This window comes from Celeribacter persicus, from assembly GCF_003050785.1.
Taxonomy (GTDB): Bacteria; Pseudomonadota; Alphaproteobacteria; order Rhodobacterales; family Rhodobacteraceae; genus Celeribacter; species Celeribacter persicus.
On the sequence record NZ_QAOH01000005.1, the window covers coordinates 57672 to 171232 of the forward strand.

Here is a 113561-nt window from a genome sequence, read left to right on the forward strand (position 1 = left end):
TACACCCTGCACGCACAAGACGCAGCACCGGAAACCCAGCCGGAAGTCCCCGCCACGGCAGAACCCGCCGAACCGCCCAAGTTGCCCCCGTTCAGCTTCGATGCGCTGACCGAAGAAATGCGCATCACTGCGGACGAAGACTGGCATGAGGCTGAGAAGATCGAAGGCGCACTCGCCGGGCTCGATTACGACGCCTACCAACGTATCCGTTTCCGCCCCGACCATGCCCGCTGGAAGGACGAAGGGCAGAACTTCCGTCTGCACGCCTTCCATCTCGGCTGGCTCTTCAAGGAGCCGGTGCATATCTACGAGATCGTCGACGGGCGCGCGCGTTCGATGGATTTCACCACCCATGATTTCGAATATGGCGGCAACGTCAGCGAGCAGATCCCCGAAGACACACCGATGCCAGGGGTCGCAGGTTTTCGTCTGCATAACCCGCTCAACCGCGCGGATATTTTCGACGAACTGATCGCCTTCCTCGGCGCAAGCTATTTTCGTGCTCTGGGACGCAGCAATGTCTACGGTCTCTCCGCGCGCGGTCTGTCCGTCAACACTGCCATGAGCGGAGGGGAGGAATTCCCGCGTTTCACCGATTTCTGGCTCGAACGCCCGATCCCCGGCGCAACCACGATGACGGTCTATGCCGCGCTCGACAGCAAATCCGTGACCGGCGCCTACCGTTTCGTGATCACCCCCGGCGAAACCACCGAGATGGAGGTCACTGCCCGTCTCTTCCTTCGCGAGAAGACCGATCAGATCGGCATCGCGCCGCTGACCTCGATGTATCTCTTCGGCGGTGCCGATCCGCGTGGCTTCGACGACTTCCGCGCCTCAGTGCATGACAGCGAATATCTCGTGCTCAACACCCGTGGCGGCGAAACCTACCTGAGAGCGCTCAATAACCCGCCGCGTCTGGCCAGTTCCTATCTGGGGGCGGAAAATCCGCTATCCTTCGGCCTCGTGCAACGCAGCCGTGATTTCGACGATTATCTCGACGCCCAGGCGCATTACGAACGCCGTCCGTCGCTCATGGTCGAACCGATCGGCGACTGGGGCAAAGGCATGGTGCGGTTGGTGGAAATTCCTTCGAAGCTCGAAGGCAATGACAACATCGTCGCCTTCTGGGTGCCCGAGGGTAAAATGGAAAAAGGTGCGGCGCTGGAATATGCTTATCGCCTGCACTGGGGCATGGCCCCGAAAGGCGACCGCAGCGTGGACCGCGCGCGCATCCTGCGCACCCGTGTGGGCGAAGGCGGTGTTGCCGGGGTCGAACAGAAAAGCGATGCCCGCAAATTCGTGATCGACTTCGAGGGTGGCACGCTGTCCTCCCTGCCCGCAGATGCCGAGCTTGTCCCGCAGGTCAGCATAGGACACGGAGAAATCGAGCAGGCTATTGTCAGCAAGGTCAGCGATACCGATATCTGGCGTCTGGTGATCGAGGCCAAGGCTGATCCCGGAAATGTCGCGGAACTCAAAGCCGCCCTGACGGGTTATGATCAGACACTGACCGAAACATGGCTTTACCAATGGGTGAGGGAATGACTGTGACGCATACTCCACATGATACCGATACCAACGCCCTTCTGGACGCGGCCCAGAACTGGACCCCGCCCGAAGCACCGCTAGACATGCCGCAGCAGGTGCTCGAACGAGACCATGTGCGCGCCGAATGGCCGCGCCTTGTGCGTCTGATCCTGCCCGGAAAGACTGTCTGAGGGAGGCCCGGGCATGTCGTCTTCGCCACGCAAGGTGATGGCTGCGGATTCGCGGACCAAACTCTTGCGCACATTGGCCCTGAGTTTCGCGCTTCTGGCCGCACTCACCGCCTCCACGCTTCTGGCCGATGCCGCCATTCAGGATGGGGTCGATGTCTGGGACGTGGTGCGCGGTCTTCTGATTTTCGTCACGACAGCCTGGCTGGCCTGGGGCGCGACCCTGTCTTTCGTCGGCCTCGCGCCCAGCGTCCGCAAACCGCGCCCGATGCCCGATCTGACGTCCCCCGCCCCCCGGCTCGTCGTACTCGTGCCGATATGTAACGAGGATCCCGTGACGACCTTTGCCCGCATCGCCGCCATGGATCATTCGATCCGGACCGAAAGTCTGATGGCCGATATCGCAATCCTGTCGGACACGCGCAACGAGGAAGCCGCTCTTCTGGAACGGCAAACCTATCTTCGCCTCATTGCGGAAACCCAAGGCAAGGGCCGGATTTTCTATCGTCGCCGCAACGACAACCGGGGCCGCAAGGCCGGCAATATCGAAGACTTCATCCGCCGCTCCGGCGCTGCCTACGATCTCGCTCTCATTCTCGATGCCGATAGCTTGATGGAAGGCCGCGCCGTGCGAGACATGGCCGCCAGAATGCAGGCCGACCCGCAGCTCGGGCTACTCCAAACCCTGCCGAAAATCATCGGAGCACGATCGTTCTTCGGTCGTGCCATGCAATTTGCGGCAAGCTTTCACAGCCCGGTCTTCACCCGTGGCCTCGAACGGCTTCAAGGCAACACCGGCCCGTTCTGGGGTCACAACGCCATGGTGCGGCTCAAGGCCTTTGCCGAAAGCTGCGCGCTGCCGGAACTCGCCGGGCCGCCCCCATTTGGCGGGCATATCCTGAGCCATGACTATGTCGAAGCCGCGCTTCTGGCGCGTGCGGGCTGGCGTGTGCAGGTGGATCACACCATCGGCGGCTCATACGAGGAAGGCCCGGAGAACATCCTGTCCTACGCCAAGCGCGACCGCCGCTGGTGTCAGGGCAACCTGCAACATTCCCGGCTTCTGCTCGCCCCGGGTCTGGCCGCCTGGTCGCGTTTCGTTTTCCTTCAAGGCATCTTCGCTTATCTCGTCTCAGTGCTCTGGGCCGCCTTCCTGATCACCTCCGTCGTGGCCACGATTCTTGCGCCGGTGCCGAACTATTTCCCGGAACCGCATATGCTCTTCCCGGTCTTCCCCGATGACCGAACCAAGGAGATCACCGCGCTGATCGTGGGCATCATGGGGCTTCTGATCCTGCCGAAATTCGCCATTCTCTATGAAGCGTCGGGAACGCGCCGCACCGCACGCTTTGGCGGATCTGTTCGGGCGGGCTTCTCCGTCGTGGCCGAAATTCTTCTGTCGTCTCTGATCGCGCCCTTGATGCTGATGTATCAGACCAAGGCGGTGATGCAGGTGCTTTCCGGTCGTGACGGCGGCTGGCCCGCCAACCAGCGTGGCGAAGGCGCTCTGACATTGGTCGACGGCTTCCGCGCGGGCCTCTGGATCATGCTCACCGGCGGCGCGGCGCTTGCGATCGTCGCCCGTGTGGCCCCCGATCTGACTTTGTGGCTCCTGCCCGTCTGTCTGCCGATGCTGGCCGCGCCGTTTCTCATCGCATGGACCTCGCGCCCGTTGACGCACAAACTGTTTCTGGTGCCCGAAGAGCGCCGCCCCGCGCCGGTGATCCGCAACTATCGCGAGATCCTTGGCCGCTGGCAATCCGAGCCTCACCCCGAAACCGTGACCACGGAGGTGACCCATGTCCCGGCATGACATCGCGGTGCCCACCGAACTCGCGCAACCCACCAAACGCCCACGCGATCCCCGGATCGACGCGTTTCGCGGTCTTGCGCTCCTGATGATTTTCGTCGATCACTCGCCGGACAATCCCTACGAATATCTCACCGTGCGCAACATCGGTTTTTCCGATGCGGCGGAGGCGTTTTTCATCATGTCTGGGATTGCCGCAGGACTGGCCTACACAGGTCGGTTCGAAGCGCGCGGTGAAAAAGGCCTGTGGCAGGCCATCGCGCCGATGTGGAAACGCTCCTGGACGCTCTATCTGGTGCAAATCCTCCTCACCGTTTGCGCCATCGCGATCTTTGCTGCCGGAGCGACCTGGTTCGGCGTCGATGAACTGCTGACCAAAATCAACCTCAAACAGGTGTTCAACAACACCGCGGAGGCAATGATCGGCATTCCCCTGCTGGGCCATCAGCTCGGCTATGTAAATATCCTGCCTGCTTATTCGGCTCTTCTGTTCTTCGGGCCGCTGATGATCCTCTTGGGCCTCTGGCGTCCGATGCTGCTATTGGGTCTTTCGGCAGCGCTTTGGCTCGCGGCCGGGATCTGGCGGCTCAATCTTCCGAATTACCCGAACCCGGGCGGGTGGTTCTTCAACCCCGTTGCCTGGCAATTCATCTTTATCGTGGGCCTTCTCACCGGTATCTTTCTGCGCCTGGGCAAACGTTTCGTCCCGAAAACGCCGTGGCTCTTCTGGCTCGCAACCGGCTGGCTCGTGCTGGTTCTCGCCTGGCGCTATGTGCCCGGATTCGGCCCGTTCATGAATCACCAGATGGCGCTTCTGGGCAAGGCGGGACTGCCGTTCAACATGGTGTCGCATGACAAGACCTTCCTCGCCCTGCCGCGCATGACTCATGCGCTGGCGCTGGCCTATGTCCTCTCCTGTCTGCCTTGGGTGACGCATCTGACCGGGTCGAAAGCGCTGTCTTTCCTGCGACTGCTCGGGCGTCAGGGTTTGCTGGTTTTCTCTACCGGGACCATCCTTGCGCTCTTTAACCATGTGATCATGGGCTATTATGCCGAAGCTCACTGGCTCGGTTGGGTTCTTATGCCGTTGGGCGCGCTGATCCTGATTGTCGTCGCTTGGCTCGGCGACATTCAGAAATCCGCCAGACGGCAGAACGCCACGCGCCCCATGACCTTCGCCGCCCGAACGATGCCCGCGGAATAATCGCATTCAAGGCAGTCGCGATCTGGTGAGATCATACGTCTTCGTTGAAATTACCGGATTGCGAGGCCTTTTTCGTCGAAGAGATGCGTGCGGCCCTCACCGAACTTCAGCCCGACCTTTTCGCCCACCCGATGCGGCGCGTCGCCAAGGTCGCGGATCGTCATCTGACCCGCACCGTTTTCGGCATCGACGATGATATAAGTGTCCGCGCCGAGGTACTCGATCACATCGACCACCCCGTCGAGATCGCCTTGCCCAGCGGGCACGATGGTGATGTGTTCGGGGCGAATGCCAAGGTCCTTGCCCCTGTCCCCCAGCCCAATGGCGGAAGCCGGAATAACATTCATCTTCGGTGAGCCGATGAACTGCGCCACGAAAAGGTTGCCGGGACGTTCATAAAGCTCTTTCGGGGAACCGACCTGCGCGATCCTGCCCGCTTCCAAAACGACGATGCGGTCGGCCAGAGTCATGGCCTCGACCTGATCGTGGGTCACGTAAATCATCGTGCTCTCAAGCGAGCGGTGCAGTTTTGCCAACTCATAGCGCATCTCGACCCGAAGCGCGGCATCGAGGTTCGAGAGCGGTTCGTCGAACAGGAACGCCGTCGGATCGCGCACAATGGAACGCCCGATGGCCACGCGCTGACGCTGCCCGCCGGAGAGGTCTTTCGGGCGACGGTCCAGATAGTCGGTAAGCTTGAGCACATGCGCCGCCTCATCGACTTTCTGCGCAATCACGTCCTTCGGCTCACCGGCGGCCTTGAGGGCAAAGCCCATATTCTCGCGCACCGACATATGTGGATAGAGCGCGTAAGACTGGAACACCATGGCAAGGCCACGCTTCGACGGTGGCTCGGCGGTGGCGTCGCGCTCGCCAACGAAGACCTTGCCACGGGAGGTTTCCTCCAGCCCTGCAATCATCCGCAAAAGGGTGGATTTCCCGCATCCCGAAGGCCCGACGAAAATGATGAACTCGCCCTCTTCGATCTTGAGATCGACACCCTTGATGACCTGCACCTCGCCGAACCATTTCTCGACAGCCTGCAACTCGATACTTGCCATTTTATGTCTCCTTCTCTGCCGTTAGCGGGGTGCGACCAACGCCGCACCATGTAAGCCAGACGGCAGCCGTCCAGCCAAAGGACGGCCCACCACAGGGTGTGCCATCCATCGGATCATAATACTCCCAAAATCCCCCCATCTCGATCAGCCGGGCCGTCTCGTCGCGCAGCCGCGCTTCGGCCTCTTTGCGGCCCATGTCCCTGAGTCCCATGGCAATCAGGGAATTGACCACCGGCCAAGTCGGGCCGCGCCAATAGCGACGACGCTCAAAACGTTCACTCTCCGGGTCCGCCGAGGGAATGCCGTAGGAAACCTTGTCCCAGCTCCGCGCGAAATGCGCATCGAGCGCCGGACGGGACACCCCCGCGAGATAGGAGAGAAACGCCCCGGAACCGAGCACGCCTGCGAATGCGCCCGTGCGCAGATCGTAGGCATCGAACCAACCGGTTTCCGGGTTCCAGAGCTTGTCGAGCCCGTCGCGCAGCTTGGCCTCCTGCGCCACAAGACCGGAGGTATCTTCGCCCAAAACGCGACCCAGCTCGATCAGATCGGCGAAGGCGCGCAACAGGACAAAGGTAATCCCCGGATCGGCCATCAGAAACGGTCCGTTCTCGATCATCTCCCGATCGTCCCAATTTACGGAGCGACCAAAGGCGAGGATCGCGAGATAGCGGTCATAATCTGTTGCCACCGGACGTTGATCCGCGTTCAAAAGGTCAAGGTCACGTCGCTTGTTTTCCCGCGAGATGTGAATGTAGGGATCGCTGTCGTCGACCGGCACGTTCGCCATGCCGATGTCCCAGTCCGGGCAATTGTCCCGCCCCGACTCCCATGGGTGCACGATGGCGACCGGGCCGTCCTTGCACCGCTCCCTGATCCACCAGTCATGCCAGGCAACCAGCTTGGGATAGAGCGCTTTGACATGCAGCAAGCCCGTGTCGGGATCGGCCTCGTAAATCTTGCGAATGAGCGTCGCGGCGACGGGCGGTTGTGAAATACCGGAGGTCGGTGGCGACTGATCCGCGCCCCAGACCTCGGGACCCGGGAAATAGTCGGGATCGACCTCGTGGAAGACCATATGGGGCACCATGCCGGTCACCCATTGGTTGGCGAACAGAAGCTCCACCTCTTGCCACGCCCGCACGATGTCGAAGGTGGAATAGCCCCAGGCCGAGAACATGCTGTCCCAGTTCCATTGAAACGGATAGAGCCGCGCGGTCGGGATGGTGTAGCCCCCGCGATCATTGCCCAAAAGCACGTCGCGAGCAGCCTGATCAAGCGGATTTTGCATTGAATGTGTCATCGCATCACCCTTTAACCGAGCCAGCTGTCAGCCCCTTGGTCATGAATTTTTCAAGCCCAAGGAACAGTGCCATGATCGGCACGGTGGCAATCACCGATCCGGCCATGAGGTGTTGACGTGGAATCTCCGACGAATTGAGCGAGGCAATCCCCCGCGTCAGGGTAAATTTCGACGGATCGTCCAACAGCATGAAAGCCAGAAGGAATTCGTTCCACGCGATCATGAAGACGTAGAGCGACACGGAGGCGAGCGCCGGGAGCGACAGCGGCAGGGTGATTTTCCAGATCACCTGCAACCGCGACAGCCCGTCCATCAGCCCCGCTTCCTCCACCTCGGAAGGCAGGCCCCGGAAATAGCCCTGGAGCATGTAGAGCGCCACCGGGATGGTCGTCACCGGATAGATCATCACGATACCCACGATGGAATTGCGCAGCCCCATCATCGAGAAAGCGATGTAGATCGGCAGCGCCAGAACGATCATCGGCACCATGTAAATCAACAGGATCGAGCGCGAAAACGCCGCCTGCCCGCGAAAACGCAACCGCGCCACGGCATAAGCACCGGGGATGGCGAACAGGAGCGTGATCAGAACCGTCAGCACGGAAATGTAGAAGGAGGTCCACATATAAGTGCCGAAATTGAATTCCGTGATCAGTTCGACATAGGATCGGAACAGCCCCCAGCCCTTTGAGAGATCAATGGAGAAATCCAGCGGGTTCTGCATCAGCTCCGCCTGATTTTTCAGACTGGTCATCAGCATCACGTAGAAGGGAATAACCACGATGGCGGTGAAGAACACATAGCCAAAGCCCCTGAGCGCCTTGATCACCGCTGCCTCGAATTCGTGGCGTGTAAGTGCCCCCATGGGCAGGTCCTTGAGATAGACCACCAGAGGCCAGCCGATGCCGATTCCCATGAACAATGCCGCAACCACCCGGGCGATCAAAGACACATTGCCAGTCAGAACCGGCCCGATGCCGAGAGAGAGCGCGATGAAATAGACCACCGCCAATACGGCAGAAGCGATCACAGTCTGCGCCCGCCAAACAAGCGCCAATCCGGTGGGAATACCGAAGATCAGCGCGCCCGTGATAGAAGGTCGAAACGCCTCGCCGGTGGCGAAACTCATGGCGACGGCAACCGTCACGGCAAGAACAAAACTCCAGAGCACACCCAGAAGGGGGCCGGTGATATAGCCGAAACGAAGGTATTTCATAGCCCCTCCTCCTTCGACATGAATTTGAAGAAGAACACGGAGAACAGCAGCAGACAGCCGAAGATCACCACGGCCACCGCCGCCCCTGCCCCGATGTTCGACACGGCAAAGGCCTGTTCATAGACATTCACGGTCAGGACCCGCGTGCCCGCATTGCCGCCGGTCAACAGGAAAATGTCGTCGAACTTGTTGAAGGTCCAGATGAAGCGCAACAGGAACAGAACCGACAGGATGCCCAGAAGCTGCGGCAGGCTGAGATACCAGAACTGCTGAAACGGCGAGGCACCGTCCATATCGGCGGCCTCGTACATATCCGTCGGGATCGACTGCATCCGGGCGAGTATGAAGAGGAAAGACAGCGGGAAATAGCGCCAGATTTCAAATGCCGTCACCATCAGAAGCGCCAGAGGTTTCTCGCCGAAGAAATTGATCGCCTGACCGGTCAGCCCCATCTGGACAAACAACGCATTGGCGGAGCCGGAGAAGGGATCGAAGAGCAGAATCCATGCAAAGGCGACCGCGATCACAGGGGCAACATAGGGAAACAGGTAGAGCCCGCGCAAAATCCCCTGCCCCTTGAAGGAGTGATTAAGCAGCATGGCGGCAAAGAGCCCCATGATCATCGCGCCCAGCGTGCCGAAGATCGTGTAAAACAAGGTCACTCCAAGCACCGACCAGAATTCGCCACCGTCAAATACGGACACGAAATTCTTCATCGTGAAATCGCTGTTGGCAAGCACGAAGGAGGCTTTGCCATCGACCTCGACTGGATCATCGGCCACGTCGCGACCGGCATCGAACCACGCCTGTTCGGTCACAACGGGAATGTTGAGCGTCTCACGATACCCGCCTTCCCAATCGCCCAGATCACAGAACAACTCCCCCTCGGCAATCTCGCAACGCGGATCGAGATCGCCCGCAAGCGTTAACCCCTCGGGCCAGGTATCGGTGAGCGTAACGCCTGTGATCTCCGAAGTCGGCGAAGAGTTCCTGAGCCGGTAGCGCAGCGTCGCTTCGTCGCCTGCTACCGTAGGGCGGCCCCGCAAATCCTCTCGCACCACGGTCTCAGGTGCGCGCAGATCGGCCAATGACACGGGTTTCACAGAAATCCAGAACACCGCCAGAAGCGGCAGGATCACCACAAGAGAAACTGCGAGAATGGTCGGGGTCAAAAGCCCCCAGGCAAGCCGCGCCTCGGTACGGGCCAAGGGGCCGGTCCCGCGCGGCGGTCCGATATCCGACATGGAAAACTCCCTGTCTTGATAGGAAAGGAACGGGGCGGATCAAACCGCCCCGCAGAGGATCGGCGTTACTCGATCGCACTCAGTTCGGCGTTCAGATCCGCCACGGCCGTGCTCGCGTCGATGTCGCCGTCAATATACTGACGCACGATGCGGTTGATCACCTGGGAGTTGTTCATCTTGGACGCCAGACCGAGCTGACCTTCCTTGACTCCCCAGCGCTGCGCCACATCGAGACCACCGACGATCTCGTCAACCATCTCCTGTGCGTAGAGATCGCCCAGCGGAGCCTTGCGATCCACACCGACCGGCAGCTTCGCCCATTCGGTGATGAAATATTCCGGGTCGTCCGCCGTGCCACGACGGGTCGGGAACATGCCTTCGGGCGCGATGGAGAGGGTCTGGATATAGCCCTCGTCCATCGAGAATTCGACGAATGCCTCAGCCGCATCGGTTGCCGCATCGGTGGTGATGCCGAAATAGTTGATATTGGCATAGGCCGCGCCATCCGGGTTCGACGGCCCGGAGAAGTTGGTCACGATACCGGTTTTCGACGCCAGTTCCGTCGACGTCGGATCGTCGTTGATGGTGGGCGGCGCGCTGTCACGCAGGCCGGCCAGTTCATCGAGAATGAAGGGTGACCAGAAGACCATCGCGGTGTTGCCGGAGAAATAGAGCGTCCGCGCCTGATCCCAGTAGAGATCGCCCGGAGGCGAGGCCTCCGCGATTTTCTTGTAGAACTCAAGTACTTCCGTGGTCTTCGCTTCATCGAGCGGAGCAAACCCGTTTTCGTCCACCGGGCTTACGCCATTGGCGAGAAACACATGTTCGAGCACCTGAGACATGAAGGCCTCGTCGACTTTCGTCGCGGCTACGAAGCCGTACATTTCGGGCGGATTGTGCAGTTTCTCGATTGCGGCCTCGACAGCGGCGTAAGAGGTCGGCGCCTCAAGCCCGGCGGCATCGAAGAGGTCTTTGCGATAGACAATCATCTGGGTCCAGCCATTGGCCGGAACCGAGGCATAACCGTCATCCATCCCTGCCATGGCAAGGGCGCCTGGGGCAAAGGTGTCGGCACCGAGATTCTCGATCACATCGGTCGCGGCGTCCATGTCGAGAATACCGGCCTCGGCCCAGGGCAGCGCATATTGCAGCGGATGGTAGATCACATCCGGCAGGTCACCGGCGGCAAAAGCGGCGGTTGCCCGCGTGCCAAGCTCGGATTCCGTAACCGGGATGACCTCGACCGTGTTACCGGTTTTCGCCTCGAACGCCTCGGCCATCGCCTCCTGTTTGGCCAGACGGTCCGGCTGTTCTTCCGTGGTCCAGAACCGCAGGTTCTCGGCCCCCGCCGCCATGCTCGACAGCGCGAGCGCCGTGGCGGCTCCGCTCAGAAGGGTCAGCTTTTTGAAAGTCATCTCTCTCTCCCTGAGTTGATGAAAATTACGTTGTGACAGCGGCCAGATCGGCCAGATGCTGCGCCAGTTGCTCCGACAGTAGCGCAGGCCGTCCCGTGGAACTGCCCGGATTGAAAGTTGCCCGGATCACGCTCTGGGTCACGGGGGACTCCGGCTCCTGCATCCGCGCGATGAACATTTCCCCGAGCCGCGCCCCCGCCTGACGATTGTCCACGGCAAAGGTCGCGAGACGCGGCCACATCGCCTGCCCCTCGGGTGCGCCGTCATAGCCCACGACCGAAAACTCCGATCCGATTTGCAGACCGAGCGTGTTCGCAACCTCATAGACACCGCGCGCCAGCGTATCGGTGGCACAAAGGATTGCCGTTGGCGGCCTGTCGAGCGCAAGAAGCTGTCGTGTCGCGCGAGCGGAATGTTCGGGGGACAGCGCCCCTTCGACCATCAAAGTCGGGTCGAAAGGCAAACCCACTGTGGTCAACCCCGCGCGGTAACCATCGCGCCGGGCATGGGAAAAGGCATAGTGTTCCGCCGAGCCGATATAGCCGATGCGCTCATGTCCGAGCCGGGTCAGCCAGTTGATCGCATCCGCCATGGCCGCTTCACTCATGACATCGAAATAAGACATGTTTTCTCGATGTTTTGGCCGACCATAGCAGATAAAGGGCACGTTCTCGCGTTCAAGATAGGCGATACGCGGGTCTTCCCAAAGCACCCGCTGAAGGATGAACCCGTCGGCTTTCCGGTCGCGCACGAGGTCGCGCATGATACGGATCGTGTCCGCCTCACTTTCCGAGGTCGCGATGGTCAGGGTCCAGCCTTCGGCGGAGGCCGCCTGTGTCAGACCCGCGAGAAATTCGGCAAGGAAGGGACGGTGCGCGTCGTGTTGGGACAATTCGACCACCAGCCCAAGCGAACAACTCCGCCCGGTCTTGATCGCCTGCGCATGGCTCAGGGGACGATAGCCCATGGCCTGCGCAGCGCGAATGACCCGTGTGCGCGTGGCCTCTGAAATGTCGGGATAACCATTGAGCGCGCGCGAAACAGTGCCTTTGGTCAGGCTCAGGGCCCGGGACAAATCCGATATCGTCACCCGCGCAGTGTCGCGCGCACGACGGTCGATGGTTCCGTTTGACCGCACTTGATTCGCCTCCTCTCGCTCACACTGCGTTTCCGAAACCGGTTTCGGCAATGTTTTTTTATCAAACAGTCCGATTGCGCAGATGAACAGCATGCTGCGCAGCATTTTCGGAAGGATTTGAAATACGGAAGAAAATCAGGCGATGCGAAAAACCTTGGCAGCATCCTCCCTGGAAATATCGGTTTTATCATGAGTGGAGGTAACCCGCCCACGCTCCATGAACACGAGCTGGTCGGCGAGGTCGTAGGCGAATTCGAAATACTGTTCGACAAGCACGATCGCCATGTCGCTCCGGTCACGCAAAAGGGAGATCACCCGACCGATCTGCTGAATGATATTAGGCTGAATGCCTTCGGTCGGCTCATCGAGCAACAGGAGTTTCGGTTTGATGATCAGGGCGCGGGCGATGGCGAGTTGCTGTTGCTGCCCGCCGGAGAGATCGCCTCCACGACGGTTCATGAACTCCTTGAGGATCGGGAACAGTTCGAAAATCTCATCCGGGATGACATGTTCGGATTTCGGCAAACAGGTGAAGCCGCTTTCAAGGTTTTCCTTCACCGTCAGGAGCGGAAAAATCATCCGCCCCTGCGGCACGATGGCGACGCCTTTGTGCGCCAGCTCATGCGCGGGGGCTTTGCCGACGTCTTCGCCGTCAAGCACCATGGTCCCGCCAGACCGCGGATGCGTGCCGGAGATTGCTTTCATCAGGGAGGTTTTGCCCACGCCGTTGGTCCCCATGACACAGGTCACCTTACCCGCTTGAGCCGACAGATCGACATCATAAAGGATTTGCGAACCGCCGTAATGCAGCGAGAGGTTTTTGACTTCGAGCATGGTACCCTCTCCTTCAACGGCCCAGATAGACGTCAATCACGTCCTGATTTTTCGTCACGTGATCGAGCGAGCCTTCGGCCAGAACCGAACCCTCGTGCAGAACGGTGACTTTGCAGTCGAGCCGCCGAACGAATTCCATATCGTGCTCCACGACGACCACGGCACGAGTTTTCGCCGCCTCTTTCAGGATGTCTGTGGTGTGCTCGCGCTCGCCCAGCGTCATCCCCGCCGCTGGTTCATCGACCAGCAAAAGCTTCGGATCCTGCGCCAGCAACATGCCGATCTCAAGCCATTGCTTCTGCCCATGCGACAGCTCACCGGATTTGCGTGAGAGTTGTTCCGCGAGACCGATCTCGGAGGCCAGTTCCTCGACCTTCGCAAGGTCCTTGAATTTCGGCTTAAAGAACAGAACTGCAAGAGGGTTGCGGTCGTTCTTCACCGCCATGAGCAGATTCTCGAACACCGTCTGGTCCTCGAACACAGTGGGGCGCTGAAACTTGCGCCCGATGCCAGCACGGGCAATTTTCGCCTCGTTCATACCGATCAGGTTGCGCGACAACTCGCCCCACAACACCTTGCCCTCGTCGGGCTTGGTTTTGCCGGTCACGATGTCCATGAAGGTCGTCTTGCCCGCCCCGTTCGGCCCGATGATGGCGCGCAACTCGGCGTGGCCGATGTTGAACGACAGGTTGTTGATCGCCCGGAAGCCGTCGAACGTGACGGAGATGCCGGAGACTTCGAGAAGTGTGCCCGACCCGCTCATTTCTCCGCCTCCTCTTCGCGCAAGCTGCCTTTGTCGGGGCCGAGCGGTACACCGTGTCGGTTCGGCGACAGACGCCCGGAGATCAGGTCGAACAGACCGCCGATACCTTTCGGGGCGAAGAGCGTCACAAGGACGAAGGACAGCCCCAGAAGCACAAGCCACCAGTCGACCCATTTGATCGTATAGAATCCGAGGTTGACATCGGGGGCCTGACCGCCGGTGAACCATGTCGAGACGAGCGACACGAAAGCCGCGCCGATCACCGCGCCATAGATGCGCCCGCGCCCGCCGATGGCGACCCAGACCGCGAGATAGATCGAAGCAATAGGGGCGATCTCGGCGGGGTTGATGATCCCCGCCTGCGGGTAATAAAGCGCCCCGCCGATGGCTGCGATCACCGCCGTGAGGGTGAAGACGAAAAGCTTGAACCCCTCGACCGAATAACCAAGGAACCGCACCCGCGCTTCGTCGTCACGGATGCCGCGAATGACGGAGCCGAACTTGCCGGAGACAATGAAGGCGGCGATCAGGTAGGTCAGCAAGAGCGCGAAGGCTGAGGCCCAGAAAAACCAGATCGAGATGTAATCCTGTGAAATTCCGTCCACACCGGGGAGGTTTTGCAAACCGGAAAGACCGTTGTTGCCGCGCAGGCCGGAGTCGTTCTGGAACAGGTAGAGGGACAGCGCCAACGTCATCGCCTGGGTCAGGATCGACAGATACACGCCAGTGACCCGCGAGCGGAAGGCGAGCCAGCCGAAGACCAGCGCCAGAAGGCCGGGCACAAGAACGACCAGAGCGATCTGCGCCCAGAAGCTATGAGCGAAATACCAGACCAGCGGAAATTCCGACGAACCAACGACACCGAAAATTTGCGTCCCGATGGCATCCGAAATCTCGGAGGCGGTCGGCGGCAGTGGAGCGTTGGCAAGGCTTTCGAGCACGATGATCTTCGTGCGCGCATACATCAGCCACATGCCAATCATATAGCCACCCAGCCCGAAAAAGGCGAAATGGCCGAGGGAGAGAATGCCCGTGTAGCCCCAGACCAGATCCATCGCGATGGCGACCAGCGCGAGGCAGAGCGTCTTGCCCAAGGTCTTGACAAAAGACGTGGAAATCGCCCCCGCACCGTAAGCCTCCGACAGGAAGGTCACGGCGAGGGTAAAAATCACCAGAACAGCGATAAAGACCGGCAGAGAGGGATTTTTCTTAAACATATCCATGGCTCAATCCCCAGCCGCACGACCTTTGAGGGCGATGATGCCCTTCGGTCGGAACTGGATGAAAATGATGATGAAGATGATCATGTAGGTCTGCGCCGCCAGCGTGTTGGACGGGTTGAACCACTCGATGCCCTTTTGCAGGAAGCCGATCAGGCCAGCACCCAGAAGTGTGCCCCAGATATTGCCGACACCGCCCACGACCACGGTCATGAAGCTTTGCACGATATAATCCTGCCCAAGCTCGGAGGTCACTTTCGCATAGAGCCCGATGGCCACGCCCGCAACACCCGCAATGCCGGAGCCGAGCCCGAAGGTCAGCATGTTTACCTTGTCCGGGTTGATCCCCATCGAGGCCGCCATGCGTGGGTTCTGGGTCACGGCACGGGTTTCGAGGCCGAGGCGGGTCTTCTTCATGATGAAAAGGAAGACGCCGAGGAAAATCAGCGCAAGCACGAAGATCGCAATGCGGATGTAAGAGATCGACACCACGTCGTTGAAGGTCAGCGCCCCATCGAGCCAGCCCGGCGAGGTCAGCGGACGCGCCTGAGTGCCGAAGATGTTCTTGGCGATTTGTTGCAGCGCGATGGAGACACCGAAAGTCGCCAGAAGCGTTTCCAGAGGCCGGTTGTAAAGCCAGCGAATGATCAGCCGTTCCATCGCAACACCGGCGGCAAAGGTGACGGCAAAGGCCAGCGGGATCGCAAGGAGGATCGAGACGGTGTAATCCGGCACGATCTGTTGCACGACATAGCCGGTATAGGCGCCCATCATGATGAACTCGCCATGGGCCATGTTGATCACGCCCATGACGCCGAAAGTAATGGCCAGCCCGATGGCCGCAAGGAAATAGATCGAGGCCAGAGACAACCCGTCAAGCGAGAGATCGAGGAACTGGTTGAAAGCGACCGCACGGCTGATCGAGGAGAGCGTCACTTTTGCAGCGTCGGTCACAGCCTTGGAGCGTTCATCATAGACCAATGCAAGCGGGCTGTACGCCAAAGTCTCGGATACATCGTATTCCGAGATCCGTGCGGGCACCAGACCTTCTGCGACAAGCGCATCATAGGCTTTGTAACGAGCGTCAGGACTGCCCAGATCCTGGCGTTGAATGCCGCCCACCTGATCATTCACCATATGCGCCACCAAGGCGTCATGAATGGATTGTTCATCGGGAATTGCTCCCAGTACGCCATGCTTTTGCAACAAAGCAACGGCCTCTGATCGCGTCACACCCTCAGGCATATGTCGGCCATCAAACCGGGAATGGACATGTTCGGCAATATTAGCGTCCTCTGGCGGCGCATAGGCCAGAGATGTCGACAAAAGCGGATTGAGTGCGGCGCGCGCATCAAGCGTTATGGAGCCCCGGAAACTCTCGATGGCTTCGACCCGCGCCGCGTCATCCTTGTCGAAAGAGATCGTCAACAAGCGCTCGGTCACTTCTTTCAATTGCTTGATTTCAGGATCGGTCTCCGTCTCGATCGCGGCGCGCAACGGCGCAAGGTGGCTGGCCTCACCATCACGCTGAATCGCCAACAGCGCCTCACGACGCCGCACAGGATCGGGATCGTTCAGTTGGAACTGCACCAGAGCCGCGCCGATCATGGCACGGATGCCGGAGTTCGGCTTGAGCTGATCGAGATCGCCTTTCTCGAACACCCCCACCGTTTCGCCGCTGTCGAAATCGAAAAGCGTATAGGTCCCGCCGTCCGCAGGCGTGGCGTAAAAGAACAGACCATCGGCCTTGCGTTGCCACATATCCTTGTTCTGCCATTTCTCAAGCACGGTCTGCGCGGCGGGCAGGCCGGAACTGGCAATGGCGTCGATGGCAGGTGCAATCGTTTTGCGAGAGGATGTCTCGATCTCGACACGGTGCTCCTGAAGCACGTCCTGAATGGTTCGCTCCTGCGCCTGTACCGGGAGCGCACAGGTCAGCAACATCAGACACGCAGAAAATAGGCGGCCGATCATGTGGGTCTTTCCGATTAGGAGGACGGAGAGGCGGCATGCGCCTCTCCGGATCAGATGCCAGATCAGTAGTTGGATTTGATCTGCACGCAGGTTTCGGTCTCGGTGTTGTACATGCCGCAACCGAGGTCCTTCCAATCGGATTTCAGCACCGCCGATTCCGGCAGGTAATCGGTCCATGCATCGCCCGGCACAGGATCGGTCTCGGAGATGATGTCGAACTGACCATCTTCCTGAATTTCGCCGATCAGCACCGGTTTGGAGAGGTGATGGTTCACCCCCATCACGGCGGTGCCCCCCGTGAGGTTCGGGAATTCCTGCCCCCACATATGCTCGCGCACCGCATCCACATCGGTGGTTTCAGCCTCGGTCACCGCGTTCACCCACATGTTGAAACCGATGTAATGAGCTTCCATCGGGTCATTGGTCACACGGGCCTCGTCACCGATGAAGGCATGCCACTGCTCGATGAAGGCGGCGTTTTCCGGCGTGTCGGCGGACATGAAGTAGTTCCATGCGGCGAGATGACCGACAAGGTTGGTGGTGTCGAGACCGGAGAGCTCTTCCTCACCGACGGAGAAGGCCACGACCGGGATATCATCGGCGGAGATGCCAGCCGCAGCGAGTTCCTTGTAGAAACCGATGTTGGCATCGCCGTTGATCGTGGAGATCACACCAACCTTTTTGCCATCCGCGCCCAGCGCCACGACGTCGGCGACGATCTTGGACCAGTCGGAATGACCGAAGGGCGTATAGTTGACGAAGATATCCTCTTCCGCGATGCCCTTGGATTTCAGGTAGGACTCGAGAATGTTATTCGTGGTGCGCGGATAGACATAGTCGGTCCCCAGAAGCGCGAATTTTTCGACCCCCAGTTCGTCGAGGAAGTAATCCGTGGCCGGGATCGCCTGCTGGTTCGGCGCGGCACCGGTGTAGAATACGTTTTTGGACGACTCTTCCCCTTCATACTGCACCGGGTAGAACAGAAGACCGTTGAGTTCCTCGATCACCGGCAACACCGATTTGCGCGACACGGAAGTCCAGTTGCCAAAAATCACATCGACATCGTGCACGGTCAGAAGTTCGCGCGCTTTCTCGGCGAAGAGCGGCCAGTCGGAGGCCGGATCGACCACCACGGCTTCGAGCTCACAGCCCAGAACGCCACCTTTCTCGTTCTGCGCGTCCACGAGCATCAGCATGGTGTCTTTCAGAGTCGTCTCAGAAATCGCCATCGTGCCCGAGAGTGAGTGCAGCACACCGACCTTGATCGGGCAATCGGCGGCAAAGGCGCTTGAGGCAAGCGCGGTACTGGCGAAAAGAGCCGACGCCAGAGTGGCCTTGAGTTGAATTGTCACGTCCATGTTCCCCTTGTTGGATGCTGCAAAACCCGTGGGCGTCGCGCAAAGCGCTCATATCCATATGCTTGGATTTAAATGAAAAACGCCAACGACCTCCTGTGCAGCGTCAGATGGTTTCCTCGTTGCGCCAACAGCCAGCCGACAAGTCGGCTCTTTACGCACGCCCCTCCCTTTCACATTTCGGAAGCGGTGATCATGAATATCGGCACAAGCGCGAACCCGAGTTTGGACAGGCAAAACACGCACACAAGACTGTATACAACCGCACAGGTCGCAATGCGGGCAATTGGCTCTAGTTGCCTGTTTTTTGCGCAAATGCTGACATTCCTGTCACTTTCCTGCGCGGCTTCAAAAGTGTGCGTCCTGGCACGGAGCAGAATGATTCCATGCCATCCATACTCGATTTCACTCCAGTGACACCTGCCCTCGCCATCCCATTCAAAGACAGCTCGGGACGGAAGGCCAAAGCGACTCAACGACCGGCATGCTCCGTCACTGTACAAAGGCTGTTGCGAGTATACCCCCGACTGCGACCTCCTGTCGCAAATCCGGCAAGATATTCAATTAGCTTCATGAAACTTAGAGAAAGGCTTGATAGGACAGGGGAAATGAACAAGGCTCCGGGCGGGTAACGCCAGACACAGCAAGGATTGCACGTGACGATATTTGAGAATGTCCCCTTCGATGAACTTGAAGTCGGGATGGAAGCCGAAAACCGCCGCCTCTGTGTGGCAGATGACCTCTATGTCTTTGCCCATGCCTCCGGCAACCTCAACCCGCTGCATCTTCCGAAAGAGGACGGGGACAAGGACGGCAAACCGGAGGCCGTTGCGCCGTCCTTCTGGGTCGGTTCTCTGATTTCTTCCGTGCTCGGCAACAAACTTCCGGGGCCGGGCACGCTCTATAAATCCCAGACCCTCAGGTTTTTGGGACGCGCACATGCCGGCGATGAACTCGTCGCGCGCGTCAAGCTGATCCGCAAGACAGACGAGCGCAGTGCGATTTTCGAAACCACCGTCGCCCTTGCTGACGGCACAGTCCTGGTCGAGGGAGAGGCGGAAGTGTTCGCCCCGACCGAAAAACATTCCTTCGACATCCACGACGTCCCCGGACTGACCGTCGAAAGTCATCGCCATTTCGACAAACTGCTCGAAATGGCCGAACCCCTCCCCGCCGTGCGTATGGCCGTCGTCGCACCGGAAGAGGAAAATTCCCTGCGCGGCGCGTTGATGGCCGCCAAACACACGCTCATCATTCCCATCCTTATTGGAAACGCAGCGAAAATTCGATCCGTCGCAGAGCAAAACGGATTGTCCCTCGACGGGATCGACATCGTGGATTGCGCCACCCATCCCGAAGCCGCCCAAACCGCGGTCACCATGGTGCATGAGGGCCGCGCAGGCGCGATCATGAAGGGCCATCTTCACACGGACGACCTTTTGCGCCCGATCCTGCGTACGAATGGCGGGCTGAAGACCGGTCGGCGGATCAGCCATATCTTTGTCATGGATGTCCCCGGCCTCAACCACCTTTTGCTGGTAACCGACGCAGCGATCAACATCGCGCCCGATCTGCCGACCAAGGTCGATATCGTGCAAAACGCCATTGACCTCGCCCAGAGCCTCGGCATCGAGACGCCCAAGGTCGGGGTGTTGTCGGCGGTGGAAACCATCAACCCGCAAATCCCCTCGACCCTCGATGCGGCGGCCCTGTCGAAAATGGCCGATCGCGGCCAGATCACCGGTGGCATGGTCGACGGACCACTGGCGATGGACAATGCGGTCAGCCTGTCTGCGGCGCGAACCAAGGGGCTCAAAAGCCTTGTCGCCGGACAGGCGGAAATCCTCGTGGCACCCAATCTGGAAAGCGGCAACATGTTGGCCAAGGAACTGAGTTTCATCGCCCATGCCGAAGCCGCGGGCGTGGTGATCGGCGCGCGTTGCCCGATCGTGCTGAACTCCCGTTCGGACAGCGACAAATCACGCCTTGCCTCCTGCGCCGTGGCCGCGCTTCATGCCCAACGCGTTGGAGTGCATATCTGATGGGACAGCGCATTCTGACAGTGAATGCCGGGTCTTCCTCGGTCAAATTCGCACTTTACAAGACAGCGGAGACCCCGGAGTGCATCGCCCGCGGACAGGTGCAAGGGATCGGCTCGACTCCGAGTTTTCAGTTCAAATCGGGCGGGCCGAAAGGCCCGGAACTCATCGACGCCAAGGATCAGGGTCAGGCGCTTGAGGTCATTCTCGACAAGATCACCCCGCTTCTCAACGGGCAGGACGTCGCCGGTGTCGGGCACCGGATCGTCCATGGCGGACCGCTGCGCGCCACGCCCACGGAACTGACCGACGAGGTGATGGCGGATCTCGCCACGTTCAACCCGCTCGCCCCCTTGCATCAACCACACAACCTGTCGGCGGTCGAAGCGGCGAAACGCGCCTTTCCCTATGCCTTGCAGATCGGCTGTTTCGACACGGCCTTTCACCGCAACCACCCGTGGGAAAACGACATTTACGCCATCCCGCGTAAATTCTACAAACAGGGCATCAAGCGCTATGGCTTTCATGGGCTGAGCTACGATTACGTCTCACATCAACTCATCCGCGAGCGCCCCGACCTGCATGGCAAGCGGATCATCATCTGTCATTTGGGCAGCGGCGCGTCGATCTGTGCCGTCAACGCCGGGCACTCGATTTCCTCCTCCATGGGGTTTTCACCGCTCGACGGCATTCCGATGTCCACCCGCTCCGGCCATCTCGACCCCGGCATCCTGCTTTATCTCCTGGAAACCGAGGGCATGACGCCTCAGGAACTGACCCATATGCTCTATTACGAATCCGGTCTTCTGGGCCTGTCGGGCATCAGTCCTGACATGCAGGTGCTGGAAGCCTCCGATGAGCAGGGGGCGAAGGACGCGGTAGAATATTTCGTCTACCGCGTGCGGCGCGAGATCGGCGCCATGGCGGCGACGCTGTCGGGGATCGACGCGCTGGTGTTCTGTGGCGGCATTGGGGAGAACTCTCCCAACATCCGTCAACAGATCATTGAGCGGCTCGGGTTCCTTGGCATCGTCCCGGACGAAGAGGCAAATGCCCGCAACGCCAAGGAAATCGCCAAAGGTCCGACCCCGGTTTTCGTGCTGCCGACCGATGAGGAACAGGTGATCGCTAACGCTGTAGCAAAGGCGCTTTCGCCAGCGCATTAACCCTCAGCCGCCCGGAGCACACGCGCCGGGCGGACCTGCATCGCGCGCCACAAGAACCACAGCGAAGTGAGTGAGGTCATCGCGATACCGCCGAGGACGATCCAAAGCGCCGCCCCGAGCGACAGGGAAAACTCCGTTTCCATCACGAAATGGATCACCGCCCAGGCCCCAAGCGCCCCGGTGACCAACGCCACGATCCCGGCCCCGGCCCCAAGGATCAGCGCACGCAGAGCAAAGCTGGTCAGGATTTTCCCGCGTGATGCGCCAAGCGTCTTGAGCACCGCCGCCTCGTAGCGCCTGCGATCCTCTCCGGCCGCCGCAGCCCCGATCAGGACAATCGCGCCCGTGATCAGGGTCGCGGTCGCACCCAACGTTGTCGCGGCCGCAATGCTTTGCAAAATCGCGACCACCCGGTCGATGGCATCACGCACCCGGATGGTGGTGATGTTCGGATAGGCCTTCGCCAGATCGCGGATCAGCGGAGCCTCCGCCTCGGGTTCGGCATAGATCGTGGCGATCCATGTGTGCGGCGCGCCCGCCAGCGCCGCCTCGTTCATGGTCAGGATAAATCCCATCCCGGCGCTCGAAAAATTCACATCCTGAAACGAAGTGATCCTGCCGGTGATGTCGCGCCCGAGAATGTTGATCGTAATCGTATCCCCGAGGTTCAGCCCCATCTCCTCGCCTTCCTGTGCGGCGAAACTGATCTGCGGCTCCGCCTCGTCGGACGACCACCATTTGCCCGACAGAACCTTTACATTCTCCGGCTTGGCCCCCGCATAGGTCACCCCGCGATCCCCGCGCAGCACCCAATGCGGCCCGGCCACCGCTTCGGCATCCTGCCCGTTGATCTTCGTGATCAGCCCGCGTAACATCGGTGCGCTTTGAAACCGCGTGACGCCGGGATCGTGTGTCACCCGCTCCGTCAGCCCGGCAATCTGATCCGGTTGAATGTCCACCACGTAATAGGACGGAGCCCGCTCCGGCAGATCACGGGCAATTGCCCCGCGCATATTGGCGTCAATCTGGCCGATGGCGGAGAGCACGGTGAGCCCGAGACCGAGCGAGAGGACAACCGACACCGCCTCGCTCCCCGGACCACCGACCGATCCCAATGCGAGACGCAAAGGCAGGTTGCGGCGCAGGGGTTTCAACCGCGTAAGTCGACGCGCCAGCCGGGCCAGCCCGCGTCCGGCCAGCACAAGCGCGGCAAAAGCGGTGGCCAGACCGAGAAATGTCCAGAGCACAAGCCGCACGTTGTCGGAAAGCAACGCAGCGCTGAGAACAAGTACTGCGAGCAGCAAAAACATGGTAATCAGATAGGGCCAGCGCGGCAGACCTTTCAGTCCGAACAACGCATCCCGATAGAGCGCTGCGGGGCGAATACGTTCGGCCCGTGACAGGGGCCAGAGGACGAAAAGCGCACTGGCCAAAGCGCCATAGAGTGCCGCTTCCAGCAGCGGCGCGATTTGCACACCACGCTCAACCGGAACCGGCAAAAGCGTCTGGATGAAGGGCATCGCAACGAGCGGCACAAGCCCGCCAAGCAGCACCCCAACAAGGATCGCCCCGCCGGTCAGGACACTGATCTGCAACAGATAGGTGAGAAAGATCGTGCGCCGCGTCGCGCCGAGCGTCTTGAGCGTCGCAATCACCGCGATCTTGCGGTCGAGATAGGCGCGCACCGCAGCCGACACACCGACACCGCCCACCGCAAGACCGGCCAGACCGACAAGCACCAGAAAGGAGCCGAGCTGTTCCACGAACCGGTTGACCCCCGGCGCACCGTTGCGCGCATCGCGCCAACGGAACCCGCCGCCAGCCACCTCCACCTCGGCGCGCACCTTAAAAGCATCGAGATTGGTTCCTTCCGGCAGATCAAGACGATACGCACTCTCGAACAGGGTGCCGGGCGCAAGCAAAGAGCTGTCCTGTAATGCGGACAGCGCCACGATGCTGCGCGGACCGAGGGTAAAACCCGCCCCCGTGTCATCCGGCTCGCGGGTCAATTCGGCCATGACGACAAAGGGCACATCGCCGATCCGCACCTCATCGCCAAGCGACAGGTCGAGACGCTCCATCAGCATCGGGTCGAGCACGATGCCGGGTAGCTCACCCTGCCCGACCAAAGCCTGCGCCAATGGCATCTCGGGTGAAAGCTCCACCGTGCCAATCAACGGATAAGCCGCATCCACGGCTTTCACCTGCGTCAGCGCACGCTCCTCGTCAACACTCAGCATGGAGCGGAAATCGGCAATCTCGGACAGGTGAACCGACCGGGCCTCCATCCAGCCCCGCTCCTCCGGGGTGGCGAAGCGATAGGTGAACTCCATCTCCGCATCACCACCCAGAAGCGACGCACCTTCGCGGGCGAGCCCTTTGGAGATGCTGTCGCGCACGGAGGTCACGGCGGCAATGGCGGCCACGCCGAGCAGAAGACACAGGATCAGGATGCGAAAGCCGCGCACCCCGGCCCGCAACTCGCGCCGGGCGATGGTCCAGGCCATGCTCACGTCTGAGCGCAGGCTCACGCCGGAGCCTCCGTCTCCAACCGTCCGTCGCGCAAACGGATCACCCGATCACAGCGCTCCGCCAGTTCCGGCGAATGCGTCACCATGATCAATGTCGCGCCATGGCGGTCGCGCAACCCCTTCAGAAGCTCCATGATCGCCTCCCCGGTCGCGCCATCGAGATTGCCGGTCGGCTCGTCGGCCAGCAAAATCTCCGGGCGCGGCGCGGAGGCGCGGGCCAGCGCCACGCGCTGTTGCTCGCCACCGGACATCTGCGCCGGGTAATGATCGAGGCGAGCGCCGAGGCCAACACTCTCAAGTTCAGCCTTCGCCCTCTCGAACGCATCGGAGACACCCGCGAGTTCCAGAGGGATTGCGACATTTTCCAAAGCGGTCATGGTGGGAATAAGGTGGAAGGATTGGAACACCACCCCCATATGATCCCTGCGAAAGCGCGCCAACTCATCCTCGTTCATCGTGGTGAGATCGCGCCCGAGCACGGAAATCTGACCGGCGCTGGCACTCTCAAGCCCGCCCAACAACATGAGGAGAGAGGATTTGCCCGATCCCGAAGGCCCAATGAGCGCAAGCGTTTCACCCCGTGTGACCTCGAACGTGATGCCCCGTAAAATTTCGACACGGCCCGCGTTGCCGTCGAGGGTGAGACGGGCATCCGTCGTGGAAATGATCGGCTCCATGGGTTTCCTTTCAACTCTCTTCGAAAAATATGGGGCTGCGCCTGGTATCCGCAAGCATTGCCTTGGGTTTTTGGTCAAGATTTGGGTCATGCTCTGGGCAACCGCCGCTTCTGCCGATCCCCTCCGCATCGCCGCCTTGGGCGACAGCCTGACACAGGGTTACGGATTGATCGCCCAGGATGGCTTCACGGGTCAGTTGCAGAGCTGGCTCGATGCCCATGACGTCGACGCCGTCATCGTCAATGCGGGCGTCTCCGGCGACACCACGGCGGGCGGGTTGTCGCGGGTAGACTGGACCTTGACGCCGGACATCGGGGCGATGATCGTGACCCTTGGCGGCAACGATCTGTTGCGCGGCCTGTCTCCCGATCTGACCCGCGCCAATCTTGCCGGCATTCTCGATGCGGCCAGGACGAAAGACATTCCCGTGCTGCTCGTCGGCATGCAGGCCCCCGGCAATTATGGCGCGGAGTACAAGGCCGCGTTTGACGTAATCCATCCGGAGTTGGCCGCAGAATACGGCACGCTGTATTTCGAGGGTTTCCTGAAACCTCTTACCGACCTTGCCCCTTGGGACGAGGTGCTCAGGAGCTACATGCAACCCGACGGCATCCATCCGAATGCCGAGGGTGTGTCGGTGATCGTCGAGGCGCTCGGGCCGAAAGTGGCAGAGCTTGCAGAACAAGCCTCAAATTAGGATTTCGGGTGGTCGTCATACTCGCCCGTGAGGATGCGGTTCGCATCCCCTTCCGGGTCGTCATATTGTCGCGAACGGATCGACCAGAAGAACCCCGCAAGCCCAAGCCCGCCGAGAAAGATCGAGATCGGGATGAGATAGACGAGAACGTTCATGATTTTCCCCTGAGGCGAAGCGCGTTGAGCGAGACGGTGATGGAACTCGCGGACATGGCCAGTGCTGCGGCCAGCGGCGTGGCATAGCCCGCAAGCGCGACCGGAATGGCAACGAGGTTGTAAAGCGTCGCGATGTTGAAATTCTCCCTGATCCGCCGGGTGGCGGAGACGGATACACGCGTGGCCTCACCGATGGGCGCGAGCGATTTGCCCAAGAGCACCATGTCGGAGACGACGCGGGTGGCTTCAAGCGCGGAGGCCGGCGAAATCGACACATGAGCGGCAGCGAGGGCGGCGGTGTCGTTGAGACCGTCACCCACCATCAGAACCTTGCGCCCGGAGCGCGTCAGTTCGGCCACACGCAACGCCTTGGCCTCCGGCAGGCATTCGGCATCCCAGGCCTCGATCCCGATCCGCTGCGCGATGTCCGCCACGGCGGCAGGCGCATCGCCGGAGAGCAGGACAACATCCATGCCCTGACGCTTGAGGGAGGCGACCGCATCGGCCGCGCCTTCGCGCAGATGATCGACAAAGGTGAAAGCGATGGGCGCGTCTTCTCCGATCCGAAGATAGGTCGCGGTTTGCGACAGTCCCACGGCACCGAGCCAGGTTGCACGTCCAAGACGCACCGTCTTATCGCCCAACATCCCTTCGACACCCTGCCCCGGCACTTCACGAATATCACGAACCGGTGCAGGCACGATGTCCGCAGCACGCGCGGCCTCGAACAGCGCACCTGAGAGCGGATGCGCGGAGCCCGCAGCCAAAGCCATGGCAACGGAGCGCGCATGCGGCGCAATGTCCTTGAGGTTTGCAAGCTCCGGCTTGCCCTCGGTCAGCGTCCCGGTCTTGTCGAACACCACCGTGTCCACCTCGGCCAGACGCTCGATCGCCGTGGCGGATTTGATCAGCATCCCGGCCCGGAACAGACGCCCGGAGGCGGCGGTGGTCACGGCGGGCACGGCAAGTCCGAGCGCACAGGGGCAGGTGATGATCAGAACCGCGACCGCAACATTGAGCGAATGGCGCAAATCCATGGTCGCGACCATCCAGCCAATGAAGGCGGCCAGCGCAAGAAGATGCACCGTCGGCGCATAAATCTGCGCGGCGCGATCCGCGAGAGAGGTGTATTTGTTGCGCGAGGTCTCCGCCATGGCGACAAGATCGGCCATGCGGTGCAGCGAACTGTCCTCGCCCGCAGCCGTAACCTTGACCACCAGCGGGCCGGTCAGATTCACCTCGCCGGCAGAAACGATGCTGTCGACACTGGTTTCCACCGGAAGGCTTTCTCCGGTAAGCAGAGAGCGATCCAGTTCGGAAGCGCCCTCGACGACAATGCCGTCGACCGGCACACGCGCGCCGGGCACGACCCGTACCAGCGCACCCTTTTCCAGATCCTTGATCGAAATCACCGTACCATCGACCAAAGTCACACGCGGCACTTCGAGGGCGGCGAGTTCCTCGGCGGCGGAGCGGGCAACGGAACGGGTCCGGTAATCGAGATAGCGTCCGGCCAGAAGGAAGAAGGTCAGCGAAAGTGCGGCATCGAAGTAGGCATGGCGCCCGGATTCCATGGTCTCGAACAGGGACATTCCCCCCGCCAGCAGGATCGCGAGCGAGATCGGCACATCCATGTTGAGCCGTCTGGCCTTGAGCGCCGTCCAAGCGGACCCGAAGAATGGCTGTGCGGCATAGGCGATGGCCGGGAGCGCAATGGCGGCGGACACCCAGTGGAACATGTCGCGCGTCACATCAGACGCCCCGGACCAGACCGCGATGGACAAAAGCATGACGTTCATCATCGCAAAGCCCGACACCGCGATACGGGTCAGGATCGCGCGACCCTTCCTGTCCGTCTCGGTCGCGGAAATAGCGCTGGCGTCGAGTTCATAAGCCTCGTAGCCCGCCTTCGTCAGAGCCCCAATCAGATCGTCGACGGAGACATCCTCATCCGCCTCGACCTGCGCACGCTTCAACGTAAGATTGACTCGCGCGGCATGGACGCCGGGCTGTTTGGTCAGTTCACGCTCAACCCCCGAAATACAGGCCGCGCAATAGATCGCAGGCAGCGACAGCACGAAACGCGTGTCACGAACGTCACGCGCGTGGGCCGTTTCCTCGGCGGCCGGAGCGGCCACACAGGCCGGACAGGCCGAGATCTGAACCTCGGACATAGGTTTGCCTTCAGCGTTTCACATGGATGACGATCCGCTGGGTGAAATGCGTTCCATCCAGCGCAGTGGCCGTCATCCGGTAGTTCCAGTTGCCCGCCGCCAGTACCCCGGTTTCGGCCACATAGGCCTCCCCGTTAAAGCTGAATTCGGGCTGTTGATCGTCCACGACGGTGGTGGCACGCCCCAGCGTACCACCGATCTCTGCAACCTCGACGGGATTGCCTCCGGCGTCACGGATGAAGACGAACAGATGCTCCTGATCGTCCACCGCCTCGACCGTCCAGCCCAGAGCCTCCTGAGCCTGTTTGTCGCGATTGAAGGTCTGCGAGACACCATAGGAATTGGCGGTCTCAAGCCCCGGGAAAGTCTTCACGGCCTGAACGGCCATGAAGACATTGACCCCGATGATCACGGCAAAGGCCGACACCGTGCCGATGAGGACATGTTTTCCCGTGATTTCGCGTGCCATGTTTTATTGTCCCTTACCGTTGAAGACCGAGTCGACAGAAACCCGTTCGTTGGCAATACCATCTTCGACCCAGAAGGTGAATTCCGTGCGATCGGAGATGGTCGCCTTGGACCCGGCAGGCGCTTCGACATAGGCGCGCACGATGCGCATCTCGTCGGCTTTCACCGCAATCGTGTCTCCTGCGGTCGTGTCGGAATCCTGCAACGTCACCGTCAGAGTGTCGTCGCCCGTGACGCTAACACGGAATTCCCGCTCTTCGCCATGCTTGTTGCGCAAACGCAGATCGTAAATGTTGCGGATCGAGCCGTCGGACTGCATCACATAGGTCGGGTTGCGCACCGGTGCGACCGTCATGTCGATGTCTGCACGGGCAAAGAGCGCCCAGATCAGTGCGACGCCGACACCGGCCCACAGCACTGTGTAGAGAATGGTACGCGGGCGGAAGATGTGTTTCCACACAGGCTTCGGTGCCTCACCCGCAATCTCACGCGGTTCGTCGGTCAGCGCCATATAGTCGATGAGGCCACGCGGCTTGCCGATCTTGTCCATCATCTCGTTACAGGCATCGATGCACAGCGCGCAGGTGATGCATTCGAGCTGTTGCCCGTCGCGAATGTCGATGCCCATCGGACAGACGTTCACGCAAGCCATGCAGTCGATGCAATCCCCAAGTTGCTCTGCGCCCGCGCCCTTGCGGTGCTTGCCGCGCGGCTCACCCCGCCAGTGGCGATAACCCACGGTCAAAGTGTCCTCGTCCATCATCGCCGCCTGAATCCGCGGCCAGGGGCAGGCGTAGATACAGACCTGCTCACGCGCCATGCCGCCGAAGAACACGGTGGTCGCGGTCAGGATCGCCATCGTCATGTAAGCCACCGGATGCGCCTGCCCCGTGACCAGATCACGCAGCAGGGTCGGCGCATCGGTGAAATAGAACACCCAGGCCCCGCCGGTCGCCAGACCGATGAGAATCCAGGCCAGATATTTCTCCACACGCAGGCGGAATTTGTGGAAATCCATTTTCTTTTGGCGGTGCAGACGCAGGCGGGCGTTGCGATCCCCCTCGATCCAGCGCTCCGTCAAGATGAAAAGGTCGGTCCAGACGGTCTGCGGGCAGGCATAGCCACACCAGATCCGCCCGGCGGCGGAGGTGAACAGAAACAGCCCGAGCCCCGCCATGATCAGAAGGCCGGCGATGAAATAGAATTCATGCGGCCAAATCTCGATCCAGAAAAAAAAGAAACGACGGTTGGCGAGGTCGATCAGGATCGCCTGATCGGGCAGTTCGGGACCACGATCCCAACGAATCCATGGCGACAGGTAATAGATGCCCAGCGTCACAGCCATGATGATCCACTTGAGGGAGCGGAATTTCCCCTTCACGCGACGGGGAAAGATCGGCTCTCGGGCGGAATAAAGCTTATGTTCGGGGGAGTTGTCGGTAGAGCTCATGGAGCGTTGCCTTTTCGACTGTTCGCGTTTTTTCCCTTAATGGGAGCGGCACCCTTACACAGCCTTGATGTGCATCAAACTTTTGTGAAGGCCGGTTAAAAGGTGCATCAAAAACACGCCTTGGGCATGCGGCATGCTGCCACACAATGCCCGTGAAACTTAAGAGAAAACCGCAGCATGAGGCGCTGCGGTTTGCCGATGTTTGTGGGCACCGACCCTGAAGAAACGCGCGAACAGGATCAAGGGCCGGTGCCGCAACCCGGGCGTGACCGCCCGGATTCCATGAGGTTACTGACCACCACCCAACTGGTGAACGTAAAGCGCAGCCGCATTGACCTCGGCCTGCGACAGGCGCAGCCCCCAAGCCGGCATCACGCCGAAACGGGCGTTGTAAACCGTATCGTGAACGGTTTCGCGATCCCCGCCATAGAGCCAGATCGCATCGGTCAGGTTCGGAGCACCCTGATAGATGTCACCGGTGCCGTCTTCGGCATGGCAGGAGGCACAGTTTTCCTCGAAAACCACAGCACCTTCCGACGCCAGAGCAGCATCGTAGCTGTGACCGGAAATGTTGGTGCCATCCCCATCCGGGTCGGACAGAGAAATCACATATTCGACGACCTGGTCGATTTGCTCGGGTTCGAGCAGTTCATCGACACCGAATTTCGGCATCTCGGAATAGCGCGCGTCGTCGGTTTCGTTACGAACGCCATGCTGCACGGTGTAGGCGATCTCGTCGATCGTACCACCCCAGAGCCAGTCGTTGTCGAGAAGCGTCGGATAGCCGACGTTGCCCTGAGCGCCCGAACCATGACACTGCGAACAGTTGGCACGGAACACGGCGGCGCCCATGTTGACAGCATAGTTGTAGACGTCGGAGCCCGGCATCACTTCGGTCACGTCGGCAGCAGCCAGTTCGGCCTCGACACCGGCGTTCATCTCCTCGAAAGAGGCGATTTTCTCTGCGACCTGACCACGGGTGGACCAACCGAGCATCCCGGCGGTCGCGCCCTTGACCAACGGCCATGCGGGCATGGCGATCGTATAGGCGATTCCCCAGATGATGCAGAGATACCAGATGATCAGCCACCAGCGCGGGAGCGGGTTGTTATATTCCTCGATCCCATCCCAGGAGTGGCCTGTGGTTTCCACTTCTTTTTTACTCATGTCCTCGCCTCCTTTTCGGCGGGTTTGTCTTCATGCCGGAAGATGACGTCGGCCGTGTCGCGATGTTGCGTGCGGGAGCCCGGGCGAAACGCCCAGACCACTGCGGCAACGAAGAACACGAACATGGCCAGCAACACCCAGCTGTCGGCAAATTCGCGAAGGATGTGATAATCCATCTCTTCTGTTCCTTAGCGGGACTCATCCGGAGTAAAGGTCGAGAAATCGACCAGGGTGCCGAGCATCTGCATGTAAGCGATGATGGCATCCATCTCCGTGATTCCGTCCTGACCGTCGAAGTTCCGCACCTGCGCATTCGGGTAGCGCTCGAGGAGACCCTCGCTGTCGCTCCACGGATCCGCCTGGTTCACAAAGTCCTCTTTCGCGACTTCGATCATCTCGTCGGTGTAGGGTACGCCGACGATGCGGTGGGTTTTCATCAGGTCCTCGATATACTCGGGCTCGATGTAACGGTCCGCCAGGAAGCCGTATTTCGGCATCACCGATTCAGGCACAACGGACTGAGGATTGGTCAGGTGGTCGACATGCCACTCGTCGGAGTAGCGGCCACCCACGCGGGCGAGGTCGGGCCCCGTCCGCTTGGACCCCCACTGGAACGGGTGATCGTATTTCGATTCCGCAGCCAGCGAGTAGTGACCGTAGCGCTCCACCTCGTCCCGCATCGGGCGGATCATCTGCGAGTGACAGACATAGCAGCCTTCCCGCACATAGATTTCCCGACCGGTGAGTTCCAGCGGGGAGTAGGGGCGCACGCCCTCCACATCCTCGATGGTGTTTTCGAGATAGAACAGCGGTGCGATCTCGACGATCCCGCCGACGGTCACCACCAGAAGCGCACCGACCAGAAGCAGGGTGCCGTTGGTTTCGATGATCTTATGTTTGTCGATAAGAGCCATGTTTGAAACCCTCCCTTATTCTGCCGGAGCCATGGCCGTTTCGTCCGCCTTCACAGGCGCACGACGCACGGTCATGTAGAGGTTGTAGCACATGATGATCGCACCGGTGAGGTAGAGCACCCCGCCCATCGCACGCACCACGTACATCGGGTGTTTCGCGGCCACGGTGTCGGCGAAGGCGTTCACGAGGAAGCCCTGGCTGTCCACTTCGCGCCACATCAGGCCTTCCATGATGCCCGTCACCCACATCGAAGCGGCGTAGAGCACGATACCGATGGTGGCGAGCCAGAAGTGCCAGGACACGAGACCGAGCGAATAGAGACGCTGACGGTTCCACAGCGCCGGCACGAGGTAGTAGAGCGCGCCAAAGGTGATCATGCCGTTCCAACCCAGAGCGCCGGAGTGCACGTGACCAATGGTCCAGTCGGTGTAGTGCGACAGCGAGTTCACCGCACGGATCGACATCATCGGACCCTCAAAGGTCGACATGCCGTAGAAGCCGACGGAGATCACCATCATCCGGATGACCGGGTCGGTGCGCAGTTTGTCCCAGGCGCCGGAGAGTGTCATCAGACCGTTGATCATACCGCCCCAGGAGGGCATCCACAGGATCACGGAAAACACCATGCCCAGCGTCGAGGCCCAGTCGGGCAGCGCCGTGTAATGCAGGTGGTGCGGACCGGCCCAGATGTAGATGAAAATCAGCGCCCAGAAGTGGATGATCGACAGCTTGTAGGAAAACACCGGGCGTTCGGCCTGTTTCGGCACGAAGTAGTACATCATGCCGAGGAAGCCAGCGGTCAGGAAAAAGCCCACAGCGTTGTGGCCGTACCACCACTGAGTCATGGCATCCTGAACGCCGGACATCACCATCACCGAGCGCGAGCCGAGGATGGAGACCGGAATCACCAGATTGTTGACGATGTGCAGCATAGCGATGGTCACGATGAAGGACAGGTAGAACCAGTTCGCCACGTAGATGTGTTTTTCCTTGCGGGTGAAGATCGTCCCCATGAAGGCCATCAGGTAAGCGACCCAAACGATGGTCAGCCAGAGATCGACGTACCATTCCGGTTCGGCATATTCCTTGGATTGGGTCACACCCATCACGTAGCCGGTTGCAGCCAGCACGATGAACAGGTTGTAGCCCCAGAACACGAACCAACCGAGGTTGCCGCCCCAGAGACGCGATGCGGAAGTCCGCTGAACCACGTAGAAGGAGGACGCGATCAGGGCGTTGCCGCCGAACGCGAAGATCACGGCGGAGGTGTGCAGCGGACGCAGGCGCCCGAAGTTGCCGTGACCTTGCAGGAATTCAAAGTTCAGCTGCGGGAAAGCAAGCTGGAAGGCGATAAACGTGCCCACGAGAAAACCCACGACGCCCCACAGGGCCGTCGCGATGACACCCGCGCGCACGACGCCGTCCAGATAACCGGTCGGGGCCGGTTTGACGTCGCCTGCCGTGCGCAGGGTGTAGATAAAAGTAATGGCCGTGGCGGCCATGAAAATGAGCGCATGCACCTGATAGGCAAAATCACGCCCGTAGTTCGCGGCCAGGCCGAAAAGGATCACGGCGACCCCCAGCACTGCCAGCTTGATATAGTTCCACATATTGCGTCCCTTCGTTCTTTTGCCCTCGTCCATAGGGCATAGCCGTCCCGCATTCGACCCACGGGGTCCGACATCCTGTCGATTTGTCTCACATCATTGTGATCAGCATTGATCTGAGTCAAAACGCCATCATTTACGATTTTTTTGCGCCAGAATGACAGCGGGCATCTATTGCTCCGCGCCAATCGGTCGCACCCTGTTCGCGTGGACAAATTTGCCTCAAAAAAGCTACATCGGAAACTTATATTTCCAATAGACCTTTACTCGGAGACCGAAACCGCGTTTTTTGTTGATCTCCGTCAAAGCGAGATTTTCTTTGCGGGACCATGATTTCGGCAATGAGACACACCACCCGAAGGAGGCGGACATGCCCTTCAAAACCATCACAACCATCATGTGCAACATGGAGGCCGACCGCCACGCTCTGGACGCGGCGGTGGCTCTGGCCCGGCGCGAGGAGGGGCATCTTGATGTAATCTGCCTCGGCCTCGACCGTACCCAGCCCGGCTTCTATTACGCCGGCACCAATGCCATGGCGTTGCAAGACAACCTGCAACAGGCGCAAGCCGACAGCAAAAAGATCGAGGCAGAGGTCACCGAGCACCTCAAAGCCGAGGAAATTCCGTGGTTCACCAACCCGGTGACCGCGCAAATGGCTGGTCTGACGCCGCAACTCGCGCATTTCCTGCGCTTCTCCGACGTCGTCGTCCTGCCCCGCCCCTACGGTCAGGGTCGCGGCCACGAACATGAAGAAATCCTCGAAGCCGCACTGTTCTCCGGTCACGTTCCGGTGCTCGTCGTCCCCGATGGAGTCACCGTGCCGGAAAACATCGACCGCGTGGTCGTGGCCTGGAACGAAAGCGCCGAAGCGCTTGGTGCCGTCCGTGCCTCTCTGCCGATCCTGCAAAAGGCCGATCTGGTGGACATCACGATCATCGACCCGCCGCAACACGGTCCCGACCGCTCCGATCCGGGCGGCTCGCTTTGCCAGATGCTCGTCCGTCATGGCGTGCGTGCCGAAGTGTCGGTGCTCGCCAAAACCATGCCCCGGGTCTCCGACGTGCTCATGCGCCAGTTGAAGGACAAGGATGCGGACATGCTGGTGATGGGCGCCTATGGCCATTCGCGCTTCCGCGAATCCATCCTTGGTGGCGCCACCCGCCACATGCTCGAACTGGCGGACATCCCGGTTCTGATGTCGCACTGACACATACTTTCGGGCACACACGGTCTGCGCTGTCCTCCCTCACGCGCAGGCCGGGAGAATATCAGGCCCAAAAAGAAACCCCGCGAAATATCCGCGGGGTTTCTTTGTTTAGGCGTGTGAAAACGGCTCAGACCATCAGACCACCATCGTTGTCGTCCCCGGTTTCGATCTGCAAACGGTCGAAATCGGGAATGATCACCCGACGCTTACCTTCGAGCGTGATCACCCCGTCGCGTTTGAGCGCGGAAATCTGGCGTGACACGGTTTCCAGCGTCAGACCGAGATAATCGGCCATCGCCTCGCGCGTCAGCGGCAATTCGAAATCCATCCCGTCGCCCGCCGTGGTGAGCGCCAGCGAAGCTTCGCGCCGCGCGATGATCGCCATCAGCGAGGCGATCTTTTCCCGTGCGGTCTTGCGCCCGAGAATCAACATCCACTCACGCGCCGCATCCAGTTCGTCGAGCGTCATCTCCAGAAGACGCTGAGCAATATGCGGCGTACGGATCATCATCTGCTCGAACGGTTTGCGGCGGAAACAGCACAGGGTCAGGTTCGACACCGCCACCACATCGTAAGGCGCCACATCGCGCCCCGGACGTCCAAGGAAATCGGAAGGCAACAAAAGGCCGACCATCTGCGTGCGTCCGTCCTCCATCGCCTGGCTAAGCGAGGCCACGCCGGTCACAACGGAGGCCACGAAATCCATCCGGTCGCCAGACCAGACGATCGGCTGACCCGCCTCGTAAGAGCGGTAATATTTGATCGCATCGAGTTCTTCGAGCTCATCCGCCTCGCATCGCGCACAGACGGACCGATGCCGGATCGGGCAGGACCCGCACTCTTTATGGTCAAACACAATTTCGTTCATTCGTGCGCTCGCAATTCTTGATCTGGGTCAAGGCACCCGATCTTTGATGGGCTACAGCGTATCTCTATGAACAAACACACGCAACTCCGCAAGCTTGGGCTTTTTGACGCTCGTGTGCCGCGCTACACGAGTTACCCTACGGCACCGCATTTTTCCGACACGGTCGGGGAGAGTGACGTGGCCGCATGGCTTTCTGCGCTCAATCCCGCCGAACCGATTTCGCTTTACGTCCACGTTCCCTTCTGCCGAAGGCTGTGCTGGTTCTGCGCCTGCCGGACGCAGGGCACCACCACGGCTGGTCCCGTGGCGGCCTATGTCGAAACGCTGAAAACGGAACTGGCGCTGGTGAAGGCGCATCTGACGAAAGGCATCGAGATCGGCCACCTGCATTGGGGCGGCGGCACGCCCACACTGCTGGAGGCGAATATGATCACCGATCTGTCAGGCGCGATCCGCGATCTGGCGCCTTTCGCGCAGGACTATGAGTTTTCCGTCGAGGTCGATCCGAACGAGATCGACGACGCGCGGCTCGATGCCCTGGCCGAAGCGGGCATGAACCGCGCATCCATCGGGGTACAGGATTTCGATCCGCAGATTCAGGAAACCATCGGGCGCATCCAGTCCTACGAGATAACGAAAGCGGCGATCGAGGGGCTGCGCGCACGAGGTATTCGCTCACTGAATGCCGACATTCTCTATGGCCTGCCCGGTCAGACACCGGAGAAAATCTCCGAGAGCGTGCAAAAACTCCTGTCGCTCTCGCCCGACCGGGTAGCGCTTTTCGGCTATGCTCACGTCCCGTGGATGGCCCGGCGACAGAACATGATCCCGACCGACGAACTGCCGACGCCGGAAGAGCGGCTCGACCTGTTCAACATCGCCCGCGACCTGTTCGTCTGGGACGATTACGTCGAGATCGGCATCGACCATTTTGCAAAAAAAGGCGACGGGCTCGAAGTCGCGCTACGCACCGGCAAGCTGCGCCGCAATTTTCAGGGCTACACCGACGACAAATGCCCGACCATGGTCGGCATCGGCGCGTCCTCGATTGCGAAATATCCGGGCGGCTATGCCCAGAACCAGCCTTCGACCTCGAAATATCAGGCCGCTGTGCGGGCAGGTGAACTGCCCATCGCCAAAGGGCACAGGTTCACAGAGGAAGATCACCTGCGTGGCCGGATCATCGAGGCACTGATGTGCGATTTCCGGGTCGAAGCGGCAGAGCTGTTTGAAGACTTCGGTCTGACACAGGCCCGGTTCGACAATTTCGCGACCAGTGCGGCGGGAGCCTTCCCGGAAATGCTCGACATTTCGCCCGAGCGCATTGTGATCCGCGAAGAGGCACGTCCGCTGACCCGCATGATCGCGCGCCATTTCGACGCTTACGACATGACGCAGGCGCAGCACTCTTCCGCCGTCTGAGCAAAACACTTATTGAATACCGATCAAGACCCGCCCTCCCGTGCGGGTCTTTCTCTGTCTGGCTCTTGCCATTGCCGGGGATTTGCAGGACACCCTGCGCAGTAAGTGGAGACAGACCATGGACATCCTTTCCCGCCTCAAAGCAATCACCCCGCATGTGCTAACCGGGGCCGACACCCTGCCGTACGGGCGCGACTGGGTCGGGAAATACGAGACCGCACCGCTGGCTGTCGTACGCCCCCGCACGACCGGGGAAGTCTCCGCCATTCTTGCGCTTTGCCATGAGACCGAGACCCCCGTGGTGCCGATGGGCGGCAATACCGGCCTGACGGGTGCCACCGCCGCCGAAGGCGCGCTGGTGCTCTCGCTCGACCGGATGCAAACGATCCGCGAGATCCGGCCCGAGGCGCGCATTGCCGTGGTCGAGGCCGGCGTGATCTTGCAAGACCTGCACGATACCGCGGAAGACCACGGTCTGACCTATCCGATGAGTTTCGGCGCGCGTGGATCGGCCCGGATCGGCGGCACGCTCGCAACCAATGCGGGCGGTTCGAACGTGCTGCGCTATGGCAACACGCGCGATCTCTGCCTCGGTGTCGAAGTGGTTCTGGCCGACGGGCGGGTGCTCGATCTGATGAGCGAGTTGCACAAGGACAATTCGGGCTATGATCTGCGCGATCTGATGATCGGCTCAGAGGGCACGCTGGGCGTGATCACAGCCGCTGTTCTGAAACTCTACCCGGCGCCCAAAGCCCATGCCACTGCCATGGTCACCACCACCGGGCTGTCCGCCGCTCTGCGCCTGTTGAACGCGCTCCAGACCCGCACCGGTGGCATGGTCGAGGCCTTCGAGTACATGCCGCGCGGTTATATGAACAATCTCGCCCGCTTCCGCGCCGATCTGACCCCGCCCCTGGGGCATGATCAGGACCATACGATTTTTCTCGAAATCGGCTCCACCATGCTGCGTGACTGCACGCCCGATGATACCGGGCAAATTCCACTGGTCGCCCATCTCGAAGAAACCTTGGCCGCATTGTTCGAAGAGGGGCTTGTCCTTGATGCGGCGCTTGCGCAGTCGGAAGCTCAACGCAATCTGATGTGGGAGATTCGCGAGGCGGCGGCAGAGATTTCGACCGCAGAGAAGCCCGTTGTGATCAACGATCTCTGCCTGCCGCTCGACCGGTTGGAGGCCTTTATGGATCAGGCCGAAACGCGTCTGCGCGCCCTCGATCCCGGTTTCAAAACCTGCCCCGTCGCGCATCTGGGCGATGGCAACATCCACTATACGGTTTATCCAAGCACGCCCGAGCTGGCCGATCCGCTGATGGAAGAGGTCGAGGAGATCGTGCGCGAGATGGGTGGCAGTTTCTCCGCCGAGCACGGGATCGGGATCGCGAAACTTTCCTCGATGGAACGTCGCAAGAACCCGGTCGCCCTGGAGATGATGCGCGCGGTGAAAGCGGCTTTCGATCCGAAGGGGATTCTCAACCCGGGAAAGACGCTGCCCTAAGCATCATTTCCAGTCGAAGAACCCCGTCCCCGCGCGTTTGAGCAGCTTGGTCGCCATCTCGACACCCATCGCGGCGGCATCCTCGACCGCGCCGGTCATGTCGTCCGTAAGGCTTTCAGACCCATCGGTACGCAGAATTTCCCCGCGCAGACGGATGGTCCCGCCATCCACCTCGGCCAGCCCTGCGATCGGGGTCTGACACGATCCATCGAGTTTCGCCAGAAACGCGCGTTCGCAGGCCATCGCCTGTCCGGTTGTCTCATCATGCAGCGCCGCAAGCATCTCGGCCACATCCGCATCGCCCTCACGCCGCTCAATGGAAATCGCGCCCTGTGCCACGGCGGGAAGCATTTCATCGGCAGTGACCGCCCGGCGCGGCACATGGTCATAACCCAGACGGTTGAGCCCGGCCATGGCGAGGAAGGTCGCCTCCGCCACGCCCTCTTCGAGTTTCTGCAAGCGGGTCTGCACAGAACCACGGAATTCCACCACAGTGAGATCGGGTCGCTTGTTCAAAAGCTGCGCCTTGCGCCGCAGAGACGAAGACCCGACCACGGCCCCCTGCGGCAGGTCAGCAAGTGCCTTGCCATCAAGCGTAATGAAGGCATCGAACGGGTTCTCGCGCGGCAGGTAGGTGTCGAGAATCAGTCCTTCGGGCTGAACCACCGACATATCCTTGGTCGAGTGCACCGCAATGTCGATTTCGCCCGTAAGAAGGAACTCCTCGATCTCCTTGGAGAACAGCCCCTTGCCGCCCAGATCCCGCAAAGAACGGTCCTGCACCCGGTCGCCGCGCGTCGAAATCGTCACGATTTCGAAGGCCTGCTCCGGCAAGTCGAACGCCGTCATGAGGCGCGTGCGCGTCTCGTAAGCCTGCGCCAAAGCCAGGGGCGAGCCACGGGTGCCGATTTTCAGGGGGGCTGCGGGGGTCGGAAGCGTCACTGTCATGGCCAAGGCTTACCTGCGACGGATCGGCCTGACAAGCGGGGAAAACACCCTGCCGACCTTGACAAAAGCGCGCAAGCCGGGAACCAGTGCGGGGATGATGACGGGAGGCCCGAAATGACCGACAAGACGATCCTGAAAGCGCTCAAAGGCGAAGTACAAAAGGTGCCGCCGATCTGGATGATGCGGCAAGCCGGGCGCTACCTGCCGGAATATCGCGCGACGCGGGCCGAAGCCGGAGACTTCCTGTCGCTGTGCTACAACTCCGATCTCGCCGCCGAGGTGACGTTGCAACCGATCCGGCGTTTTGGCTTCGATGCGGCGATCCTCTTTGCCGACATTCTTTTGCTGCCGCAGGCGCTGGGGGCCGATCTGTGGTTCGCCACAGGCGAAGGCCCGCGGCTTTCGACCATTCAGTCGGATGCGGATTTCGCAGCGCTCAAGGGCAAGGACGACATCCATGACACGCTCGCGCCGGTTTATGAAACCGTCCGCATCCTGTCGCGCGAATTGCCAAAAGAAACCACGCTCATCGGGTTTGCCGGTGCGCCCTGGACGGTCGCAACCTATATGATCGCCGGGCGTGGCACACCGGATCAGGGCCCGGCGCATGCACTACGCGAAGGCAATACGGCGCTCTTTGAAAAGGTCATCGACCTTCTGACCGAAGGCACCATCGAATACCTCGACCAGCAGATTCAGGCCGGAGCCGAAGTGGTGAAAATTTTCGATTCATGGGCCGGGAGCCTCAAGGGCGAGGCGTTTGAGAAATACGCCGTCGAGCCCACTCGCAAGATTACGGCGGAACTGAAAGCCCGCCATCCGGGCATCCCCGTGATCGGTTTCCCGCGTGAAGCGGGCGAGGGCTATATCGGTTTCCACAGCAAAACCGGCGTCGACTGCGTCGCGCTCGACAATTCCGTCACGCCGGAATGGGGCGCGGCCAATGTGCAGAAAGACGGCTGCGTACAGGGCAATCTGGCGTCCTCGCATATGGTGACGGGCGGTCAGGCGCTGATCGACGAGGTACGTCATGTGCGCGAGGCCTTCTCCAAAGGCCCGCATATCTTCAACCTCGGTCACGGCATCACGCCAGATGCCGATCCGGAGAATGTCAGCCTGATGATCGAGACATTGCGCGAAAACGCCTGAGTGACAAAGCCCCGCCAAAAGCGGGGCTTTTAAAGTATTTAGGCCATCAGAAAACCATCACACCCATTTCGCCATCGGCGGCAGCGACATCAGAACCGCATCGGGATTGTGTCCCGTCTCCAGCCCGAATTTCGTGCCCCGGTCGTAGACGAGATTATATTCGGCATAGAGACCGCGATGGATGAGTTGACGGTCTTTATCCGCTTCGGTCCAGGGCGTGTCGCGACGTTTTTCGGTAACACCGAGGAAGGCCGGAAGGAAAGCGCGGCCCACATCCTGAGTGAAAGCGAAATCACGCGCCCAGTCGCCGGTGTTCAGATCGTCGTAGAAAATCCCACCGACACCACGCGCGCGGCCGCGATGGGGGATATAGAAATACTCGTCCGCCCAGGCCTTGAACCGGGGATAATAGTCGGGATCATGACGATCGCAGTGCTCCTTCTGGACCGCATGAAATGCCGCCGTGTCCTCATCGTATTCGATACAGGGGTTCAGATCGGAACCACCCCCAAACCACCAGCCATGCGGCGTCCAAAACATTCGCGTGTTCATATGGACGGCGGGCGTATGCGGGTTCTGCATATGCGCGACAAGGGAAATTCCGGCAGCCCAGAAGCGCGGATCGTCCTTCATCCCCGGCAGGCCCTTGCGCGCAGCCATAGCCATTTGCGCGCGTTCGCCCAGAGTGCCGTAAACGGTGGAGACATTGACTCCGACTTTTTCGAATACGCGCCCGCCACGCATGACCGACATGAGACCACCACCCGCATCCGATCTATCTTCGGAGTTACGCGTGGTTTCCGTCACCTCGAAGCGCCCGGCGGGATGACCCGCGAAGGGGCCGCTGAGCTGGGTGTCCTCCAGCGCCTCGAAAGCCGTCACGATCTGATCGCGCAACTGGCGGAACCAGGCGCTCGCCCGGGCTTTTTCGTCTGTCATGTCGTTGCGCATTCCGATCTCCTCTTCGCGGCCCGCGAGAGGTAACAACAAGAACGCATCGGGGGCAAGCACCCTTCCCCTGCGACGGAAAAGCGCTATGCTCACGTGTATATGAGGAAAGGAGATTTCCGATGCGTTGGCTCATTCCACTGGCGGTACTGCCGCTGCTCGTCGCCTGTTCCGAACAACAGATGTGTATTTCCCGCGCAACCAAGGATTTGCGTCAGGTTCAGAGCTTCATCAAAGAGGCAGAAGGCAACCTTGCGCGAGGCTATGCGTTGGTCGAAAAGGAATATATCGACTACGACATTGAGCGTTGCGGCACCGATGACAAAGGCAAACCGATCTTCTGCCGGGTGCGGGATGTGGAAACCCGCATGGTGCCGAAAGCCATCGACCTTGATGCCGAGGCTGCAAAACTCGCCGCTCTCAAGAAGAAGGAAGCCCAGCTTTCGGTTCAGGCAGAAGCTGCTGTTGAGGCCTGCAAACTGCAATATCCGGAGTGATCGCCTGATCAGATCAATGGGTGGGTGCAAGCACCGGATCGACCAGCGTGCGCCCACCGTCCACGGTCAGGATTTGGCCGGTCATAAAGCCCGATCCCTCGGAAACGAGGTATTGTACGGTTTCTGCTACGTCAGACGCCGGAGCCACGCGCCCCATCGGGGTCTTGGCGATGATTTCACCGCGATAATCGGGGTTATCCGACAGCATACCTTGGAGGCTCGAACTCATCACCGAGCCAAATGCCACCGCATTGACCCGGATGCGATGCGGAGCAAGTGCCACCGCCATGGCCCGCGTCATCTGATCCACCGCGCCCGATGAGATCGAGAAGGCCAGAAGCTCCGGCTGACAACGCCGCGCGGCAATGGAAGACAAATTGACGATGGCCCCCACGCTCGCGTCGCTGTCCTCTGATTTCTCCGCGTTCCTGATCATCCATTTCGCGACCTGCTGAATGAGTCGCAGAGAAGTCATCAGGTTCTGTTCGATCAGTTGCGAAACATTGTCGTCCTCGACCGACAGTGGATCGCTCATCGCCACCTGACGCGACGCATTGACCAGAATATCGACCCCGTCAAACGCGTCGATCGTCGCCGACAACAGGTTCGCGATGGTCAGTTTCTCCCGCAAATCCCCGGCGAAATAGGCCACACGAGGATCGTCGCCGCCCACGAGATCACCATACTCTGCCGTCAGGCTGGCCTCGTCCATATCCGCGCACATCACGCGCGCACCCTGAGAGAGGAAATGCCGGGCGATGGCGAGACCGACGCCATTGGCCGCCCCGGTCACGATCGCGGTCTTGCCTTCGATGGAAAAGCTCATGCTCGCTCCTGTCTGTTTGGTCCGACCCTAAAGCGTTTCGCATTAAATCTGAATCACAGATTTAGTGTGAAGCGCTCACAATGTTACATGTTGCACAGCGTTTTTCTTTTTCCCTGCCTCAGATAAACAGAAAAACGCTTTAGGCCTTGTGCGGCGCTTTGCGAAGAGGTTTCACCGCATGCAGCAATTTGAAGCCGCCCGTGGTGCCGATCTCGGCATGGCTGCTGAAACAGGCGGCAAGCGTCGCCTCATAGGGCAATTGACGGTTCGCCACCAGCCACAACTCGCCATGGGGCGCAAGCATCCGGCTTGCGGCCTCGATAAAGGCCTGCCCAAGAGCCGGATCGGCGGCGCGGGACGTGTGGAACGGCGGATTCATGATCACCGCGTCGAGCGGCGCGGGCGGGGTAAAACGTGTCGCATCCTCCCAATGGAAGGTCACACGCGGATCGTCGAGATTGTCGCGAGCCGAGGCGAGCGCCGCCGCTTCGGCCTCCACCACATGCAATTCCTTCACGCCTTCGCGGCTCAGGATCGCGCGGGACAGATAGCCCCAACCGGCGCCGAGATCGGCGATGCGTGCGGGCAGTTTCGTGGGCAGAGCTTCGGCCAGCGCTTCGGAGGCCTTGTCGATCCGGTCCACGGAAAACACGCCCAGACGGGTGGTGAAGCCCTCGATCAGATGCAGCGGACCGGGATCGGCCCAATCGGCGAACTCCCCGCCAGTGAACATCACCGCCTTGCCATGCGCTTTGGACACGACCTGCCCGACTGTCGCGCGTTTTTTCAGATCTTTCAGAAGGCTGTCGATACCATCGGTTTTCTGCCCGTCAACGATGACGCGATCCGCCCGCGATGCGGCATCGGCAATCAGCGCATGTGCCTCCGCCTTGGAGCGCGGCACCACAACCACGGCAAGATCGAACCGCCCTTCGGCTTCAGTCTTAACATCGTATCCACGCGCAATCAGTGCATCGACATCGGGTTTGAAACCCTGAACGATCTGCACCTTTGCCTCACCAAGCGCGGACAGGTCCACGTCGCCATGCGGTCGATAGACCACGACAGTCGTCAAAGGGTCAGACCCGTCAAGGATCAGGAGAAGGCGTGCGGACAGCATGGCGGGACGGCGAAACGCCTATTCCTTTTCCATCGTGCATTGCAGCGGGTGTTGATGACGGCGGGCGAATTCCATCACCTGCTGCACCTTGGTCTCCGCGATCTCAAACGGGAACACCCCGACCACGGCCAATCCCTTTTTATGCACGGTCAGCATGATCTCCGTGGCATGCGCATGACCGATGCCGAAAAACCGCTCCAGCACCAGCACAACAAATTCCATCGGCGTGTAATCGTCGTTCAGCAACAACACCTTGTAGAGCGGCGGGCGCTTGGTCTTCGGCCGGGTCTTGAGCGCAAGTCCGACATCGCCGTCGTCATTCGAACGGTCGTCATTGTCTGCCATCATCTGAGGCGCGAGGATCACTCTGTCGTCTCCGGTTTCACGTTTGCTACATCTTGGCGGGATCATTGGCCGATATATAGCCCCTTTTACACATGAATAAAGAGGCTTATGCCGAAACCGGTAAAGGAGCGCCGATCATATGCCCGACAAATTCGCCACCATCGCCTTCGATGCCGACGATACGCTATGGGAAAACGAACAGTTTTTCCGCATGACTCAGGACAGATTCGCAGAGCTTCTGGCCGACTTCACCGAAGCCGATCATCTGGCCGAACGCCTGCTCGCCGCCGAGCGGCGCAACCTCGGACATTACGGATTCGGCATCAAGGGTTTCGTTCTCTCGATGATCGAAACCGCCATTGAAGTGACCGAGGAACGCGTGCCCGCCTCCGTCATCAGTGAACTGATCTCAGCCGGCCAGGACATGCTGCGCCATCCGATAAACCTGCTCGACGGGGTAGAGGAAACGATCGGCACGCTGGCAGAAACCCATGAGATTCTCTTGGTGACCAAGGGCGATCTGCTCGATCAGGAGCGGAAACTCGCGCAATCCGGACTTGGCGATCTGTTCGACGGAATCGAGGTGGTCTCCGCCAAGACGCCCGAGGTCTACAGCACCATTTTCGCACGGCATGGCATCGCGCCGGAGCGGGCGATGATGGTTGGCAATTCGATGAAATCCGATGTCCTGCCGCCGATCGAGATCGGTGCCTGGGGCGTCTATGTGCCGCATAACATTACCTGGGCCATCGAACATGCCGAAGCCCCGGAAGGCCATCCGCGCTATCGTACGCTGGATACGCTGCGCGATTTGCCCGGGCTGATCGCGACGCTCTGAAACTCTGAACATTTTGCACAGGCCCTTTGTAACATAGCCGCGCAAAGAGCAAACCGCCGATGTGGTGGAAACACATTCACTACCCACCACATATGGCGTTGCATCAATGCATGCCTTGAAAACCATTGAAAATTGGTTGTTTTCTCGACGCAAAGCCTGTGCTACCGTCAGTCCCAATGACAAGTCGGGCGACATGATCCGACAAGACGAGGCAGAGTTATCATGAAGAGCAACGTGCAGGCACGGGGTTTCCCACGTGCCGTTTCAGGACGCATTTTTCCTCTCTTTCTGATCGCCTTCGCGATGATGATCGCGATGTCGGCCCGCACCATGGCTGCGGAATACGCCGCCTTAGTGATGGATGCACGCAACGGCAAGGTGCTTCATGCCACCAATGCCGACACGCGATTGCACCCGGCCTCTCTCACCAAGATGATGACGCTCTACATTGCTTTCGAAGCGATCGAGCACGGCGAGATTTCGCTCGACGACGAGGTGACGATCTCCCGCAATGCCGCAGCCGAGCCGCCTTCGAAACTCGGTCTCAAACCCGGTCAGAAAATCAAGCTGCGCTACCTGATCCGTGCCGCCGCAGTGAAATCCGCCAACGATGCTGCCACCGCCATCGGCGAGGCCATCGAAGGCTCGGAGGCAGCCTTTGCCCGCCGCATGAACCGCACCGCCAAGGCGCTCGGCATGTCGCGCACCACCTTCAAGAACGCCCATGGCCTGACCGAATCCGGGCACCTCTCGACCGCCCGGGACATGACCGTCCTCGGGCGTCACTTGTTTTACGACTACCCCGACTATTACAACCTGTTCTCGCGCACCACGGCCGATGCCGGTGTGCGCACGGTCTCCCACACAAATACCCGTTTCCTGACCTCCTACAAAGGCGCGGACGGGATCAAGACCGGCTACACCTCCGCATCCGGGTTCAACCTCACCGCCTCGGCGCATCGCGGCAGTGAGCGCATCATCACCACCGTCTTCGGGGGGCGTTCCACCGCCTCACGCAACGCCAAGGTGGCGGAACTGATGGACCTCGGTTTCAAACGCGCCCCGAGCCGGGTTGCCGTGGTGAAACCCGCAAAACCGCCCTATCTCGGCAAGGTCGGTGGCGATACGATCATGGTGGCAGCTAATCAGGACACGCCCTCGACCGCATCGAAAATCATCCGCGTGAGCATCAGCATGAGCTCCAGCCCCGTGCCGAAACTGCGCCCGACGCAGCCACTGGCCCCGGAGACCGAGGAGCTTTTGCTCGCGGCATCGGATGATGTGATGTCTGCGCTGGCGAAGGCCGAACAGGATGCCGCTCTTCTCGCCGCCGCCAATGACGCCGCCGCAGAAGCCAGCACGCTTCTGGCAGAAACCGCCCGCGCCCAGCCCAGCGCCATGCCAGCGATCGTCCCGGCCGTTTCCCCGCTGCCGCGCCCCGCGACGCTGCAACTCGCTTCGGTCGAACCGACCTCCGCCGTCGTCGCCGAACCCGCAGTCACCGCCGAACCTGCCATCAGCGCACCCGAAGTGGTCACCCGCCTCTCGACCTCCGGCAATCGCTATTGGGGGATCAACATCGGCACCTATGGCAGCGAATACGAAGCTCGCAAAACTTTGCTTAGAACCGCACTCACCGAGGTGGAGATGCTCGACGGGGCACTGCGCAAAGTGGTGAGAAGCAAACGCGGCTATGATGCAAACTTCCTCGGAATGACAGAGGACATGGCCGCCCTGACCTGCCGCCGCCTCGAAGCGCGCGGCACGGAGTGCAACACGATCGGGCCGTCCTGAGACGCGGTTCACAGCTAAAAACAAAAAGGCGACCTTTACCGGTCGCCTTTTTTATCTGATCGCGGTGTCGGGATATTGCAAACCACTCCGCGCCATTTTCTCCGCGTTAAGGTTGATCTGATTAAGGTTAACGCCAAAGACAAAGAAAGGTAGAGGGCATTCTGCGCCTGCTGGCTCAGACGCCCGCTCCCTCTTCGACCATGAGATCAAGAGCAGCACGCACCAAAGCACGGGTATAAGGCTCTTTGGGAGCGTCGAAAATCTCTTCCGCCGTGCCCATCTCAACCACATCGCCACGCTTCATCACCAGCACTTTGTGCGACAGCGCCCGCACCACCCGCAGGTCATGCGAGATGAACAGGTAAGCGAGCCGGTGTTTCGCCTGCAAGCTACGCAACAGTTCTACGATCTGCACCTGCACCGTCATGTCGAGTGCCGAGGTCGGCTCGTCCAGAACCACAAGACGCGGTTTCAGGATCATCGCGCGGGCGATGGCGATGCGTTGACGTTGTCCGCCAGAGAATTCATGCGGGTAACGGTGTCGCGTTTCCGGATCGAGCCCGACCTCGCGCATGATGTCGATCACCGCCTGCTCTTGCGAGGCATAGCCTTCGACACGATGCACGCCCAGCCCTTCGGCGATGATCTGTTCCACCGTCATACGCGGCGAGAGCGAGCCATAAGGGTCCTGAAACACGATCTGCATATCGGCACGGAGCGGTTGCAGTTTCTTATTCGACCAGCCCTGAATGTCCTGCCCCAACACAACCACAGGCCCCTCAGACGAGATCAACCGCATCATCGCGAGCGCCAGCGTCGTCTTGCCGGACCCGGATTCGCCGACAATGCCCACCGTCTCGCCTTCGCGCACGCTCAGCGTTGCAGCGTTCACCGCCTTCACATGACCCACCGTCTTGCGCAGCAGCCCACGCTGGATCGGAAACCAGATACGCAGATCACGGGTCTCCACGACAACCTCCGCCCCTTCGGGCACCGGATCGGGACGCCCTGTCGCCTCTGCGGCCAGAAGCATCTGGGTGTAGGGGTGCTGCGGGTTGGCGAAAATCTCGGTGGTCGCGCCGGTCTCAACGATCTCGCCATTTTTCATCACACAGACCCGATCCGCGATCTTGCGTACGATGTTCAGGTCATGGGTGATGAAGAGCATCGACATGCCGAGGCTCTGTTTCAGCTCCGCCAGAAGCTCCAGAATCTGCGCCTGAATCGTCACGTCGAGCGCCGTGGTTGGCTCGTCCGCCACCAGAAGTTCGGGCCGGTTGGCCAACGCCATGGCGATCATCACGCGTTGTCTCTGTCCGCCGGACAATTGGTGCGGATAGTCTTTCAGCCGGGTTTCCGGGTCATGAATGCCGACCTGATCCAACAGTTCGATCACCCGCTCCCGCGCCGCCACCCCGGTCATGCCGTGATGGATCAAAAGCACCTCGGAGAGCTGTTTTTCCAGCGTATGCAGCGGGTTGAGCGAGGTCATCGGCTCTTGGAAGATGAAGCTGATGTCATTGCCTCTGAGCTTGCGCAGGGCCTTCTCCGACGCCCCGACCAATTCCTGCCCCTGATAGGTCACCGAACCTTCGATCACCGCCGTATCGGGCAGAAGGTTCACACAGGACAGCGCCGTCACCGATTTGCCGGAACCGCTCTCACCCACAAGTGCAACCGTTTCGCCCTTCTCGATCGAGAAACTCACGCCCTTGACGGCTTCGACCGTCTTGCCGTCCTGACGGAACCCGATGCGCAGGTCCTTGTATTCCAAAAGGCTCATCGGAAGGTCTTCCTCGGGTCAAACGCGTCGCGCACGCCTTCAAAGATGAAGACCAGAAGCGACAACATGATGGCATAAGTGAAAAAGGCGGTGAACCCGAGCCACGGCGCCTGGAGGTTCTGTTTCGCCTGAAGCGTCAGCTCTCCCAGAGACGGGTAGGATGACGGCAAGCCGAAGCCCAGAAAGTCGAGGGAAGCCAGCGTGCCGATGTTGCCGGTCACGATAAAGGGCAACATGGTCAGTGTCGCCACCATCGCGTTCGGCAGCATATGGCGGAACATGATGGTGCGGTTCGACACGCCCAGCGCACGGGCGGCACGGATGTATTCGAAATTCCGCGCCCGCAGGAATTCGGCCCGCACTACGCCCACAAGCGCCGTCCAACCGAAGAGGATGGTGACAAAGACAAGAAGCCAGAAACTTCGTCCCAGAATGGCGAAGAGGATGATGATCACATAAAGCGACGGCATCGCGCCCCAAATCTCCAGCACGCGTTGAAAGATCAGGTCGGTGCGCCCGCCGAAATAGCCCTGAATTGCGCCGGCGATGATACCGACAAGGGAGGAAGCGACGGAGACGATCAGGGTGAAGAACACCGACAGGCGGAAACCGTAAATAACGCGGGCAACCACATCGCGTTTCGTGTCGTCGGTGCCAAGCCAGTTCTGCGACGTCGGCGGTGAAGGCGCGGCCCCCGGCCCTTCGACCTGAGTGTTGAAGGAATAGCGGATCGGCGGCCAGAGCATCCAGCCCTTCTCGATGGGGTCTCCATTGATCTCCCCGTCCTGCGCGTCCTCGATATAGCCTTCGGGATCATCGAAACAGTCCACAAGCCCGCCGGTCTCAATCAGGCATTGCACCTCCGGGTAACGATAAACCGCCTCGGTTGCGAAATCTCCGCCGAATTCCGTCTCCGGGTAGAATTTGAAAACCGGCATGTAATAATTGCCGCGATACTGCACGAGGATGGGTTTGTCATTGGCCAGAAACTCGGCAAAGAGCGACAGGCCGAACAGGATAGAGAACAGGATCAACGACCAATAGGCGCGCCGGTTCGATTTGAAATTCCGCCAGCGACGACGGTTCAGCTCAGACAATTTCCCGGGCATCTTCATGTGTCCCTCCGCTCGAAATCGATGCGCGGATCTACAAAGACATACATCAGGTCAGACAGGATGCCGATCACAAGCCCGATGAGGCCAAAGAAAAACAGCGTGCCGAAGATCACCGGGTAGTCGCGGGCAAGCGCCGCCTCATAGCCCATGCGTCCAAGCCCATCGAGGGAAAACAGGGTCTCGATGATCACAGAGCCGCCAAAGAAAACACCCAGAAACAAGCCCGGAAAGCCCGCAATCACGATCATCATCGCGTTGCGAAAGACGTGACCGTAAAGCACACGATGCTCCGGCAGACCCTTGGCCTTGGCGGTGACCACATATTGCTTGCGTATCTCATCGAGAAAGGAGTTCTTGGTCAAAAGCGTCAGCGTCGCAAAAGACGAAATCACCGAAGCCAGAACCGGCAGGGTGATGTGCCAGAAATAATCGCCGATCTTGCCCAGAAGCGACATCTCCGACCAGTCGGGAGAGGTCAGGCCCCGAAGCGGGAAAATCTGCCAGTAGGACCCACCGGCGAAAAGCACCAGAAGCATGATCGCAAAAAGAAAGCCGGGGATCGCATAGGCCGCGATGATGATGCCCGAAGTCCATGTATCGAACCGCGAACCGTCTTTGACAGCCTTGCGAATGCCCAACGGAATCGAGATCAGGTAGGAGATCAGCGTCGCCCAGAGCCCGAGAGAGATCGACACCGGCAGCTTGTCCCAGACCATGTCGAGAACCTTTTCCGACTTGAAATAGCTCTCGCCGAAATCGAAGCGGACATAGTTCCACATCATGCCGAGAAAGCGCTCAAGCGGCGGTTTGTCGAGTCCGAACTGACGCTCCAGATCGGCGATGAACTCCGGGGGAAGCCCGCGCGCGCCGGCATATTCGCTTTCATAGGTCTTGCTCGCCTGATCTGCCGCCTGACCATTGATCGAGACATTCACATCACCCTGCCCGCCGGTGATGTTCTCGAAGACATCTCCTTCACCCTGGAGATTGGCCAGCACCTGCTCGATCGGCCCACCGGGCACGAATTGCGTCAGCGCGAAGTTCACCACCATGATCCCGATCAGCGTCGGAATGATCAGCAGCAAGCGCCGTAGAATATAGGCTCCCATGAACCGTCCTGCCCTTTATCGTTTTATTTCAGGGCGCCCGCCGAACGCAGCGCGGCTTCCTTGTCGGCGTCCACCCACCAGAAGTCCAGATAGCCCAGCGCCAACGGCGGCATCTTGTCCTCACCAGGATGCTCGTACATGTCATAATAGGCTACCCAGTAACTGTCGTTCATATGTGCGGGCACAATAAAATAGTCGTAGCGCATGATCCGGTCCGCAGCGCGCACCATGGCGGACATCTCGTCATAGGTTTTCACCTTCATCAGCTCATTGCCGATCGTCTCGATGGCCGGATTGCAATACCCCGCCGGGTTAAAGACATCGTCCACGCTCTCGCAACCGTATTTTTGCAGAAAGCTGGAGCCTTCCTCGAATCCATTCACATACCCATCATAGACCATGTCGTAATCGAAACTCTGGGAACGGGCCTGAAATTGGTTCGGGTCGATCCGGTTATAGGTCGCGTCCACCCCCAGAGCGTTCAGATTTTCGATATAGGGTTTGATAATCCGGTCGAAACTCGGGTTGCTTTCCAGAAACTCGACGGAAAGCACCTTGCCCTCCGCATTGCGCATCTTGCCGTCACTCCCCGGCGTATATCCCGCCTCGGCCAAAAGCGTGATGGCCTTGCGCATGTTCTTGCGATCCAGCGACCGCTCGCCGGATGTATGAGGCACAAAGGCCTCTTCGGTGAAGATCGCCTCGGGCAAATCGTCTCTCACCCCTTCGAGCACCTTGAGCTCGTCCCCCTCCGGCAAGCCTTCGGCCATGAGCCCCGGTGCCTGCCACATGGAGGTCCTCTGCGTGAACAACCCGTATTGCAGCGTCTCATTGGTCCATGTGAAATTGTACATCAGGCCAAGCGCCAGACGCACATTGCGATCCTGAAACTTCTCGCGCCGCAGATTGAAGAGCAGCCCGTAAGAGGGCGGCATCGCCCCGTTGTGAAGAGTCTCCTTCTTTACCCAGCCCTTGTCGAGCGCCGGAAAATCGTACCCCGTCGCCCATTGTAGCGAGGAACTTTCCTGACGGAAGGTGATATCCCCGGCCTTGAACGCCTCGAAGGCCGCAATCGTATCGCCGAAATAGACCACGCGAATGGTATCGAGATTGTTGCGCCCCTTGTTGAACGGATGATCATTGCCCCAATAGTCCGGATTACGCTTATATTCGACCCATTGTCCCGGATCGTAACCCGCGAGCATATAAGCGCCTGTGCCCGGGGAGGTCTCATAGCGCCTTTCATCGAGCCGCGCGCCGGTTTCCTCGAACCACGCCTTCTTCATCACGATCGAAGCCCCTGCCTGATCAATCAACCCATTGCGGGGTATGTCTGGCTGAAAGGTGAATTTCACCGTGTGTTCGTCGAGCGCCTCGACCTTCTCGATCATCGCGGACACGCCCGCGCGCCACGATGGTGTCGCCTCGGCAATCATCTTGTTATGGGTATAGACCACATCTTCGGCGGTCATCGGCGTCCCGTCCGAGAAGGTCACGTCATCGCGCAGATGAAAAATCACCCAGTCCTTGCTTTCGGGATATTCGAGCGTGGTACAAAGCAGGCAATAGCTCACCGCCTTGTATTCATCCGCCGTCGAGGTCATCAGCCGCTCATACATCGACGAGGACAACGCCGCCGGGGTCCCCGAAAGTGTTGAAAACGGGTTCATGCTGTCGAACGTACCGACCGTACCGATGGAAATCTTCCCGCCCTTGGGCGCATCCGGGTTGACGTAATCCAGATGATCGAAGGGCTCGGCATATTTCGCCTCGTTCCATTCGGAATACCATGAGGACGTGATCGTCTCCTCCGCCGAAGCCCCACCGCTTCCCATGGCCAGAACGGCCAGAACGGGAAGGAATTTCAGGAACAGGGGGCGTGCGGTCATGGTCGTCCTCCGAGAAGATGGCTGTGCTCGCACTGACGGTAATGTGCCCGGGCTCTGACATGCAAGTTACATGCGCTCGAAAATGCGTGATCGCCCGACGCCTTGCAGACAAAAACCCCCACCGGTGCGGCCGATGGGGGTTTCTCATGCGCCGCGTGCGGGCGACGCGCAATCAGATCGCAAAGGATCAGCCAGAAATCGACTGAAGATAGGCGACGATATTGGCGCGGTCTTCGTCCTTTTTCAGACCGGCAAAGGACATCTTGTTGCCCGGAATCGCATCTTTCGGGCTGGCCAGATAGACATTGAGTGCTTCGGCATCCCAGACCCCGCCATGCGAAGCCATCGCCTCGGAGTAGGAGAAGTCGCCAACCGTGCCAACCTCACGACCGAAGACACCGTCGAGGTGCGGGCCGGTGCTGTTGGACCCGTCGACCTTGTGGCAGGCCTTGCATTTGGCGAACACTTTTTCGCCCTTGGCCGGATCTGCGGAGGCAAGCAGGTCTTCGAAGCTCACTTCGACCACATCTTCTTCAACCGCCTCTTCATCGCCGGTCGCCACGACATAGGCCTGAACGACTTCGCCGTCGTGGCTTGTGGCCTTCATCGCGTAGATCGAATCGCTCGCCAGATAGGCGATCACAAAAAGAGCGAGGGTGCCGCACAGGCCGCCGACGATCTTCACAAGGGTCATAGTATTGAACATGTCGCGTTCCGTTCATATAGGTTCGTCGCGCGCTATCTACCCGCTTCCCCTGCTTCATTTCAAGGTATAAGACCGGGACCCGTACAGGTTAGCGCAAAACAAATGGGCGAAAAGGGGTAAAAATGGCCGGGCATATCGCATTTCAGGGGGAACTCGGGTCCTATTCGCATCAGGCCTGCGTGGAGGCACGCCCCGATTACGAACCTCTGCCCTGTCCCAGTTTCGAGGACGCGATGGAGGCCGTGCGCTCCGGTCGCGCCGACATCGGCATGATCGCCATCGAGAACTCGACCTATGGCCGGGTGCAGGATGTCTATCACCTGTTGCCCGACAGCGGGCTGCACATCATCGGCGAAACCTTCGTGCGAGTGCATGTGAACCTTCTGGGCCTGCCCGGCACCAGGACATCCGACATCAAACAGGCCCGTGCCATGTCGGTGCTTCTGGGTCAGGCGCGCACATTCATCCGCGAGCATGGGCTCGAAACCGTGAACTGGTCCGACAACGCCGCCGCCGCCCGCTCCGTCAAGGAAGACAACGACCCGAGTGTCGGCGCCTTCGCCTCCGAGCTTGCCGGTGAAATCCTCGGGCTCGACGTGCTTGAGCGTCATATCGAGGATCACAAGCTCAACACCACGCGCTTTCTCATCATGGCGCGCGAGCCGGATTATTCGCGCCGCGCCGACAAGATGGTCACGGCTTTCATGTTCCGGGTGCGCAACATTCCCGCCGCGCTTTACAAGGCGCTCGGCGGCTTTGCCACCAATGGCGTGAACATGACGAAACTGGAAAGCTACATGGTCGACGGTGTTTTCACCGCGACGCAATTCTATGCCGATATCGAAGGCCACCCGGAAGACCGTAATGTGCAACTCGCCCTCGACGAGCTGCGTTATTTCACGGAAATGGTCGAAATTCTTGGAGTTTACCCGGCCGACCCGCGCCGTTCCTGAGTGACCGCAAGCGCCGGGATCACATCTTCGGCGTGCCCTGATACTGTTCGGACAAATACTCGCAATAGCTGACGACCCGCTTCTCGAAGCGTTTCTGAAGCGTGCCCTTGGCGAATTTCACCGACTGCACCAGAATCCGCGCAGACAGGGTTTTCGGACGCACATCATAGCCAAAGCTCAATCGCGTGCGCTGCGGCGACAGCGGCACAAGATCGACGGTCATGTGCATATGCAACCCTCCCGAAACAGCCGACGCGCCAAGGGTGTTCGGCGCATCGAAATCGGTGATCTCGGCATCCAGATCGCGCAGCTTTCCCCGAAACGGTATCTTGAGAGACCAGCCCGCCCCAAGGCCGTGCGGCTGACTCGGCCGTTTACGCGTCAATTCGATGCCACGCCGCATGGCCTGACGCTCGATGCTTTCGAAATCGGCGATCCGGTCGAAAACGAAAGTGGCCGGAGCCTCGATGTCCTGACGCGTCGAAAACTTCATACCTGATACCTGCTCACCTGTTGCTTTACCGCCCCTTCCCCAGAGGAAATCTTATCCTGTTATTCCCAATCGTCCGCAACCCACTTGCTCAACAGAACCTGCGCCAAAGCCCCTTTTCTGGCCGCTGTGATTTCCGGGTGACGCCCGGCCAGTGCCAGGGCCATCTCCTCACGCCGAACCCAACGCGCATCCTCAAGTTCCATGGGATCGAGCGTGATCTCACGACCCAGCGCCTCCGCACGACAGCCCAGCATCAGGGAGGCGGGAAAAGGCCAGGGTTGGCTGGTGACATAGCTCACCTTGCCGATCCGTACCCCTGCCTCTTCGAACACCTCACGCCGCACCGCCGCCTCGATCGGTTCACCCGGTTCGACGAAGCCCGCAAGAAGCGAATACATGCCCGCAGGCCAGTTTTCATTGCGCCCCAAAAGCACCTCGTTGCCCCGTGTCACCAACATGATCACCACCGGATCGGTGCGTGGATAATGTTCCGCCCCGCAAACCGGGCAATCGCGCCGCCAGCCACTTTGCCCAAGCCGTGTCCTTTCGCCGCAGTTGGCGCAGTATCCATGCCGACGATGCCAGTCGAACAGCACCCGACCGACCGCTGCCAGCTCCGCTTCCAAGGCGGTCAGACGCGTCATCACCGCCCGCAGATCGTAAAATCGCAAGTCCGGCAGGATCTCAAGCGCGACACCGTCCTGCGACCAGGGGGCTGGAACCTCCTCCCCGAGCGGAGACAGTTGGCTGACATCTCTTGCAAAAACCGGAGTGCCATCCGGCAGGAGACCGAGGAATATCTCCGATCCTTCCGGTAGCTCCATCTCACTTGCGCTCAGAAGGCAGAGCGCGTCTCCGCGCATCGCCGGATGCCCGCGCCAAAGCGGCATGAATATCGCATTCGCCCCTGTGGGCCTGTCGTCCCGCAGATGTGCCGCCCGGTTCAGAGTTCCGCCGGAAAGTGTCACGATCATCTTGTTCATGTCATCTGGCATAAGCGGTAATTGTGACAAGGGCCAGCACGACACGATCTGGACTGCGACCTGTCTGCGCTTTGCCACTTCATGCACGCACGTGCCTTCTGTTGCCGGAATGAAACAGCAAGCCAAAATGCAATTTAAAGCCGGGATTCTGCCCAAAAAGGCAACTCAAAATAGTTTTCAGCCCTGAAAGCTCTTGGTAGCTTCACTCGTGTCATATGTTTGTCTTGTGCCACGGGAATGGTCGCGCCAACCTCTTCATCAAAAAGGAGATGCATCATGGACCATTCGACCAAAGACATAAATCGCCGCGGCTTTCTGTCCGGCACAATCGCAGGATCTGCCTTGATCGCACTTCATCCTTTTTCCGCCCGTGCCGGTACGAACCAGGCGCATTTGCGGATCATGGAAACAACGGATTTGCACGTCCATGTCTTTCCCTATGACTACTATGCGGACAAGCCTGTGGATACCGTCGGCCTGGCCCGCACCACGGCGCATATCAATGCCGTGCGGGCGGAGGCGACCAACTCCATGTTGCTCGACAATGGCGACTTCCTTCAGGGCAACCCGATGGGCGATTACATCGCATATGAGCGCGGCATGAAAGAGGGCGACATGCACCCGGTGATCACTGCGATGAACACCGTGGGCTTCGAAGCCTCGACGCTCGGCAACCACGAATTCAATTACGGTATCGACTTTCTCATGAAGGCGCTGGCGGGCGCGAATTACCCGGTGATCTCCGCCAACGTCGTCAAGGAAATGGGCGCGAGCCCCCGCGACGACGTCACCCTCGTGCCGCCCTATGTCATCCTCGACCGCGAGCTGACCGACGGCACTGGCGCGAAACATGCGATCAAGGTCGGGCTGATCGGATTTGTGCCGCCGCAAATCATGATGTGGGACCGCAAGAACCTCGAAGGCAACGTGAACGCCCGCGACATCGTCGAAACCGCCCGCGCCTATGTGCCGGAGATGAAGGAGAAGGGTGCCGATATCATCATTGCGCTGAACCACTCCGGCATCGGGGCGGCCGAGCACACCGAGGGCATGGAGAACGCCTCCGTCCCGCTGGCCGGGATCGACGGCGTGGACGCGCTTCTGACCGGACACTCGCACCTCGTCTTCCCCTCACCCACCTTCGACGGTTACGCGGAGGTGGATTCCGGGAAGGGTCTCATCCACGGCAAACCCGCCGTGATGGGCGGCTATTGGGGGTCGCATCTCGGCGTCATGGACCTGCTGCTGGAAAAAGACGGCAGCGCGTGGCGCGTGGTCACCAGTTCCGTGGAAACCCGCCCGATCTCACAACGCAACGAAGACCGCTCCATCACGCCGCTGGTCGAAAGTGTCGAACCGGTGCTCGCCTCGGTACAGGACATTCACGACCAGACGCTCGCATACGTGCGCCGCGCTGTGGGCAAGACCGCCGCGCCCCTGCATTCCTATTTCGCGCTCGTAGCCGATGACCCTTCGGTGCAGATCGTCTCGAATGCCCAGCTTTGGTACATCACGGAGATGATGAAGGGCACCGAACACGAAGGCCTGCCGATCCTCTCCGCCGCAGCACCCTTCAAGGCCGGTGGGCGCGGTGGCCCAGAGTATTACACCGATGTCGCGCCCGGTGATGTGGCGATCAAGAACGTTGCCGATCTCTATCTTTACCCAAACACCATCCGAGCCGTGCGCATCAACGGCGCCCAGCTCAAGGGCTGGCTGGAGCGCTCCGCCGGCATGTTCAATCAGGTCGAGAAAGGCGCGAAGGACGCGATCCTGCTGAACCCGGATTTCGCCTCCTACAATTTCGACGTGATCGACGGGGTGAGTTACCAGATCGACATTTCGCAGCCTTCGCGCTTTGACGCCGATGGCGCGCCTCTGAACCCGGAGGCTTCCCGGATCGTCAACCTGAGCTTTGACGGCGCACCGATCACCGACGATATGGAATTCATCGTCGCGACCAACAACTACCGTGCGGGCGGCGGTGGCACCTTCCCGGGCGCCGACGGTTCGACCATCATCTTCGAAGGGCCGGACACGAACCGCGACATCATCGTGCGCTATATCGTCGAGCAAGGTACCGTCAATCCGACCGCCGACAACAACTGGTCTCTGGCGCCTCTCGGCGATACCACCGTGTTGTTCGAGACCGGCCCGGCGGCACGCACCCACCTTGCCGATCTCGAAGGCCTGACCATCGAGGACGCGGGCGAAGGCACGGACGGATTCGCCCAGTTCCGCATTACCCTCTGATCCTGACCTAGGGTCACGAAAAGCGACCGCCCCTCTGCGGTCGCTTTTTTCGTTTACCGAATGGGCAAAAATGGAATCTTTCGCCACTTTTTTGCGCAGTTGTTAAGATTGTATACACGATTGTCGACCCCAATCTCGCGGGCGTGTGAATGCCGCGCCATTCTATGCCCGAACGATACAGGGGAGTTCCATGTTCAACAAATCCATCATCACCATGGCTGCTTTCGCGCTGACCGCGTCTGCCGCCTATGCCGAGACCGCGATGCCCTTCGCGCTCGACTGGAAATTCGAGGGTCCCGCCGCGCCCTATTTCACCGCGCTTGAAAAGGGTTATTTCTCCGACGCCGATCTGAGCGTGGAAATCTCCGCAGGCCAGGGTTCTCTGGATGCGATTCCGAAAGTCGCCACCGGCGCTTTCCCGGTCGGCATGGCCGACATCAACAGCCTCGTGAAATTTCTCGACCAGAACCCCGGCGCGCCGGTCATCGGCATGATGATGATCTATGACGCGCCCGCTTTCGCAGTCGTTGGCCGTAAATCTCTGGGCGTCGAAGCTCCGAAAGATCTCGAAGGCAAGGTGCTCGGCGCCCCGCCGCCCGATGGTGCATGGGCACAATTCCCGATTTTCGCCGCCGAGAACGATCTCGACATGTCGAAGATCACCGTCGAGCCGGTCGGCTTCCCGACCCGCGAACCGATGCTTGCCGAAGGCAAGGTCGACGCCGTGACCGGTTTCAATTTCTCGTCCTTCCTGAACCTCGTGCGTCTCGGCGTGCCGGAAGACGATATTTCGACGATCATGATGTCCGATTATGGCGTGAACCTCTATGGCAACGCGCTGATCGTGAACACCGATTTCGCCGCCGAGAACCCGGAAGCGGTCAAGGATTTCGTCGCCGCCGTGATCCATGGTTGGAAAGACGCGATGGCCGATCCGAAGGCTTCGGTCGAATACATGATCAAATACAACCCGGCTTCTGACCTCGATCTCGAAACCCGCCGCCTTGAGCTTGCCCTCGAAGGCAACGTCTACACCGATTACGTCGCCGAACACGGTATGGGCGGGATCGACGCAGACCGTTTCGCAGGCTCTCTTGAACAGCTCAAGATGGTCTACGAGTTCAAGGCCGAGCCGGACGCGAACCTCTACTTCACCGAAGACTACCTGCCCGCCACCGACGCGCGCATGCTGAAGTAATCTCGATCCGGGAATTTGGCGGGCGCGGGTCTTTCGGCTCGCGCCCGTTTTCATGCGGGACTTATCCGGGACAGCGGCGAACAATGACAAACCTCATAGAAATCAAAGGCGTGACCCACGCCTACAAAACCGACAACGGCCCCCTCCCCGTTCTCGATAATCTCAACATCTCCGTACCCGAAGGCGATTTTTGCGCCGTTGTCGGCCCATCCGGTTGTGGCAAATCCACGCTGACCAAACTCGTCGCCGGATTGATGCGGCCCGATCAGGGCGAGGTCTGGCTGCATGGCCAGCGCGTCACCTCACCGCGTTCAACCGTGGGCATGGCATTTCAGAACCCGGTGATGCTGGAATGGCGGACCATCCTGCAAAACGTGCTTTTGCCGCTGGAAATCGTGCCAAACAAGATGAGCAAGAAACAGAAAGAGGACCGTGCGCGCGAGCTTCTGGCCCTTGTTGGTCTCGAAGGGTTCGAGGACAAGCGCCCTTCCGAGCTGTCCGGCGGTATGCGCCAACGCGCCTCCTTGTGTCGCGCCATCGTCCACAAGCCTGACGTGCTGATCATGGACGAACCGTTCGGTGCGCTCGACGCCTTCACCCGTGAAGATCTCTGGCAAACCATGCATCGCCTGCGTGAAGAGGAACCCTTCACCGGCGTGTTGATCACCCACGATCTGCGCGAAAGCGTTTACCTCGCCGATGAGGTCATCGTGCTGTCCGGACGTCCGGCGACGACGCAGCATGTGGAGAACGTGAAACTCGGCGGGCGCACGGACCTTGAAGTGATCTACACGCCCGAAGCCACCGAGATCCTGCACCGCCTGCGCCATCAGATCGAAATCGCACAGGGACGCGCCAAAGACGAGGAGGCTGCGTGATGAAACACTGGAAGAAAGTCGCCACACCGACCATCGCCATCGTCATTTTTCTCGCACTCTGGGAATTCATCGTCTGGGTGAACCAATGGCCAAACTACAAAATGGCCTCGCCGTCTGACCTGATCCCGGCCTATACGAAATACTGGAATCTCTTCCTGATTTACGGCTGGCAAACGCTCTGGCGCACGGTGGTCGGCCTTTTGGTCGCCGTTGTCTTCGGCACGCTGATCGGCATGATCATGGGCTTTTCGCGCACCATGCGCGACGCGCTCTACCCGCTTCTCGTCGGCTTCAACGCCATTCCGAAAGCCACCGTCGTCCCCGTGATCGCGCTCATCCTGATCGGTCATCACGACCTCAATACCGTGCTGATCGCCTTCATGATCTCATTTTTCCCGATCTCGGTCGCGGTCTCCATCGGGCTTTCGACCCTGGAGCCGGAATATCGCGATATCTTGCGCTCTCTGGGTGCATCGAAATGGACGATTTTCTGGAAGATCGCCCTGCCGAAGACTCTGCCGGAATTCTTTGGTGCGCTGAAGGTCGCGGTCACGCTCGCCTTCATCGGCACCAACCTGATGGAGATCGTCGAACCGCATGGCAAAGGCCTTGGGCATCTGTTCGACAGCGGCAAGATCAATGCGGATTATCCGCTGATGTTCGCGGTGCTGATCGCCTTGGCCTTCCTCGGCATCCTGCTCTACTACATCGTGGTGGGGCTTGAAAAAATCTTTGCCGGCTGGGCAGAACGCCCACAGGGATAGAACATATCGACATGGAAAAAAGGGGCGCCAACCGGCGCCCCTTTCACATTTGTGCGTGGGTCTTTGTAGTTGGATTTGTGCTTAGAGCTGGCGCGTCGCGAAGTACCAGTCCACAACGTTCTGACCTTCCGGCGCTTCGTCCAGTTTCGCCAGAGCAGCGGCGGCGGTCGGGGGTGTCGGCACGATCACCGCATCGCCCGGTTTCCAGTTCTCCGGCATCGCGCATTTGTTCGCGTCAGCGGCTTGCAGCGCCACTACGAGGCGATGGATCTCATCCACGGAACGGCCCGCATTCATCGGGTAATAGACCATGGCGCGCAGGATACCGTTCGGGTCGATGATGAACGTCGCCCGCACAGCGGCGGTATCGGAAGCGCCCGGCTGGATCATGCCGTAAGCATTCGCCACTTTCATCGAGAGATCGGCGATGATCGGAAACTTAATCTCGACGCCCCAGTTTTCCTTGATGTTGAGCATCCAGGCGATGTGCGAGTAGTGGCTGTCGATGGACAGACCCAAGAGCTCCACCCCCATGGCGTTGAACTCATCCTGCTTGTTGGCAAAGCCGATGAATTCCGTGGTGCAGACCGGGGTGAAATCCGCCGGGTGGGAAAACAGGATCAGCCATTTGCCTTTGTAATCGTCGAGCGTTTTCACCCCATCGGTGGTCAGCGCCTCGAAGGCAGGGGCGGGTTTGTTCAGTTGCGGGCCGGTGACGGTTTCAACTTGATCGGTCATTTTTCAATCCTCTGTTTTGACTGTATTTCTTGTCTGTTTCTGTCGTGTCGGACGTTGCTGCCCTTTCGATGAAACAGAGATAACTCTTGCGAATTGATTGTTGAAACGAATAAAAAAGATCAGAATAATTGAGGAATTCAATTAATGCTCCTGCCAACCCTGCGCCAGCTTCGTTTCCTCGTCGCCCTTGCCGACGAGTTGCATTTCGGTCGGGCCGCCGAGACCTGTTTCGTCACGCAGTCGACACTCTCGACAGGGCTCAAGGAATTGGAGGACATCCTCGGCGCGCCGGTCGCCGAACGCACCAAACGCTCCGTTTTGATGACCCCTTTGGGTCAGGAAATCGCCGAACGCGCCCGCGTGATGCTCGCCGAAGCGCAGGATATGGTGGAACTCGCGCAGAGCCAGTCCGGCACGCTCCGGGGTACGATCAAACTCGGCACCATCCCCACCGTCGGCCCCTTCCTCTTCCCCCGCCTCCTGCCGCGCCTGCGGCATGATTATCCGGACCTCCGGCTCTACATGCGTGAGGAACTCACCGAAAACCTGATCGCGGGGCTACGCGCCGGACGGCTTGACGTGATCCTCATCGCGCTCCCCTTCGAGACCGGCGACCTAGAGATGGAAAGCTTGTTCGAAGACGACTACCAACTCGCCACCGCACCCGGTCATCGGTTGATCTCCGACCGTCCGATCGGCGGGCCGGATTTGGATGACGAAACGCTCCTTCTGCTCGAACGCGGACATTGCCTGCAACGTCACGCACTCTCGGCCTTTCCCGAAAGCCACGCGAAACAGGACGAAACCTTCGCCGCCACTTCGCTGCCCACGCTGGTCGCCATGGTGGAAGAGGGTCTTGGCATCACGCTCCTGCCACAGTTGGCGATTGACGCGGGAGTGACGCGCAACACCGATATTCAACTCACCTCGCTCTTTGGCACCAGACCCCGCGAAGTCGTGCTTGCCTGGCGCAAAAGCTCAGCGCGGAGCGAAGACTTCCGCCTGCTCGCGGACCTGTTGCGTGAAGAGCGTGCCCGCTTGAGCACCTGAAGCCACCGCCTCTTGCGAATCCGCGTTGTCATCATTATGTAACCCATCGAGAGGTTGGCGCGGGCGAGCGCCTCGCCAACCCGGTCAGGTCCGGAAGGAAGCAGCCGTAACGAGCCCCGCTTGGGTCGTTGTCCAGCCTCTCACCTAAACCTTAACCCAGCCAACCGAGGAGGGATTTGATGATTGTCGTTTACGCCCCTCGGGCAGCCGCTTAAGGCTTTTCCCATCATCGGACTGCCCGAAACCGTTCCCTTCCGCCGCCCGTCCGGCGCGGAAGCCCTTTCGCGTTTTGCAAGGCAGACTCATGACATCTGATCTGAACACCCCCAATTTGATTCTTTTGGGCTGGTCCCAGTTTTTCAACGGCCAACTCGATCTCGAAGAATTCGAAACTCTCACCCCCGTGCGCCTGTCCGAAGTGCGCCGCCGTTCCATCGTTGTGCTGACGCCCGACCTGGAGCGTCAGGAAATCGCCCTGACCGGCGATCATGTGGCGACCGACATGGCCGTGGGCGATTTTGCCCTCACCGACGGCGAGCGCCTGATCCGCGTGCTCGACCGCAAGACGGTGATTTCCCGCAAAGCCGCTGGCGTCAGTGCACAGGCACAGTTGATCGCCGCCAATATCGACACGCTTTTCATCACCACGTCCTGCAACCTCGATTTCAACGAAGCGCGGCTCGAACGCTATCTCGCCATCGCTATCGAGGCGGAAGCCACGCCCGTAATCGTCATCACCAAGGCCGACAAGCCCGAGGATATGCCCGGAGAGGTCTATGCCGACCGCGCCAAGGCGCTCTATGACGGTGCCGAGGTGCTGTTGATCAACGCCAAATCACCCGATGACATTGCCCGGCTCGAACGCTACTGCGGCATGGGCCAGACGATTGCCCTTGTCGGCTCGTCTGGCGTGGGCAAATCCACCATCGCGCGGGGGCTCACCGGCAAGGACATCGAGGTCGGCGACATTCGCGAGGACGACGCCAAAGGGCGTCACACCACCACATCGCGTTCCATGCACCGGATGCACGCGGGCGGTTGGCTGATCGACACGCCGGGCATGCGCGAACTGGCGTTGCACGATGCCTCGGAAGGCATCGCGACGCTGTTCGAGGACATCACAGACCTCGCCACCCAGTGCAAATTCTCCGACTGCCAACACCAGACCGAGCCGGGCTGTGCCGTGCGTCGCGCCGTTGAGAACGGAGAACTGGACCCCGAGCGGCTTGAACGCTGGCGCAAGCTCATGGAAGAGGATGCGCGCAACTCAGAAACCATCGCGGAAGCACGTGAGCGGGGCCGGAAGTTCTCCAAGATGGTGAAAACCACCATGAAGACGAAAAAGGCCCGGCGAGGGGAATAACAGCCCCTCGCGCAGAACAAGGCGCAAAGCGCCGCCGCGTGATCGCCGGACCGGACCCACGGTCTGGCGATCACGCTCCCTCAGATAAAGGTATCAATTCCGGTTGCGAGGACCCGTCCCGGCCCTTACCTTAGCACCGTTCAAGGAGGCCCTGACATGACCGACACCACCACCGGCTACAAGGTACTGGCGCGCAAATACCGCCCGGAGACCTTTGCCGATCTGATCGGTCAGGACGCCATGGTCCGCACGCTGAAAAACGCCTTCGCCGCCGACCGGATCGCGCAGGCCTTCATCATGACCGGCATTCGCGGCACCGGCAAAACCACCACCGCACGGATCATCGCCAAGGGGATGAACTGCATCGGACCGGATGGCGAAGGCGGGCCGACGACCGAACCTTGCGGTGTCTGTGAACATTGCGTCGCGATTTCCGAAGGCCGCCATGTCGACGTGATGGAAATGGACGCGGCCTCGCGCACAGGCGTGAACGACATCCGCGAAATCATCGATTCGGTGCATTACCGGGCCGCCTCGGCACGCTATAAAATCTACATCATCGACGAGGTTCACATGCTCTCCACAAGCGCCTTCAACGCGCTTCTGAAGACCCTCGAAGAGCCGCCCGCCCACGTCAAATTCATCTTCGCCACCACCGAAATTCGCAAGGTTCCGGTGACGGTGCTATCGCGGTGCCAACGGTTCGATCTGCGCCGGATCGAACCCGAAGTGATGATGAACCACCTGGCCGCGATTGCCGGGAAAGAAGGCTCAGAGGTGGCACAAGACGCCCTCGCCCTGATCACTCGTGCCGCCGAAGGCTCCGTGCGAGACGCCCTTTCGCTCCTCGATCAGGCGATTTCCCATGGCGCGGGCGAGACCACTGTCGATCAGGTCCGCGCCATGCTGGGGCTTGCCGACCGGGGCCGTGTGCTCGATCTGTTCGACATGATCATGTCCGGCGATGCCGCCGCGGCTTTGGAAGAGCTTGGCGGGCAATATGCCGACGGGGCCGATCCGCTCGCCGTGCTGCGCGATCTGGCTGAAATCACCCATTGGGTCTCGGTGATCAAGATCACCCCCTCCGCCGCAGAAGACCCGACCATTGGCCCGGATGAGCGTGCCCGTGGCCTTGCCATGGCCGAAAAACTGCCGATGCGGGTGCTGTCGCGGATGTGGCAGATGCTGCTCAAGGCAATCGAAGAGGTCTCCAGCGCACCTAACGCCATGATGGCGTCCGAAATGGCGATCATCCGGCTCACTCATGTCGCCGACCTGCCGATGCCCGAAGATCTTGTGCGCAAGCTGACCGAACAGAACCCGCCGCCCCGCCCGCCCTCAGGGCCTGCTGGTGGCGGTGCGCCCGCTGGTGGCAGTTCGGCAAATGCGCAGGGCGGAACCATGGCCCCGCGCGGGCCGGTACACGGCCCGACGATGTCTTCGGGGGCCGCGACCGCTCCGGCGCAGGCTCCGGACGTGGCCCTTGCCCGCTATCCAAGCTTTCAATCTCTCGTCGATCTCGTCGGAGAGCATCGCGACATGAAGCTCAAGATCGACCTCGAATCCTATGTCCGCCTCGTGAGCTATCGTCCCGGCTTTCTCGAATTCGAGATGACGCCAGACGCCGATCCCGAATTCCCGCAACGCCTGCGCAGTCGTCTGTTTGCCTTCACCGGCCAGAACTGGGGCGTGACGCTTACGAAAGCGCCCGAGGACACCCAGACCCTGCGCGAAGTCGCCGAGGCCGAGGAGCGTGCGCTCAAGGCCAAGGCGATGGAACATCCGATGGTCGCGAAAGTGTTCGAGCTGTTCCCCGGCGCGGAGATCACCAAGGTGCGCACCCCCGAGGCCATCGCACAGGAAGCCGCCCTCGACGCGCTGCAAGAAGTTGAAGACGAATGGGACCCGTTCGAAGAGTGAACGCGCCCAAGAAGACACATTCAGGAGACAAGAGATGTTAAAAGGCCTTGGCGGTCTCGGCGATATGGCCGGGATGATGAAAAAAGCCCAGCAGATGCAAAAGGATATGGCCGAGCTTCAGGAAAAGCTCGAAACCATGACCGTAACCGGCGAATCCGGAGCGGGGCTTGTGAAGGCCACGGCCACCGCAAAAGGTCAGCTCACCGGCCTCGACATCGACCCGTCGATTTTCCAACCGTCTGAAAAGGAAGTGGTCGAGGACCTGATCCTTGCCGCGATCAAGGACGCGCAATCGAAAGCTTCTGACAAGGCCGAGAGCGAGATGAAGGCGCTGACCGAGGGGCTTGGCCTGCCCGCCGATTTCAAACTGCCGTTCTGAGGCCGGGAACACGAGAGTGAGCGGTCGGCAGGATATCGAAGATCTCATTGATCTCATGGCGCGTTTGCCGGGGCTGGGCCCCCGTTCGGCACGCCGTGCCGTTCTGCATCTCATCCAGAAACGCGGGCGACTGATGCAGCCGCTCGCACACTCCATGCAAATGGTCGCCGACAATGCCCGCGAATGCGTTCGCTGCGGCAATATCGGCACCGGCGATCTTTGTGACATCTGCGCCGACGAGCGTCGCGCCAATGGCGAGATTTGCGTGGTCGAGGATGTTTCCGATCTCTGGGCGATGGAGCGCGCAGGCGTCTTCAAAGGGCGTTACCATGTGCTTGGCGGCACTCTTTCGGCGCTCGACGGCATTGGCCCGGAGGACCTGCGCATTCCCGCGCTTGTCACCCGCGTGGGCGATGAGCAGGTGCGCGAAGTGATCCTTGCGCTTGGCGCCACGGTCGATGGTCAGACCACCGCGCATTACATCGCCGACGAGCTTTCCGGGCGCTGCACGGTGAGCTCTCTGGCCCAAGGGGTGCCGGTCGGTGGCGAGCTCGACTATCTCGACGACGGCACGATCACCGCCGCCCTCACTGCCCGCAAAAGTCTCTAATACAAAAAAACCCGGAGCCTCCTCAGGCCCCGGGTCTCTTATCTCGTCCGACGCGGCGATTACTCGTCGTCTTCGTCGTCATTGTCCGGCAGGTTAAAGAAGCTGTCGGCATCCGGCAGATCTTCCTCTTTCTCCTCGTCATCGGCGGAAAGCGAGAAGGTCTCCAGGCCCGCGATTGCGGTCGGAATCTTCGGCTCCGTATCCATCTCAAGAGAATCCTCGGTCGACAGAAGCTTGCGACGCTCATCGTCGGTCATCGCCGCTTCACGATTCTTCGCAGCTTTCTGAACGGCGGCATCCAGTTCGGACTGCTTGCACAGGCCAAGCGCCACCGGGTCGATCGGCTGCATGTTCGCAATGTTCCAGTGGGTACGCTCGCGGATCGACTGGATCGTCGGCTTGGTGGTGCCCACCAGCTTCGCGATCTGACCATCGGACAACTCCGGGTGGAATTTCACCAGCCAGAGAATCGAATTCGGACGGTCCTGACGTTTGGACAGCGGCGTGTAGCGCGGGCCACGGCGTTTCTCTTCGCCTTGGGCGGCGGCGTTGAACTTGAGCTTCAGCCGGTGCAACGGGTTTTCCTCCGCAATCTTGATTTCTTCGGCGGTCAACTGGTTGTTGGCGATCGGATCGAACCCGCGCACGCCACCCGCGACTTCCCCGTCGGCGATGCCCTGCACCTCAAGCTCGTGCAGACCGCAAAAATCGGCGATCTGTTTGAAGCTCAGCGTGGTGTTGTCGACCAGCCAGACGGCGGTGGCTTTCGCCATAATCGGTTTTGCCATGGGTCACACTCCTTAAAAATGCGGCTTTCCCCGGATACAATTTTCCCGTCGCCTGAAAGGGCTTTCCCCGAGTGGGGACGGTTCTCGTTGTCGGGGAACTTCGCCGCTGTATAGTGCGGATCGCAATCGGAGGAAAGAGAAAATGCGTCAACGGATCGTGAACGTACTTGTCGGACTGAGTCTGCTCTGGACCGCCCCTGCCCTTGCAGATGGCGAACAGGCAGGCGATTTCGATTATTACGTTCTCTCGCTGTCCTGGTCGCCGACATGGTGCGCCCTCGAAGGCGATGCCCGGAATTCGCCGCAATGCGATCAGGATTTCGGCTGGGTTCTCCATGGTCTCTGGCCGCAATATGAGCGCGGCTGGCCGTCCTATTGCAACACCACCGCCCATGACCCGTCGAAACGCGAAACCGCCGCCATGGCCGACATCATGGGCACGTCGGGGGCCGCATGGTATCAATGGAAGAAACACGGTCGCTGCTCCGGTCTGTCGTCGCGGGATTTTTTCGACCTCTCGCGTCTGGCCTATGAAAAGATCACCCGCCCGGAAGTCTTTCGCAAACTCAGGGACGACGTGAAGCTCCCCGCCTCCGTCATCGAGGAAGCCTTCCTGCGCGACAACCCCGATCTTGACGCCAATGAGATCACCGTCACCTGCAAATCCTCCCGCATTCAGGAGGTTCGCATCTGTCTCACCCGCGATCTGGAACCGCGCCGCTGCGGCACCGATACGATCCGGGACTGCACACTCGACAATGCGCTTTTGCAAAGCATCAAATAACCTGTGCACGAACACACAGACGGATTTTGATCTCCCTCATATTCGATATAAGAGATATATGTTTCAGTTCCCTTATCGCCCATAGGGGCCATGACGAAACGAAAGGGGACACCATGACCGTCACAAGCAACAAAGCCTGCTCCGACGCCGTCGCACGTGTATTGGCCGACACTTATATGCTCTATATGAAAGCCCATAATTTTCACTGGAATGTGGAAGGGCCGAAGTTCATCAGCCTGCATGCCATGTTCGAAGAGCAATATACCGACCTCGCCGCTGCGATGGACGATCTGGCCGAACGCATTCGCGCCTTGGGAGAATATGCGCCGGGCACACACGCTCAATTCGCCGCCCTTGCTTCTGTCACGGAAACTGAAGGACAGCTTTCCGCCGAAGACATGCTGCGCGAGACGGTGAAGGATTATGAGACCATTGGCGAAACGCTCAAAGCCGGGATTGAACTGGCCGATGAGCAAGGCGACGATGTAACCTCCGGCATGCTTGCCGACCGGCTCGAATATCATCAAAAACAGCTCTGGATGATGCGAAGCCTGCTGAAATAACGGCGACACAGCCCGAAAGACAGATGGCCCGCCTTCTTTGGCGGGCCGTTTCATCTCAACTCATATCGAGAACGATCTTGCCTATGTGTGCACCGCTTTCCATATGCGCATGGGCCTTGTCGGCATCTTCCAGCGCATAGGTGCTGTCCATCACCGGACCGATCTGCCCTGCCTCGATCAGCGGCCAAACCTTTGCCATGAGCGCCTCGGCGATCTTGGCCTTGGCCTCATTCGACTGCGGGCGCAGGTTCGATCCCGTAAACGTCAGGCGTTTGAGCATGACCTGAGCAATATTCACCTCGGATTTCGCGCCTTGCAGGAAAGCGATGTTCACCAGCCGCCCCTCTGTCGCCAAGGCCTTGAGGTTGCGCGGGAAATACGCCCCACCCACCATGTCGAGGATCAGGTTCATTCCGCCCTCGGCCTTCGCCACTTCGACGAAATCTTCGTCGCGGTAGTTGATTGCACGCTCCGCCCCAAGCGCTTCGCAGGCTTTACATTTCTCATCCGAACCGGCAGTCACAAAGACGCGTGCGCTAAAGGCCCGCGCCAACTGGATCGCCGTCGTCCCGATCCCGGACGAGCCGCCATGCACCAGAAAGCGTTCCCCGGCCTGCAAACCGCCGCGCATGAACACGTTCGACCAGACCGTAAAGAATGTCTCCGGCAGGCAGGCCGCCTCTTTCAGAGACATCCCCTTCGGCACCGGCAGAGCATGGGCCGCAGGGGTCGCGACATATTCCGCGTAACCACCGCCGGGCAGCAGCGCGCAGACCTGATCTCCGACAGCCCAGTCACTGACCGCAACGCCCACGGCCACGACCTCCCCCGCAGCCTCCAGCCCCGGAAGATCGGAGGCCCCCGGCGGCGGATTGTAGAGCCCCGCGCGTTGCAATGCGTCGGGGCGGTTCACACCGGCAAAAGCCACCCTGATCACAATCTCATCCGCGGCGGGTTTCGGCACGGAACGGGTGCAGAGCTTCAAAACCTCCGGCCCACCGGGCTCGGAAATTTCCACGGCGCGCATCGTTTCGGGCAGGTTCATTGCGACATCTCCGCACCGTTTTTCCGAGTGCCGGGCACATCAGGGCGGCGTGCGCCCGCAGGCGCCTTGACCATAGACAAAACCGCATTGGGCAGCGCGAACATCGCCGAAAGCGTCTTGTTCTCCCGCACAGTCGCCTTGGCCTTTTCGATCTGCATCACATCGTCGATGCGGCGATCGAGAAAGGCCTTGGTATCCACGAAGCCCTCGCTATCATCGCCCAGCCAGAAGAGGACGACCGAGGCAAACACCCCCGACAGCGTCGCGCGTTTGGTGTACCAGTTCACATCCTCGGACGTGTCCCCAAGCGCGGTCCAGATCGCATCCACCGTTTCCCAGACCAACCGCGTCCCTTCCGGGGCAAGATGCGGCAGGGAGAACAGCGACATGCCCCGGCGCACCACTTCGCGATCCACAACCTGAAGCCGGAGCCAGACAGCATGGGCGATCTTGTCGCGAAAGCGCATTGCCGACATATCGGCCTCGGCCAGTTCGCGGAGCATTTCCCGGTCGCCGCGCTTGTGATACGCCGCCGCGAGATCGACCGATCCACGCGGCGCGGCCACCTTGGCCAAGGCCTCTGAGACACCCGAATCAGCCACTGCCGCCTTGAAGGTTTGTGGCCCCCAACCGTCGAAAACCACATGGATCAACGCCGCATCGAGCAGCTTTTCACGGGTCGGATCGGGATAAGCGGTGCCTGGCATGTCTTTGTCCTCTGTTAAACGCGGGCTGGTTGAGCCGCATAGTAGACAAGCTAGGATGACTTTGCTATACGGCCACCTCCTGCAATTTTTGCAAATCTAACTTAGGAAGGTGGTGACACCACATGCAGGTTAGCGTTCGTGACAACAACGTCGATCAGGCCCTCCGGGCACTGAAAAAGAAACTTCAACGCGAAGGCGTTTTCCGCGAAATGAAGCTCAAACAACATTTCGAGAAGCCGTCCGTGAAGAAAGCGCGCGAGAAGGCCGAGGCCGTCCGCCGTGCCCGCAAGCTGGCTCGTAAAAAAGCTCAGCGCGAAGGCATGCTCTAATTAGAGCGAGTTCGACGTTTCGAACGGTCCTTCGGGACAGATAAAAATACAACCCCCGGCAGCTTACGCTCCGGGGGTTTGTTTTTGGCTTTCTGTGCTCAGCCCTTACGGCGTGGCACGGCATCCCCGCCTCTGACGCCTTTGCGATGTGGCTTGGGTTTGCCGGGGCGCTTGAATTTACCTTCCGGTTTCGCACCCGGTTTACCCGTGGGCTTACCGCCCGGCTTGCCATCCTTGTGGAATTTCGCCTTGGGCTTGCCGCCCTCACTGCCATGCCGGGGCTTGCGCGGTTTTGCTGGCGCATGGACCGTATCATCGCGCTCTTTGCGAGCCGGTTTCTCGAACTTCGGTTTTTCGAATTTCGGCTTATCGGCTCTGGGGCGCTCTTGCGGAACCCTCTCGCTCATATACTCCTCGGCGGAGGTGTTGCCGCGCGGCTTCTCGAAGCGCGGCTTGTCCTTGGGCCGGAACGCCTTTTGCGGTCTCCCCGCAGGGCTGCGCCGCCCGCCTTGCATCGCGGGCTCGCCCTCAAGCGCGGTCACGGTGACCCCATCCTCAAGTACATTGCCCGCCCCAAGTCGATCGAGAAAACCGGGCAGCGCGGCTTCCTGCAATTCCACGAAGGTTTCCGTGTCCTGCATCCGGATCTTGCCGATCTGCGCTTTCTCAAGATTGCCAGCGCGGCACAAGAGCGGCAGAAGCCAGCGCGGCTCCGCATTGCCATCACGCCCGACCGACAGGGACACCCATTTCGACGGCCCGAAAGCGGCGCGCGCATCCTGCGGACGTTTGTCGGTGTGGACGTTCAATTCCTCCGGCGCGGAAAGACCCGCGCGATAAAGGCGCAGACAGGCGGCGGCCACCTGCTCCGGGCTGAATTTCTCAAGGAGTTTCGCGGCAAAGGCTTGATCATCCTCGGACAATTCCGCCTCCCAAGCCGGATCGTCCATCAACCGGCTCTCGTCAAGCGCAAGGATTTCTTCGGCGGTCGGCGCATGGGTCCATTCCGCCTCGATCTTGGCCCATTTCAACAGGCGCGCGGCCTTTTTCGAGATGTTATCCGGTGCGATCAGAGCCGAAATCCCCTTGCGCCCGGCCCGCCCGGTCCGTCCGGAGCGGTGCAGCAACCCTTCGGTGTTGGTCGGCAGATCGGCATGGATCACCAGTTCCAGATTGGGCAAGTCGATGCCCCGCGCCGCCACATCGGTGGCCACACAAACCCGCGCACGCCCGTCGCGGAGCGCCTGCAATGCATGGCTACGTTCGTCCTGCGACAACTCACCCGACAGGCTTACGACGGCAAAGCCTCGGTTCGAGAACCGCGCCGTCAGACGCGCCACGGCGGCTCGGGTGTTGGCGAAGACGATGGAGGTCTGACTGTCGTGATAGCGCAAGAGGTTGATGATCGCGTGCTCGGCATCGCGGGGGGCACATTGGATCACCTGATAGGTGATGTCACTGTGCTGTTCGCGCTCGCTGATCGTGGTGACACGCACGGCATCGCGTTGATACGTCTTGGCAATCTCGGCGATGGATTTCGAAACCGTGGCCGAGAACAAAAGCGTGCGCCGCTCTTCCGGCGCTTCACCCAGCATGAATTCGAGATCTTCGCGGAACCCGAGATCGAGCATTTCATCCGCCTCATCCAGCACGATGGCACGAATGTCCGACAAATCCAGAGCCCCGCGCGTGATGTGGTCGCGCAACCGCCCCGGCGTGCCGACAACGATATGTGCGCCGCGCTCAAGACTGCGCCGTTCGGTACGTGCATCCATACCACCGATACAGGTCGAAATCCGCGCACCGGTCTTGGCGTAAAGCCATCCCAGCTCGCGGGCAACCTGCATCGCCAACTCGCGGGTGGGGGCCACGACAAGAGCCAGCGGGTTCCCCGCATGATAGAAACGATCCGCCTCACCCAGAAGCGTTGACGCAATAGCGAGACCGAAGCCCACGGTTTTGCCCGACCCCGTCTGGGCCGATACCAAAAGATCCGCCTCCGCAAGCTCGGGGGCGGTGACGGCAGTTTGCACGTCGGTCAGAGTATCGAACCCGCGCTCGGCGAGGGCGTCGGAGAGAGGCGTCAGCATCAGGGGAAAATCCGTATGGGCGCCCAAACACAGGCGCAAGATAGCGTCCTTTAGCGGGTTTGTTGGCAGGAGTCCACAGGTCGTGGAGAGGACTGCATCTCGGTCCACACCATTGTTTGAGTATTTTCCCCAAGAAGAAGGGGCTAATCCCGCCGCGACCTCGCGTTAAGGTTAATCAGTTTAAGGTTAACGCGTGGGAAAGGATTGGCAACAGCGGGACGTCAGACCTCTATATTCCCAATCTTCTCCCATTCCGCATCCGTAAACACCCGCGCTTTCGACAGGAAACACCTGCCCCGTCCGGTATCGAGCGAAAACCCCGCACCATGGCCGGGACCCGCATCGAGGATCATCTGGCTGTGTTTCCAAATCTCGAAAAGTGCGGCGGAAACCCAAACCTCGGCGCCAGCAACTTCGCCAAGTTTCACATCGCGCATCCCGATCAGGTAGTCGCCCTTTCGGTAGCACATCGGCGAGGAGCCATCGCAACAGCCGCCGGACTGAACAAATACAACAGGACCGTGCTCGGCGACGATCTCGGACAGAAGATCAAGGGCGGCCTCTGTGGCGATCACACGTTCAACGGGCATGGCAAACTTCCTGAGCATCGTTTCATAAGACACAAACACCCCGCCATGAGCTTCTATTGCATCGGCGAAGCGTCATGCTTCCGGATATCGGACGGAAGGGTGCGGGGCGTGGCCCTATAGGGGGAGGAGATCACGCGCCCCGCAGGCGGTTAAGCTCAGAAGAAACCGAGCTTATTCGGGTTGTAGGAGACGAGCATGTTTTTCGTCTGCTGGTAGTGGTCGAGCATCATCTTGTGGGTCTCGCGCCCGATGCCGGACTGTTTATAGCCCCCGAAAGCCGCGTGGGCCGGGTAGGCGTGGTAGTTGTTGACCCAGACACGGCCCGCCTCGATGTGACGACCGAAACGGTAGGCGCGGGTCCCGTCGCGGGTCCAGACACCGGCCCCGAGGCCATACATCGTGTCATTGGCGATATGGAGCGCTTCTTCTTCGTCCTTGAAGGTGGTTACGGAAACGACCGGACCAAAGATTTCCTCCTGGAAAACGCGCATCTTGTTGTGACCTTTCAGGATGGTCGGCTGGATGTAATAGCCGCCCGCCAGGTCGCCGTTAAACCGCGCCGCGTCGCCACCAACCAGAACTTCGGCGCCCTCTTCGCGACCGATGGTCAGATAGGAGAGGATTTTCTCCTGCTGCTCGGCGGAGGCCTGCGCGCCGACCATGGTGTTGATGTCGCGCGGGTCGCCTTGCTTGATCGCTTTCACGCGGGCGATGGCGCGTTCGATGAAGGCGTCGTAGATGTCTTCCTGAATGAGCGCACGCGACGGACAGGTGCAGACCTCGCCTTGGTTGAAGGCGAACAGCACAAACCCTTCGACCGCCTTGTCGAGATAGGCGTCATCCTCAGCCATCACGTCGGAGAAGAAGATGTTCGGCGATTTACCGCCAAGCTCAAGCGTCACCGGAATGAGGTTCTCGGTGGCGTATTGCATGATCATCCGACCGGTCGCGGTGGAGCCGGTGAAGGCGATCTTGGCAATGCGCGAGGACCGGGCAAGCGGTGCGCCCACTTCGGCACCGTAACCGTTGACGATGTTCAGAACCCCATCGGGCAGAAGATCGGCGATGCATTCGATCAGAACCATGATCGCCGCAGGGGTCTGTTCCGCCGGTTTCAGCACGATGCAGTTGCCCGCAGCCAGCGCAGGCGCCAGTTTCCACGCCGCCATCAGGATGGAGAAGTTCCACGGGATGATCTGCCCCACCACGCCGAGCGGTTCGTGGAAGTGATAGGCCACAGTGTCCTCGTCGATCTCCGACATGGTGCCTTCCTGGCTCCGCAGAACGCCGGCGAAGTACCGGAAATGGTCCACGGAGAGCGGAATATCCGCCGCCATGGTTTCACGGATCGGTTTGCCGTTGTCCCAGGTCTCGGCGGTCGCGATGCGTTCGAGGTTTTCCTCGATCCGATCAGCGATTTTCAGCAGGATGTTGGAGCGTTCCCCCGCAGAGGTCTTGCCCCAGGCTTCGCGTGCAGCATGGGCGGCGTCGAGCGCCAGTTCGATATCGGCAGCATCGGAGCGGGCGACTTCACAGACCTTCTCACCGGTGATCGGGGTCGTGTTGTCAAAATATTTGCCGTTCACAGGCGGGGTGAACTTGCCGCCGATGAAGTTGTCATAGCGGGGTTTAAAAGGGGAAGCGTATTGTGCGCTTGCCTCGGCCTGAACGTTCATTGAGTTCCTCCTCATTTGGGCATGACGTCCTCCACGTCACGCTATGAGAGGAAATGTGACCGCTCACATAAGTGCCGGGCAACCCCCGCACACCGACGCTGCAACGCGGCAATGTCTCACCTCTGAGACAGGTTCCGGTCAATTTGCGCCGCTGTCGCTCAGACCGAGCCGGTTCATCCGCCGGTAAAGCGTCGCACGCCCGATCCCCAGTTCGCGTGCCGCAGCCGAGAGATTCCCCCCGGCTCGTGCAATCGCCCGCTTGAGCGCCGCGCGTTCGGCTCGTTCCAGAGCAGAGGTGGAATCGTCACGTCCAAGAATATCGGAGGCCGGGCGCGGCGCGATCTGACGGCCAAAGCCCAGCCCGTAGGCACGCCGTGCCGCACGGGTCGCACCGACGATCAGGTCGTCCTGATCCACCGCCAGAAGCACGGCCCCTTCGGGGCGCTCTTCCGGGGCAGCAATGATCCGGGCTTTGGGATAGGCGGCGCGAAACGCCTCGGTCTCGATCTGTTTCGCGGTCTGGGCAACGACACCAGCGATGAGGCGGGCATAAGCTTCGGTCTGATCGGCACGACAGGACGAGACATCCAGCGCCGCGATCAGCTCCCCGTCGGGGCCAAAGATTGGCGCATCCATACAGGACATCGCCGTGTTGCGGCTCATGAAATGCTCGTCGCGATGGATCGTCAAAGCGCGCGCCTCGGTGATGCAGGTGCCGATCCCATTGGTTCCCTCGGCCTCCTCCGACCAGTCCGCCCCGGTCCAAAGCCCCCAGGCCTCAAAAATATCCGCATCGGCATCCTTCGAGCGCTGGTCGAGCACCACTCCGTCGCGATCCGTCATCAACACGGAACAGCCGGTATTGCCGACCATCTGGAACAATTGATCGAGCTTGGGCGCGGCAAGCCCCATGAAGCCCTCCAGCCGGGCACGGCGTTCGGCGATCTCCGCATCCGAGAAGCGACGCGGCCCCGGATCGCGGCTCGGATCGAGCCCGTGTTTTTGCAAAGACCGCCGCCAACTGGCCGTCAGACGCGTGCCTACGGAGCCCGATTCGACGGTAGAAATGATGTGTTCAGCGTGGTTTGTGCGCATCCTGGCCGCCTCCTCCCAAACGCGACGTCCGACAGGCTTACCATGGGTCAGGCACATTCGCCAAATCGTGATCCTGCAAATGCAGCCTCAGACCGCCCCTCAGACAGGCAGGGCCGTGGTCTTGAACACGGTGCGCATGGCAAAGGAGGATTGCATGGTCTGCACGCCTGGAAGGCGCACGAGCTGGCGGTGCACCTCGGCGAAATGGTCGGTGTCGGCGGCCACCACCTTGAGGATGTAATCCGCCTTGCCCGCCATCAGGTGACATTCGAGCACATCCGGGACATTGCGCACGGCCTTCTCGAAGGCGGCCAGAATATCGTCCGCCTGACTGGTCAGCGTCACCTCGACAAACACAGTGCTGCGCCGATCGAGCGCCCGCGGGTCGAGCAAAGCGACATAATCGCGAATGATCCCCTCTGCCTCAAGCCGCTGCACCCGCCGGTGACAGGCCGAGCTCGACACATTGGCCTCCTGTGCCAGATCGGCATTGGAAATCCGACCGCGACGCTGCAAAACTCGCAGAATACGGCGATCCGTGTCGTCAAGCTTGGTCATCGCGCCATCTTCTCCCGCATTGGAAAGCATGCACGCAACAATCTCCCACGATTATTTTGTCAGGACAAGAGCGGCGGAAATCGCGAAACGTCACGTAGAATGGAGATGTGTCCCTTGCGGTGCAGCACACCGCACAAAGGTCCGCGGTCTCCCGACTGCGGACCTTTCATTGTTCTTGTCGCTCTTACTTCTTCAGAGAGTCACGAATTTCGAGCAGAACGTCGAGTTCGGATGGCCCGGCAGGAACCTCCGGAACGATCTCTTCCGGTTTTTCGGCCATAGATTTCACCTTATTGACATACCGGACAAGCATAAAGACCACGAAAGCAATAATCAGGAAGTTGATCACCGCCATGATGAAGGAGCCATAGGCAAAAATCGACGCCCCGGCTTCACGCGCAGCCTCAAGGGAGGTGCCCGGCGCAACCTCGCCGGAAATCACGAAATAACGGTTCGTGAAGTCGAGCCCACCGGTGAAAATCCCGATGATCGGGTTGATCAGGTCATCGACCATGGATTTGACGATCGCGGTAAAGGCCGCGCCAACGATAATCCCGACGGCCATGTCCATGACATTGCCCTTGGCGATAAACGCTTTGAATTCTTTAAGCATTTTGAGGTTCCACTTCTATCCCACTGAACACCGCACCTCTCCGGACACGGTCATGCACATTGCATAGCACAGAGCCGCACATGCGGAATGCTTTTTTTCCCATCGGAACGCCATAAGTTATGGCGCAAGTCGAACCGTTATCATGGAAAACCTATGGCCTTTCTCAATCACCCGATCACCGCCCGTTGGCCCGCCCATCATCCCGAAAAGCTCCAGCTCTACTCCTTCCCGACTCCCAATGGAGTCAAGGTTTCCACAGCGCTCGAAGAGATGGGGATCGACTATGAACCGCATCTCGTCACGCTCGCAGACGCTGATGTCAAAAGCCCCGAGTTCCTGTCGCTCAACCCGAACAACAAGATCCCCGCAATCATCGACCCGAACGGGCCGGATGGCGAACAGATCGAGCTTTTTGAGAGCGGAGCGATCCTGATCTATTTGGCGGAGAAGAGCGGCAAATTCCTCTCGAAAGACCCGAAGACGCGCTACGAGACAATCCAGTGGCTGATGTTCCAGATGGGTGGTGTCGGGCCGATGTTCGGCCAACTCGGCTTTTTCTACAAATTCGCAGGCGCGAAGATGGAAGACCCGACCGCACGCGAGCGCTACATCAACGAGACAAAGCGCCTGCTGAACGTGCTGGAACAGCGTCTTAAAGGTCGCGACTGGATCATGGGCGACTATTCCATCGCCGATATGGCCATCGCGCCCTGGCTCAACGCACTTGAATTCTACGGCGCGAAAGAGGTTGTCGGTTATCACGCGTTGAAAAACGTCCCCGCCTATGTCGAGCGCTTCTATGCCCGCCCGGCGGTCCAGCGCGCAAAAAACATCCCCGCACGACCGGAATAACGCCATGGACCCTGCCTGTGTCACCGGATAGCATATCGCCACTCAGATTGTTCAGGCAAAATTACCGATGACACAGGCCATTTCACATCAGCCCGGCGTCTCAAAAGCCGCCGAGACCCGCGTCACCCGCCTCTTCTTCCTTGCGATCACCGCCTATTACGTTTTGCAGATCGTTCAACGTCTGGCAATGGGTGGCGGTCTTGAGGCAGATGACGGTGAGATGCTCATGATGACGCCCGGAATGCAGTGGGGCTATGGCCCACAGCTTCCGTTCTACAACTGGCTTCAGGTCGGTGTCTTCGCGATTCTCGGCAAGACGCTGTTCGGCATCACCTTTCTCAAACACTTCATGCTCTGGGCCACATTTGCCCTGCTCTTTGTCGGGCTGCGGGCCTGGTTGCCCGCAAAGCAGGCTGCCATCGCCAGCCTGTCGCTGTTCCTCATCCCGGACATCGCATGGGAAGCGGAGCGGATCACCACCCATTCGAACGCCATGCTCGCAGCCATTTCCGGCACGTTCGCAGGCTTTCTCTGGGTGATGCGCACCGGACGCTGGCGCGACTGGATCTGGCTCGGACTGGCGGTCGGGATCGGTGGGATTTCCAAATACAACTACTGGGTGGTACCTGCCGCTTTGGTGCTGGTCGCCCTGACCATGCCCGAACCGCGAAAGGCTTTGCGCAGCCCTCGTGCCCTGATCGTGCCGGTCATGGCCGCCGCATTCTGTATCGGCCCCTATCTCTGGATGCAGGCTAACGCACGGCTTGCCATGGCCTCAGCGCATAAGTTCGAGTTGGATGAATCTCCGACGGCACTTCTTCCCGAAGGCGTCATCGAGTATCTCGGCGGTCTCGTCGCACTGCTGATGTTGCCCTTGATCGTTGCAGGTGTCATGCATCTGCTCTCGCGCAAAGCCTCACGAAACCAGAACACAGCCCCCTGGCTCCCCGGGCTGATGCTGCGCATGGCGCTGTTGAGCATGGTCGTCGGATTAGCGGTGGTGTGGTTCTCCGGCGCAGGCAAGGTGACCACGCGCTGGTTGCTTCCCATCGTCATTCCGCTTGTCCTTGCGATCTATCTCACGCTTGCACAGCGTATCAGCCGCAAGGCGACCATCGCCTTCACCCTCTCCCTGGCCCTGCTCGCCGTTGGCGTGTTCGCCGGGCTGGCCCATGACCGCTACAAGGACGGTGCCCGGCGCGATTTCGACTTCGAAGGTCTGGCGCAGCATATCGAGGCTTTGAAACTCCCTCCCGACACGGTGATTGTCAGCGGGTTTTACCTCGGTGGCAATCTGGCCTTGCTGCGCCCGGATTGGGATATCGCCTCGACCCTGCCCACCTCCATGCAGGACAGGGACGCCCCGCATGTGCTCTTCGTGAGCCGCTATGACGAAGACCTCGTCGCGCGGGCTGTATCTGTCGGCTGGAACGGGATCGAAACGGCCGTATTCGAACCGCGGGAACATATCGAACTGCCCGCACATCACAGCGATGCAACACTGTCGGTTTACTACCGATACGCACATAAGCAATGAAGATAGCCAGATGGCCATGACCTCCGCCCCTCGCTTTACTTCGATGTCAGAGCCCACACAGGACCGTATTTTTCTCGGCCTCGTGCTCGGGTATTTCATGGTCCAGACGATTTTGCGCACCGCCCTTGGCGGATCGTTCGAGATGGACGAGGCCGAAATGATCGCGATGGCGCGCGACTTCCGGCTTGGTTACGGACCGCAATTGCCACTGTTCAACTGGCTTCAGGCGGCGGGGTTCAAACTTTTTGGCGTCAACACCTTCGCGCTGACCGCAACCAAGAACGGATTGCTCTGTCTGACCTATGCGGGTGCCTATGTTGGGCTACGGCAGAAACTCCCCGTGCGTCTGTCGATTCTGGGCACGCTGGGGCTTTTGCTTTTGCCCAACCTGTCGTGGGAAGGACAACGCGCTGGCTCTCACACCATTGCGATGCTGGCGGCAATGTCGTGGTGCTTCTGGGTTTTGATACGACAATGGCGCTCGCCGCGGTTCTGGCACTGGATCGTCTTTGGCTTTCTTCTCGCGGCAGGCGGATTGTCGAAATACAATTTCTGGCTCTTCCCGCTGACGCTGTTTCTGGCCGCCTTCTGGCATCCGGAGCTGCGTGCCGCGTTGTGGCGCCGCGAAGCGCTGATCAGCCTTGTTCTCGCGGGTCTGCTGCTCATCCTGCCTTATGGCTGGATCGTCACGCATATGGATCAGGCTCTCTCCTCCACCCGGAAATTCTACTATTACTCCAACGAGTCCACTCTGTCCCCGCGTCAGCAAGGTCTCACGGAGTTCGTCACCCAGAGCCTTCTGGCGCTGCTCCTGACCCTCCTCACGCTGTTCTTCGCCTGGCTACCCGCACGCAAGACGCTGAGCAGCACTGGAGACGATCTGGGCATCGGGCCGTGGCTCATCCGCGCCGGTCTTCTGGGCTTGTTGCTCTCGCTCGGCGGAATCGTCATCTCCGGCACCAGCGACGTTCAGGCGCGCTGGCTGCTTCCCGCCCTCATTCCCCTCTCAGTGGGGCTTATGGTTCGGGGAGGCACCGCACTCTCCACCCGCGCCAGCCGCAATATCATGCGGTTTTGCGCGGTTCTCGCTCTGCTTCTGATTGCCGCTATGGCCGACATCCGGCTGCGCGGGGCGGGATCGGATTCCATGCGGGTCGACCTTCTGGCCGATGAAATCGAGAGCCACTGTGCCCCGGGCTCATCCATCGCTTTCGACTCCATGGGTTATTACTTCCTCGGCAATCTGAAATATCATCGCCCCGACTGGCTCGCCCTGCCCGCGCAACCGGAGCGCAGCGTGCCCGAGAGCGTCTCCTGTCTCGTTGTTGTGAACACGGATGAACCCGCCCGTGCCGAGGCTGTATTGCAGACATACAACGTGGCCTCCCGCGTGATCGGCATACCTCAGCATTTCACCGCAACCCTGCCCTATCGCTTCGAGCCGCCAGAGGTCACGAAAACCGTGCCCTACTTCATTATCCAACTAAAAAACGGCGCCCAATAGGCGCCGTTTCTCAACTTACCATCGTCTTTGGCCTTAGCCGCGCAACGTACCGCCCGTGGCTTTCTCCACCTTGGCGATAATTTTTGCGGAGAGTTCCTCAAGGTCTTTCTCCTTGAGTGTCCCCTCGGTCGGCTGAATACGCACGGTGATGGCCAGAGATTTCTTGTCCTCGCCAAGCGAACCGCCGATGAACTCGTCGAAGATGCGCACATCCTCGATCAGCGCCTTATCGGCCCCGCCTGCGGCATTCACCACGTCAAGCGCCCGCACGTCCTTGTCGACGACAAAGGCAAAGTCGCGCTCAACGGCCTGAAGGTCGTTGGTAAAGAACGCAGAGCGCGCAATCTTGTTGCCGCGCGGCATGGGCGCCTCTTCGAGATAGACGGTAAAGGCCACGGCCGTACCTTTCACGCCCATCGCCTTGAGCACTTTCGGGTGCAGCTCGCCGAACTCGGCCAGAACCTTTTTCGGCCCGAGGCAAATCTTGCCCGACCGGCCCGGATGGAACCAAGGCGAACACTCGCGCAGGATTTGCGCCTTGGCCGGCGCACCGATGGCGGCCAGAACGGCCTCCGCATCGGCCTTCGCGTCATAGAGATCGACCACACGGCGCTCGCCATGCACGTCTTTCGCCCCTGTTGCACCCACGCGCAGACCGGAGATTTGCGCACGCTGCTCGCCCGGCTCGCCACCGAAGAACGCAGGGCCGCATTCGAATAGGTTCAAATCGGCAAAACCGCGAGCTTGGTTGCGCGTTGCCGCCGCCAGAAGACCGGGCAAAAGGTCCGGGCGCATGTGGCTCATCTCGGAACTGATCGGGTTTTCCAGACGCACCGCATCCGTGCCGCCACCGAACAGCTCGGCGGATTTCTGGTCGATGAAGCTGTAGGTCACGCATTCGTTGAAGCCAAGCGCCGCCGCCTGATGCCGGGCCGCGCTTTCGCGCACCTGCATGGGTGTCAGGATTTGCTTGGCCACACCCGCCGGACGGCTCATCGGTTTCGGTTCCAGATGGGTCAGGCTCTCAACGCGCGCGACCTCCTCGACCAGATCGGCCTCGCCCAAAACGTCCGGACGCCAGCTCGGCACGTTTGCCATCTCGCCGTCCATCACGAAGCCAAGGCTTTCCAGAATGGCCACCTGACGCTCCGCCGGAATGTCCATGCCGACAAGGCTCTGCACCCGATCGGTATCGAGGCGATAAGCGCGGGACACATCCGGCACTGCACCAGCAACGACCACCTCGGAGGCCTCGCCACCGCAAAGCTCCAAAATCATCGCCGTCGCATCGTCCAGCGCCTGCATGTTGTAGGCCGGATCGATGCCGCGTTCGTTGCGGTAACGCGCATCCGAGTTGATCTTGAGCGCACGGCCGCCTTTGGCGATGTCGAGATGGTTCCAGAACGCCGCCTCAACGAACACATCCGTGGTCTCGTCCGAACAACCGGTTTCCTCGCCGCCCATGATGCCGCCGATGCTCTCGACCTTGCCACCGGAGAAGATGCACATCGCGCCTTCGGGCATTTTGTAGGTCTTCTCGTCAAGCGCCAGTAACTCCTCGCCGCCTTTCGCGCGGTCGATCACCAGACCGTCTTTCACCGTCGCCGCATCGAACACGTGCAGCGGACGGTTGCGATCATAGGTGAAGAAGTTGGTGACATCGACCAGAATGGAAATCGGACGCAGACCGATGGCGGTCAGGCGATCCTGCAACCATTTCGGCGAGGGACCGTTTTTCACGCCCTTGATCAGACGCCCGGCAAAGACGTGACAGCCGTCCTTCGCGGCCTCTGTGATCTCGACCGAAATCGGGTTCGGGAATTTGCCCTCGACCGTTTCCGCCTTGAGCGGTTTCAACGTTCCAAGCCCACGGGCCGCCAGATCACGCGCCACGCCATGCACGCCCAACGCATCGGGGCGGTTCGGCGTAATCGCGATCTCGATCACCGGGTCGACCTTCGCGGGCTGATGTTTCGCCAGCCAATCGGCAAACTCCATGCCGATCTCGCCGTCTTCCAGCTCGATGATGCCGTTGTGCTCGTCCGACAGCTCCAGCTCGCGCTCAGACGCCATCATGCCATGGCTCTCAACGCCGCGGATTTTGCCGACGGAAATGGTGATATCGAGGCCGGGTATATACATGCCGGGTTTCGCCAAGACGGCGGTGATCCCCGCCCGCGCGTTGGGCGCGCCACAGACAATCTGGGTCATGCCCTCATCCGTCTCGACCTGACAGACCCGCAACTTGTCGGCGTCGGGGTGCTGCACGGCCTCTTTGACACGCACGAGTTTAAACCCCTTAAGCTTGTTGCGCGGGTTCTCGACGCCTTCGACCTCAAGCCCGAGATCGGTCAGCGCGTAAAGGATGTCATCGAGGCTGGCCTCGGTTTCCAGATGCTCTTTGAGCCAGGAGAGTGTGAATTTCATTGGTTTGGCTCCTTTTTCGGTCTAGGGCCGTAAAGCAACATGCTCATTTCGTCTTCGGAAAGCAGATCATCAGGATGGGCATCTGAGCGAGCAAGCGTCATGGCCGAGACTTCTGTCTCTTTGCACTCAATAGACAGCCCACTGAACGTTACCTCATCTATTCCATCGCAAATTTTATCGTTCAAATTACGCACGGCAAAAAGTAGCTTCCGACAAGCAAGCACTACATCCTTGGGAGCATAAAGTACGATTGCGTTGAAGGTCAGGCGTGCAGCACGTTCAGCTTCTTTAAAATCATCAGTCCCCGCAGTACGGTATAGCTGGATGTAGGCTGTGAAAAATTCACTGTATGCCTTTCTTTTATCCGCACGAATTTGAAGTTTGTGATCTTCACTCTTCTGCTTGGGGTATGCTTTATAAGCGATCCACAAAGCGGTACCTGCCGCCACTAAAGCGGCAGAGAACGTCAAAAAGCCCTGTATGATACGAGGATCACAGATCACCCGTGAATCCCCCCCGCCAGCGTCGGCGTGCCAAGCGCACTAAACCCATAGTGACGCAACCAGCGCAGGTCAGAGTCAAAGAACGCCCGCAGATCCGGGATACCGTATTTCAGCATCGCCAGACGGTCGATCCCCATGCCAAAGGCAAAGCCTTGCCACTCTTTCGGGTCGATGCCGCCGGCGGTCAGGACTTTGGGGTGCATCATGCCGGAGCCGAGGATTTCGAGCCAGTCGTCGCCCTCGCCCACGGTCACGGTGCCGTTTTCCCATTTGCACTGCACATCCACCTCGGCGGAGGGTTCCGTGAAGGGGAAGTGGGAGGCGCGGAAGCGGGTTTTGACCTTGGTGCCGAAAAACGCGGTGTAGAACTCTTCGAGCACCCATTTCAGGTTCGCCATGGAGATGTCCTTGTCGATGGCCATGCCTTCGACTTGGTGGAACATCGGCGTGTGGGTCTGGTCGTAGTCGGAGCGGTACACACGGCCCGGCGCGATGATGCGGATCGGCGCGCCTTGGGCAATCATCGAGCGGATTTGCACCGGCGAGGTGTGGGTGCGCAGCACGTTCGGCGCGCGTTCGTCGCCCTCGGCGCGGTGCATGTAGAACGTATCGTGTTCCTGGCGCGCGGGGTGGTTCGGCGCGATGTTGAGCGCGTCGAAGTTGTGGAAATCGTCTTCGATCTGCGGACCTTCGGCCACGGCAAACCCGAGATCGGCGAAGATCGCGTAGATCTCTTCGGACACACGGGAGATCGGATGGATCGTTCCCTGCGGACGCTGACGCCCCGGCAGGGTCACGTCGAGCCATTCTTCGGCCAGACGCGCGTCCAGAGCGGCGTCTTCCAGCGCGACCTTCTTGGCGGCCAGAGCGGAGTTGATCTCATCCTTGAGAGCGTTGAGCTTCGGCCCCATGACCTGACGCTCTTCCGGGCTCATCTTGCCCAGTTCGCGCATCTTGAGCGCCACTTCGCCCTTTTTGCCGACCGCTTGCAGACGGATGTCTTCCAGCGTCGCCTCATCCCCCGCCTGCAAAATCGCGGTGAGGTATTTGTTCTTCAGATCGTCCATCCCGAACCCTCTGTTTCTCGTCCCCCGCTTGGTAACACGAGCGACCCAAAAGACAAGAAGCCGCGAGACCCCATGAGGTCCGCGGCTTCAAAAATGTTCGTTCCCTTGTGACGGGAGCTTACGCGAGCGCGGCCTTCGCCTTATCGACGATGGCACCAAACGCATCGGGCTCGTGCACGGCAAGATCGGCGAGAACCTTACGGTCCACTTCGATGCCAGCCAGCGACAGGCCGTTGATGAATTTGGAGTAGGTCAGCGCTTCGTCATGGCTGCGCACGGCGGCGTTGATGCGCTGGATCCACAGAGCGCGGAAGTTGCGCTTGCGGGCCTTGCGGTCGCGGGTCGCGTACTGGTTCGCCTTGTCGACGGCCTGGGTCGCGGTGCGGAAGTTCCGGGAACGGGCGCCGTAGTAACCTTTGGCGGCCTTGAGAACTTTCTTGTGACGGGCGTGGGTAACGGTACCACCTTTGGTGCGGGACATCTGTCTCTACTCCCCTATTAGCGGTTGTACGGCATGTAGCCTTTGACGATCTTCGCGTCGGGCGCGGAGAGCGTCGTGGTGCCACGAGCGTCACGGATGAATTTGGTGGTGCGTTTGATCATGCCGTGGCGTTTGCCGGCCTGACCCGCTTTGACCTTGCCGGTGGCGGTCATTTTGAAGCGCTTCTTGGCGCTCGACTTCGTCTTCATCTTAGGCATTTCCATCTCCTTTATGGGGTGGTTTTCAACGCGACTCGGCATGCCATATCGCCGGACGCGTCCCATGAACGGCTGCCATTACAGCCGAGAAGGGTATTTGGCAAGCCTCATGGGTTCAGTTTTGGCTCAGTTTTCAAAAAATAACCGGATTTGCGCCATCACCCGCAGCAAAGCCGCCGGAATATCCGCAATCGCGTACCCCTCGGGATGAAGGACCAAAGCGGCAACGAACATACTCCCGCCCACGATCACCATCCCCGTAGCGAAACGAGGGGCACGGGCCTCGGAATAGGCGCTTACGGCATTGGGCACGGCAAGCACACAGAGCGCCGCACCCAACACGAGAAGAAAATCCGTGACCATCGCACGGCAGCCTTATTCCGGGTCGGTGTTGAAGATCAGCCGCTCCTCACAGGGCGCGACCCGCAGGATGTTGGTCGAACCCGCATGGTTGAACGGAATACCCGCCACCACGACGATCTTGTCGGCCTCGGTCGCAAAACCCGAGGTCCGCGCCGCCCGCGCGGCATTGACCACCGCCATCTTGAAGCGCTCCACCTCACCGGTCATCACACAATGCATGCCCCAATAGAGGCAAAGCTTGCGCGCGGTGTTACGGCGCGAGGTCATGGCAATGATCGGCACATGCGGACGCTCCCGCGCGGTCAGTGCTGCCGTGGTGCCGCTTTCGGAATAACAGACAACGGCTTTGACATCGGTGGTCTCCGCGATCTCACGGGCGGCCGAAACGATGGCGTCCGCAACCGTCTGCTTCTTGATCCCGGCGCGCGAGGCATCGAGCACGTCGCGATACACCGGATCGCTTTCCACCTCGACGGCCACATTGTTCATCGTGGTTACGGCTTCGACCGGGTAGTTGCCCGCTGCGGATTCCGCCGACAGCATGATCGCATCGGCGCCCTCGTAGATCGCGGTCGCCACATCGGAGACCTCGGCACGGGTCGGCATCGGGCTTTCGATCATGCTCTCAAGCATCTGGGTCGCCACGATCACCGGCTTCGCCGCCGCACGGCAACGCCGGGTCAGACGTTTCTGGATCGGCGGCACGGCCTGCACCGGCAGTTCGACGCCAAGATCGCCACGCGCCACCATGATACCGTCGGAGACCGCAAGAATGTCTTCGAAAGCCTCGACAGCGGAGGGTTTCTCTATCTTGGCCAGCACAGAAGCACGGCCTTTCACAAGCTCCTTGGCCTCAAGCATATCTTCCGGGCGCTGCACGAAGGACAGCGCCACCCAGTCGACGCCAAGATCGCAGACGAATTCGAGATCCTTGCGGTCCTTGGGCGACAAGGCCGCCAGAGGCAGCACCACATCGGGCACGTTCACCCCCTTGCGATTGGAGATCGTGCCGCCGACGATGACGACGCACTCGGCGAAATCGGGACCGCAATCTTCGACCTTGAGACGAATCTTGCCATCATTGACCAGAAGCGTGGCCCCCGGCTTCAAAGCCGCGAAAATCTCCGGATGCGGCAGTTGCACCCGGTCGCCATTGCCCGGCGCGTCATCGAGATCGAGGCGGAACTTATCGCCCTCTTCGAGATCGTGCGCCTCATGCGCGAATTTTCCCACCCGCAACTTCGGCCCCTGCAAATCGGCGAGAATCGCGATCGGGCGACCAAGGTCGGTTTCGATCTTGCGGATGATCGCGTGGCGGGCACGGATTTCCTCGTGATCGCCATGGCTCATGTTCAGACGGAACACATCTGCGCCCGCCTCTGAAAGCGCGCGGATGGTGTCGTAATCATTGGAGGATGGGCCCAAAGTGGCCACGATTTTCACATTCCGAAGGCGTCTCATAACGGCCTGATGTCCTTTCGGTCTTTTTACGGTTCGCGGTGGGCCATCTTCTCTATGACGCAAAGAAGGCGTCGGCACAACTGGCCCTGCCTGCACAAAGCGCGTATTGCAGTCCTGACAGGCAAAGGTGACGCGAAAATGACCGATCATCCCCCATTTCATATCGACGGCACGGAGAGGCCGGGACGCTGGCTTGTGACATGCGATCACGCCACGAACCGGGTGCCGCCGGAGATCGGCCCCGATCTCGGCATTGCGGCGGCAGATATGGCGCGCCATATCGCCTATGATGTCGGCGCACTGGGGGTGAGCCGGAAGCTGGGGCGCCTTCTGGACAGTCCGATGATCCACACGGACTATTCCCGCCTCGTGATCGACCCGAACCGGGGAGAGGACGATCCGACGCTGGTGATGAAGCTTTATGACGGCACCCTTATCCCGCGCAATCGCCACGCCGACGCGGCGGAGGTGGAGCGGCGTCTGGCGCTGTTTCATCGCCCTTATCACGACGCTTATGAAGCGCTTTGCGCGGGGCGGGACGATGTGGTGATCTGCGCGATGCACAGCTTTACCCCGCAATTGAAAAGCCGCCCGCGCAGGCCGTGGCAAATCGGCATTCTATCGGCCTATGACAAACGCTTCACAACCCCGTTCATCAAAGCGCTCGAATCTTCCGAAAGCTTGCTGGCCGAAGCGAAAAAGATCGGCGAACGCCTCGTGATCGGCGACAACGAACCCTATGACGGCCATCTACCGGGGGATGCCATCGACCGCCATGCGCTGCACCACGGGCGTCTGAACCTTCTGATCGAGATCCGCTCCGACCTCATTGAGACGCCGGAACAACAGGCCCATTGGGCCGCGCTCCTCGCCCCCATCCTTCAAGCCACGCTCAAAGAAACAGGATTGTAACCATGCCCCATGTCGTCATCGACTTCTCCGAAGGCTTAGAAACCGCCTTCGATATGTCGCAGCTTTGCGAAACCGTGTTCGAAACCCTCATTCTGGATGTCGAGATTAACGCTCCCGCCCTCAAGGTCCGCGTCCGACCGCAACCCTATTTCAAGATCGGCACAGAACCCGCGACCTTTGCCCATGCCACGCTCTATCTGCTCGAAGGTCGCGATGACGAGACAAAGGCGCGCCTTTCCGATATCGTCCTGAAAGCGATGGATCGGGTCCTGCCAACGGTCGGCAGCCTCTCCGTCGATGTGCGGGACATGAACAAACTGGCCTATGCCAAACGCGTGAAAGGGTGAGATATGCCGGAGATTGACGACAAGACCATGGTGGAGATCGAAGCCGCAGCTTTTCGCACACTGCGCGATCACCTGATGAACAAACGCCCCGATGTGCAGAACATCGACATGATGAACCTCGCTGGCTTTTGCCGTAATTGCCTGTCGCGCTGGGTGCAGGAAGCCGCCGCCGAACGTGGTATCGAAATGACCAAGGACGAGGCGCGCGAGCTTTATTACGGCATGCCCTACGACGACTGGAAAGCACAGAATCAGACGGAGGCGGATGCCGCGAAACAGGAGGCTTTTGCCAAAGCCTTTGCCGAGAATGTCGGCACGGAGGGGCAAAAATGAAACCCGCCGACCAGCTTGCACAATTCGTCCGCGAAGCGCTCGTGGCAGGCCGCAGCCGCGACGAAATCGCAGTCGCCCTGACCGAGGCGGGCTGGGCCAGGACCGAGGTCGAAGATGCGCTGGCGACATGGGCCGACATGGGATTTACACCCCCTGTGCCGCGCCCGCGCCCCTATGTCTCGGCAAAGGAGGCGTTCTTTTACGCGCTGATGTTCGTCGCTCTCGGGATGACGGCGTGGCACATCGTCGATCTGGGGTTTGACCTGATCGAGCACTGGATGTCCGACACCGACGTCGTTTATTTCCGCAACAGTAATAATTCGATGCGCTGGTCGATCTCAGCGCTCATCGTGTTCTTCCCGCTTTTCATGCTGATGCAGCGCACTGAGGCCCGCGGACTCGCGCGTGACCCGAGCCGTAAACGCTCCGCCGTGCGCAAATGGTTCGGGTATATCACGCTGTTCTTCTCTGCCCTCACGCTTCTGGGCGATCTTTTGAGCGCGATCTATGCACTTCTGAGCGGCGATCTGACGCTGGAATTCATCCTCAAGCTGCTGCTTGTGGGGGGCGTGGCCGGTATGGTGTTCGGCTATTTTCAGGGTGCGATGAGGGATGCCGAAGATGGACGCTAAGCTCTGGCCGCAACTGTCGTTAACCATGCTTGTCATAAGCATCGTGATCGCAGGCCTCATAACCGTCGGTGGACCCGAAGCCGGACGGGTCGAAAAACGCGATGATCAGCGATACCGGGAATTGCAGGATGTGCGGCGACAGTTGGACTGTCTCGCTCGCGCCGGGGGCGAAAGCCTGCCTGCCGAGATCATCGAGACGGAAACCTGTTCCTCCGCCCTGTCCGAGGGTGCATTGCTGCTCTCGGAGGGCTATCGCTACCTGCCGCAAGACGACGGCAACTATCTGCTATGCGCCACATTCGAGGATATCGACAAGCTGCGACAGCGGTATCTGCGAGGGGAAATTGACAGCGGCGGCTGCATAAACGGCACGATCAACTGACCCCAACAAAAAAGCCCGCCATTTTGGCGAGCTTTTTCATGGATGATCGGGTTCTGCTCAAAGCGCAGTTTTCGGCATCTCTGCGATGTAAATCTCACGCAGACGTCTGGAGACAGGCCCCGGCTTGCCCGTCCCAACGGTCACGCCATCAATTTCCACAATCGGCTGGCTGAACCCGGTGGCCGAGGTCGCGAAGGCCTCATCGGCAGCCTGGGCCTCTTCGATGGTGAAGGGACGCTCTTCGACTTTCATCTGCGCTTCTTTGGCGAATTTGAGAATCGCGGCGCGGGTGATGCCGTGCAGGATGTCATTCGACAACTGGCGCGTGATGATCACACCATCTTTAACGATATACACGTTGTTGGCGTAGCCTTCTGTCACAAACCCATCCTCAACGAACCAGGCATCTGTCGCCCCGGCTTTCTTCGCCTGCATTTTGGCAAAAGACGGGTACAGGAGCTGCGTGGTTTTAATATCGCGACGGCCCCAGCGCAAATCCTCCACGGAGATCACCTTGATCCCCTCATCAAGCGATTTGCTCTCGGTGATTTTCTTGGCAAAGGTAAACAATACGATGCCACCCTTGACCTCTTCGGGGTCCGGCCAGACGAAATCCCGATCCGCACCCGCACCACGGGTGACCTGAAGGTAGATCCCACCTTCTTCAAGATTGTTTTTTTCGATGAGCTGATGATGGATCTCCAAAAGCTCGTCCATCGTGACGGGCGAAATCATCTGCAACTCATTGAGAGAACGTTGCAGGCGCGCAGTGTGCCCCTGGAAATCAAGCAGTTTACCGCCCAGAACAGAGGTCACCTCGTAAACTGCATCCGCCATCAGGAACCCACGGTCGAAAATAGATACTTTGGCCTCGGTTTCCGGCAGGTATTCGCCGTTCACATAGACGGTACGGGTCATTTCATTCTCCTTAAATGACATCAGCCCCAGAGGGCGCGCGCCGGCGGGTGGACCCCGTCCGCGTCGTATTTCAAAGGCTCGGCACGGTCTTCCGCCAAAAGCAGGGGGCCGTCAAGGTCCACGACACGGGCACCTTGTGCCACGATCACTGCCGGGGCCATCGCCAGAGAGGTCCCGACCATGCAGCCGACCATGATGCCATAGCCCTCGGCGCGGGCCGCCTTGCGCAGTTCCAAAGCCTCGGTGAGCCCACCGGTCTTGTCGAGCTTGATGTTGATGACATCGTATTTGCCCTTGAGATCCGGCAGGCTCGCCCGGTCGTGACAGGATTCGTCGGCGCAGACCGGAAGGGGCCTTTCAATCTCCGCCAACATGTCATCCTGCCCGGCAGGCATGGGTTGTTCCACAAGCTTCACGCCAAGCCGCACCAGATGCGGCGCGAGATCGGCATAGACCTCCGCACTCCAACCCTCGTTGGCATCGACGATGATATCCGACTTCGGCGCACCCCGGCGCACGGCTTCGAGCCGCGCCATATCGTCCGGCGTACCGAGTTTGATTTTCAACAAAGGCCGGTGCGCGTGTTTTGCGGCAGAGGCCTGCATCTCTTCGGGAGTGGCGAGCGACAGCGTATAGGCGGTGATCATCGGGATCGGCGCGGGCAGGTCCAGCAATTGCCAGACCCGCTTGCTCGCCTGCTTCGCCGCCAAATCCCAAAGCGCACAGTCGACCGCGTTGCGCGCCGCACCGGGTTCCAAAGCCTCTTGCAGCGTCGCGCGCGTGATGTCTTCGGGAAGGGCCTCGATCTGTGCCGTCACACTCTCAAGGCTTTCGCCATAGCGCGCATAGGGCACGCATTCGCCCCAGCCTTCGAAATCACCATCCGTGGCGCGCACCGTGACTACCCTGGCCTCCGTGCGTGAACCGCGGGAAATAGTGAAGACTTCCGCGAGACGAAAGCTTTCCTGTGTGACGGTCAGTCTGGTCATGAGGCCCTCCGAAATCCGCTTGTCTTGCGCGTCTTACAGCGCGGCAAGCGCATCGGCCAGACGGTCGGCACCCTGACGGAACGGATCGACGGTCGGCAGGCCCATCTCGTCCTCAACCTTGGCGAGATAAGCCAGTGCCTCTTCTTCAGACATATGCTGGGTGTTGATCGAGATGCCCACGACCTTGCAGTCCGGATTCGCCACTTTGGCAAGGTTCAATGCGGTGTCGCGCAGCGCTTCGAGCGACGGAAGTTTGAACCCCGGCAGACCACGCATATGTTCACGGGTCGGCTCGTGGCAAAGCACCAGCGCGTCCGGCTGACCGCCATGCACCAGTGCCATGGTCACACCGGAATAGGAGACGTGGAACAGGCTGCCCTGCCCTTCGATCAGGTCCCAGTGATCCGGATCGTTGTCCGGCGTCAGGTATTCGATGGAGCCGGCCATGAAATCGGCAATCACCGCATCGAGCGGCACACCGTCGCCGGTGATCAAGATGCCCGTCTGACCGGTGGCACGGAAGGTGGATTTCATGCCTTTCTCCCGCATGGATTTGTCCATCGCCAGAGCCGTGTACATCTTGCCCACGGAGCAATCGGTGCCTACAGCGAGACAGCGTTTGCCGCTGCGCTTCACACCATTGGCAATCGGATATTTGACGGAGGGCACACGCACGTCATGCAGCGTCCGGCCGAATGTCTTCGCCACCGCCGCAAGGTCTTCTTCGTCACGCAGCAGGTTGTGCAGGCCCGACGCGATGTCGAAACCTTCTTCAAGCGCGTCGATCAGCACCCTTTTCCATGCCGGGCTGATGATCCCGCCACGGTTGGCCACCCCGATCACCAGCGTCTTGGCCCCTGCGGCCTTCGCGGCCTTGAGGTCCATGTCCGGCAGTTTCATATCGGCCTTGCAACCGTCCATGCGGAACTGTCCAAGGGCGAATTCAGGACGCCAGTCCTTGATCCCTTGCGCCACTTTCGCGGCCAGTTGGTCAAGGGCATCGCCGAGGAAGAGAAGATACGGGGTTTCGATCATGGTGCAGCACTCCGGTTGCGTTTGAACCAGAGTGACCGAGATTCGCCGCAAAGTGCTTCGGAATTTGCGTCAGAGAAGCTGACGGAATGGGAGAATATCCCGATTTTGAAAAGAAATTCGGATGAAAATATAGTGTGACATTAAATTAGGCAGTTTAATAACTTTCTAAAGGGATTTTTCGGGACACGCTCTCAATAAAAGATATGTCGTTCGCCCCAACGAAGGAGGGCGATTTCATCGGTGCCGCGGCGCAGAATTTCCTTGCGGATCATCGCGCAGGATAATAACAACAATCCTGAAAAAATCATAACATCCTTATCAGGAGGAGATTGGATGTCCTTCCGCCTTCAGCCCGCCCCCGCAGAACGCCCGAACCGTTGCCAGCTTTTCGGCCCCGGCTCGAACACCAAGCTGTTCCCGAAAATGGCGGCCTCGGATGCCGATGTGATCAATCTCGACCTCGAAGACTCCGTCGCCCCCTCGGACAAGGATGTCGCCCGCGCCAATATCATCGAGGCGATCAATACGATTGATTGGGGTAAGAAAACCCTCGCCGTACGGATCAACTCGCTCGATACACCCTATTGGTACCGGGACGTGGTGGACCTTCTGGAACAGGCAGGCGAGCGCCTCGATCAGATCATGATCCCGAAAGTCGGCTGTGCCGAAGACATTTATGCCGTCGATGCACTTGTGACCGCCATTGAGCGCGCCAAGGGACGCACGAAAAAGATCGACTTCGAGGTGATCATCGAATCTGCCGCCGGCATCGCGCATGTCGAAGAGATCGCCGCCAGCTCTCCGCGCCTTGTCGCCATGAGCCTTGGCGCGGCGGATTTCGCGGCCTCAATGGGGATGCAGACAACCGGCATCGGCGGCACGCAGGAGAATTACTACATGCTGCACGGCGGCACCCGGCATTATTCCGACCCGTGGCACTGGGCGCAGGCCGCCATCGTCGCCGCCTGTCGCACCCATGGGGTTCTGCCCGTCGACGGGCCGTTCGGCGATTTCTCCGACGACGAAGGCTACCGCGCGCAGGCCCGCCGGTCGGCCACGCTCGGTATGGTCGGCAAATGGGCGATCCACCCGAAACAGATCGCGCTGGCCAACGAAGTGTTTACGCCCTCCGACGAAGCTGTCGCCGAAGCCCGCGAAATCCTTGCCGCGATGGAAGAAGCCAAGGCCTCGGGCGCAGGGGCAACCGTTTACAAAGGTCGTCTGGTGGACATCGCCTCGATCAAACAGGCGCAGGTGATCGTCGCCCAGTCCGAACTCATCGCGAACAGCTAAGGCTGACCTCCGGTCGTTTGGAGGAAGCGGCTGTCGAGGAAAGGCGCCCCGGGATTTGGGTTCCGGGGCGCTTTTGTATCATCTGATCGGAGCGTAAATCAGCGTTACCAAATCCTCCGGCGCTGTGTTCATGGGACTGTTCTCATAAATCTCGAAGGGCGGCCCGTCACGAGGTTCCTCTCCGCTCTCGGGCAGCCATTTGCCGAAGAGATAATTATAGGCCTGCCGCAATCCGGTGTAAGGACCGACATGGTGCAAAACGGCATAACGCCCGCCGCTCAGAGAAAACTGTTCGAGCGGCGGCACCAAAACGACCTCTTTCGTCAGGATGAAACCCGCCAGGCTCTGCATCTCTTCGACCGGCACTTCACCCGGGTTGGAAAAATAAACCCCTACCATAGGACCGAGCACAGGTGCCATCCCACGCGAAAACACCGTTTTGCCCGCAACTTCGAAGGCCCGCCCGATCTCCATGTAATCGCCCCGATGCGCCACCCCCGCGAGCTGCGTCGGAGCACGATTTTCAATCGTGATCGCGTACATTTCGTAATCTCCTTTCTCATTCAGCCGCAAAGGCGGCATTTCAACGCCCCGCGCCCGAAAGGCGGCAGGCGTCAGACCAAAGGTCTCCTGAAAGGCGCGGGCGAAACTGCGCGGATTGGGATAGCCGCAACACATGGCAATCCCCTCGATCCCGTCTTCGCTCCTGAGCAACAGATGAGCGGCCTTGAACAACCGCACCCGCCAGATGAAAGCGGCCACTGTCTCTCCGGTCATGCCGGAAAACACCCGGTGAAAGTGAAACCGCGACAGGGCGGCAACATCCGCAAGCGTATCGAGCGACAGATCGCTATCGAGATTGGCAGAAACATGGTCGAGCACCCGCAACAACCGGTCCTCGTATGAGTGTCGCCCCATATCATTTCCTTTCAACAAGTCCATGGGCCCGGAGATACCTCCCATGCAGATCACAAATCTTGCTGAGTTGCACCTTGGGGCGAAAATAGCCATATACGGGATCGAAACCGTTCGGAGGTCTGCATGACTCACTATCTCGAATTCGAAAAACCACTCGCCGAGATCGAGGGCAAAGCCGAAGAGCTGCGTGCTCTGGCCCGCGCCAACGAAGAGATGGATGTCGAGAAAGAAGCCGCCGCGCTGGACAAGAAAGCGGCCGATATGCTCAGGGACCTCTACAAGGGTCTGAGCCCCTGGCGCAAATGCCAGGTCGCGCGTCACCCCGACCGTCCGCATTGCAAGGATTACATCGAAGCGCTGTTCACCGAATACACGCCGCTTGCGGGCGACCGCAACTTTGCCGACGATCACGCCGTGATGGGTGGGCTTGCACGCTTCAACGATCAGCCCGTCGTGGTGATCGGTCAGGAAAAGGGCCATGACACCAAATCCCGCATCGAGCGCAATTTCGGCATGGCCCGTCCCGAGGGCTATCGTAAGGCCATCCGCCTGATGGACCTCGCGGATCGTTTCGGCCTCCCGGTGATCGCGTTGGTCGACACCCCCGGCGCCTATCCGGGCAAGGGCGCGGAAGAACGCGGCCAGTCGGAAGCCATCGCGCGCTCGACCGAGAAATGCCTCAACCTGAAAGTACCGATGATCTCCGTCATCATCGGTGAGGGCGGCTCCGGCGGCGCAGTCGCCTTTGCCTCCGCCAATAAGGTCGCGATGCTCGAACACTCCGTTTACTCGGTGATCTCCCCCGAGGGCTGCGCGTCGATCCTCTGGAAGGATGCGGAAAAAATGCGCGAGGCCGCCGAAGCCCTGCGCCTCACCGCGCAGGACCTGCACAAGCTCGGCATAATCGACCAGATCATCCCCGAACCTTTGGGCGGTGCGCAACGCGACCGGGAGGCGACGATTGCCGCCGTAGGCAAGGCGATCGAGGCCATGCTCGCGCCACTGAAAAAGAAAAAGCCGGAAACCATCCTGAAGGAACGTCGCAAAAAGTTCCTCGATATGGGGTCCAAGGGGCTGGCCGCCTGAGATTGAGTATTTGATCTGTGATTCGAAGGCCGTGCAAAAGCACGGCCTTTTCATTTACCACATGCTTCTGGCGGCGCGCTCCGGCCATTCCTCGTCATAGGCCTTGCCGCCGACCCGTCCCTCTGTGAGGGCGGCGAGAATGTCGCCCACCGTCGGCATGCCCACGCTGTCGTCACGCCCCTCCCAAAGCCCTGCGCGCATCAGGGCTCGGGCGCATTGGGTGTAAATCTCCGCGATTTCAAAAACGATGACCGAACGGGGATGTTTGCCATTCACCTCGAAGGTGCGGCGCAACTTCTCGTCCAGTGTCACGAACGCCCGCCCGTTCATCCGCACGACATTGTTCGAGCCGGGCACAAAGAGCATCAGGGAGGCACGCGGATCGCGCACGATATTGCGCAGGCTGTCGATCCGGTTGTTGCCTGCCCAGTCCGGCAAGGCGAGCGTACCGGGATCAAGTTCACGCAGCACCGGCTCCCTGTCGCCACGCGGCGAAGCGTCGGTGCCCTCGGGGCCGACCGTGGAGAGGATACAGAAACGGCAGCGCTCAAGCCAAAGCCGGAATTCCGGTGTCATCCGGCGTGCAACTTTTTCGGTCGCCGCAGGCCCCGCTTCTCCATAGAGCATTTCGAGTTCGGATATGTCAGTTACTGGTTTTATCATGTCGCTCCCCTTATGCGCCAAAGATCACGACAAGATGACGCTCAACGCTTAGACTTTCTGTGGCAGTTTGAATCCGGCCTCTTCCATCAACCGATCAGAGGCACTTTCGACCACCTCCTCCAACTCGGCCATGACAGATTTCATCTCCCGCCCCGCCGGAATACGCGGCAGGAATTCGACCACCGCCGTGCCCCGTCCGCGATAGATCCCATGACGTGGCCAGAAGACACCCACATTGGTGGCGGCGGGCACGAGGTCCTGTCCGGTCTGTTCATACAGCACGCCCGTGCCGATCTTGTATGGCATCCGCGCACCCGTCGCGACTCGGGTGCCTTGTGGAAAGATGATCAACTGCCCGGGCAGAGCGACCCCGGATTTCACGTCCGCGATCATCCTTTTGATGGCCAGACCGCGCTTGCCACGATCCACCGGAACGCAACCTATGCGCTTGGCATAGTACCCAATGATCGGGGTCCAGACGAGTTGCTTTTTCATGATGAATTTCGGCCGCGGCACGGCAGAAACAATCAGGATGATGTCGAAGAAACTTTGATGTTTCGCACCGATCAGCACTTCATCCGTGGGCACTTCGCCGCGAATTTCGGATTTCAGCCCCACGATCACCCGCGCCGAAAAGCGCACCCAATGGCTATAGCTATGCGCCGCCTTAAAGGCCCAGTCACGTTTGAGGATTGCCAAAGGTGTAAAGACGATCGCGAGCACCACCATGGCCAGATACATCTGGATCACGAAGATCAGCGAGAGAATCCATTGGATCGGATAGGGCATCACATCAACCTCCGAAGCGTCTGAGTGGCCGCGACACGCGTGGCTGCGAAAGCGACCAGCGCCGCCAGAACCGGGATCGTCAGAGGCCAGACCCACTGCCCCCCGACAAAACCCAGACCGGTGAGGAAACTCCCCGCCCCATCGGCACTCGGCAGAAGCGCGACAGCGACCATACCGAACAACGTGCCGATGACCGCCCCCATCAACCCGCGCAAAGTGAAGCGTCGCACGAAAGCGCCTGCAATGAAACGATCCGTTGCGCCGACGAGGCGCAGCGTACGGATCACCTGGCCGTTGGCGGCAAGGGCGGCATTGGCCGCCAGCGTGATCATCCCGGCGGTAACACCCGCGATCAGCAGGAGAGAGAGCACACCCAGCAACCGCAAACGTTCGGCGGCCCGCAACAGAGGTTTGCGCCAACGGCTGTGATCGTCGAGCACCGCACCGGGCGCTTCGCCCGCTAGGCGCAGGCGCAGCCCTTCGGCATCGAAGCCTTCGGGCATTTCCTGAATGTCGATCAAAGCGGGCAAGGGCAGCGTGTCGAGCGGCAGGTCCGGCCCGAACCAGGGTTCCAGAAGATCGGTTTCCTCCTCCGCCGTCAGCAACCGCGCGTCCGCCACCCCCGGCGTGGTCTCAAGCACCTTGAGCGCAGCGGCAATCTGGGTGTCGATCTGATCGGCAGGGGCGGAGATGCGCACGGTCGAGCCACGCGCCAACTCATTGCCCCAACGCTCCGCCAGACGCCCGGTCGCCATCGACAGCGCGAGCGCGAAAACGGCAAGAAAGGCCATGGCCGCCGAAGTGATCACGGTGAGCTGCGCCGTAAAGCCAGACGGCGGCACGACCCGCCCGGAGGCGCTTTCTCTGAAATTCAGAAAGGACAGAAGAATGGCTTTCACAGATCCGCCCCCGATTGTTGAATGCGCCGGTTGGAGATGCGCAGCACCCGCGCCGCGACTTGCGCCTTGGCCTGACGGATCAGATGCAGATCGTGGGTGGCGATCACTACGGTCTTGCCCATCCGGTTCAACTCGATGAGCAGTTGCAACAGGCGCAGCGACATTTCCCAATCGACGTTGCCCGTCGGCTCATCGGCCAGGATCACATCGGGCGACATAATCACCGCACGGGCGAGCGCCGCGCGCTGACGTTCGCCACCGGACAATTCGGGCGGGCGGGCGTGGATCTGTTCCGACAGCCCGACCCAGGCCAACAGGTCGGAGAGATCGCCATGATCGCGCGGCAGGCCGGACACGGTCAGCGGCAGGGCAACGTTTTCGGCGACACTCAGATGGTCGAGAAACTGGCAATCCTGATGCACCACCCCGATACGCCGACGCAACAGCGCCACTTCGTCGCGGCCCATGCTCCGGGTATCCTCGCCAAAAATGGAAACCCGTCCGGCGGTGGCCTGCAATTCACGGTAACAGAGCTTGAGAAAAGTCGTCTTGCCCGCTCCCGAAGGCCCGGTCAGGAAATGAAAAGACCCCGGCGCAAGCGTCAGGGACATCTCGGTCAGAAGCTCCCGCCCCCCGTAGCCGTAGCCAGCGTCATAAAACTCGATCACACGGCACCTCTGTGAGAACCCCTTTGTATTCGCGACAGTTTTGCCTCACCGGCCAAAAGCTTTCAATCCAACTGTCGCAAAAATATGGACAATTCGCACATGTGCGTTAAGAATTGTGGAAAATCGCGCAACTTCATGCGCATAATGTCTCGGTGGCAGGGGAAAATATGCGGCTGATCTGTCCCAACTGTGGCGCTCAATACGAGGTCGATGCACGTGTTATTCCGGATACGGGCCGGGATGTTCAGTGCTCGAACTGTGGCCACACCTGGTTCCAGCGCCCGGCACATCTCGATCCCGATCTGGCCGAAGAGTTGGGCTATGAATTGCCGCACGAGGGATCGGCTGAGGAACAGACCGAGACGGAAGAAACCGAGGCCGTCGTTCCCGAATTCGAGGATACGCCGGAGGCCACAGACAGCCCGGACATCACGACCGAAGAGGTAAGCGAACCGGAGCCGGAGGAAGAGCCAGAACCCGAGCCCGCCCCAGTTTCCCCCACCGTCGATGTGGAAGACGAACCGGAGGACGCGCCGGAAGAGGATGATGACGAACCGGCCCCCGCGCCTGCGCCCCAGAGCGGCTCCGCCCTCAAGGACAGTGTGCGCGACATTCTGCGCGCCGAGGTCGAGTTCGATCAGGCCATGCGCCAATCACAAGGCGAAACGCTGGAAACCCAGCCGGACCTCGGGCTCGAAGAACCCACTCAGGACAGCGCCAAAAAAAGCCTGCGCGACCGCATGGCGCGGCTGCGGGGGTTGGACCCTGCCGACAGTGGGATCGTCGCCGGAAGCGTCGCCGCCGCAACCGGCAAGCGCCGTGACCTTTTGCCGGATATCGAAGAAATCAACTCGACGCTGAGCGCTTCATCAGAACGCGACGAGGATGGCACCGTCCCCGACGAAAACACCCTTCGCGCCCGCGCGGAACGCTCCGGCTTCCGTTCCGTGTTCCTTGTGCTGGTGCTGGCGGCCCTCATGCTTGTGGCGCTTTATGTGCTGGCCCCGCTGATCGTGGCCAAAGTCCCTGCGCTGGCGGGGGTAATGGAAACCTATGTCGACGCGGCCAATGGGTTCCGCGCCTGGCTCGACCGGATTCTGTCGGCGGCGAGCACAAGGCTCAACGCCTTGCTCGGACACCTCAGCGGCTCCTGAGCCGGTAGCAATTCGCTCAGAACTGATCGAGCAGACGGTTGAGGTAATCGCGTTCTTCCGCCTGTCGTTGTTGCTCACCGGAACGGCGACGGATTTCGTCCAAAAGTTCTTCCGCCCGGCGATAGACATCTTCGCCCTCGTAAAGCTCGTCATCGCTGCCGAAACGTCCGGCCTCGCCGGGCTTGCGCCCAAGCGGATCGCGCCGCGCCGCATCATTGCCGGGCTGACCGCCGGCCTCGCCCTGTTGGCCTTCCTGATCCTGCTGGTTCTGCGCCTGTTGTTCGCCAAGGCGGCGCATGCCTTCGCGCAGGGCTTCCATCGCCTCGGCCTGACGCCCGAGCGCACCGTTGAGATCGCCTTCGCGCAGCGCATCTTCGGCCTCTTCCATCGCCCGATCTGCCCGCTCAAGAGCGCCGCCGACACTGTCGTCCGACCCCCTCTGACCGCCGGGAATATTGCCAAGCTGACGCTGCAACTCATCACGCAGGGCTTGCTGACGCTCTGAAAGGGATTGGCCGCTCTGCCCCTCTCCCGGTTGCTGTTGCCCGTTTTCGCCCTCGCCGGTCTCACCGTCACCGGGCTGACCTTCTGGCTGGCCTTGCTGACCGTTTTCCCCGAACTGCTGCTGCAAATCCGAGAAGGTATCGTCATTGAGCTGTTGCTGATCGCGCAGCATGTCCTGAAGGCCCTGCATACCTTGCTGACCGGGGCCGCCCTGGCCCTCGCCCTTGGTCACACGCATGTTTTCGAGCATCTCGGCCAACATATCCATGAGCTGCTGCGCCTCGGCCATGCGGCCTTGCTCCATCAATTCCTGAATGCGATCCATCAACTGCTGCAATTGATCCTGCGTGATCTGTTGGCCCTGATCCTGCCCCTGATCGGGCATATCGGTGCCATCGCCGTCATCGCCCTGCTGCTCCGCCAGTTGCTGCATGTAATCGCGGGTCGCCTCGCGCAGTTCCTGCATCAGCCGTTCGATCTCTTCCGGCGTCGCCCCGTCGCGCATCGCCTGCGACAGGCGCTCCTGCGCCCGGTGCAGACGCGCGAGCGCCTCCTTGAGCTGCCCGTCTTCCAGCTCCAGCGCAATGTCCCAGAGGTTGTCCGCAATGGTGTCGAGCTGTTCATCCGTCAGCCGACCCTCGCGCCCCTCGATCTGGCCGATGGTTTCGCGCAGGCGGAAATAGGTCGTCATCTCGTCGAACATCTCGGTCGGGTTGACCGAGACCGCGCGCAGCACCTGCGCCGTGCGCGCCGCGTTCTCGCGGTTCCACAAAAGCTCCCGTCGCTGATCGACAATGGCCGCCGCCAGCGGGTCGAAAAAGCGGCGGGTCGGCAGGATGTTTTCTCCCAGCGCAGCCGTACTCGCCTGCCCCGCCGCATCCCAGGCGGTCAGGCTCAGGCGGACGGGCAGACCGGCGAACGGATGCTCGGCAAGGTTTTCGGCAATCAGCCCCTCGATTTCCGTGCGATCCCCGGTTTGCGGCAACATGACCGGCAGGGTGATCGCCTCGCGCGGCTCCGGCGGCAGGATGAACCCATAGCGTTTTTCCACCGTCTCCGGATCGCGTGTGATGGTCAGTTCCGCCCGCGTCACCCCGAAATCGTCGCTCAGGCGAAATTCCTGACGCGCCTCACCCGATGGCGCACGGGTCATCGGCCCGATGAGTTCAGCCATCGGCGGCTGATCCGGTTGCAGCGCCACGTCCCAGAGCCGCCCTGTCGGACCGTCGATTTCGATCTCCCCCGCCTGACGGATGATGAAATCGTGCAGGCGCGTGTCCTCATCGCCGGAGACGGTTTCACGCAGGGTCAGAGCACCATCCTCGCCATAGAACCGAAGTGTCACATCGGACCCTTTCGGCACTTCGAAAGCAGGATCGAGATCGCCGAGATAGAGCGTCGGCTTACCGGCATAGGCGGGTGAGCGCACCCAGCCTTCCCAGATCGGACCGGAGGCAATTGCCATGCCACCCTCTCCCAGATCGCTCAGGGTCCCAGCCCGCTCGAAAGATCCGAACAAAAGGCCCATGGCAAGCGTCGTCAGCGCGACAAAGCGCAAAGCAAGAGGATCGGCAGAGGACAGCCGCAGCCTCGGTGCAATGGCATGTACCCCGCGCAACCGCTCCGCCATACGACGACGATGCGCGGCCCAGAGCGTCTCCGATGCGGCATCCCCCGCGCCGATCAACGGCGTATCAGAGAGCGCCTGCAACGGACGGCCCGGCAGGTCCGCATCGACCCGCGCCATGGCCTCCGCCGTACCAGGCAGACGCAGGTGTCGCAAACCGTGGATCAGGGCCCATAGCCCGGTCAACCCGAAAAGCACGGCAGAAAGCCAGAGCCCCCAGAGCGGCAAGACATCCTGCACGCCGAGCATGGCAAGACCGAGGGCGAAAACGACAAGCGAAAACAGCGGCCAGAAGGCCATCCCGAGCCGTTCATACAACAGCCCCGCCCACGTCACGCGCAAAGCGACCCTCACCCGTCGGGCAAGGTTCTGGCCAAGGCTGTCTCGGAGCTGTCGGTCAAATTCCATACGTCTCGCCCGGGGCTTCGGGCGCGCATCGGAATGATCCGCGCTCAGAGCCACGCAGGGATGGTATCGCGGTTTATCATCTCATCAAAGCTCGGACGCTTGCGAATGACGGCGAATTGATCGCCTTTCACCAGAACCTCGGGAATGAGCGGCCGGGAATTATATTCCGAAGCCATCACCGCGCCATAAGCGCCCGCCGAGCGGAAGGCGACAAGATCGCCCTCGCCGAGCCCGGGCATATTGCGCGCCTTGGCAAAGGTATCGCCGGTTTCACAGACCGGCCCGACGATGTCCATCGGGCCCTGCTCCGCCCCCACCACGGGTTCCACCACCGGAATGATGTCGTGATAGGCGTCATACATCGAAGGCCGCACCAAATCGTTCATCGCCGCATCGAGGATGAGGAAATCACGCCCCTCGCCATGTTTGAGATAAATAACGGAGGAGACGAGAATTCCCGCATTACCGGAAATCAGACGTCCCGGCTCGATCTCGATCTCACAATCCAAATGTCCCAGCGTGCGCCTCACCAGATGGCCATATTCCACAGGCAACGGCGGGGCGGTGTTCGAACGCTCGTAAGGAATACCAAGCCCCCCGCCCAGATCGAGACGGCGGATCTCATGCCCGTCGGCACGCAGGGTATCGGTTAGTTCCGCGATCTTGGTAAACGCCAGTTCGAACGGCTCCAACTGCGTCAATTGCGAACCGATATGCACGTCGATACCGATCACCTCGATCCCCGGCATCTCGCCCGCACGCCTGTAAACTTCACGACAGGAGGCAATCGGGATGCCGAACTTGTTCTCCGACTTTCCTGTGGCGATTTTCGCATGGGTTTTTGCATCCACATCCGGGTTCACCCGCAATGCGATGGGCGCTTTCATCCCAAGGGACACAGCCACTTCGTTGAGCGCTTCAAGTTCCGGCTCGCTTTCGACGTTGAACTGACGAATGCCACCTTCGAGTGCGATACGCATTTCCTCACGCGTCTTGCCGACGCCGGAAAACACGATGCGCTCGCCGGGGAAACCGGCCGCCTTGGCCTTGAGATACTCGCCGATAGAAACCACATCGACCCCGGCCCCCAATTCGCACATGAGCCTGAGCACGGCGAGGTTGGAATTCGATTTCATCGCGAAACAGACGAGATGGTCCATCCCCGTCAGCGCCTCGTCGAACAGCTTGAAATGCCGGGTCAGCGTTGCGGTGGAATAAACGTAGAACGGCGTGCCGACCTGGGCGGCAATGTCGCTCACAGCCACGTCTTCGGCATGGAGCACGCCGTCTTTGTAGAGGAAATGGTCCATCTTGGGTCTTTCGCTTTCGGGGCGGGCACGCTCCGGATCAGGTCTTGAAAATCAGTTCAGCGGGAAATGGATATCGACCGATGTATCGGTATAGGCACCGCCACGGGAATTCACCCCCACAGTGGTCGAAACCCCGACATCCGGCGTCACCGGCTCGCCGTCCACGCCACAGGCGGACAGGCCGCTCAACAGCACCAAAGCCATAAGAACACGTTTCATCCGAGCACCTCTTTCCAACGGGCGATCTGCGCACGCACCTGCGCGGGCGCGGTCCCCCCGTAGCTTGTGCGCGAGGCGACGGAATTTTCAACCGTCAAGACGTCGTAGACCCCTTCTGTGATCGCCTCATTGACGGATTTCATCTCATCAAGGCTCAGATCCGGCAGATCGACGCCTTTCTTTTCGGCCATGGCGACGAGCGCGCCGGTCACATGATGCGCATCTCGGAACGGCAAGCCCGCTTCGCGGACCAGCCAGTCGGCCAGATCGGTCGCGGTCGAAAACCCGGAGGCGGCGGCGGCGCGCAGGTTGTCGACATTGGCGGTCATGTCCGACACCATCCCGGTCATCGCCGCAAGCGCAAGCATCAGGTTGTCGGCAGCATCGAACACCTGTTCCTTGTCTTCCTGCATGTCCTTGGAATAGGCAAGCGGCAGCCCCTTCATCACAGTCATGAGCGCCACGTTCGCCCCGAAGATGCGCCCGATTTTGGCACGGATCAGTTCGGCGGCGTCGGGATTTTTCTTTTGCGGCATGATGGACGAGCCGGTGGAGAAGCGATCCGAGAGCGCCACGAAACGGAACTGTGCCGACGACCAGATCACCAGTTCCTCGGCAAAGCGCGACAGATGCATGGCGCAGATCGACGCGGACGACAGGAATTCCAGCGCGAAATCGCGATCCGCCACGGCATCGAGAGAGTTCGCCGTCGGACGGTCAAAGCCCAATGCCTCCGCCGTCATGTGACGGTCGATCGGAAAGCCGGTGCCCGCCAGCGCGGCGGAACCCAGCGGGCTTTCGTTCATCCGCACGCGCGCATCGTTGAACCGGGACATGTCGCGACCGAACATCTCGACATAGGCCATCATGTGATGGCCCCAAGTCACCGGCTGCGCGGTTTGCAGGTGGGTGAAACCCGGCATGACCCAATCCGCGCCTTTCTCGGCCTGTGCGATCAACGCGCGGATCAGCGCCTCAAGCCCGGAGATGGCCGCGTCGATCTGGTCGCGCACCCAGAGTTTGAAATCGGTCGCCACCTGATCGTTGCGCGAGCGCGCCGTGTGCAGACGCCCCGCAGCCTCGCCAATGATCTCCTTGAGGCGTGACTCGACATTCATGTGAATGTCTTCCAACGCGGTGGAAAAAGTGAACTCACCGCGCTCGATCTCTGACAAAACCGTGAGCAGGCCTTCCCGAATGGCTTCGGCATCGGTATCGGTAAGGATGCCCTGTTTGGCGAGCATCGCCGCATGGGCGCGCGAGCCTGCGATGTCCTGGGAGGCCAGCCGCTTGTCGAAATCAATGGAGGCGTTGATGGCTTCCATGATGGCGTCGGGTCCGGCGGCAAACCGCCCGCCCCACATCGCGTTTGATTTCTTATCGGTCATGGACGTGTCCCGCATGTTGAAAAAGCTGATTGCCGCCACCCTTTATACGGCCCTGAGCCTCGGTGCAATTCCCGCCACCGCAACGGACCTGAGCGCGGCTGCGGCTCTTCGGGAAGGAACGCTGCAAAAGCTCGGCTTCCACGACGCGCCGAAGGATGTGAGCCCGCTCCCCTTCACCACGACGGATGGTGTGGAGGAAACTCTTGCCGATTATGACGGAAAGCTTGTCCTGTTGAACTTCTGGGCCACATGGTGTGCGCCCTGTCGCAAGGAAATGCCAGCCCTCGATCAGCTTTCCGCGGCCTATGGCGATCAGGGGCTGGTGGTGTTGCCTGTGGCAACCGGGCACAATCCGCTTCCGGCGATTCGGTCTTTCTATGAAAAGGCCGGGATCGAAACCCTGCCCATGAGGATCGACGCCAAGGGCGCAATGGCGCGTGACATGGGCGTACTCGGCCTGCCCGTTACGATCCTGATTTCGCCCGAAGGTAAGGAAATCGCCCGGATGACCGGGGATGCAGAGTGGTTTTCCCCCTCAGCCCAGGCGATCATCGCCGAATTGCTCAACGTGACACCCCTCCCGCCGGCGGATGATAGCGCAGAGAGCCATTGAAGCTCCGCGGCATCGCCGCCTCGACAAGCCCTTTGACCCGGTCGGTCAGCGACATGATCCGTTCAAGAGTGGCGTCGATCTCGACATGGAATGCGTCGAGTTGACCGATCACCGGCATGAGCGAGGCCGATTGCGTCCCCAAACGTCCGGCTTCCACCCGACACAACACGCGAATCGAATCGAGCCCGGTGACGAGTTGCCGCAAATCTTTCGCCGACCGCGCAAGCACCGAGACGTCATTGAACACCGACACCAGAACCGATCCTGTTCTGATCGTGTAATCGTCGAGCATGGTACTCAGGACATCCACCTCCGTCTGAAAGCCATCCCGTTCCATGTGTTTGCCGAGCGCGGCCATGGAAACTTCCTTGACCTCGCGCTGCAAACGGCAAGCCGCCATCATGAACAACCCGAGGTAAATTCGCGGTATCACGGTTTCGGACAGGTTTTTGTTGCCATTATCGACCCGGAAACCGCCCAGATGATTGGTGACCTCGTCCGACATCAGGCGATAATTTTGCGAAATCGCCGAAATCGGGCCACCCGCCGGTTCAAGACGCGAGGCCACGATTCGCATATTCGCCGGAATGCCCCGAATCTTTTCAAAGGCCGCAAACAACGCCTGCTGCTCTTTGTGGAGTTCGACCAAAGTCGGCAACGCGTCCTTCAGACTGCGCAAACGGCTGTCCTCCATCCGGAACAAGGCCGCGTCACGGGCACTCATCTCCTGAGCAATTGCATAAGAGCTAAAAGCCGCATAGCTCGGAAACCCGAGTTCCTTTAGCCGCATACGAATGACATTCGCGCTTTCTTCCGGGCCAAGCCCCTTTTCCCGCTCAAGTTTCAGGAAATCTCCATAAGCCGCCTTCACCTCTTTGAAGACACTTGAACCGGGTTTCATCCGGACGGAAACATACCCCCCTTCGATCGGCGAAACGACGGCATAAACCCAGTAATAACGCCCATCCCTGGCTCGGTTTTTAACATAGGCCCCGGTGGAGAGACCTTTTTTGAGCCGCTCCCAGAGAATGTAAAACACCCCCTTCGGCATATCGGAATGGCGGATAATTTTATGTGGCGCACCGACGAGTTCTTCCCACGAATAACCCGAGATTCGTTGAAACACCTCATTGCCCGCCGCAATCACCCCGCGCCCGTCCGTCCGCGAGAAAAAAAGGTCTTCGACGTCGAAAGCCACTTCCTCGGCCTTCTCCGCATTACGTGCGGCGGAAAATTGGAACGTCATCGCAAATCCTGGCAAGCCCTGTTCTATCGGTTTCATTGCACTGAAACAGAATGGGCTTTCGATTTGGTTAACCCGCACCCCCGTCATTCTTTTCTCCGCAGCCCCGACCGCTCCGCAAGCGATCAGAGCAAAATGTCACAGCCACAAAGAACATAGAATTCTCGACAAATCGTCGATACCACGGCTTTAAAGGTAGAGATCCCAGAAAAAGTTTTACAAAAACAAATCCCTGTCGATTTGACGTTATATTTATTCGATTTTTTGGCGAATTCGACAGTTTACCCGCCGTTAGCCCAAGCGCGCGAAAGTGATCCCTGCACAAGGCAAGCGAGACAAGGTGACGGGATGATCGATTCTGGCTATGACAACAATGAATTCGGCAATCCGCTTTCCGTAGCGGTCGCCGACCGGGACCGTCACACAATGGAAATGGTTCAGGTAGCGCTCCGCAAAAAGCAGGTCATGCTGGCCTACCAGCCCATCGTCCAGACATTGCGCCCCGACCGACCGGCCTTTTACGAAGGTCTGATCCGAGTGCTCGATCAAAGCGGTCGGGTGATTCCCGCCCGCGAATTCATCAAGGTCGCGGAAACCACGGAAACCGGGCGTCAGCTCGACTGCCTCGCCCTGGAACTCGGTCTCGACGCCTTGAATGATCACAAGAATCTGCGTCTTGCCATCAACATGTCTGCGCGCTCCATCGGCTATCCGCGCTGGAAAGAGACGCTGATGACCGGGCTGCACAGGGATCAAACGATCGCGGAGCGGCTGATTCTCGAAATCACTGAGAGTTCGGCCATGGTCATGCCCGATCTCGTCTCCGTCTTCATGTCCGAACTGCAAGCGATGGGGATTTCCTTCGCACTCGATGACTTCGGTGCGGGCTACACCGCCTTTCGCTATCTCAAGGATTTCTATTTCGACATGGTGAAGATCGACGGAGAATTCATCCGTGGCATCGCCTCCAGCCCCGACAATCAGGTCCTGACACAGGCACTTGTTTCCGTGGCCAAACATTTCGACATGTATACCGTGGCGGAATTCGTAGAAAACGCCGCCGATGCGGAATACCTGACCGGGATTGGAATCGATTGCATGCAGGGGCACTATTTCGGTGCCGCAACCATTGATCCGGTATGGCGCAACCGTGAGGCGCACAAAAAAGCCGGTTAAATCGGCGGCAAAGCGCCTCAGAGTCCCCTTGAAGGTTGAAAATGCTGCGAACGCAGCATAGAGCTTTCATTGGGGAGCGAGCAACTTTGTTGCAAATATTGCGGCCTTTGGGCAATCTCCCCATAACCAAAATGGGAGAGAGATTATCATCATGACCAATGTCGTTATCGCATCCGCAGCACGGACCGCCGTCGGCAGCTTTTCCGGGTCCTTCGCCAATACCCCCGCACACGATCTGGGCGCCTGTGTGCTCGAAGCCCTCGTGGAACGCGCCGGGATTGAAAAAGCCGAAGTGTCGGAAACCATCCTCGGTCAGGTGCTGACCGCCGGTCAGGGCCAGAACCCCGCCCGCCAGGCGCATATCAAGGCCGGTCTGCCGATCGAATCCGCCGCCTGGGGCATCAATCAGGTCTGCGGCTCCGGTCTGCGCACCGTCGCTCTGGCCGCTCAGCATATCATGCTCGGCGATGCCGACATCGTCTGTGCCGGGGGCCAGGAAAACATGTCCATGTCCCCCCATGTCGCCAACCTGCGCGCAGGTCACAAGATGGGCGACATGAAATTCATCGATTCGATGATCAAAGACGGCCTGTGGGATGCCTTCAACGGGTATCACATGGGGATCACCGCCGAGAACGTCGCCAATCAATGGCAGATCTCCCGCGAGATGCAGGACGAGTTCGCCCTTGCCTCCCAGAACAAGGCCGAAGCCGCCCAGAAAGCCGGGAAATTCGCCGATGAGATCGTGCCCTTCACCGTGAAAACCCGCAAGGGCGACATCGTGGTGGATCAGGACGAATACATCCGTCACGGCGCAACCATCGAGGGTATGCAGAAACTGCGCCCGGCTTTCGACAAGGACGGCTCCGTGACCGCAGGCAACGCCTCCGGGATCAACGATGGTGCCGCCGGTGTCCTCCTGATGTCCGCCGAGAATGCCGCGAAACGCGGGATTGCACCCTTGGCCCGCATCGCCTCCTACGCCACTGTCGGCCTCGACCCGTCGATCATGGGTGCAGGTCCGATCTTCGCCTCGCAAAAAGCGCTGGCGAAAGCAGGCTGGAAAGCCTCCGACCTCGATCTCGTCGAAGCCAACGAAGCCTTCGCGGCGCAAGCCTGCGCGGTGAACAAGGACATGGGCTGGGATCCGGCCATCGTCAACGTCAACGGTGGCGCGATTGCCATCGGTCATCCGATTGGGGCTTCCGGCGCGCGCGTCCTCAACACGCTTCTGTTCGAAATGGTGCGCCGCGACGCGAAAAAAGGCCTCGCTACGCTCTGCATCGGCGGCGGCATGGGCGTTGCGGTCTGTGTCGAGCGTGATTGATCCGAAAGGCGGGGTTTCCAGACCCCGCCACCACTGACAGATCAAATCAGACAAAGATTTTTCTGCATTTGCATAGCAATATTGTTGCGAATGCAGAATATTATAGATAACAAGATTACAAGTTCAGGATTGATAAGGAGGAGTATCATGTCCAGAGTCGCTCTTGTGACCGGCGGATCGCGCGGCATCGGCGCCGCTATCGCCAAAGCCCTGCAAGCTGCGGGTTACACCGTCGCCGCCAACTATGCCGGCAATGACGAGGCCGCTGCGAAATTCACCGAGGAAACCGGCATCAAGACCTACAAATGGTCCGTGGCCGATTATGACGCCTGCGTTGAGGGCATCGCCAAGGTCGAAGCGGAACTCGGTCCCGTCGACGTGCTGGTGAACAATGCTGGCATCACCCGCGACGCTCCGTTCCACAAGATGACCCGCGAGCAGTGGCAACAGGTCATGGACACCAACCTTTCGGGCGTGTTCAACATGACCCACCCGCTCTGGCCGGGGATGCGCGAGCGTAAATTCGGGCGCGTGATCAACATCAGTTCGATCAACGGCCAGAAAGGTCAGTTCGGCCAGGCCAACTACTCCGCCGCCAAAGCCGGGGACATCGGTTTCACTAAGGCACTGGCACAAGAAGGCGCGCGTGCGGGCGTCACCGTGAACGCCATCTGCCCCGGCTATGTCGCCACCGAAATGGTCATGGCCGTGCCGGAAAAAGTGCGCGAATCGATCATCGCGACCATTCCCGTGGGCCGTCTCGGCGAGCCGGAAGACATTGCCCGCTGCGTGGTTTTCCTCGCCTCCGACGATGCAGGCTTCATCACCGGCTCGACCATTACGGCGAACGGCGGTCAGTACCTCACCTGAGCCTGTGCGGGATCGCAGAACGAGGGGTCGCCGTTTCGGCGGCCCTTTTTCTGTTGTGCTAGCGAAACTCTCAGGCTTAATCGCTCGCATGACACGTAAATCCGCCACCGCCATCGGCTTTGTCGCCGTTCTGCTCTGGGCCCTGCTCGCGCTCTTTACCGTCGGCGCCTCGGAAGTGCCGCCGCTGCAACTGAACGCCGTATGCTTCGGCATTGGCGGGACCATCGGTGTGGTCTGGACAACAGCCACAGGACGCTGGAGCGAACTGAAAGGTATTACGCTTTCCGTCTATGCCTTTGGCACGGTCGGGCTGTTCGGTTATCACTTCCTGTACTTCTCCGCCCTCAGAGCCGCTCCGCCCGCAGAAGCGGGTCTGATCGCTTATCTCTGGCCGCTGTTGATCGTGCTGTTTTCCGGCCTGCTGCCCGGCGAGCGACTGCGCCCGCTGCACCTGCTCGGCGCAGCCCTGTCCTTTGGCGGCGCGGCCCTGATCGTGGCGAAAGGCGCGTCCTTTTCTGGCGAACACGGGCCCGGATATGCGTTGGCGCTCGCCTGTGCACTGACGTGGTCGGGCTATTCCGTCATCTCACGCCGCCTCGGCAGTATATCGAGCATGGTAGTCACGGTTTATTGCCTCGCCACCGCCGTGCTGTCCACACTGGCGCATCTTGTTTTGGAAGACACCACCTGGCCTTCCACCGGGACTGGATGGGCCAGCATGATCGCGCTTGGCTTCGGCCCGGTCGGCGCGGCGTTTTATGTGTGGGATATCGGTGTAAAGCGCGGCAACATTCAGCTTTTGGGCACCGCGTCCTACGCGGCTCCGCTCTTGTCGACACTGGTTCTGATGATTGCAGGGATCGCAACCCCATCGGCCACACTTGTCGTGTCCGCGATACTGATCACGATCGGGGCCGGTCTGGCCGCTTATCAAAGCCGCCAAACCGGATGATCTGATGCGTCAGGCGGCAGTAAGGCGCGCGATTTCTTCTTTGATGCGGAGTTTCTGTTTTTTCAGATCTGCGATCCGAAGGCCATCGGTGCCGGGCGAACGCTGGGCATGTTCAACGGCCTCCGAGAGGGATTGGTGCTTTTTCTTCAGTTCCTGAATATGGGACGTCAAGCTCATGATTTCTCCTCTCTGATGTATCAGCCATGTAAAAGCTGTGTAACAAGTGCACCATAGAATCCGAGTCGTGTCACGGCTTTGTTTTGAAACAAAGTGACCAGAATATTACCCTTTGCGAAATATCGCCAAATTTCACCCCGACCATGGCAAGGCCTGGCCGCCTCGCAAAATCTTGACGGCCTCGGGGGTGTAATCGTCGCCATCGTGCTTATGTGACACGCCTTCATGCATAATGAGCGGCGCTTCCAACGCAAAAGCCGCCCGCCCGCCTTTGCGCGCCTGAAGGATGACAAGCTCTGCCGCCCGCCCCAGACGGGGCTGAATCGGGCGAACCCGGATCGAACCGAGACGGTTATCGCAAGCCCCCAGCATATCCGGCAGGCGATCCGCCTTCTGGATCATCGTAAGATAACCCCTGGGTTTGAGCCGTCGTGTCGCCACGTCGATCCATTCCGACAGATGCGTTTCCCCGGCCAGCGCCATATCCCGCCCGGCATCCTCCGACGCCGTCGAGCGGT

The 113561-nt window shown here is 60.0% G+C and carries 109 protein-coding genes and 1 other RNA gene (2 of these 110 cut by a window edge); 44 read left to right on the forward strand and 66 right to left on the reverse strand.

Annotated elements, in window-relative coordinates; all coding sequences use genetic code 11:
• The 4 genes in view from C8N42_RS08095 to C8N42_RS08105 are tightly spaced (at most 13 nt apart) and all read left to right on the forward strand, a layout consistent with a single transcriptional unit that may run on beyond the window.
• Positions 1 to 1545 carry the 3' portion of an OpgD/OpgG family glucan biosynthesis protein gene (locus C8N42_RS08095; RefSeq protein ID WP_107816246.1) on the forward strand. Its footprint begins 6 nt before the window's first position, so only the last 1545 of its 1551 coding nucleotides appear in the window; its start codon lies beyond the left edge, outside the window; it ends in the stop codon at positions 1543 to 1545.
• On the forward strand, positions 1542 to 1718 hold the full coding sequence (locus C8N42_RS21605; protein WP_170109250.1) for a hypothetical protein: 177 nt from the start codon (positions 1542 to 1544) through the stop codon (positions 1716 to 1718). The genes C8N42_RS08095 and C8N42_RS21605 overlap by 4 nt, the downstream gene beginning before the upstream one ends.
• A gap of 13 nt (positions 1719 to 1731) precedes the next feature.
• Positions 1732 to 3528 carry a glucans biosynthesis glucosyltransferase MdoH gene (gene mdoH / locus C8N42_RS08100; protein ID WP_245890000.1) on the forward strand — a complete coding sequence of 599 codons (1797 nt, stop codon included), beginning with the start codon at positions 1732 to 1734 and terminating at the stop codon, positions 3526 to 3528.
• Positions 3515 to 4729: an OpgC family protein gene (locus C8N42_RS08105; RefSeq protein ID WP_107816062.1), complete on the forward strand. Its 1215-nt coding sequence runs from the start codon at positions 3515 to 3517 to the stop codon at positions 4727 to 4729. Before mdoH ends, C8N42_RS08105 begins: the two co-directional genes overlap by 14 nt.
• A gap of 50 nt (positions 4730 to 4779) precedes the next feature.
• On the opposite strand, the gene C8N42_RS08110 is transcribed toward C8N42_RS08105, so the two are convergent.
• From C8N42_RS08110 to urtA, 11 genes are all read right to left on the reverse strand, one after another.
• On the reverse strand, positions 4780 to 5790 hold the full coding sequence (locus C8N42_RS08110) for an ABC transporter ATP-binding protein (RefSeq protein ID WP_107816063.1): 1011 nt from the start codon (positions 5788 to 5790) through the stop codon (positions 4780 to 4782).
• 1 nt (position 5791) lies between these two features.
• A complete protein-coding gene (locus C8N42_RS08115) occupies positions 5792 to 7081 on the reverse strand; it encodes an MGH1-like glycoside hydrolase domain-containing protein (RefSeq protein WP_245890001.1) in 1290 nt (429 codons plus the stop codon).
• A 16-nt stretch (positions 7082 to 7097) separates the two neighbouring features.
• A complete protein-coding gene (locus C8N42_RS08120) occupies positions 7098 to 8309 on the reverse strand; it encodes an ABC transporter permease subunit (protein ID WP_107816065.1) in 1212 nt (403 codons plus the stop codon).
• Positions 8306 to 9553 (reverse strand): sugar ABC transporter permease, encoded by a 1248-nt coding sequence (locus C8N42_RS08125; protein ID WP_107816066.1) that lies wholly within the window; start codon positions 9551 to 9553, stop codon positions 8306 to 8308. The genes C8N42_RS08120 and C8N42_RS08125 overlap by 4 nt, the downstream gene beginning before the upstream one ends.
• Before the next feature lie 65 nt (positions 9554 to 9618).
• Positions 9619 to 10968: an ABC transporter substrate-binding protein gene (locus C8N42_RS08130; RefSeq protein ID WP_107816067.1), complete on the reverse strand. Its 1350-nt coding sequence runs from the start codon at positions 10966 to 10968 to the stop codon at positions 9619 to 9621.
• 25 nt (positions 10969 to 10993) lie between these two features.
• A complete protein-coding gene (locus tag C8N42_RS08135) occupies positions 10994 to 12106 on the reverse strand; it encodes a LacI family DNA-binding transcriptional regulator (RefSeq protein ID WP_245890002.1) in 1113 nt (370 codons plus the stop codon).
• 135 nt (positions 12107 to 12241) lie between these two features.
• On the reverse strand, positions 12242 to 12940 hold the full coding sequence (urtE, locus tag C8N42_RS08140; RefSeq protein ID WP_107816069.1) for an urea ABC transporter ATP-binding subunit UrtE: 699 nt from the start codon (positions 12938 to 12940) through the stop codon (positions 12242 to 12244).
• Positions 12941 to 12953: 13 nt separating this feature from the next.
• Positions 12954 to 13703, reverse strand: a complete 750-nt coding sequence (urtD, locus tag C8N42_RS08145) for an urea ABC transporter ATP-binding protein UrtD (protein WP_107816070.1) — start codon at positions 13701 to 13703, stop codon at positions 12954 to 12956.
• Positions 13700 to 14926 (reverse strand): urea ABC transporter permease subunit UrtC, encoded by a 1227-nt coding sequence (gene urtC / locus C8N42_RS08150; protein WP_107816071.1) that lies wholly within the window; start codon positions 14924 to 14926, stop codon positions 13700 to 13702. Before urtC ends, urtD begins: the two co-directional genes overlap by 4 nt.
• Before the next feature lie 3 nt (positions 14927 to 14929).
• A complete protein-coding gene (gene urtB, locus C8N42_RS08155; protein WP_107816072.1) occupies positions 14930 to 16897 on the reverse strand; it encodes an urea ABC transporter permease subunit UrtB in 1968 nt (655 codons plus the stop codon).
• Between the two features lie 62 nt (positions 16898 to 16959).
• Entirely contained in the window at positions 16960 to 18255 is a 1296-nt protein-coding gene (gene urtA / locus C8N42_RS08160; RefSeq protein WP_107816073.1) for an urea ABC transporter substrate-binding protein, read from the reverse strand.
• 647 nt (positions 18256 to 18902) lie between these two features.
• Here urtA and C8N42_RS08165 point away from each other — a divergent pair.
• Both C8N42_RS08165 and C8N42_RS08170 read left to right on the forward strand, forming a co-directional pair.
• Positions 18903 to 20294, forward strand: a complete 1392-nt coding sequence (locus tag C8N42_RS08165; protein ID WP_107816074.1) for a bifunctional enoyl-CoA hydratase/phosphate acetyltransferase — start codon at positions 18903 to 18905, stop codon at positions 20292 to 20294.
• Positions 20294 to 21457, forward strand: coding sequence for an acetate/propionate family kinase (locus C8N42_RS08170; RefSeq protein WP_107816075.1), 1164 nt, complete (start codon positions 20294 to 20296; stop codon positions 21455 to 21457). The genes C8N42_RS08165 and C8N42_RS08170 overlap by 1 nt, the downstream gene beginning before the upstream one ends.
• Here the strand turns inward: C8N42_RS08170 and C8N42_RS08175 are convergent.
• Both C8N42_RS08175 and C8N42_RS08180 read right to left on the reverse strand, forming a co-directional pair.
• Positions 21454 to 23964, reverse strand: coding sequence for an ABC transporter permease (locus C8N42_RS08175; RefSeq protein ID WP_107816076.1), 2511 nt, complete (start codon positions 23962 to 23964; stop codon positions 21454 to 21456). The genes C8N42_RS08170 and C8N42_RS08175 overlap by 4 nt on opposite strands.
• A 20-nt stretch (positions 23965 to 23984) precedes the next feature.
• Positions 23985 to 24665, reverse strand: coding sequence for an ABC transporter ATP-binding protein (locus tag C8N42_RS08180; RefSeq protein WP_107816077.1), 681 nt, complete (start codon positions 24663 to 24665; stop codon positions 23985 to 23987).
• Between the two features lie 88 nt (positions 24666 to 24753).
• Between C8N42_RS08180 and C8N42_RS08185 the strand changes: the two genes are divergently transcribed.
• Positions 24754 to 25362 (forward strand): arylesterase, encoded by a 609-nt coding sequence (locus C8N42_RS08185; protein ID WP_245890004.1) that lies wholly within the window; start codon positions 24754 to 24756, stop codon positions 25360 to 25362.
• Here the strand turns inward: C8N42_RS08185 and ccoS are convergent.
• The 8 genes from ccoS to ccoN form a co-directional block, all read right to left on the reverse strand.
• Positions 25359 to 25517, reverse strand: coding sequence for a cbb3-type cytochrome oxidase assembly protein CcoS (gene ccoS, locus C8N42_RS08190; RefSeq protein WP_107816079.1), 159 nt, complete (start codon positions 25515 to 25517; stop codon positions 25359 to 25361). The genes C8N42_RS08185 and ccoS overlap by 4 nt on opposite strands.
• On the reverse strand, positions 25514 to 27691 hold the full coding sequence (locus tag C8N42_RS08195) for a heavy metal translocating P-type ATPase (protein WP_107816080.1): 2178 nt from the start codon (positions 27689 to 27691) through the stop codon (positions 25514 to 25516). The genes ccoS and C8N42_RS08195 overlap by 4 nt, the downstream gene beginning before the upstream one ends.
• 10 nt (positions 27692 to 27701) lie before the next feature.
• Positions 27702 to 28160 (reverse strand): FixH family protein, encoded by a 459-nt coding sequence (locus tag C8N42_RS08200; RefSeq protein ID WP_107816081.1) that lies wholly within the window; start codon positions 28158 to 28160, stop codon positions 27702 to 27704.
• A 3-nt stretch (positions 28161 to 28163) separates the two neighbouring features.
• Positions 28164 to 29609, reverse strand: a complete 1446-nt coding sequence (ccoG, locus tag C8N42_RS08205; RefSeq protein ID WP_107816082.1) for a cytochrome c oxidase accessory protein CcoG — start codon at positions 29607 to 29609, stop codon at positions 28164 to 28166.
• A 288-nt stretch (positions 29610 to 29897) separates the two neighbouring features.
• A complete protein-coding gene (ccoP, locus tag C8N42_RS08210; protein ID WP_107816083.1) occupies positions 29898 to 30776 on the reverse strand; it encodes a cytochrome-c oxidase, cbb3-type subunit III in 879 nt (292 codons plus the stop codon).
• Positions 30773 to 30952, reverse strand: a complete 180-nt coding sequence (locus tag C8N42_RS08215; protein ID WP_107816084.1) for a cbb3-type cytochrome oxidase subunit 3 — start codon at positions 30950 to 30952, stop codon at positions 30773 to 30775. The genes ccoP and C8N42_RS08215 overlap by 4 nt, the downstream gene beginning before the upstream one ends.
• A 12-nt stretch (positions 30953 to 30964) precedes the next feature.
• On the reverse strand, positions 30965 to 31690 hold the full coding sequence (gene ccoO / locus C8N42_RS08220) for a cytochrome-c oxidase, cbb3-type subunit II (protein ID WP_107816085.1): 726 nt from the start codon (positions 31688 to 31690) through the stop codon (positions 30965 to 30967).
• A gap of 15 nt (positions 31691 to 31705) precedes the next feature.
• On the reverse strand, positions 31706 to 33301 hold the full coding sequence (ccoN, locus tag C8N42_RS08225; protein WP_107816086.1) for a cytochrome-c oxidase, cbb3-type subunit I: 1596 nt from the start codon (positions 33299 to 33301) through the stop codon (positions 31706 to 31708).
• 367 nt (positions 33302 to 33668) lie between these two features.
• Between ccoN and C8N42_RS08230 the strand changes: the two genes are divergently transcribed.
• Positions 33669 to 34508, forward strand: coding sequence for a universal stress protein (locus tag C8N42_RS08230; protein WP_107816087.1), 840 nt, complete (start codon positions 33669 to 33671; stop codon positions 34506 to 34508).
• A 127-nt stretch (positions 34509 to 34635) separates the two neighbouring features.
• On the opposite strand, the gene fnrL is transcribed toward C8N42_RS08230, so the two are convergent.
• On the reverse strand, positions 34636 to 35376 hold the full coding sequence (fnrL, locus tag C8N42_RS08235) for a transcriptional regulator FnrL (RefSeq protein ID WP_107816088.1): 741 nt from the start codon (positions 35374 to 35376) through the stop codon (positions 34636 to 34638).
• Positions 35377 to 35442: 66 nt separating this feature from the next.
• On the opposite strand from fnrL, the gene hemN reads away from it, so the two are divergent.
• Together hemN and C8N42_RS08245 are read left to right on the forward strand one after the other, a co-directional pair.
• A complete protein-coding gene (gene hemN, locus C8N42_RS08240; RefSeq protein ID WP_107816089.1) occupies positions 35443 to 36798 on the forward strand; it encodes an oxygen-independent coproporphyrinogen III oxidase in 1356 nt (451 codons plus the stop codon).
• A gap of 118 nt (positions 36799 to 36916) precedes the next feature.
• Complete coding sequence (locus tag C8N42_RS08245; protein ID WP_107816090.1) at positions 36917 to 38311, forward strand: FAD-binding oxidoreductase; 1395 nt, start codon at positions 36917 to 36919, stop codon at positions 38309 to 38311.
• Positions 38312 to 38314: 3 nt separating this feature from the next.
• Here the strand turns inward: C8N42_RS08245 and hemC are convergent, their stop codons facing one another.
• Positions 38315 to 39259: a hydroxymethylbilane synthase gene (hemC, locus tag C8N42_RS08250; protein WP_107816091.1), complete on the reverse strand. Its 945-nt coding sequence runs from the start codon at positions 39257 to 39259 to the stop codon at positions 38315 to 38317.
• 114 nt (positions 39260 to 39373) lie between these two features.
• On the opposite strand from hemC, the gene hemE reads away from it, so the two are divergent.
• A complete protein-coding gene (gene hemE / locus C8N42_RS08255; protein ID WP_107816092.1) occupies positions 39374 to 40408 on the forward strand; it encodes a uroporphyrinogen decarboxylase in 1035 nt (344 codons plus the stop codon).
• A gap of 57 nt (positions 40409 to 40465) precedes the next feature.
• On the opposite strand, the gene hemF is transcribed toward hemE, so the two are convergent.
• The gene (gene hemF / locus C8N42_RS08260) at positions 40466 to 41359 is read right to left on the reverse strand and encodes an oxygen-dependent coproporphyrinogen oxidase (protein WP_107816093.1); all 894 of its coding nucleotides are present in this window, start codon (positions 41357 to 41359) and stop codon (positions 40466 to 40468) included.
• 119 nt (positions 41360 to 41478) lie between these two features.
• On the opposite strand from hemF, the gene C8N42_RS08265 reads away from it, so the two are divergent.
• Complete coding sequence (locus C8N42_RS08265; RefSeq protein WP_107816094.1) at positions 41479 to 41853, forward strand: hypothetical protein; 375 nt, start codon at positions 41479 to 41481, stop codon at positions 41851 to 41853.
• A gap of 13 nt (positions 41854 to 41866) precedes the next feature.
• On the opposite strand, the gene C8N42_RS08270 is transcribed toward C8N42_RS08265, so the two are convergent.
• The 3 genes from C8N42_RS08270 to clpS form a co-directional block, all read right to left on the reverse strand.
• Entirely contained in the window at positions 41867 to 42679 is an 813-nt protein-coding gene (locus C8N42_RS08270; protein ID WP_107816095.1) for an SDR family NAD(P)-dependent oxidoreductase, read from the reverse strand.
• Positions 42680 to 42818: 139 nt separating this feature from the next.
• Positions 42819 to 43799, reverse strand: a complete 981-nt coding sequence (locus C8N42_RS08275) for a class I SAM-dependent methyltransferase (protein ID WP_107816096.1) — start codon at positions 43797 to 43799, stop codon at positions 42819 to 42821.
• A gap of 18 nt (positions 43800 to 43817) precedes the next feature.
• A complete protein-coding gene (gene clpS / locus C8N42_RS08280) occupies positions 43818 to 44144 on the reverse strand; it encodes an ATP-dependent Clp protease adapter ClpS (RefSeq protein ID WP_211309169.1) in 327 nt (108 codons plus the stop codon).
• 139 nt (positions 44145 to 44283) lie between these two features.
• Between clpS and C8N42_RS08285 the strand changes: the two genes are divergently transcribed.
• Both C8N42_RS08285 and C8N42_RS08290 read left to right on the forward strand, forming a co-directional pair.
• Positions 44284 to 44982 (forward strand): HAD family hydrolase, encoded by a 699-nt coding sequence (locus C8N42_RS08285; protein ID WP_107816097.1) that lies wholly within the window; start codon positions 44284 to 44286, stop codon positions 44980 to 44982.
• Positions 44983 to 45204: 222 nt separating this feature from the next.
• The gene (locus tag C8N42_RS08290) at positions 45205 to 46776 is read left to right on the forward strand and encodes a D-alanyl-D-alanine carboxypeptidase family protein (RefSeq protein ID WP_107816098.1); all 1572 of its coding nucleotides are present in this window, start codon (positions 45205 to 45207) and stop codon (positions 46774 to 46776) included.
• A 175-nt stretch (positions 46777 to 46951) separates the two neighbouring features.
• Here C8N42_RS08290 and C8N42_RS08295 read toward each other — a convergent pair whose 3' ends face one another.
• The 5 genes from C8N42_RS08295 to C8N42_RS08315 all read right to left on the reverse strand — a co-directional run bounded on the left by C8N42_RS08295 (position 46952) and on the right by C8N42_RS08315 (position 53378).
• Complete coding sequence (locus tag C8N42_RS08295) at positions 46952 to 48559, reverse strand: ABC transporter ATP-binding protein (RefSeq protein ID WP_107816099.1); 1608 nt, start codon at positions 48557 to 48559, stop codon at positions 46952 to 46954.
• Positions 48556 to 49668, reverse strand: a complete 1113-nt coding sequence (locus C8N42_RS08300; RefSeq protein ID WP_107816249.1) for an ABC transporter permease — start codon at positions 49666 to 49668, stop codon at positions 48556 to 48558. The genes C8N42_RS08295 and C8N42_RS08300 overlap by 4 nt, the downstream gene beginning before the upstream one ends.
• A 2-nt stretch (positions 49669 to 49670) precedes the next feature.
• Entirely contained in the window at positions 49671 to 50783 is a 1113-nt protein-coding gene (locus C8N42_RS08305) for a microcin C ABC transporter permease YejB (RefSeq protein WP_107816100.1), read from the reverse strand.
• A gap of 23 nt (positions 50784 to 50806) precedes the next feature.
• Entirely contained in the window at positions 50807 to 52672 is a 1866-nt protein-coding gene (locus tag C8N42_RS08310) for an extracellular solute-binding protein (RefSeq protein ID WP_107816101.1), read from the reverse strand.
• Positions 52673 to 52859: 187 nt separating this feature from the next.
• On the reverse strand, positions 52860 to 53378 hold the full coding sequence (locus C8N42_RS08315) for a c-type cytochrome (protein ID WP_107816102.1): 519 nt from the start codon (positions 53376 to 53378) through the stop codon (positions 52860 to 52862).
• Between the two features lie 122 nt (positions 53379 to 53500).
• Here C8N42_RS08315 and C8N42_RS08320 point away from each other — a divergent pair, with 122 nt between their 5' ends.
• Positions 53501 to 54331 carry a prephenate dehydratase gene (locus tag C8N42_RS08320; RefSeq protein ID WP_107816103.1) on the forward strand — a complete coding sequence of 277 codons (831 nt, stop codon included), beginning with the start codon at positions 53501 to 53503 and terminating at the stop codon, positions 54329 to 54331.
• Positions 54332 to 54350: 19 nt separating this feature from the next.
• On the opposite strand, the gene C8N42_RS08325 is transcribed toward C8N42_RS08320, so the two are convergent.
• Together C8N42_RS08325 and nudC are read right to left on the reverse strand one after the other, a co-directional pair.
• A complete protein-coding gene (locus C8N42_RS08325) occupies positions 54351 to 54824 on the reverse strand; it encodes an SRPBCC family protein (RefSeq protein WP_107816104.1) in 474 nt (157 codons plus the stop codon).
• Between the two features lie 59 nt (positions 54825 to 54883).
• Entirely contained in the window at positions 54884 to 55807 is a 924-nt protein-coding gene (nudC, locus tag C8N42_RS08330; protein ID WP_107816105.1) for an NAD(+) diphosphatase, read from the reverse strand.
• Between the two features lie 276 nt (positions 55808 to 56083).
• On the opposite strand from nudC, the gene C8N42_RS08335 reads away from it, so the two are divergent.
• The 4 genes from C8N42_RS08335 to C8N42_RS08350 all read left to right on the forward strand — a co-directional run bounded on the left by C8N42_RS08335 (position 56084) and on the right by C8N42_RS08350 (position 60900).
• A complete protein-coding gene (locus C8N42_RS08335) occupies positions 56084 to 58060 on the forward strand; it encodes a bifunctional 2',3'-cyclic-nucleotide 2'-phosphodiesterase/3'-nucleotidase (protein WP_107816106.1) in 1977 nt (658 codons plus the stop codon).
• 190 nt (positions 58061 to 58250) lie between these two features.
• On the forward strand, positions 58251 to 59258 hold the full coding sequence (locus C8N42_RS08340; protein ID WP_107816107.1) for an ABC transporter substrate-binding protein: 1008 nt from the start codon (positions 58251 to 58253) through the stop codon (positions 59256 to 59258).
• 83 nt (positions 59259 to 59341) lie between these two features.
• Positions 59342 to 60136: an ABC transporter ATP-binding protein gene (locus C8N42_RS08345; RefSeq protein WP_107816108.1), complete on the forward strand. Its 795-nt coding sequence runs from the start codon at positions 59342 to 59344 to the stop codon at positions 60134 to 60136.
• On the forward strand, positions 60136 to 60900 hold the full coding sequence (locus tag C8N42_RS08350) for an ABC transporter permease (RefSeq protein ID WP_107816109.1): 765 nt from the start codon (positions 60136 to 60138) through the stop codon (positions 60898 to 60900). The genes C8N42_RS08345 and C8N42_RS08350 overlap by 1 nt, the downstream gene beginning before the upstream one ends.
• 81 nt (positions 60901 to 60981) lie before the next feature.
• Here the strand turns inward: C8N42_RS08350 and C8N42_RS08355 are convergent, their stop codons facing one another.
• Positions 60982 to 61638: a peroxiredoxin gene (locus C8N42_RS08355; RefSeq protein WP_107816110.1), complete on the reverse strand. Its 657-nt coding sequence runs from the start codon at positions 61636 to 61638 to the stop codon at positions 60982 to 60984.
• A 144-nt stretch (positions 61639 to 61782) separates the two neighbouring features.
• Between C8N42_RS08355 and C8N42_RS08360 the strand changes: the two genes are divergently transcribed.
• The 6 genes from C8N42_RS08360 (at position 61783) to recR (ending at position 66960) form a co-directional block, all read left to right on the forward strand.
• Positions 61783 to 62688 (forward strand): hydrogen peroxide-inducible genes activator, encoded by a 906-nt coding sequence (locus C8N42_RS08360; protein ID WP_107816111.1) that lies wholly within the window; start codon positions 61783 to 61785, stop codon positions 62686 to 62688.
• Between the two features lie 48 nt (positions 62689 to 62736).
• Positions 62737 to 62833, forward strand: an RNA gene (ffs, locus tag C8N42_RS08365) — signal recognition particle sRNA small type.
• Positions 62834 to 62992: 159 nt separating this feature from the next.
• Positions 62993 to 64051: a ribosome small subunit-dependent GTPase A gene (gene rsgA / locus C8N42_RS08370; RefSeq protein WP_107816112.1), complete on the forward strand. Its 1059-nt coding sequence runs from the start codon at positions 62993 to 62995 to the stop codon at positions 64049 to 64051.
• A gap of 156 nt (positions 64052 to 64207) precedes the next feature.
• The gene (locus tag C8N42_RS08375; RefSeq protein WP_107816113.1) at positions 64208 to 65971 is read left to right on the forward strand and encodes a DNA polymerase III subunit gamma/tau; all 1764 of its coding nucleotides are present in this window, start codon (positions 64208 to 64210) and stop codon (positions 65969 to 65971) included.
• A gap of 34 nt (positions 65972 to 66005) precedes the next feature.
• Complete coding sequence (locus C8N42_RS08380; protein ID WP_107816114.1) at positions 66006 to 66350, forward strand: YbaB/EbfC family nucleoid-associated protein; 345 nt, start codon at positions 66006 to 66008, stop codon at positions 66348 to 66350.
• A gap of 16 nt (positions 66351 to 66366) precedes the next feature.
• Positions 66367 to 66960: a recombination mediator RecR gene (gene recR, locus C8N42_RS08385; protein WP_107816115.1), complete on the forward strand. Its 594-nt coding sequence runs from the start codon at positions 66367 to 66369 to the stop codon at positions 66958 to 66960.
• A 59-nt stretch (positions 66961 to 67019) separates the two neighbouring features.
• On the opposite strand, the gene C8N42_RS08390 is transcribed toward recR, so the two are convergent.
• On the reverse strand, positions 67020 to 67748 hold the full coding sequence (locus C8N42_RS08390) for a DUF1013 domain-containing protein (RefSeq protein ID WP_107816116.1): 729 nt from the start codon (positions 67746 to 67748) through the stop codon (positions 67020 to 67022).
• Between the two features lie 142 nt (positions 67749 to 67890).
• Between C8N42_RS08390 and C8N42_RS08395 the strand changes: the two genes are divergently transcribed.
• Complete coding sequence (locus tag C8N42_RS08395) at positions 67891 to 68532, forward strand: ribonuclease T2 family protein (protein WP_107816117.1); 642 nt, start codon at positions 67891 to 67893, stop codon at positions 68530 to 68532.
• A gap of 113 nt (positions 68533 to 68645) precedes the next feature.
• Entirely contained in the window at positions 68646 to 69095 is a 450-nt protein-coding gene (locus C8N42_RS08400; RefSeq protein ID WP_107816118.1) for a Dps family protein, read from the forward strand.
• Positions 69096 to 69150: 55 nt separating this feature from the next.
• On the opposite strand, the gene C8N42_RS08405 is transcribed toward C8N42_RS08400, so the two are convergent.
• A complete protein-coding gene (locus C8N42_RS08405) occupies positions 69151 to 70134 on the reverse strand; it encodes an NAD(P)H-quinone oxidoreductase (protein WP_107816250.1) in 984 nt (327 codons plus the stop codon).
• A 2-nt stretch (positions 70135 to 70136) separates the two neighbouring features.
• Positions 70137 to 70847 carry a COQ9 family protein gene (locus C8N42_RS08410; RefSeq protein ID WP_107816119.1) on the reverse strand — a complete coding sequence of 237 codons (711 nt, stop codon included), beginning with the start codon at positions 70845 to 70847 and terminating at the stop codon, positions 70137 to 70139.
• A 122-nt stretch (positions 70848 to 70969) separates the two neighbouring features.
• Between C8N42_RS08410 and rpsU the strand changes: the two genes are divergently transcribed.
• Entirely contained in the window at positions 70970 to 71176 is a 207-nt protein-coding gene (rpsU, locus tag C8N42_RS08415) for a 30S ribosomal protein S21 (protein ID WP_058263026.1), read from the forward strand.
• A 98-nt stretch (positions 71177 to 71274) separates the two neighbouring features.
• On the opposite strand, the gene C8N42_RS08420 is transcribed toward rpsU, so the two are convergent.
• The 6 genes from C8N42_RS08420 to mscL form a co-directional block, all read right to left on the reverse strand.
• Complete coding sequence (locus tag C8N42_RS08420) at positions 71275 to 73266, reverse strand: DEAD/DEAH box helicase (protein ID WP_107816251.1); 1992 nt, start codon at positions 73264 to 73266, stop codon at positions 71275 to 71277.
• A gap of 221 nt (positions 73267 to 73487) precedes the next feature.
• Positions 73488 to 73856, reverse strand: a complete 369-nt coding sequence (locus tag C8N42_RS08425) for a DUF779 domain-containing protein (protein ID WP_107816120.1) — start codon at positions 73854 to 73856, stop codon at positions 73488 to 73490.
• A 155-nt stretch (positions 73857 to 74011) separates the two neighbouring features.
• Positions 74012 to 75532, reverse strand: a complete 1521-nt coding sequence (gene adh / locus C8N42_RS08430) for an aldehyde dehydrogenase (RefSeq protein ID WP_107816121.1) — start codon at positions 75530 to 75532, stop codon at positions 74012 to 74014.
• 138 nt (positions 75533 to 75670) lie between these two features.
• Positions 75671 to 76627: a GAF domain-containing protein gene (locus C8N42_RS08435; protein ID WP_107816122.1), complete on the reverse strand. Its 957-nt coding sequence runs from the start codon at positions 76625 to 76627 to the stop codon at positions 75671 to 75673.
• 99 nt (positions 76628 to 76726) lie between these two features.
• Positions 76727 to 77185, reverse strand: a complete 459-nt coding sequence (locus tag C8N42_RS08440) for an Lrp/AsnC family transcriptional regulator (RefSeq protein WP_107816252.1) — start codon at positions 77183 to 77185, stop codon at positions 76727 to 76729.
• Between the two features lie 184 nt (positions 77186 to 77369).
• The gene (mscL, locus tag C8N42_RS08445; protein ID WP_107816123.1) at positions 77370 to 77798 is read right to left on the reverse strand and encodes a large conductance mechanosensitive channel protein MscL; all 429 of its coding nucleotides are present in this window, start codon (positions 77796 to 77798) and stop codon (positions 77370 to 77372) included.
• A 153-nt stretch (positions 77799 to 77951) separates the two neighbouring features.
• Between mscL and C8N42_RS08450 the strand changes: the two genes are divergently transcribed.
• The 3 genes from C8N42_RS08450 (at position 77952) to C8N42_RS08460 (ending at position 81691) form a co-directional block, all read left to right on the forward strand.
• The gene (locus C8N42_RS08450) at positions 77952 to 78650 is read left to right on the forward strand and encodes a glutathione S-transferase N-terminal domain-containing protein (protein WP_107816124.1); all 699 of its coding nucleotides are present in this window, start codon (positions 77952 to 77954) and stop codon (positions 78648 to 78650) included.
• 67 nt (positions 78651 to 78717) lie between these two features.
• Entirely contained in the window at positions 78718 to 80187 is a 1470-nt protein-coding gene (locus tag C8N42_RS08455) for an ArnT family glycosyltransferase (protein WP_107816125.1), read from the forward strand.
• Between the two features lie 10 nt (positions 80188 to 80197).
• Positions 80198 to 81691: an ArnT family glycosyltransferase gene (locus C8N42_RS08460; protein WP_170109251.1), complete on the forward strand. Its 1494-nt coding sequence runs from the start codon at positions 80198 to 80200 to the stop codon at positions 81689 to 81691.
• Positions 81692 to 81724: 33 nt separating this feature from the next.
• On the opposite strand, the gene pheT is transcribed toward C8N42_RS08460, so the two are convergent.
• The 7 genes from pheT to pyk form a co-directional block, all read right to left on the reverse strand.
• Positions 81725 to 84118, reverse strand: a complete 2394-nt coding sequence (gene pheT / locus C8N42_RS08465; protein ID WP_107816127.1) for a phenylalanine--tRNA ligase subunit beta — start codon at positions 84116 to 84118, stop codon at positions 81725 to 81727.
• A complete protein-coding gene (locus C8N42_RS08470) occupies positions 84115 to 84621 on the reverse strand; it encodes a hypothetical protein (protein ID WP_107816128.1) in 507 nt (168 codons plus the stop codon). Before C8N42_RS08470 ends, pheT begins: the two co-directional genes overlap by 4 nt.
• A complete protein-coding gene (gene pheS, locus C8N42_RS08475; RefSeq protein ID WP_107816129.1) occupies positions 84618 to 85688 on the reverse strand; it encodes a phenylalanine--tRNA ligase subunit alpha in 1071 nt (356 codons plus the stop codon). The genes C8N42_RS08470 and pheS overlap by 4 nt, the downstream gene beginning before the upstream one ends.
• A gap of 118 nt (positions 85689 to 85806) precedes the next feature.
• On the reverse strand, positions 85807 to 86169 hold the full coding sequence (gene rplT / locus C8N42_RS08480) for a 50S ribosomal protein L20 (protein WP_107816130.1): 363 nt from the start codon (positions 86167 to 86169) through the stop codon (positions 85807 to 85809).
• Between the two features lie 17 nt (positions 86170 to 86186).
• Positions 86187 to 86387: a 50S ribosomal protein L35 gene (gene rpmI, locus C8N42_RS08485; RefSeq protein ID WP_066702600.1), complete on the reverse strand. Its 201-nt coding sequence runs from the start codon at positions 86385 to 86387 to the stop codon at positions 86187 to 86189.
• Between the two features lie 126 nt (positions 86388 to 86513).
• The gene (locus tag C8N42_RS08490) at positions 86514 to 86750 is read right to left on the reverse strand and encodes a hypothetical protein (RefSeq protein ID WP_107816131.1); all 237 of its coding nucleotides are present in this window, start codon (positions 86748 to 86750) and stop codon (positions 86514 to 86516) included.
• 12 nt (positions 86751 to 86762) lie between these two features.
• On the reverse strand, positions 86763 to 88211 hold the full coding sequence (gene pyk / locus C8N42_RS08495; protein ID WP_107816132.1) for a pyruvate kinase: 1449 nt from the start codon (positions 88209 to 88211) through the stop codon (positions 86763 to 86765).
• Between the two features lie 138 nt (positions 88212 to 88349).
• Here pyk and C8N42_RS08500 point away from each other — a divergent pair, with 138 nt between their 5' ends.
• From C8N42_RS08500 to C8N42_RS08520, 5 genes are read left to right on the forward strand one after another with little or no spacing between them, the layout of a single operon-like run.
• Entirely contained in the window at positions 88350 to 89123 is a 774-nt protein-coding gene (locus C8N42_RS08500) for an N-formylglutamate amidohydrolase (protein WP_107816133.1), read from the forward strand.
• 2 nt (positions 89124 to 89125) lie between these two features.
• Positions 89126 to 89470: a 5-carboxymethyl-2-hydroxymuconate Delta-isomerase gene (locus C8N42_RS08505; RefSeq protein ID WP_107816134.1), complete on the forward strand. Its 345-nt coding sequence runs from the start codon at positions 89126 to 89128 to the stop codon at positions 89468 to 89470.
• Between the two features lie 3 nt (positions 89471 to 89473).
• The gene (locus C8N42_RS08510) at positions 89474 to 89803 is read left to right on the forward strand and encodes a DUF1244 domain-containing protein (RefSeq protein WP_107816135.1); all 330 of its coding nucleotides are present in this window, start codon (positions 89474 to 89476) and stop codon (positions 89801 to 89803) included.
• Complete coding sequence (locus C8N42_RS08515; RefSeq protein WP_107816136.1) at positions 89800 to 90435, forward strand: DUF5671 domain-containing protein; 636 nt, start codon at positions 89800 to 89802, stop codon at positions 90433 to 90435. Before C8N42_RS08510 ends, C8N42_RS08515 begins: the two co-directional genes overlap by 4 nt.
• Positions 90425 to 90817 (forward strand): hypothetical protein, encoded by a 393-nt coding sequence (locus C8N42_RS08520; RefSeq protein ID WP_107816137.1) that lies wholly within the window; start codon positions 90425 to 90427, stop codon positions 90815 to 90817. Before C8N42_RS08515 ends, C8N42_RS08520 begins: the two co-directional genes overlap by 11 nt.
• Before the next feature lie 57 nt (positions 90818 to 90874).
• On the opposite strand, the gene C8N42_RS08525 is transcribed toward C8N42_RS08520, so the two are convergent.
• From C8N42_RS08525 to dgcN, 3 genes are read right to left on the reverse strand one after another with little or no spacing between them, the layout of a single operon-like run.
• Positions 90875 to 91735, reverse strand: a complete 861-nt coding sequence (locus tag C8N42_RS08525) for a D-amino-acid transaminase (RefSeq protein WP_107816138.1) — start codon at positions 91733 to 91735, stop codon at positions 90875 to 90877.
• Between the two features lie 20 nt (positions 91736 to 91755).
• Positions 91756 to 92724, reverse strand: coding sequence for an N-acetyl-D-Glu racemase DgcA (gene dgcA / locus C8N42_RS08530; protein ID WP_107816139.1), 969 nt, complete (start codon positions 92722 to 92724; stop codon positions 91756 to 91758).
• Positions 92725 to 92757: 33 nt separating this feature from the next.
• On the reverse strand, positions 92758 to 93759 hold the full coding sequence (gene dgcN, locus C8N42_RS08535) for an N-acetyltransferase DgcN (RefSeq protein ID WP_107816140.1): 1002 nt from the start codon (positions 93757 to 93759) through the stop codon (positions 92758 to 92760).
• A 333-nt stretch (positions 93760 to 94092) separates the two neighbouring features.
• Between dgcN and C8N42_RS08540 the strand changes: the two genes are divergently transcribed.
• The gene (locus tag C8N42_RS08540) at positions 94093 to 95052 is read left to right on the forward strand and encodes an L-malyl-CoA/beta-methylmalyl-CoA lyase (RefSeq protein ID WP_107816141.1); all 960 of its coding nucleotides are present in this window, start codon (positions 94093 to 94095) and stop codon (positions 95050 to 95052) included.
• A gap of 78 nt (positions 95053 to 95130) precedes the next feature.
• Here C8N42_RS08540 and C8N42_RS08545 read toward each other — a convergent pair whose 3' ends face one another.
• A complete protein-coding gene (locus tag C8N42_RS08545) occupies positions 95131 to 95970 on the reverse strand; it encodes an AraC family transcriptional regulator (protein WP_107816142.1) in 840 nt (279 codons plus the stop codon).
• A gap of 123 nt (positions 95971 to 96093) precedes the next feature.
• Here C8N42_RS08545 and C8N42_RS08550 point away from each other — a divergent pair, with 123 nt between their 5' ends.
• The gene (locus C8N42_RS08550; protein WP_107816143.1) at positions 96094 to 97056 is read left to right on the forward strand and encodes an acetyl-CoA carboxylase carboxyltransferase subunit alpha; all 963 of its coding nucleotides are present in this window, start codon (positions 96094 to 96096) and stop codon (positions 97054 to 97056) included.
• A gap of 54 nt (positions 97057 to 97110) precedes the next feature.
• Here C8N42_RS08550 and C8N42_RS08555 read toward each other — a convergent pair whose 3' ends face one another.
• Genes C8N42_RS08555 through C8N42_RS08570 form a run of 4 tightly spaced genes read right to left on the reverse strand, consistent with a single transcriptional unit; the run spans position 97111 to position 100075 of the window.
• Positions 97111 to 97719: an MSMEG_1061 family FMN-dependent PPOX-type flavoprotein gene (locus tag C8N42_RS08555; protein WP_425430520.1), complete on the reverse strand. Its 609-nt coding sequence runs from the start codon at positions 97717 to 97719 to the stop codon at positions 97111 to 97113.
• Positions 97720 to 97767: 48 nt separating this feature from the next.
• Entirely contained in the window at positions 97768 to 98508 is a 741-nt protein-coding gene (locus C8N42_RS08560) for a lysophospholipid acyltransferase family protein (RefSeq protein WP_107816144.1), read from the reverse strand.
• A complete protein-coding gene (locus C8N42_RS08565) occupies positions 98508 to 99407 on the reverse strand; it encodes a cell division protein FtsX (RefSeq protein WP_107816145.1) in 900 nt (299 codons plus the stop codon). Before C8N42_RS08565 ends, C8N42_RS08560 begins: the two co-directional genes overlap by 1 nt.
• On the reverse strand, positions 99404 to 100075 hold the full coding sequence (locus C8N42_RS08570) for a cell division ATP-binding protein FtsE (protein WP_107816146.1): 672 nt from the start codon (positions 100073 to 100075) through the stop codon (positions 99404 to 99406). The genes C8N42_RS08565 and C8N42_RS08570 overlap by 4 nt, the downstream gene beginning before the upstream one ends.
• 167 nt (positions 100076 to 100242) lie before the next feature.
• Between C8N42_RS08570 and C8N42_RS08575 the strand changes: the two genes are divergently transcribed.
• Entirely contained in the window at positions 100243 to 101229 is a 987-nt protein-coding gene (locus C8N42_RS08575; RefSeq protein WP_107816147.1) for a zinc-ribbon domain-containing protein, read from the forward strand.
• 16 nt (positions 101230 to 101245) lie between these two features.
• On the opposite strand, the gene C8N42_RS08580 is transcribed toward C8N42_RS08575, so the two are convergent.
• Genes C8N42_RS08580 through argH form a run of 4 tightly spaced genes read right to left on the reverse strand, consistent with a single transcriptional unit; the run spans position 101246 to position 106685 of the window.
• Positions 101246 to 103768 carry a DUF4175 domain-containing protein gene (locus tag C8N42_RS08580; RefSeq protein WP_107816148.1) on the reverse strand — a complete coding sequence of 841 codons (2523 nt, stop codon included), beginning with the start codon at positions 103766 to 103768 and terminating at the stop codon, positions 101246 to 101248.
• 44 nt (positions 103769 to 103812) lie between these two features.
• On the reverse strand, positions 103813 to 105078 hold the full coding sequence (lysA, locus tag C8N42_RS08585) for a diaminopimelate decarboxylase (protein ID WP_107816149.1): 1266 nt from the start codon (positions 105076 to 105078) through the stop codon (positions 103813 to 103815).
• Between the two features lie 51 nt (positions 105079 to 105129).
• Positions 105130 to 105297, reverse strand: a complete 168-nt coding sequence (locus C8N42_RS21610) for a hypothetical protein (protein WP_170109252.1) — start codon at positions 105295 to 105297, stop codon at positions 105130 to 105132.
• The gene (gene argH / locus C8N42_RS08590; RefSeq protein WP_107816255.1) at positions 105294 to 106685 is read right to left on the reverse strand and encodes an argininosuccinate lyase; all 1392 of its coding nucleotides are present in this window, start codon (positions 106683 to 106685) and stop codon (positions 105294 to 105296) included. Before argH ends, C8N42_RS21610 begins: the two co-directional genes overlap by 4 nt.
• 13 nt (positions 106686 to 106698) lie before the next feature.
• On the opposite strand from argH, the gene C8N42_RS08595 reads away from it, so the two are divergent.
• Positions 106699 to 107298, forward strand: a complete 600-nt coding sequence (locus C8N42_RS08595; RefSeq protein ID WP_211309165.1) for a TlpA disulfide reductase family protein — start codon at positions 106699 to 106701, stop codon at positions 107296 to 107298.
• On the opposite strand, the gene C8N42_RS08600 is transcribed toward C8N42_RS08595, so the two are convergent.
• Positions 107249 to 108544 carry a PAS domain-containing protein gene (locus C8N42_RS08600; protein ID WP_170109253.1) on the reverse strand — a complete coding sequence of 432 codons (1296 nt, stop codon included), beginning with the start codon at positions 108542 to 108544 and terminating at the stop codon, positions 107249 to 107251. The two genes, C8N42_RS08595 and C8N42_RS08600, sit on opposite strands and share 50 nt — an antisense overlap.
• Positions 108545 to 108889: 345 nt before the next feature.
• Here C8N42_RS08600 and C8N42_RS08605 point away from each other — a divergent pair, with 345 nt between their 5' ends.
• From C8N42_RS08605 to yddG, 4 genes are all read left to right on the forward strand, one after another.
• Positions 108890 to 109717 (forward strand): EAL domain-containing protein, encoded by an 828-nt coding sequence (locus C8N42_RS08605; protein WP_107816151.1) that lies wholly within the window; start codon positions 108890 to 108892, stop codon positions 109715 to 109717.
• A 151-nt stretch (positions 109718 to 109868) separates the two neighbouring features.
• Complete coding sequence (locus C8N42_RS08610; RefSeq protein WP_107816152.1) at positions 109869 to 111044, forward strand: acetyl-CoA C-acetyltransferase; 1176 nt, start codon at positions 109869 to 109871, stop codon at positions 111042 to 111044.
• 147 nt (positions 111045 to 111191) lie between these two features.
• On the forward strand, positions 111192 to 111914 hold the full coding sequence (gene phbB / locus C8N42_RS08615) for an acetoacetyl-CoA reductase (protein WP_107816153.1): 723 nt from the start codon (positions 111192 to 111194) through the stop codon (positions 111912 to 111914).
• Between the two features lie 88 nt (positions 111915 to 112002).
• A complete protein-coding gene (yddG, locus tag C8N42_RS08620; protein WP_107816154.1) occupies positions 112003 to 112866 on the forward strand; it encodes an aromatic amino acid exporter YddG in 864 nt (287 codons plus the stop codon).
• A 9-nt stretch (positions 112867 to 112875) separates the two neighbouring features.
• Here yddG and C8N42_RS08625 read toward each other — a convergent pair whose 3' ends face one another.
• On the reverse strand, positions 112876 to 113043 hold the full coding sequence (locus C8N42_RS08625) for a YdcH family protein (RefSeq protein ID WP_107816155.1): 168 nt from the start codon (positions 113041 to 113043) through the stop codon (positions 112876 to 112878).
• Positions 113044 to 113175: 132 nt separating this feature from the next.
• On the reverse strand, positions 113176 to 113561 hold the 3' portion of the coding sequence (locus C8N42_RS08630) for a tRNA1(Val) (adenine(37)-N6)-methyltransferase (protein ID WP_107816156.1). The gene runs 376 nt beyond the window's last position; the window shows 386 of its 762 coding nt (coding positions 377-762); its start codon lies beyond the right edge, outside the window — the gene reads right to left on this strand; its stop codon occupies positions 113176 to 113178.

Bases quoted from the DNA above. Each gene is read 5' to 3' on its own strand.
- C8N42_RS21605 (WP_170109250.1), top strand. From the start codon at position 1,542: ATGACTGTGACGCATACTCCACATGATACCGATACCAACGCCCTTCTG.
- mdoH (WP_245890000.1), top strand. From the start codon at position 1,732: ATGTCGTCTTCGCCACGCAAGGTGATGGCTGCGGATTCGCGGACCAAA.
- C8N42_RS08105 (WP_107816062.1), top strand. From the start codon at position 3,515: ATGTCCCGGCATGACATCGCGGTGCCCACCGAACTCGCGCAACCCACC.
- C8N42_RS08110 (WP_107816063.1), bottom strand. From the start codon at position 5,790: ATGGCAAGTATCGAGTTGCAGGCTGTCGAGAAATGGTTCGGCGAGGTG.
- C8N42_RS08115 (WP_245890001.1), bottom strand. From the start codon at position 7,081: ATGCAAAATCCGCTTGATCAGGCTGCTCGCGACGTGCTTTTGGGCAAT.
- C8N42_RS08120 (WP_107816065.1), bottom strand. From the start codon at position 8,309: ATGAAATACCTTCGTTTCGGCTATATCACCGGCCCCCTTCTGGGTGTG.
- C8N42_RS08125 (WP_107816066.1), bottom strand. From the start codon at position 9,553: ATGTCGGATATCGGACCGCCGCGCGGGACCGGCCCCTTGGCCCGTACC.
- C8N42_RS08130 (WP_107816067.1), bottom strand. From the start codon at position 10,968: ATGACTTTCAAAAAGCTGACCCTTCTGAGCGGAGCCGCCACGGCGCTC.
- urtE (WP_107816069.1), bottom strand. From the start codon at position 12,940: ATGCTCGAAGTCAAAAACCTCTCGCTGCATTACGGCGGTTCGCAAATC.
- urtD (WP_107816070.1), bottom strand. From the start codon at position 13,703: ATGAGCGGGTCGGGCACACTTCTCGAAGTCTCCGGCATCTCCGTCACG.
- urtC (WP_107816071.1), bottom strand. From the start codon at position 14,926: ATGGATATGTTTAAGAAAAATCCCTCTCTGCCGGTCTTTATCGCTGTT.
- urtB (WP_107816072.1), bottom strand. From the start codon at position 16,897: ATGATCGGCCGCCTATTTTCTGCGTGTCTGATGTTGCTGACCTGTGCG.
- urtA (WP_107816073.1), bottom strand. From the start codon at position 18,255: ATGGACGTGACAATTCAACTCAAGGCCACTCTGGCGTCGGCTCTTTTC.
- C8N42_RS08170 (WP_107816075.1), top strand. From the start codon at position 20,294: ATGGGACAGCGCATTCTGACAGTGAATGCCGGGTCTTCCTCGGTCAAA.
- C8N42_RS08175 (WP_107816076.1), bottom strand. From the start codon at position 23,964: ATGGCCTGGACCATCGCCCGGCGCGAGTTGCGGGCCGGGGTGCGCGGC.
- C8N42_RS08180 (WP_107816077.1), bottom strand. From the start codon at position 24,665: ATGGAGCCGATCATTTCCACGACGGATGCCCGTCTCACCCTCGACGGC.
- C8N42_RS08185 (WP_245890004.1), top strand. From the start codon at position 24,754: ATGCTCTGGGCAACCGCCGCTTCTGCCGATCCCCTCCGCATCGCCGCC.
- ccoS (WP_107816079.1), bottom strand. From the start codon at position 25,517: ATGAACGTTCTCGTCTATCTCATCCCGATCTCGATCTTTCTCGGCGGG.
- C8N42_RS08195 (WP_107816080.1), bottom strand. From the start codon at position 27,691: ATGTCCGAGGTTCAGATCTCGGCCTGTCCGGCCTGTGTGGCCGCTCCG.
- C8N42_RS08200 (WP_107816081.1), bottom strand. From the start codon at position 28,160: ATGGCACGCGAAATCACGGGAAAACATGTCCTCATCGGCACGGTGTCG.
- ccoG (WP_107816082.1), bottom strand. From the start codon at position 29,609: ATGAGCTCTACCGACAACTCCCCCGAACATAAGCTTTATTCCGCCCGA.
- ccoP (WP_107816083.1), bottom strand. From the start codon at position 30,776: ATGAGTAAAAAAGAAGTGGAAACCACAGGCCACTCCTGGGATGGGATC.
- C8N42_RS08215 (WP_107816084.1), bottom strand. From the start codon at position 30,952: ATGGATTATCACATCCTTCGCGAATTTGCCGACAGCTGGGTGTTGCTG.
- ccoO (WP_107816085.1), bottom strand. From the start codon at position 31,690: ATGGCTCTTATCGACAAACATAAGATCATCGAAACCAACGGCACCCTG.
- ccoN (WP_107816086.1), bottom strand. From the start codon at position 33,301: ATGTGGAACTATATCAAGCTGGCAGTGCTGGGGGTCGCCGTGATCCTT.
- C8N42_RS08230 (WP_107816087.1), top strand. From the start codon at position 33,669: ATGCCCTTCAAAACCATCACAACCATCATGTGCAACATGGAGGCCGAC.
- fnrL (WP_107816088.1), bottom strand. From the start codon at position 35,376: ATGAACGAAATTGTGTTTGACCATAAAGAGTGCGGGTCCTGCCCGATC.
- hemN (WP_107816089.1), top strand. From the start codon at position 35,443: ATGAACAAACACACGCAACTCCGCAAGCTTGGGCTTTTTGACGCTCGT.
- C8N42_RS08245 (WP_107816090.1), top strand. From the start codon at position 36,917: ATGGACATCCTTTCCCGCCTCAAAGCAATCACCCCGCATGTGCTAACC.
- hemC (WP_107816091.1), bottom strand. From the start codon at position 39,259: ATGACAGTGACGCTTCCGACCCCCGCAGCCCCCCTGAAAATCGGCACC.
- hemE (WP_107816092.1), top strand. From the start codon at position 39,374: ATGACCGACAAGACGATCCTGAAAGCGCTCAAAGGCGAAGTACAAAAG.
- hemF (WP_107816093.1), bottom strand. From the start codon at position 41,359: ATGCGCAACGACATGACAGACGAAAAAGCCCGGGCGAGCGCCTGGTTC.
- C8N42_RS08265 (WP_107816094.1), top strand. From the start codon at position 41,479: ATGCGTTGGCTCATTCCACTGGCGGTACTGCCGCTGCTCGTCGCCTGT.
- C8N42_RS08270 (WP_107816095.1), bottom strand. From the start codon at position 42,679: ATGAGCTTTTCCATCGAAGGCAAGACCGCGATCGTGACCGGGGCGGCC.
- C8N42_RS08275 (WP_107816096.1), bottom strand. From the start codon at position 43,799: ATGCTGTCCGCACGCCTTCTCCTGATCCTTGACGGGTCTGACCCTTTG.
- clpS (WP_211309169.1), bottom strand. From the start codon at position 44,144: ATGGCAGACAATGACGACCGTTCGAATGACGACGGCGATGTCGGACTT.
- C8N42_RS08285 (WP_107816097.1), top strand. From the start codon at position 44,284: ATGCCCGACAAATTCGCCACCATCGCCTTCGATGCCGACGATACGCTA.
- C8N42_RS08290 (WP_107816098.1), top strand. From the start codon at position 45,205: ATGAAGAGCAACGTGCAGGCACGGGGTTTCCCACGTGCCGTTTCAGGA.
- C8N42_RS08295 (WP_107816099.1), bottom strand. From the start codon at position 48,559: ATGAGCCTTTTGGAATACAAGGACCTGCGCATCGGGTTCCGTCAGGAC.
- C8N42_RS08300 (WP_107816249.1), bottom strand. From the start codon at position 49,668: ATGCCCGGGAAATTGTCTGAGCTGAACCGTCGTCGCTGGCGGAATTTC.
- C8N42_RS08305 (WP_107816100.1), bottom strand. From the start codon at position 50,783: ATGGGAGCCTATATTCTACGGCGCTTGCTGCTGATCATTCCGACGCTG.
- C8N42_RS08310 (WP_107816101.1), bottom strand. From the start codon at position 52,672: ATGACCGCACGCCCCCTGTTCCTGAAATTCCTTCCCGTTCTGGCCGTT.
- C8N42_RS08315 (WP_107816102.1), bottom strand. From the start codon at position 53,378: ATGTTCAATACTATGACCCTTGTGAAGATCGTCGGCGGCCTGTGCGGC.
- C8N42_RS08320 (WP_107816103.1), top strand. From the start codon at position 53,501: ATGGCCGGGCATATCGCATTTCAGGGGGAACTCGGGTCCTATTCGCAT.
- C8N42_RS08325 (WP_107816104.1), bottom strand. From the start codon at position 54,824: ATGAAGTTTTCGACGCGTCAGGACATCGAGGCTCCGGCCACTTTCGTT.
- nudC (WP_107816105.1), bottom strand. From the start codon at position 55,807: ATGAACAAGATGATCGTGACACTTTCCGGCGGAACTCTGAACCGGGCG.
- C8N42_RS08335 (WP_107816106.1), top strand. From the start codon at position 56,084: ATGGACCATTCGACCAAAGACATAAATCGCCGCGGCTTTCTGTCCGGC.
- C8N42_RS08340 (WP_107816107.1), top strand. From the start codon at position 58,251: ATGTTCAACAAATCCATCATCACCATGGCTGCTTTCGCGCTGACCGCG.
- C8N42_RS08345 (WP_107816108.1), top strand. From the start codon at position 59,342: ATGACAAACCTCATAGAAATCAAAGGCGTGACCCACGCCTACAAAACC.
- C8N42_RS08350 (WP_107816109.1), top strand. From the start codon at position 60,136: ATGAAACACTGGAAGAAAGTCGCCACACCGACCATCGCCATCGTCATT.
- C8N42_RS08355 (WP_107816110.1), bottom strand. From the start codon at position 61,638: ATGACCGATCAAGTTGAAACCGTCACCGGCCCGCAACTGAACAAACCC.
- C8N42_RS08360 (WP_107816111.1), top strand. From the start codon at position 61,783: ATGCTCCTGCCAACCCTGCGCCAGCTTCGTTTCCTCGTCGCCCTTGCC.
- rsgA (WP_107816112.1), top strand. From the start codon at position 62,993: ATGACATCTGATCTGAACACCCCCAATTTGATTCTTTTGGGCTGGTCC.
- C8N42_RS08375 (WP_107816113.1), top strand. From the start codon at position 64,208: ATGACCGACACCACCACCGGCTACAAGGTACTGGCGCGCAAATACCGC.
- C8N42_RS08380 (WP_107816114.1), top strand. From the start codon at position 66,006: ATGTTAAAAGGCCTTGGCGGTCTCGGCGATATGGCCGGGATGATGAAA.
- C8N42_RS08390 (WP_107816116.1), bottom strand. From the start codon at position 67,748: ATGGCAAAACCGATTATGGCGAAAGCCACCGCCGTCTGGCTGGTCGAC.
- C8N42_RS08395 (WP_107816117.1), top strand. From the start codon at position 67,891: ATGCGTCAACGGATCGTGAACGTACTTGTCGGACTGAGTCTGCTCTGG.
- C8N42_RS08400 (WP_107816118.1), top strand. From the start codon at position 68,646: ATGACCGTCACAAGCAACAAAGCCTGCTCCGACGCCGTCGCACGTGTA.
- C8N42_RS08410 (WP_107816119.1), bottom strand. From the start codon at position 70,847: ATGCCAGGCACCGCTTATCCCGATCCGACCCGTGAAAAGCTGCTCGAT.
- rpsU (WP_058263026.1), top strand. From the start codon at position 70,970: ATGCAGGTTAGCGTTCGTGACAACAACGTCGATCAGGCCCTCCGGGCA.
- C8N42_RS08420 (WP_107816251.1), bottom strand. From the start codon at position 73,266: ATGCTGACGCCTCTCTCCGACGCCCTCGCCGAGCGCGGGTTCGATACT.
- C8N42_RS08425 (WP_107816120.1), bottom strand. From the start codon at position 73,856: ATGCCCGTTGAACGTGTGATCGCCACAGAGGCCGCCCTTGATCTTCTG.
- adh (WP_107816121.1), bottom strand. From the start codon at position 75,532: ATGAACGTTCAGGCCGAGGCAAGCGCACAATACGCTTCCCCTTTTAAA.
- C8N42_RS08435 (WP_107816122.1), bottom strand. From the start codon at position 76,627: ATGCGCACAAACCACGCTGAACACATCATTTCTACCGTCGAATCGGGC.
- C8N42_RS08440 (WP_107816252.1), bottom strand. From the start codon at position 77,185: ATGACCAAGCTTGACGACACGGATCGCCGTATTCTGCGAGTTTTGCAG.
- mscL (WP_107816123.1), bottom strand. From the start codon at position 77,798: ATGCTTAAAGAATTCAAAGCGTTTATCGCCAAGGGCAATGTCATGGAC.
- C8N42_RS08450 (WP_107816124.1), top strand. From the start codon at position 77,952: ATGGCCTTTCTCAATCACCCGATCACCGCCCGTTGGCCCGCCCATCAT.
- C8N42_RS08455 (WP_107816125.1), top strand. From the start codon at position 78,718: ATGACACAGGCCATTTCACATCAGCCCGGCGTCTCAAAAGCCGCCGAG.
- C8N42_RS08460 (WP_170109251.1), top strand. From the start codon at position 80,198: ATGGCCATGACCTCCGCCCCTCGCTTTACTTCGATGTCAGAGCCCACA.
- pheT (WP_107816127.1), bottom strand. From the start codon at position 84,118: ATGAAATTCACACTCTCCTGGCTCAAAGAGCATCTGGAAACCGAGGCC.
- pheS (WP_107816129.1), bottom strand. From the start codon at position 85,688: ATGGACGATCTGAAGAACAAATACCTCACCGCGATTTTGCAGGCGGGG.
- rplT (WP_107816130.1), bottom strand. From the start codon at position 86,169: ATGTCCCGCACCAAAGGTGGTACCGTTACCCACGCCCGTCACAAGAAA.
- rpmI (WP_066702600.1), bottom strand. From the start codon at position 86,387: ATGCCTAAGATGAAGACGAAGTCGAGCGCCAAGAAGCGCTTCAAAATG.
- C8N42_RS08490 (WP_107816131.1), bottom strand. From the start codon at position 86,750: ATGGTCACGGATTTTCTTCTCGTGTTGGGTGCGGCGCTCTGTGTGCTT.
- pyk (WP_107816132.1), bottom strand. From the start codon at position 88,211: ATGAGACGCCTTCGGAATGTGAAAATCGTGGCCACTTTGGGCCCATCC.
- C8N42_RS08500 (WP_107816133.1), top strand. From the start codon at position 88,350: ATGACCGATCATCCCCCATTTCATATCGACGGCACGGAGAGGCCGGGA.
- C8N42_RS08505 (WP_107816134.1), top strand. From the start codon at position 89,126: ATGCCCCATGTCGTCATCGACTTCTCCGAAGGCTTAGAAACCGCCTTC.
- C8N42_RS08510 (WP_107816135.1), top strand. From the start codon at position 89,474: ATGCCGGAGATTGACGACAAGACCATGGTGGAGATCGAAGCCGCAGCT.
- C8N42_RS08515 (WP_107816136.1), top strand. From the start codon at position 89,800: ATGAAACCCGCCGACCAGCTTGCACAATTCGTCCGCGAAGCGCTCGTG.
- C8N42_RS08520 (WP_107816137.1), top strand. From the start codon at position 90,425: ATGGACGCTAAGCTCTGGCCGCAACTGTCGTTAACCATGCTTGTCATA.
- C8N42_RS08525 (WP_107816138.1), bottom strand. From the start codon at position 91,735: ATGACCCGTACCGTCTATGTGAACGGCGAATACCTGCCGGAAACCGAG.
- dgcA (WP_107816139.1), bottom strand. From the start codon at position 92,724: ATGACCAGACTGACCGTCACACAGGAAAGCTTTCGTCTCGCGGAAGTC.
- dgcN (WP_107816140.1), bottom strand. From the start codon at position 93,759: ATGATCGAAACCCCGTATCTTCTCTTCCTCGGCGATGCCCTTGACCAA.
- C8N42_RS08540 (WP_107816141.1), top strand. From the start codon at position 94,093: ATGTCCTTCCGCCTTCAGCCCGCCCCCGCAGAACGCCCGAACCGTTGC.
- C8N42_RS08545 (WP_107816142.1), bottom strand. From the start codon at position 95,970: ATGGGGCGACACTCATACGAGGACCGGTTGTTGCGGGTGCTCGACCAT.
- C8N42_RS08550 (WP_107816143.1), top strand. From the start codon at position 96,094: ATGACTCACTATCTCGAATTCGAAAAACCACTCGCCGAGATCGAGGGC.
- C8N42_RS08555 (WP_425430520.1), bottom strand. From the start codon at position 97,719: ATGATAAAACCAGTAACTGACATATCCGAACTCGAAATGCTCTATGGA.
- C8N42_RS08560 (WP_107816144.1), bottom strand. From the start codon at position 98,508: ATGCCCTATCCGATCCAATGGATTCTCTCGCTGATCTTCGTGATCCAG.
- C8N42_RS08575 (WP_107816147.1), top strand. From the start codon at position 100,243: ATGCGGCTGATCTGTCCCAACTGTGGCGCTCAATACGAGGTCGATGCA.
- C8N42_RS08580 (WP_107816148.1), bottom strand. From the start codon at position 103,768: ATGGAATTTGACCGACAGCTCCGAGACAGCCTTGGCCAGAACCTTGCC.
- lysA (WP_107816149.1), bottom strand. From the start codon at position 105,078: ATGGACCATTTCCTCTACAAAGACGGCGTGCTCCATGCCGAAGACGTG.
- C8N42_RS21610 (WP_170109252.1), bottom strand. From the start codon at position 105,297: ATGAAACGTGTTCTTATGGCTTTGGTGCTGTTGAGCGGCCTGTCCGCC.
- argH (WP_107816255.1), bottom strand. From the start codon at position 106,685: ATGACCGATAAGAAATCAAACGCGATGTGGGGCGGGCGGTTTGCCGCC.
- C8N42_RS08595 (WP_211309165.1), top strand. From the start codon at position 106,699: ATGTTGAAAAAGCTGATTGCCGCCACCCTTTATACGGCCCTGAGCCTC.
- C8N42_RS08600 (WP_170109253.1), bottom strand. From the start codon at position 108,544: ATGACGTTCCAATTTTCCGCCGCACGTAATGCGGAGAAGGCCGAGGAA.
- C8N42_RS08605 (WP_107816151.1), top strand. From the start codon at position 108,890: ATGATCGATTCTGGCTATGACAACAATGAATTCGGCAATCCGCTTTCC.
- C8N42_RS08610 (WP_107816152.1), top strand. From the start codon at position 109,869: ATGACCAATGTCGTTATCGCATCCGCAGCACGGACCGCCGTCGGCAGC.
- phbB (WP_107816153.1), top strand. From the start codon at position 111,192: ATGTCCAGAGTCGCTCTTGTGACCGGCGGATCGCGCGGCATCGGCGCC.
- yddG (WP_107816154.1), top strand. From the start codon at position 112,003: ATGACACGTAAATCCGCCACCGCCATCGGCTTTGTCGCCGTTCTGCTC.
- C8N42_RS08625 (WP_107816155.1), bottom strand. From the start codon at position 113,043: ATGAGCTTGACGTCCCATATTCAGGAACTGAAGAAAAAGCACCAATCC.